Below are 113568 nucleotides of genomic sequence, written 5' to 3' on the forward strand. Positions count from 1 at the left end.
CACTGAGCAGTGCTTTAACACTGGGCTTGCGTCAGTCAGGGCTGCTGATGTCTTTACTGCATTTGCCTTTGTGTGCGCCGGTTTTGATTTTTTCCAGTCGTGCGGTTTACAGTAGCGCTGAAAACGGTTTTGCCGAATGGTGGTTGCTGGGTGCCTTATTACTGGGGTCCTGGTTTTTTATTCCGGTTGCAGCGGCAGCGGCATTGCGCTTGGCTGTTGAATAAATATTGATGAGAAATATGAATCGCCAAACGTCCTTATCCTCTCTTTCCGATGCGTCAGACTCTGCCACGGCAAAGGGAAATTGGCGCCAGTTTGCCAGTCCGGTCATGTTTGATCGCCTGGTGGGAAAACTGTTTTGGCCTTTGATGCTGGCAGCCGTAGTATGTGCGCTGGCAGGCCTGACACTGGGCTTATTGATCCTGCCGCCCGATGCGGTACAAGGTGATAGTTATCGTATCTTGTTTTTGCATGTACCCAGTAGCTGGATGGCCATGGTTGTGTATTTGGCCATGGCTTTCTGGGCGATTGTGTATTGGGTTTTACGTACCAAGATGGCTGCGGTAATGATGCAGGCACTGGCGCCAACCGGGGCCCTGATGGCCGTGCTTTCACTGCTGACAGGCTCCTTGTGGGGACGACCCACCTGGGGCACGTATTGGGTTTGGGATGCGCGTTTAACCAGCATGCTATTGCTGTTTTTTCTGTATTTGGGTTTTATTGCATTAACACGCAGCATTACCCAGCAAAAGCGGGCCGATCAGGCGGGGGCCATGATGGCTGTAGTGGGGGCCATCAATGTGCCGGTTATTTATTTTTCAGTGGTTTGGTGGAATACCCTGCATCAGGGCGCGTCCATTTCGTTCAAATCGGGTGTGACCATGCACCAGAGCATGTTTTGGGCCTTATTGTTGATGGTGGCGGCCAGCTGGCTGTACTGCATTGCCGTGGCACTGGCACGGGCACGGGTCATTGTGTTGCAGCGCGAGGCCGGTAATCGCTGGGCCCGGCAACGTTATGCCAGTACCGTGGCGCAACAGCAAGAATAGGCGGAATAAGTATGTATTGGGAAAGCTGGACAGATTTCATGCAAATGGGCAGACATGGTTTTTATGTCTGGTCCTGTGTGCTGGCAAGTGTATGTTTGATAGGCTTTGAATGGGTGGTTTTAGTCAGGGCAAAACGTCAGGCCTTGAAAAAACTGCAGCAATTGGATCGGCAGCAGCATGCCACAAACATGGCTGCTCACAAGTCGCAGGGAGTTAATAATGAGTCCACGTAAAAAACGCTTGCTATGGGTCGTCGCCGCAGCAGGTGTATTGGGTATTATTTCCATTTTTGTCGTGCAGGCCTTGCGTCAGAATATGGTGTTTTTTTACACGCCCACCGAGGTGCATCAGGGTAAAGTCGGCAGCCAGGAGTATTTCCGGATTGGTGGCATGGTAACGGCAGGCAGTTTGCAGCGGCAAACAGACGGGGTGACTGTTGCTTTTGCCATTGATGATGGTGCCACCCGGATTCCCGTGCAGTACAAAGGTATCTTGCCAGACTTGTTTAAAGAAGGGCAGGGTGCCGTAGCACAAGGTTATTGGAATGGCCAGGTTTTCACGGCTAAAGAGGTTTTGGCCAAACATGATGAAAACTATATGCCACCCGAAGCGCAAATGGCGATTGATCAGCAGCATCAAGCCGCCAAAACTTTAAAACTGGAGCAGTAAGCGTATGTGGGTCGAATTGGGGCATTTCGCACTTATTTTAGCTGCAACCGTTGCTTTGTTCAGCGGTTCGTTGGGTCTGTGGGCCGGCGCAACACACCGCGATGCGTTGTTGCCTTCGGTAAAAATGAGCGCTCAGCTCATGGCGGCTTTATTGGTTGCCAGTTTTGTTTTATTAAGTTATGCCTTTGTGCAAGACGATTTTTCCGTGCGTTATGTGGTGGCGCAGTCCAATAGCCAATTGCCGGTTTTCTACAAGGTGGCGGCGGTCTGGGGAGGCCATGAGGGCTCTTTGCTGCTATGGGTGGTCATGCTGGGTTTGTGGACGTTAGCGGTTAGTGTACGTTCGAAAGCCTTGCCATCCAATATCCAGAATCTGGTTCTGGGGGTACTGGCCTTGCTGATTTTCGGTTTTGCGCTGTTTATCCTGCTCACTTCAAATCCTTTTATACGACAGTTGCCCCCCATGGCGGATGGCACCGATCTGAATCCTTTATTGCAGGATATCGGCCTGATTTTTCATCCACCCTTTTTATATCTCGGTTATGTCGGATTTGCGGTGGCTTTTGCGTTTGCGATTGCCGCCTTGATTAGTGGCCAGCTGGATGCGGCCTGGGCAAAATTCAGCCGTCCCTGGACACTGCTTGCCTGGGTCTTTTTAACCATTGGCATTTTCCTTGGCAGTGCCTGGGCCTATTATGAGCTGGGTTGGGGAGGCTGGTGGTTCTGGGATCCGGTTGAAAATGCCTCATTCATGCCCTGGCTGGCAGGTACGGCCCTGATTCATTCGCTGGCGGTGGCTGAAAAACGCAATATTTTCAAGCAATGGACGGTATTGCTGGCGATTGCCACGTTTTCCCTGTCGCTTCTGGGTACTTTCCTGGTGCGCTCGGGCGTGCTGACTTCGGTTCACGCGTTTTCCACCGATCCATCGCGCGGCACGTTTATTTTGATTTATCTGATGGTGGTGGTGGGGGGCGCCCTGGCCCTGTATAGCTGGCGGGTACCCTTGTTAAGCAGTCGTGCGAAATTCAGCCTGTTTTCAAAAGAAACCGCTTTGTTGCTGAATAATATTTTCCTGGTTGTATCCTGCGCCACCATTTTGTTGGGTACCCTGTTTCCCTTACTAATGGATGCCATTGGCGGTGGCAAAATCTCGGTTGGGCCACCGTATTTCAATCAGGTATTGATGCCCATCTGGTTGCCCATGATGGCGCTCATGGCTATTTCCGTTCATTGGCACTGGAAACAGAATCAATGGCAAAAGATACGTCGTGCCACCATGGGTATTGTGCTGGCGGGCATTGTTTTAGGCTTGCCCATGCCCCTGTATTTTGGGGAATGGCGTTGGGGCGTGGCCTTGGCCTTGTGTATTTGCTGGGCGGTCGTGGTCTCCAGTCTTTGGGCCGTTCATCATCGGGTCCGGCTGACCCAGGCTGGCACAGCCTGGTTGCCAACGTTGTTTAATCAGCCCAAGGCATTTATTGGCATGCATATGGCCCATATCGGTGTGGCCGTGTTTGCGATCGGTGCCACCGTGGTCTCGGCCTATGAGTGGGAGCGTGATGTGATGATTGATCCGCAGCAAACCGTACAGGTGGAAGATTACGAAGTGCGTTTTCGCAGTTTGCAAGGTCATCGCGGACAAAATTACGAAGCCTTGATCGGTCATTTTGTATTAAGTGCCAACGGCAAGCCGATTGGCGTGTTGAAACCTGAAAAACGTCAGTATTTCTCGGGGGGTGAGCCCATGACCGAGGCCGCGATCAACCGTGGCGTTTTCAGGGATGTGTATATTTCCCTGGGTGAAATGCATGGCGATAATCCCGAAACCAGTCCCTGGCTGATTCGCGTGTACTGGAAACCGTTAATGAACTGGGTATGGGTAGGTTGCCTGTTAATGGCCTGGGGCGGCTGGATGAGTTTGCGTGATCGCCGTTACCGAGTCAGGAAAACCCAGACCAGTCCAGATGTGCCGTCAATAAGCACAGGGGTCAAGCCGGATAGCAAGCAGGTGAAAGTATGAAACGTTGGTTGCCATTGATTCTGTTTGCCGGTTTGCTGGTGCTGTTAGGGCTTGGCCTGGGCATGAACCCAAGGGATTTGCCTTCGGCCTTGGTCGGTAAACCGATACCGCAGTTTGCCTTGCCTGATTTGATGCAGGCCCAAAAGCAGGTGACCGAACAGGATTTCAAAAACAGGGTTTGGGTCTTGAATGTCTGGGCTTCCTGGTGTGTCAGTTGCCAGGCAGAGCACGATTTGTTGCTTAAGTGGCAACGCCCTGAAGGGGTAGACCTGGTGGGCCTCAATTACAAGGATGATTCACGTGCTGCCCGTGCCTGGCTGGTGGATATGGGGGGGAACCCCTATGACCGCATTGCTGTTGACTTGAATGGGCTGGTGGGCATTGACCTGGGCGTTTATGGGGTGCCCGAGACGTTCATTATCAATCGGCAAGGAGAAATTGTTGAGCGCTTTACAGGCGCGTTAACCGAGGAAACCCTTGAGAAGAAACTCAAACCCATGCTTGCCAAGGCGTTGGCAACACCATGAAAAATTTCTTTATAAGCTTTTTAAGGCGGGGTGGATACGGCATGTGGCAAGAGGGCATGGCAAGTGGTTTTTTCAGGCGGTTGCAAGGTTTGGCCCTGGCGATATTGGGTACTACCTTGCTGTTTGCCGGGCAAGGATGGTTTTTTTCGGGTACGGCCTGGGCGCAACTTGAAACCCGACTGAGTGTTGCCGAAGAAGAGCGCCTGCGAGAAATAGCGAAAGAATTGCGTTGTCTGGTTTGCCAGAATGAGTCGATCGCTGATTCACAGGCCGGTTTGGCGCAAGACTTGCGCAAGGAAATCCGGGGGCAAATAGCTGCTCATAAAACGGATGAGCAAATTATTGATTATCTGGTTGTTCGCTATGGTGAATTTGTTCACTATAAGCCGGTATTTAGTCCCAGAACCTATTTGTTATGGCTGGGTCCGTTTGCCTTATTGGTGTTCCTGCTGTTTGCCTTGTGGCGTCATATTCATCGTCAGGGTCAGCAGGCAACAACGACAGTTCTTGACGAGCAGGATATGGCTAAAGATATACAACGTTGGGAAAAAGATTTCGGGAATAAAAAATGACAGAATTAATTTTATTGGGGCTATTTATTAGTGCCATCGTGGTGGCCTTGTTGCTTTGGGCGATGCAAAAAAACAAATACGGCAAATTGCAAAAACGAGCCCTGGAGCAACGGTACATGGTTCATGAACAAACCATGCAAGAGCTTCAGCAAGAGTTTGCCGCCGGTAATATGGATGAGACCAATTTCCAACAGGCACAGCTTGAAGCGCAAACCCAGCTGGTTGAAGACATGCGCCGCCTGGAAGCCCAGCCACAGGCACTAGTGGGTAGCGCCAAGTATATGCCATGGGCGATTGTGGCCGTGCCGGTGGTGGCTGCGGCGGGCTATTATTATTTGGGTAATCTGGCTGCCCTGAATCCGGCGGCTACTTTTGGCATGAATGGCAATGTAGAGCAGTTTGTGGGTGCGGTTGAAGAGCTGGAGAAAAAAGCCGCTGCCAATCCTGGAGATCTGATGCAGCAGCTGATGCTGGCACGCAGCTACCGCGCCATGGGACGTCATGCCGATTCTGTGGGGGCGTATGGCCGCGCCTGGGAATTGATCAAGGATAATCCAACCGAGTTATCGCTGTTTGCCGGGGTGTTGGCTTTGTATCGGGGCAGTTTTGAAGGCAAGCCCGATGAATTGCTTAAACAGGCTTTGGCGATTGATCCTGAAGACCATGATGCTTTGCTGCTTTTGGGCGGTTCTTATTACGAGAAGGCGGATTACCGCAAGGCGATAGAAACGTGGGAAAAACTGTTGGCCCTGTTGCCTGCAGATAGCGAGGAAAGAAGTGATTTGGTGCGTCAAATTGAAGATACCAAAGCGGTGGAAGCTGATCCTACTAAAGCGGTGGATAGCGACCTGGCTGAGGAAATGGACGATTTGCCACACCCGCCCATTCGTTCAGTTGAGGATATTCCTGAACATAAGTTTATGAAAAGTAATTAAGGGCGGCCTGTAGAGGGTGGCTTCGTTATAAAGCGGGGTATTGCCCCTATCTGGTGTTGCTCCAACCGCCCTGCGGGCAGAATCGCAACCCCAGATAGGGGCAATACCCCTTTTGGCTGTTTAAGGAAACCAGTGTATAGGCCTGGGTGTTATTTATATTGGTTTAGGGGTGTAAGGGGTAGCGTTTTCTTGAATAAGTCCCGGTGCGGAAAAGGCAGTCCGGCGCAGCGACTTCGGCCCGAAGGGGCGTCGGAGCAAGGCGGACTGCCTTTTCCGCACTTTCAAGCGGAGCCAAATAAACCTAAAAAGCCTGAAAAGCCTAAAAACCTCACGCATCCTGTTTAAAATAATTCAGCACCGCATCCAACCCCGAATAATTAATCCTGAACGCCGCGTGTGTACTATAAGAATCACCGTCTTTTAGGTGTTGAGCATATCAAAAATATGACTTGGTTTTATTGAATTTTCAAGTGTGTAATGCCTGTTTTAGGTTTTCTAGAGCTTGTTTCCTTTTTGGTATACTCATTTTTTTTATATTTAATAATTTCCATTTAACGGCAGGTAAGTATTGAATATGAGGGAAATTTAAATAATTCCATTTGGGGGTATCTTCATACATGCTGTAGAGAAATTGCTTTTCTTTTTCGGTGAAACTATGTAGTAACGTATTAAGTGCTGTTTTGGCGGCTTGTTCCAGTTCCTTTAATGTGCATTTTCTAACGGTCATGCCTTCGAACTCCGACTTGAAAACATGCTCAATAGGTTTCCAGTTGGGCGTGAGCAGTTCGTTCATCGGCCTGGCGTGACTGATTAGATAAACCAAAAAAGCCTGCCTGATACCTTCGGTAATACCTTCATGTTCCAGCAAGAGCATAAGATCAAAAAAATCCCTAGGGTGTTGCCGGTCAAAAGCTGCGCATAATTTACCGGCATAAAGATCTTCTAAAGCGACCACTTTTGCTTCAGCAAAACCAAATTCATCTTCTACGGAAGGTAGAGTCTCTTTTAAAGTTGCTTCGAATACAGTGCCTCTTAAAACGGGTGATAGCTCTACTTTTATTGACACACCCTGTTGGTTTATGATTAAGCGTAAAGCATCTTCTTTATTCTGATAGCTTTTTATTATTTTCAGATCTTTTATTGCGGAAATTAGATCTTTTTCAATATTATCAAGGGCGATTTTAATCTTTTCCAAAGCTGTTTTTCTATTGTCATCAGGTAAGTATACTAAATCAATATCAACAGATAATCTGGGAAAATCACGAAAAAACAAGTTGATGGCGGTGCCGCCTTTTAATGCAAAGCATGGTTGTTCGTTGATGAACGGTAGTACACGCAGAAGTAATTTAACCTGCTTGTAGTAAATGTTATTTTGGGACATAAAAAGCTTTTGGGATGGTTATTTGATATTTATTATCTAATTTACCATTGCTTGCTATGCGCCGGTGCCCCGATCCCAGGTCATAATTATCCACTTGCAGTTTTTTACGCCATGCATGATTTTGACGATCTGCAAAGAAGAAGAATAAACGTTTGGCTTTTATGTGTTTGCAGCATTTTAAAAGTGCGTCTAAACGGCGGGGTGACAGGTTTACCAGTCCTTGCATTAAATGATCAGCATATTCAAAACTGAAAACTTCGGGGACGGCCATCAATACCTCAAAAATGGCCTGTTCCGGTGAAGCCATTATCCAGTAACCATTATTTATTTCATTTTTCTTAAGGCTACTGATTTGTAATAAATCAGGCATATTCCATAACCTTGCAGTCCTGTGCCAGTTTAAGCGGGTATTCAGGTCAAGTTTAGAAAGCCAGCTGGGAGATGCCTCAGGGGAATACAAACTAACCTGATTTGAAAAATCAACATAATGGGCCAGTCCTTGCTGGATCAAGGCTGAGATCCCTCCTATGTAAACCAGCGTACCCATACGGTTAAGGGAAGCGATTGTTCCTTGCCAGTCTATGGGTACGCCTTCGCGTGCCAAAACGCCTCTGGATAAAAGTTTTAATTTTTTTGATTTGACCGCATTATCCAAGGAGTGCTTACTCACGCCTTGCTCAAGTAACCATTGCCTGGTTACGAATTGACCGAAATAAACAGTTGAAAGCCAATGAGAGCTTGAATGATGTGGCATAGTTTAAATTATTTTTAATATACGGCGATAATCGCCGTTAAAATTAATATATTTAAACTATAACAGGATATTTGAGTAAGTTTAATAAATTTGTTTTTCACGGTGAAAAGCGCCGTAAAAACAAGAAATTCTAAATGAAAGACGTTTTTAATGCAAAACGGAAGAAGCCGTGTGCTCCATCATAATGAAATCAGGGTGAGGGCAAAGGTTAGATTGGTGGCTTTGTGAGAAAACGGGATAGGTTGTGATTGGGATTGCGACTTCGTTATAAAGCGGGGTATTGCCCCTATCTGGTGTTGCTCCAACCGCCCTGCGGGCAGAATCGCACCCCCAGATAGGGGCAATACCCCTTTTGGCTGTTTAAGGAAACCAGTGTATAGGCCTGGGGTGTTATTTATATTGGTTTAGGGGTGTAAGGGGTAGCGTTTCCTTGAATAAGTCCCGGTGCGGAAAAGGCAGTCCGGCGCAGCGACTTCGGCCCGAAGGGGCGTCGGAGCAAGGCGGACTGCCTTTTCCGCACTTTCAAGCGGAGCCAAATAAACTGGATACTTCAGCTGCTTCAGCGTATAAACGAGGTGCTTCATGCATCCTGTTTAAAATAATTCAGCACCGCATCCAGCCCCGAATAATTAATGCTGAACGCCGCCTGCTCCTGCACCACCGGCTTGGCGCGGTAAGCCACCGAATAGGCCGCATGGCCCATCATGATCAGGTCATTGGCGCCATCGCCCATGGCAATGCATTGCTCGGGCAGGGCGTTTTCTTTTTCCGCCAGCGCTTTCAGGAAATTTGCTTTGGCCTGGCCATCCACAATATCCCCCAGCACACGACCGGTTAACAGGCCATTTTCAATTTCCAGGGTATTGGCATGAATTTCATCCAGGCCAAGACGTTCTTGCAGCCTTTCGGTAAAGAAGGTGAATCCACCAGAAACCAGCAATACTTTCAGGCCGGCATCCTGGGCACCCTGAACCAGTTTTTCGGCCCCGGGATTAAGGCGTAACCGTTCTTCATATACTTTTTCCAGTGCCGTGGCCGGTACGCCTTCCAGCAAGGCAACCCTGCGGCGCAGGCTTTCTGCAAAGTCTTTAATTTCCCCCCGCATGGCGGCTTCGGTAATGGCGGATACCTGTTGTTTGCGTCCGGCCATATCGGCAATTTCGTCAATGCACTCAATATTGATCAGGGTAGAGTCCATGTCCATGGCCAGCACTTTCATTTCGGCAAGGGGCTTGTAGTTATTGATGAAAGCCGTATCGACCCGGTTGCTGGTGGCCCATTGCATGATTTCTTCGCGGCAAGCAGGGTCTACGTCGATCAGGCGGGCAGCGCAGCTGTTGATATGGTGAATGCCGTTGGCACTTGAAATGGCGGCAGCATGTTCGATAAGGTTGCCAAGAATGCTTGAAGTTTGCAGTATAAGGTGTGTGGTCATGGTATATATAGGTTTATGCTTGAACAATATTCAGGGTAAGTAAACAGTCAGGATAATGATCGTAGTAGTTGGCGTACCGCATTGACGCGTTGGTTGATATCGGGCATTTTAGCCAGTTCCATGCGCAGTTTGTCGGCACCGCTGAAGCGTATGTGTTTTTGTTTCTGCACCAGCTCTATCATGCGTAGTGGGTCTATATTGGCTTTGGGGCCAAAATTAAGCATGGCCTGCTCGTCGCTAATATCAAGGCGGCTAATGCCCAGTGGTTCAGCCAGGATACGGAGCCGGTGAGTGGTGATCAACATGACGGCGGGTTCGGGCAGTTTGCCAAAGCGGTCGATCAGTTCTTCCTGTATTTTCAGTAGCTCGTCTTCATTTTTGGCGTGTGACAGGCGTTTGTAGATAGACAGGCGGGCATGAACATCGCCGCAGTAATCAGAAGGCAGCAGGGCAGATGTATGCAGCTTGACTTCACAGACAGGTGCAAAGGGAGACTCCAGATCGGGCTCTTCACCGGCTTTCAGGGCACGTACCGCCTCGTTCAGCATATCGGTGTACATCGAAAAGCCGATTTCATGGATATTGCCAGATTGTGATTCACCCAAGACTTCACCGGTGCCGCGGATTTCAAGGTCGTGCATGGCCAGGAAAAAGCCCGAGCCCAGTTCTTCCATGGACTGGATGGCTTCAAGGCGTTTTTTCGCATTGTTGGTAATCGCGTCCTCACCGGGGGTAAGCAGATAAGCATAGGCCTGATGGTGGGAACGCCCAACCCGGCCACGCAGCTGGTGCAACTGGGCCAGGCCCAGGCGGTCTGCGCGATGAATAATAATCGTGTTGGCGCTAGGGACGTCAATCCCGGTCTCAATAATTGTGGTGCACAGCAGAATATTGAAACGCTGCTGGTAGAAGCCTTTCATTACTTCCTCCAGTTCGCGCTCGGGCATTTGGCCGTGTGCCACCGCAATGCGGGCTTCTGGTACCAGTTCTTGCAGGCGGGCCTTGCGGTTGTTGATGGTTTCCACTTCATTGTGCAGGAAATACACCTGTCCGCCACGCTTGAGTTCACGCAGTACGGCTTCGCGTATGGTGCTGCCGTCTTCACGGCGTACAAAGGTTTTGATGGCCAGCCGTTTTTGCGGTGCGGTAGCGATGACCGAAAAGTCGCGAATGCCTTCCAGCGACATCCCCAGGGTACGCGGAATCGGGGTGGCGGTTAGGGTTAGCACATCGACTTCGGCCCGCAGTGCTTTCAGGGCTTCTTTCTGGCGGACGCCAAAGCGGTGTTCTTCGTCAATAATGACCAAACCCAGTTGTTTGAACTGTACGTCTTTGGACAGGATCTTATGCGTGCCAATGACGATGTCAACAGTGCCTTTGGCGATGCCTTCAATGGTGGCGGCCACTTCTTTGCCAGACCTGAAACGGGACAGCTCGGCGACATTGACGGGCCAGTCCGCGAAGCGATCGGCAAAGGTCTGGGCGTGCTGTTCGGCCAGCAGGGTGGTGGGGCAAAGCAAGGCCACCTGTTTGCCATTGGCCACGCTCAGGAAAGCGGCGCGCAGGGCCACTTCGGTTTTGCCAAATCCTACATCGCCACATACCAGGCGGTCCATGGGCTTGCCCGATGTCATGTCGTGGATCACGGCTTCAATCGCTGCGGCCTGGTCGGCGGTTTCTTCAAAACCAAAGCCCTCCACAAAGCTTTGGTAGTCGCTGAAGGGCAGCTTGAAGGCGTAGCCTTCGCGGGCGGCCCGCTGGGCATAAAGGTTAAGCAGTTCGGCGGCGGCATCGCGTATTTGTTTGGCGGCTTTTTTGCGTGCCTTGTCCCACTGGCCTGAACCCAGTTGGTGCAAGGGGGCCTGTTCGGGGTCAGCGCCGCTGTAACGGGCAATCACGTGCAACTGTGAAACCGGCACGTACAGGGTGCTTTTATTGGCATACTCAAGGTGCAACAGTTCTACATTGCCTTCGCCCAGGTCCATGTTGACCAGGCCGTGATAGCGGCCAATTCCGTACTGGACATGCACCACCGGGTCACCTTCGCGCAGTTCGGACAAGTCCCGTACCATGGCATCAACATCGCTGCTGCGTTCCTGTTGCTTGCGGCGGCGCTGGGTGTAGGTGGCCGTGCCGGGGTAAAGGTCATTTTCGGTCAGCAGGGCAAAGTTTAGATGGTTAACCAGAAACCCGGTGTTGATGGGGGCCACCACCATGCCAAAGCTGGCATCAGACGCAATGAATTCGTGAATGGTGTCCAAGTGGGTGTCAGGTGCCAGCTGGTGTTCCTGCAGCATTTGCAGCAGGGTTTCACGGCGGCCTGCGGAATCGGCACAAAGCAGGATTTTATGCTGTTTGTTAAGCACCATTTGCTGCAGTTTGGCAAAAGGTTGCTCGGCACGGCGGGCAACGGCTACATTGGGGGCCGGGGTGATTTCTTCCGATGCCTGCTTGTTGTCCAGGTTCAGGCGGGCAAAATTTTTGAACTGGTTATAAATCTGCTCGCGTGAAAGGAAGAGTTGTTCGGGGGGTAGTACCGGCCGTTCGCGGTCTGATTTGATGAAGCTGTAGCGGCTTTGGGTTTCGTTGTGAAAACGCGTAATGGTTTCTTCCAGATCACCCAGGGTTACCGTGATGGTGTCAGGCTTCAGGTAGTTGAACAGGGTGGCGGTTTCGTCAAAGAAAAGCGGCAGGTAATATTCAATGCCCGCAAAGGCAATGCCGTTGCCCACGTCTTTATAGGGCAGGCAGCGGGAAGGGTCGCCTTCAAAAACTTCGCGAAAGCGCGAACGGAACCGGGTGCGCGCGTCTTCGTCCATGGGGAACTCACGGCCGGGCAACAGTTGTATGTCATTAACCGGATACAGGCTGCGCTGGGTGTCTATGTCAAAACTGCGGATCGAGTCGATTTCGTCATCGAACAGGTCTATCCGGTACGGCACTATTGAGCCCATGGGGAACAAGTCTATCAGGCTGCCCCGGATACAGAATTCACCGGCCGCGGTAACCTGGGTAACATGGGTGTAGTTGGCCAGCATGAGCTGGTCACGCAAGGCAGCCTCATTGACGCGATCGCCTTTTTTGAAGGAAAAGGTGTAGGCGGCCAGAAACGAAGGGGGGGGCAGGCGGTACAGTGCGGTGGTTACGGGCACGGTCAGGATGTCCACCTCTTCAAGCATGAGGGCATGCAGGGTTTTCAGGCGTTCGGATATAAGGTCCTGGTGTGGTGAAAAGCCGTCATAAGGCAGGGTTTCCCAGTCGGGAAGCTGGCGCGCCTTTACTTGCGGATTGAAGCGTTTGGTTTCTTCAGCCAGCCGTTGTGCCTGTAAGGGGTCGGCACACAGCACCACGATGGTTTTTTGGGCGGCCCGGGCCAGTTCAGCCAATAGCCAGGCATCTCCGGAGCCGGCCGGACATGGATGGTTGAATCGTTGGCCGGGTTTCAGGCTGGCAAGCAGTTTGGGTATTGAAGGTAAAGACACAACAGTTGGGAAGTGAAATTCAAAACATTTATTTTAACAGCGATGCCAGGCGCTTTTATGGTGAATGTTGCTCACCGGTTTTTTAACTGCCAGGCTCCTTTTTGATAAACCAGTAGGCGGCTTGCAGAAGCGTACCTAAACCGGTTTGCTTGTCTTTTTCAAGGTGCTGCAAGGCAAGCGCTCGTGCATATGCAATAATGCTGTTTTTGGGTAGTGGCAGGATTTTCCTGTATCAACAATCATGAGTGAAAAAATAATTGCCCTTATTCCCGCCGGTGGGATTGGTGCACGAGCACACGGTGACGGGCATGTGGGTCCCAAGCAGTATCGTGTCATTAACGGCGTGCCCATGCTGGTGCATACGGTAAAGGCTTTGTTAAGCCACGCCGGTATCTGCAAGGTACATATTGGTGTGGCGCCTAATGATGCCTATATTGCTGATTGCGTCATGCCAGAATTTGAGCAGGTCTGCATTCATCGAAGCGGTGGGGCCAGTCGTGCGGATACGGTGCTAAATACCTTGCTGGCCAGCCAGGCTGCCGATAGCGACTGGGTCCTGGTGCATGATGCAGCCCGTCCGGGTTTACAGTCCGAGTCCCTGAACCGTCTGATTCAAACCTGCCTGTTCCATGACCAAGGCGGTATTCTGGCAACACCGGTACCTGATACGGTGAAAAGGGCGGTAGTGAAAAATGGCCTGGAGGTGGTTGAAACCACGGTGCCACGTGAAGGCCTGTGGCTGGCACAAACGCCGCAAATGTTCAGGGTTGGCCTGTTGCGTGATGCCTTGCTGAAGGCCAGGGAGCAGGGTTTTGAGGTAACCGATGAAGCGTCGGCCATGGAGTTTGCCGGATTTTCACCGATGCTGGTAAGGGGCAGTATCCAGAACATGAAAGTGACCTGGCCCGGCGATTTTGAGATCATGGCACACTGGTTATAATAATTGGCAAGGCAGGTGATCAGTTCATTGCTTGCTTTAAAAGTTTAACTATCAAACAATATTTGGACAGGAAATAAAATGACAGTACCGTTCAGGGTAGGCCAGGGTTTTGACGTGCATGCATTGGTAGAAGGCAGGCCTTTGATTCTGGGTGGCGTAACCATACCGCATACGCATGGGCTGAAAGGGCATTCTGATGCCGATGCGCTGTTGCATGCCATTACCGATGCCTTGCTGGGCGCAGCGGGCTTGGGTGATATTGGCCGGCACTTTCCTGATACCGACCCTGCCTATAAGGGCGCAGACAGCCGTATGCTGTTAAGGGCGGCGTATGAGAAAGTGCGGGAAGCCGGTTGGCAGGCGGTGAATGTGGATGCGACCATTCATGCCCAGGCGCCTAAAATCATGCCTTATGCGCCTGCCATGGTGGCCAATATTGCCAATGATCTGGGTTTGCCAATAGACTGTGTGAACGTAAAGGGCAAGACCAATGAGCATTTGGGATATTTGGGTAGAAAAGAAGGCATTGCCGCTACGGTAGTCGTCTTGCTGGCAAAGCCTTGAAAATTACGTAAACCCAAAATCCGTTTACTTTTACAGGGTATCACCACCGGTTTCCCGGCCGCAGGGGCAGAGCTCATCGGTTTGCAGGCTGTCAAGAATACGCAGGACTTCTTCGGGATTGCGTCCAACGTTCAGGTTGTTAACCGATACATGCTGGATGATGTTGTCGGGATCTATGATAAATGTGGCCCGCAGGGCAACACCTGCCGATTTATCACGGATGCCCAGCTGGTCGATCAAGGAGCCGGTGGAGTCGGCAAATGAATAATGTCCCAGTTTGTCCAGTTCGGCATTTTCACGGCGCCAGGCTAGTTTGCAGAATTCGTTATCGACCGAGCCGCCCATGAGTATCGCGTCACGGCTGGTAAATTCCTGCACCAGATTGTTGAAGCCGACAATTTCAGTGGGGCACACGAAGGTGAAGTCTTTGGGGTAAAAATAGATGACTTTCCATTTGCCCGGAAAAGAACTTTCGGTAATGTCTTCAAAAGCCGAGACACCGTTTTCTTCGTGTTTGTTGAAGCCGGGCTTCACGCCAATCACTTTAAACGCTTCCAGTTTGTCACCAATGGTTTTCATATTCTTTCCTTTTTCCTTATTCCTTAATGTTACAAGATCTAAATCAGTATAACCTTAACGCTTTCAGGTGTCTGCATGATTATTGCCCGGCCTGGCTTTGGGAATTTCAATATGGCCGGTCAGGCCTTGGGGCTTGTTGGGCCGAAGCTTCAAAGAGCCGCCAACGTGCTTGAGCAGCCGTTCGACAATTGAAAGACCCAGGCCTGCGCCACTTACGCCTGTGCGGGCTACTTCGCCACGTGAAAAAGGCCGTAGCAGGCGTTCTATGTCCTTGGGCTGGATGCCGGGCCCCTGGTCGCTGACATCAATATGAATCAGTGAGCCCGATGTCCGGGCAGTAACTGTGATATGTGCCCCACCATCTGCCGATTTGCCATAACGGCGGGAATTTTCAATCAGGTTGCTGACGATGCGCTTGAGGTTTAATTCACCGATTTTGGCATATAGCCCTGGTGCTATGTTGAATTCCAGGGTGCCGGACAGGGATTCGGTATAGTTTTTCTCGCGTTGGCAAAGCATCGTCAGGACTTCGGATACGTCTATGGCAGTATCGGGAATGACACCGGCCGGCCGGGCATACTCCATCAGCTGGCCAATACTATGGTCAATTTGCGCCAGGTCCCCGTCAATCGCCGCGCGGGCGGCATCATCCACGTTGCTAAGCTCAATTTCCAGCCGCATGCGCGCCAGTGGCGTACGCAGATCGTGCGAGATGCCTGCCAGCATGAGTTCTTTGTCGGCTTCGATCTGGCGCAAATCACGCGCCATGCGATTGAAAGCATGGTTGAGGTCGCGAATTTCAAGGGGGCCTTCGTTGGTGGGTAGCGGGGCCGGGTTCTCGCCTCGGGCCACTTGTTGCACGGCTTTGGACAGGCGTGAAAGGGGGGTGTTGACAAACCGTACGCTGATGGCTGCACCGGTGACAGCCAGGATGAGGGCTATAATGCCCCAGCCGAGCCACTCATGGACAAGCGATAATTCAGAATTGTCATTTTTCAGCAGCAGCCAGTACAGGTCATCATTGGCCATGAAGCTGATCCAGATGCCGGTCTCGCCGTTCATGTTGGCGGCCACTATGGTGTTGGGATTTTTGGTTTCCAGCTTGATATGTTGCGTGAAGGTTTCCCAGAACAGGGTGTTGGGCAGGGGCAGCGTGGTGTCATCACCCTGACGGGGAAAAAACTGGATATCACTGTCAGTGGCCAGGTCGATAACCAGTGCATTGCGTTCTGATGAAGGAACGTAATGCAAGGATTTTTGCGTAATTTTAAGGGCGGTGACGACCCGTTGTGCCAACTGAATGGCCCGGGGTTCTTCCTGCATGCTGAAAAAGACGGCAAGCCAAGTGCTCAGACTGACAATAAGCAGGGAAGCCAACAGTAAAAAAGACCGGCTGAATAAACTCAGCCGGGCCTTGAATAGTGTTTTTTGCCATAAACCTTTTAAGTGGTTTTTATCTTCCAGCATTTAGCTTAAGGGATATCAGTTTCCGCCATCGGGTACGAAAACATAGCCCAGCCCCCAGACTGTTTGAATGAAAACCGGCTTGGCAGGATTGGGTTCGATTAACTTGCGAAGACGGGAAATCTGAACGTCCAGGCTGCGGTCAAAGGCTTCGTACTCGCGCCCGCGTGCCAGTTCCATGAGTTTGTCACGGGACAGGGGTACTTTAGGGTGACGTGCAAAGACTTTAAGGACTGAAAATTCACCCGTGGTGATGGGGATAACCTCATCGTTTTTGCTAAGGGTACGGGTTGACAGGTTCAGGGTGTAAGGACCAAAAATAATGGATTCATTTTCCTGGCTTGGTGCACCTGGATGCTCATCGGAACCGCGGCGGCGCAAAATTGCATTGACCCTGGCCAGCAGCTCGCGCGGGTTAAACGGTTTGGACAGGTAATCGTCTGCACCCATTTCAAGGCCCAGGATGCGGTCGATTTCTTCCGCTTTGGCCGTCAGCATGATAATGGGGGTGTTGTCTCCGGCGCCACGCAGGCGACGGCAGATGGACAGGCCATCTTCGCCCGGCAACATGAGGTCAAGAACCAGCAGGTCGAAGTGTTCGCGTTGCCAGAGCTTGGACATTTCTTTGCCATCTTCGGCTACAAAAACATTGAACCCTTGCTCAGACAGGTAGCGACGCAGAAGATCACGCAGACGTTGATCGTCGTCTACAACCAGTATTTTTCGAGGTGAAGTTTGATTTTGAGTATTCATACCGGAAATGTAACAGCCTTCAAAAAGGTTAACTAGGGGGTTTCACAACATGTTACACAAAAAAAGTATGGGAAATTGTGATTCTTGTGTAACGGATATTTGTGCCTGTAATAATCAAGATTGTTTTGTTTACAGATGATTGAACCAAATTTACCGGATACTGAACTTTAAACATTAAAATGTTATTTTATTAACGGCAATACACTATTATCGGTGGAATAAAGCAAATTTTAAAGTGGTTTTTCAAAAACATTTGCGTTATCCCAAGCTTGGTGTGGCTTTGTCTTGTTATGCGTGCTCTGGCATTTTGTAACAAATAAGGCATGTTGCATATCGGTAGATACGATAGTTTTTTTGATTTTTTATGACGAACATTAATTTAATTGGAATCGAAACCTCGGGCTCCGGCTCCAGTGTTGCCTTATTGCGTGCCAATGAGCAAGGCCATTCCACGGTCACGGTCCGGCACAATGAGGTTGGCCAGCAGCACGCCGAGCGCCTGCTGCCCATGCTTGATGAGTTGCTGGAAGAGGCCGGTTTGGCAAAAACCGATATTCACGGCATTGCTTTCGGGCAGGGGCCGGGCGGTTTTACCGGTTTGCGAATTGCCTGCGGAGCGGCCCAGGGATTGGGCTTTGGTTTGGGGGTGCCCGTATATCCGGTTACTTCGCTGCGGGCCACGGCCGAGCTTGCTCGTGAGCAGGCAGCAGGCCATTATATTGTCAGTGTGCTTGATGCCCGCATGAGCGAGGTCTTCATGGCCGTTTATCGCCAAGACAGCAATCATCCCGGTGGGCTGGAAACGGTCCAGGGTCCTTGTTTGATTGCTGCCGATCAGGTTTTTTCCTGGCTTGAAAGCCAGCGGGCCGAATGGGAGCTGAAAGCGGGTGAAAACATTCGCTTTTTGCTGGCCGGCAACGCCCTGCTTGCTTATCCCGAGGTGTTGCAGGAGCAAGCGGGTATTGCTTATGGGCCTTCAGTATGGGCCGGTGCCGACACGGTTGTGCAACTTGCCTTGTCCGCCTGGCACAAGGGGGAATTTATTCAGCCCGACCATGCCAGCCCGCTGTATGTCAGGGATAAGGTGGCTTTCACCACCCAAGAGCGCGAACAGGGGGCAGGGGGTAATCCCAAGGCCGGCTTGCCGGTTGGCAATGGCCGGCCCGTGCCTGAAAATGAAGACGTCTTACCGCCCGAGAATGCTGATTACCTTGTTCAGGCCATGCAGGAAGCCCATGTTGATGAGGTGCTGGCCATAGAGCAGGCAGTGCAGGAAAAACCCTGGACCAAAGGGAATTTTCTGGATGCGTTAAAAGCCAATTATCCGGGCTGGGTGATCACCGACAGGCAAAATACGGTTTTGGGTTTTGCATTGCAAATGCTGGCCCCCGATGTTTCCCATCTGCTATTGATTGGCGTAATGCCTGGTTGCCAGGGACAGGGGCTTGGCAGCCGCTTGCTGGCGGTTACAGAAAACAAGCTTAAAGAAGCCGGCCTTGATTTGCAGGTGCTTGAGGTGCGGCCTTCAAACCAGCAGGCACGGGTTTTCTATGAGCGTCATCATTATGTGCAAATTGGCGTTCGCAAGGGTTATTATTCCGGTAATAATGGTGAAAGTGAAGATGCGCTGGTTTTGCAAAAGAGTGTGGCTTAATGCTTAATGGTTTATGGTCCCTAATATAATTCCCCCGGTTCCGGTCAGGCCCAATATCAATGGCCTGCAAGTGTTGTGGCTGCAAGAGTCGGGCATAGACCGCTTGTGGGGCAAGCCTTTTGTTCCTGTGATTGTCCAACGGCCGGCGGATGATGCCGTGGCGGTTGAATCCGGGATTAACGAACCGGGTAACCGGGCCAAGGCAAACCTGTCCGCCCGCCTGCCTGAGGCATCCCCGCTGCCTACACAACGGGCGGTTGCCTCGCAACCGGCGGTAGCGCAACGGCCAGTGCGCAATTTTGCCAGTCAACAGCCAGCCCCTGAAACCACCAAGGATGTGCCTTCTCCTGTCGTGTTGCGGCCCGATCTTAGTCAGCTTGACTGGCCCGGCCTGCGTGAAAGCGTGGCCAATTGTAATAGCTGCAATCTGGGTGAGCATCGCAGGCAGGCCGTGTTCGGTGAAGGGGCGCAACCGTCCGACTGGATGTTTGTTGAGGAAGCCCCGGGTGAACAGGACGACTGGCATGGGCGGCCCTTTATGGGCAAGGCAGGGACGCTGTTCGACAATATTCTGAAATCTGTCCATTTGGGCCGTGAAACGGTGTTTATATCGCCGTTGGTGAAGTGCCGGCCAATCGCCAATATTGCCCCTTCAAAGGAAGCGGCAGCCAGTTGCATGAGTTATTTGCAGGCCCAGATCGAACGGGTTCAACCCAAGTGTATTGTGGTTTTTGGACGTGCGGCCAACCTGCTTTTAGGCAGTACGGAAACCGTTGAAGCTTTGCGTGCAAAAGATTGGTTTATTAGCACGGCAAACGGAAAGCAGATTCCGCTAGTGGTTACCTATCACCCTAATCATTTAATGGTGGCGCACACTGATAAGGCCAAGGTATGGCAAGACCTTCAAAAGGCCTTGCGGATTGTGCGCAGCGCGAATTGAACTAGGTGTTTTGTTGTGCCCGGCCGTGGCCCAGGTCTCCAATTTCATTGAAGGTGTCCGGGTAGCGTTTTTTGTTGATCAGGCACCATAAAATGATGAAAGACATTAATACCGACACAATCGAGCCAAAAATAATGATGATGGTATTGATATGCATATCAAAGGCTACCATGCTGCCATAGGCTGCCACCATGAACAGGATGTTAAGCTGCTCGTTAAAGTTTTGCACGGCAATCGAATGGCCTGCTGACAGCAGGACATGCCCGCGGTGCTGTAGCAGTGCATTCATGGGCACGACGAAGTAGCCGGCCAGGCCGCCAATTAGAATAAGAACGAGGTAGACACTCCAGTCACTTTTGGTGATGGTCATGAGCATGACGGCCAGGCCCATGATAATGCCAACCGGCAACACGCTAAGTGCTTTGCGAAGCGGTACCCTGCCGGCCAACACCGAACCAAGTACCGTGCCGATGGCGGCTACCCCCATTAAATTGGCTGATTGGGCAATGGTTAGGTTCAAGTGGTCTTGACCCCATTGCAGAACGACCAGTTGCAGGGTTGCCCCGGCTCCCCAGAACAGGGTGGTAACCGCAAGGGAGATTTGCCCCACTTTGTCTTGCCACAGGATTTTGACGTAGCTGAAGAAAACCTTGCATAGCTTGACAGGATTGGTTTCCTGCTTTGGATAAACGAAGTGTGTATTGGGAATTAACAGGTTGCACAGGGCCGCCATGATATAAATGGTGGCAATCACCACGATGGCCGCTTCAGCCGGTGTTTTGGCAATGCTGCTGATAAACGGGTTGGCCAGCAGCCAGCCGGACATGGTTGGCTCGGTAAGCTTGCCGCCCAGCACGACACCAAGAATAATGGAAAGCACGGTAAGGCCTTCTATCCAGCTATTGCCCTTGACTAAGTCATTGGGCGGCAGAAGTTCTGTCACGATGCCATATTTGGCCGGAGAGTATGCCGCAGCACCAATGCCCACCAATGCGTACGAAAAACAGACAATATAAGCATGAAGTGAGTGGTTGTTGCCCGAGACGAACTCGAAACCGAACATGAGCAGACAACCTGAGATTTTGATGGCGTTGGTCACAAACATGACCCTTCCCTTGGGGAAAGAGTCTGAAATGGCGCCAACGAAAGCGGCCAGGATCACGTAAGAAAACGCAAAAAACCACTTCATTGCCGGCGTCATCCAGTCGGGCCCGTTCAGTTCGGCGATGAGTGCTATTGCAGCAATAAATAAAGCGTTGTCGGCAAGCGAGGATAACGCTTGCGCGATCATGACGAGATAAAAACCTTTTTTCAACCGAATTCCAATTTTTTGTTTTTACTGTGAAGTGACCGCTTGCATGAAGAAATAAAGTATTGCCAACTGAATTTTTCGGTTACCAGGAGCGTAGAAAACGTACCGGTAAAATTTAGTGGGGCGGTAACTTTTATTGACTATATTTTGTATGCAGCTAGGTTATTATATAAGGTTTAAGGCTTCATGCAACTTGCAGCCGCAAATTGCATGAAACCAGTTTAATAAAGTATTCCTGTTCATTAATGTGCGTTTAACCCAACTAAAATTATCCGGTTTCAAATCATTTGTAGATCCTACTACCATTCCTGTTCCCAGCCAGCTGGTAGGTGTGGTGGGTCCCAATGGTTGTGGAAAGTCCAATATTATCGATGCCGTGCGTTGGGTGCTGGGTGAAACCAAGGCTTCCGAGTTGCGTGGCGAGTCCATGCAAGACGTCATTTTCAATGGTTCGGCTAATCGCAAGGCGGCTGGACGGGCGTCGGTCGAGCTGGTGTTTGACAATAGCGAAGGCCGTGCGGTAGGGCAATGGAGCGTTTATGCCGAGATTTCTGTCCGGCGCGTGCTCACCAAAGATGGTACCAGCAGCTATTTCATCAATAACCAGCAGGTTCGCCGTCGCGACATTCATGATTTGTTTCTGGGTACTGGCCTGGGTTCCCGGGGCTATGCCATTATCGGGCAGGGCATGATCAACCGCCTTATCGAGGCCAAGCCCGAAGAGCTGCGCGTTTATCTTGAAGAAGCTGCCGGTGTGTCCCGTTATAAAGAGCGGCGCCGTGAAACCGAAAATCGTCTGGCTGATACCCGTGAAAACCTGACGCGCGTTGAAGATATCCTGCGAGAACTGGATACCCAGCTTGGCAAGCTGGAGGCGCAGGCAGAGGTAGCAACGCAATACCGCGGCCTGCAGCAAGAGGGTGAGAAGAAACAGCACGTATTGTGGATGATCCGCGAAGAAAACGCCAAACTGGAAAGGCAGCGCAAAGCCGAGGAAAGCGAAAAAGCGCAAACCGATCTTGAGGCCGCCCTGGCGCAGTTGCGTTCTTCCGAGTCGGCCGTTGAGGCCCGTCGCCAGGCACATTACGAGGCCAGCGATGCAGTCCATGCGGCACAAACCGCCATGTACGAAGCCAATACACTGGTCAGTCGCCTTGAAACCGAAATCAGGCATGTGGCCGATTCGCGTAATCGTCTGCATAACCGCAAGTCACAACTCAATACGCAAATCCGGGAGTGGGAAGAGCAATACCGGCATTGCGAAGAACAAATTGCCCTGCTTGAAGAAGAAAGTGCGGTTTCCGCCGAACTGGCGGAAGAGTCTCGGGCCCGGGTAGAGGAAATGCAGTCGCACCTGCCCGAACTGGAAAACCGGCTCAGGCAGGTGGCTGCCGAGCGTGAGAGCTTGCGCAGTACCTTGGCTGGTATCGAACAAAACCTCGCTTTGGTGGCACAGCAGCAAAGGGAAACCAGCCGGCAGTTGCAATTGCTTGAGCAACGGCGGGAAAGGCTGCTTAAAGAAAAAAGTGAAATTGTCCTGCCCGATGCCGGGCGCAGCGAGCAGTTGGCCGGTGACAGCGCTGCTGCCGCTGCCCAGCTTGAAGAAGCGCAGGCGCAGTTGATCAGTCTTGAAGAGCGTCTGCCGGGTCTTGAAGAGGCCCGTCGCCAGGCCCATGATAATGCCCAGGCGGAAAATGCCAACCTAGCGCGCTTAGAGGCCCGGATGGCCGCACTGGTGAAATTGCAGGAAGATGTGCAAAAGCAGGGGGCCTTGGCACCCTGGTTGCAAAAGCATGAATTATCCAGCCTGGGCCGCCTGTGGCAAAAGCTCCAGGTTGAGCCGGGGTGGGAAAGCGCGTTTGAAGCGGTCTTGCGTGAACGTATGGCCGCCATAGAAGTGCGTAACCTTGAACTTACCCGCGCTTTTGCTCATGATGCCCCCCCGTCACGGTTGGCGTTTTACCAGAAACCGGCTGCCCAGCCAGTCGCCGTGGCTTCTGCTCAAGGCCTGAAGTTGCTGTCATCCCTGGTGCGCTGCAATGATGTAGACCTTAAGGCGCTGGTTGTGCAGTGGTTGCGTGGCGTGTATGTGGCCGATGACCTTTCCGAGGCCTTGGCCAGCCGCCAGCAGTTGCCCGAGGGTGGCCAGTTTGTGCTTAAAAGCGGTCATGTGGTGGATGCCAGCGGCGTTTGTTTTTATGCGGCCGATTCTGAACAGGCCGGCATGCTGGCGCGCCAGAACGAAATTGAAAACCTGCAACGTGAAATCAAGGCAGGCCAGTTAATTGCCGATCAGGCGATCAGTGCGGTTGCCCGTAGTGAAAGTGCCTGGAGCCAGGTGTCGCAGGCAATGGTGCCGGCACGCCAAAGATTGGCCGAATTAACCCGCCGCAGTCACGACCTGCAGCTCGAATACACCCGCCTGCAGCAACAAGTCCAGCAGTCAGACGAACGCTCGCGCCGCTTGAACGAAGATTTGGCCGACCTGGACCTGCAACGTGAAGAACTGCACGCGATCATGGAAACCAGCGAGGCCCGTTTCGAAACCCTTGACATGGAGTTGGGCGAAATACAAAGCCGCCATGCCGATGCGCAAATGCAGGGCGAAGACCTGGCGCAAGAGGTCGAGCAGGCCAGGCAAGCCCTGCGGGACCTTGAGCGGTCGGCTCAGGAAGCCGAGTTCAGCCAGCGCTCTTTGGCTGCCCGTATTACCGAGCTTGGGAAGAACAAGGATCTGGCCCGTCACCAAAGCGGGCAGGCCAAGGCGGAACTGGATAACCTTGAGCAGGAACTGTTTGATTTTGATGAAGAGGCCACTCGCAGTGGTTTGCAGGAAGCACTTGAAATCAGGGCAGAAAAAGAAGAAGCCCTGACGCAGGCCCGGATTGAGCTGGAAAATATTGCCGCCACCTTGCGTAATGCGGATGATGGCCGGCAGGCCCTTGAACAGTCTCTAGAGCCTTTGCGCGCCCGTATCATGCAGTTGCAGCTTGATGAGCAGGCAGCGCGCCTGGCAGTCGAGCAATTTGCCGACCAACTGAATCAGCACGAAGTGGATCGTGATCAATTGCGTGCCATGTTGGCCGATTTGCCGCCAGACTGGCAAAAAACCGGCTGGCTCCAGTCCGAAGTCCAAAAAATTTCCCGGCAGATAGACAGCCTGGGTTCGGTTAACCTGGCTGCGCTTGATGAACTGGCTGAAGCACGCAAGCGCAAAGGTTTCCTTGACACGCAACACGATGATCTGATTTCGGCCATCGATACACTCGAAGATGCGATTCGTAAAATCGACCGTGAAACCCGTGAATTGTTACAGGAAACTTTTAATCAGGTTAACGGCCACTTTGGTGAGTTGTTCCCCAAGTTGTTTGGGGGCGGGGAAGCGCGTCTGACTATGACCGGGGAAGAAATTCTGGATGCCGGCGTGCAGGTCATGGCGCAGCCACCGGGTAAGCGGAATAGCACGATTCATTTGCTTTCGGGGGGCGAAAAGGCCTTAACCGCAACCGCCTTGGTATTTGCCCTGTTCAAGCTGAACCCGGCGCCATTTTGTCTGCTTGACGAGGTGGATGCACCGTTGGATGATGCCAATACCGAAAGATATGCAAACCTGGTCAAAAGCATGAGTGACCAGACACAGTTTTTATTTATTTCTCATAATAAAATTGCCATGCAGATGGCCCGACAATTAATTGGTGTTACGATGCAAGAGCAAGGTGTTTCAAGAATCGTTGCCGTTGATATTGATTCGGCTGTTCAATTGGCCAATGAAGCATGATAATCATAGGGTTAAAAAGATATGAGTAATTTGCAGCTAAGTCTGATCGCACTTGGTGTTGTACTTATTTTATTGGTGTTGCTGTTCAATTGGTGGCAAGAACAGCGCATCCAGAAAAAAATGCGCAGCAGGTTCCCTGAACCTGAACAGGACCCTTTGTTAAGTGCAGAGCCAATCCAGACCCATAACGGGTCTTTGCGTGAAGAGCCAGCCTTTGGCCTGCCAGACGAAGACCCATCCCTTGAGCCGGAAATTGCGGTTGCCTCTATCAGGCAGGCGCACGACGAGGAAACCGTTGACGAGGTATGTGAAGGGGTGATCGACCTGCATTTTGCCGCTGCGGTGCCCGGTGCCCGGTTGCTTGCACAAATTCAGCCTTATCGCCAGGCCGGTACCAAATCCATCCGTTATTTTGCTGAAACCGCTGACGGCTACCATCGTTACCGCTTGCATCCCAATGAATCCTATACCTCACTGCAAATGGCCGTGGTATTGGCCAATCGCCAAGGTGCACTGAATGAAATCGAATGGTCCCAGGCCCTGGTCATGGCAGACAAGCTAGCCCATGTTTTTGATGCCAGTACCGAAAGTCCCGATGCCGATGCCCTGCTTAAACGTGCCCAGTCACTTGACGAATTGTGTGCCAACCTGGATGCGCAGGTTGGCCTGACCTTGAGGCTTGATGGCACCCAGCCGGTGGCGGCCATTATCGATATTGCCCGTCGCATGAGTTTTGTTGAATATGGCAATGATTTTGCCTGGTGCAATGAAGATGGCATACCCCGTTTCCTGTTGTTGCTGGGTAACGAGCCAGGCCAGATCGTTCGCTCTGCTGGCGTTGATCAAGTAGGCCTGCTACTTGATGTTCCGCGCAGTCCTGCCGATGAACATGCCTTTGGTCGCATGCTGGCAGTGGCCAAAGAGTTGGCGGTTGCTTTAAAAGCCCAGCTGGTCGATGACTCGGGGCGTCCCGTCATGGATGGCGCGGAAGTTGCCATCGATAACAAACTTGTTGAGCTTTATGAAGAACTGGATAAACAGGGCATCCCTGCCGGTTCAAGTCGTGCCTTGCTGGTGTTTTCCTGATAATTGAAGTAAAAGATGACCTTAACGCATGACCCTGAAGCGCTGGCTCTAGAAGCGCTTCGCAATGAAATCAGAAAACACGATCAGGCTTACTATGTGCAGGACGCACCGCTTATTTCCGATGCGGAATACGATGCGCTCATGCAGGCACTGCAAAAACTCGAAGCGGCTCATCCCGAATGGATTACCCCCGATTCACCTACCCAAAGGGTGGGCGGTGCACCGTTGCCTTTTTTTGCCAGTATCCGTCATGCCGTGCCTATGTTGTCCTTGGGCAATGCCTTTGAAGAGCCGGATATCTCGGCGTTTGACAAACGGGTCGCCGATGGCCTGCGCGATGCAGGCTTGTTGGGCCTGGCTGATGAAGTTGAATACAACTGTGAATTAAAGCTTGATGGCTTGGCCATTGGCATCCGCTATGAAAATGGCCTGCTGGTCCATGCTGCTACCCGCGGAGATGGCCAGACCGGTGAAGACGTCACCAGCAATATCCGTACCATTGCTTCGGTGCCTTTGCGTTTGCACGCTGAAAACGTGCCGGCCGTATTTGAAATTCGTGGCGAGGTATTAATGAATCGCCAGGATTTTTTAAAGCTTAACCAGCAACAGGATGCCCGAGGCGAAAAAGTGTTCGTGAATCCGCGTAATGCGGCTGCCGGCAGTTTGCGCCAACTCGATCCGCGCATTACCGCCAAACGGCCGCTGCGGTTTTTTGCCTATGGTTGGGGAGAAATCTCCGGAGAAACAGGCACGTTGCCACAGACACATGCTGAAATGCTCGCCTGGTTTGGACAACTAGGTTTTCCGCTGGCGCAAGAGCGCAAGGTGGTAAAGGGTGTGCAGGGTATGCTGGAATTTTATCGCCATGTCAGCAATGTGCGTGCCGGCCTTCCTTATGAAATTGATGGTGTGGTTTACAAGGTCAACCAGCTCGCTTCCCAACAGGCGCTGGGATTTGTTTCCCGGGCACCAAGATTTGCCATTGCGCACAAGTTTCCTGCCGAAGAAGTCAGTACCAAACTGCTTGATATCGAAGTGCAGGTGGGGCGTACGGGCGCCATTACACCGGTCGCACGTTTGCAACCGGTATTTGTAGGGGGGGTCACAGTCACCAATGCCACCTTGCACAATGAAGATGAGATCCGGCGCAAAGATGTGCGTATTGGTGATATGGTTATTGTGCGCCGTGCCGGAGACGTGATTCCTGAAGTGGTTCGCCCATTACCCGAGTTGCGTCCGGCCGATGCCCGTGAGTTTGTCATGCTAACGAGTTGTCCGGTTTGTGGTTCAGCAATCGAACGTCTGCCTGATGAAGCGGTTTCACGCTGCAGTGGAGGCTTGTTTTGTGCCGCCCAGCGCAAGCAGAGTTTTTTGCATGCAGCCAGTCGCAAGGCCCTGGATATTGAAGGCCTGGGTGAAAAAATCATCGACCAGCTGGTTGATCAGGGATGGGTTCATTCCCTGGCGGATTTGTATCGCCTGTCTGTAGAAAAGGTCATGGGCCTTGAGCGAATGGGACGTAAATCGGCTGAAAACCTTGTCAATGCCGTAGAGAAAAGCAAGCAGGTTGAGCTTTCACGCTTGATTTATGCACTCGGCATACGCCATGTGGGCGAAACTACTGCACGGGATCTTGCTACTTATTTTGGCAGCATGGCTGCGCTCATGCAGGCCAGCGAAGAAGAGTTGCTCAAGGTACCTGAAGTGGGACCGGTTGTTTCAGGTTCAATTCGCCGGTTCTTTGCCGAGCAGCATAATCAGGCAGTGATTGCCGATTTATTGGAAGTTGGCTTGCAACCCAAACAGGTTGAAGTAAAGCGGAATGATACCTTGGCTGGCAAAACCTTTGTCCTTACCGGGACCTTGCCGACCTGGTCACGTGACGAAGCCGGTAAACTGATTATGGAGGCAGGAGGCAAAGTAAGCGGTTCGGTTTCCAAAAAAACCAGTTACGTGGTAGCCGGTGATGACGCTGGCAGCAAGCTTGAAAAGGCCCGTCAATTGGGTGTAAACGTGATTGATGAAGACCAGTTAAGGCAAATGCTGGGCCTGTCCTGATTGCTTGATGGTGCTTGACTCTCGTTCCCACGCTCTAAACTTTTCCTTGTGCTCACGTTCTTGCGTGGTTTCTTTGTGCTTCCTCGTGGGTACGAGTAGATAAAAAAACACCCCTGAAAGCAGAACCGCTATCAGGGGTGTGGTAAATACCGGAAATAACAGGCCTTTTATATTAGGCTTATTTTTTCTCGGTGATTTCAACCTTGGCACTGTCACGCAGTGATTTCATGTGCTTTTGCAGGGCTTGCTGGCTTAGCATTTGCTGGATTTGTGGTTTCACTTCTTCCAGTTTAGGGGCTTGGGCGGCACGTTCGTCTTCAACCTGAATGATATGCCAGCCAAATTGTGATTTGACGGGTTTGGCAAGCAGTTCGCCTTTTTTGGCGGATTTTACAGCATTGGCGAATTCTGGTACGTAGTTTTCGGCAGGTGCCCAGCCCAGATCACCACCGTCTTTGCCACTGCCAGAGTCAATGGATTCTTTTTTGGCGACATCGGCAAATTTGGCTTTCTTGTTTTTGATGCTTTTCAGCAGTTTATTCGCTGCGGTTTCATCTTTAACCAGAATATGTTTGACTTTATATTCTTTCTTGTTGGCATTTTCCTTGACGATATCATCGTAGATTTTTTGGATTTCAGCATCAGAAATCTGGTTTTTCTGGCTCCATTCCTGCAGTAAAGAGGCAATCAGGATTTCCTGTTTGGCATTGTTCAGGGCAAGGGCAACTTCATCTTTTTTGTCAATGCCGGCTTTTTCGGCCGCCTGTACCAGCACGGAACGATTGATGAGCTCTTCGGTTAGTTGCTTGCGGAACTCGGGGGTATCCTGGGCACCACGGGCAACCAGTGCCTTGACGGTGTTGTTAAGTTCAGCCTCGGTAATGGCTTGGCCATTAACTGTTGCAACGTTCTGTGCAAAAGCAGGCAAGGCAACCGCGCAGGTTGCGGCAAGTAACATAAAACGTTTCATAACTTTCCTTTTGTAGGTCAAATAGTAGTTTGCGTTTGAATGGCAAGCGCGTGGATTGGAAATGGAATCAGGTCATCAAGCGCCTCATAAACCAGTCTTTGCCGGGCAACCCGGCTTAAACCGTTGAAAAGGGCGGACTGGATGATAACCGTATAATGGCCGGCACCGTTTTTGCTGCCCGCATGCCCGGCATGCAAATGTGAATCGTCAATCACTTGCAATTTGAGGGGTGAAAGCGCGGAGAGCCTTTCTTCAATTAATTTAATGCGATCTGACATAAGCAGGTTCAGTTCTCGGGAAGATCAATATAGCGGCTTATCCATAAGGACTGGCCAATGGCAAAGATGACAAGAAGAATGGTCATGCCAAACACTTTGAAGGTGGCCCATTGGTCCAGGGTGAAGTACCCTGAAAAGGCTACGAACAGGTTGATGGCGCCTGCAATAATGAAAAAGCCTGACCAGCTGTAATTAAGCTTGTCCCAGACATGATTTTCCATGTTCATTTGGGCGCCAAGCAGTTTTTGGATGAGGTTTTTTCTGAAGAAAATTTTACCGCCCAGCAGGATAGCTGCAAACATCCAGTAAAGGACAGTCGGTTTCCATTTGACGAAGGCTTCGTTCTGGAAATAAATCGTAGCACCGCCAAATACGACGATAATAATCACATTCATCCAGTTGGTGGCTTCGATCGGTTTTTTACGAAGCTTGAGCCAGATGATTTGCGCTACACTTGCTGCAATGGCGGCCCAGGTAGCCACGTAAATATCGGCGATCTTGAAAGCGACAAAAAACAGGACAAGCGGAAAAAAATCAAACAGGAATTTTTTCATTCAGTAGGTTCAAAACGTAGTGAAAGGGAGTTAATGCAATAACGCAATCCTGTAGGTGGCGGCCCATCGGGAAAAACATGGCCTAAATGGGAATCGCAGATATTGCACAGGATTTCGGTGCGAACCATGCCGTGGCTGGTATCGCTTTCTTCTCTGACATGATCGGGGTTGATTGGTTCAAAATAACTTGGCCAGCCACATCCTGCATCAAATTTTGTGTCTGAGGAAAATAGCGGGGTGCCACAACCGACGCAATGGTAAATGCCTGTGGTAAAGGTATTCCAGTAGCGCCCGGTAAAAGCGCGTTCGGTGCCTTTTTGGCGGGTTACGTAATATTCTTCAGGGCTAAGTTCCTGTTGCCATTGCGCATCTGGTTTGATGATTTTCACTGTTCACCTGTTCTGGAGAATGAAACGTACAATTTTAAATCAAATGAGTATTATGTGTTTTATTTCCCTGGGTAAGTTTGTTTTTTTGTTACACATTGTGCTGGAACAGGGAAAAAGTGCGCTATAGGCTCATTTCAAGACACTATGTTAGCGTAAAACGTGCTTGTACGGTGTTTTGCCGGCTGACAAATGGTAAGATTCACGTTTGCCTTTTGTTACCTGCGGTTTTTACTACCTGATTATTGTGTCCATGGAGACAAATTAAAAATGAAGCTTGCCAAATTAACCTCTTTAAGTATGATGCTTGCCACCGCGTTTGTGGGTACTGCGATGGCGCAAAATGTTGTCAATGTCGGCGTGTCCGTTTCCGCCACTGGCCCTGCGGCCTCTTTGGGAATTCCTGAAAAAAACACGGTAGAGGTGATCCCTGCCGAGGTGGATGGGGTCAAGGTGAATTATGTTGTTTATGATGATGCAACAGACACCACGCAAGCCGTAAAAAACATGCGCAAGCTGATCAGTGAAAACAATATTGATGTCATGATTGGCAGCTCGGCGACTCCGGGTTCTTTGGCCATGGTGGATGTAGCCGCCGAGAACAAAGTACCGGTTATCAGCCTGGCAGGTAATGCCGTGGTGGTTGAGCCTCAGGAAGGAGCCAAGAAGTGGGCTTTCAAAACGCCTCAAAACGATTTCCTCATGGCACAGGCCCTGGCTGATGCGATGAAAAAGGCCAACGTCAAAACCCTGGGCGTTATTGGTTTTGCCGATGCATACGGCCAAAGCTGGCTGAATGAAGTGAAAAATGTCCTGAAAGACACTGATATCAAGATTGTTGCCGAAGAAAGCTATAATCGTCCTGATACCAGCGTGACCGGCCAGGTGCTTAAGTTGCTTGCCACCAAGCCTGATGCTGTGCTGGTAGCGACTGCTGGCACACCGGGGGCATTGCCACAACGCGAACTCAAGCAACGTGGCTATAAAGGCCAAATCTATCATACTCACGGTTCTGCCAATAGCGATTTCCTGCGCGTATGCGCCAAGGCATGTGAGGGACTGGTATTGCCGGTTGGTCCATTGCTGGTGGCCGAACAGTTAAGCGATAGCAATCCACTCAAGACAGAAGGCCTGTCGTATATCGAAAGCTATGAAAATAAATTCGGCAAGGATTCCGTCAGCGTGTTCGGCGGCCATATGTGGGATGCCGGTGCCCTGATTAATGCGGCTATTCCCAAGGCGCTTGCCAGTGGAGCCAAGCCTGGTACGGAAGCTTTTCGTGTTGCCATGCGTGATGCCCTTGAAAACACCACCAACGTTAAAGGCGTGCATGGTATTTTCAACATGACGCCCGACAACCACACCGGTCTTGATGAACGCTCTCGCGTGCTGGTCAAGGTTGTTGATGGCAAGTGGGTTTATGCCCCCGAGCTGGGTTCTGAATAAGCCAGCCCGGCCAGTGCCCTAAACAACCCGGTGGCCCGTCCTGACAAACAGGCGGGCCATTGTGGCAAATGCGCTGGCATGATTATTGTTCAAAATATCAAAAAGAGAAAAAGCAGAAGATGGATTGGTCTATTGCCAAAATACTCATGCAGGACGGTTTGGTTACCGGGGTGATTTACGCCCTGATGGCCGTTTCGTTGGTGCTTGTATTTGTTGTTACCCGCATTATTTTTATTGCGCAAGGTGAGTTCGTTACGTTTGGTGCGCTGACTTTTGCGATTATGGCTGATGGCGGCAAGCCCGGAACTATTTGGCTGTTGCCCATGTTTGGCGCGGTTTTGTTCCTGAAAGAACTGTATTTTGTCTACAAAGGCAAAGACAGGAAAACCCTGCTGAAATCCTTGGGGGTTTTTATCATCTACCCGCTGTTTTTACTGTGGGCGGTGCCGGTTGTTCTGGCAACCGATCCCTCGTTATGGGTCAAGGCTTTTCTCACTCTGCTTTTGGTGGTGCCATTGGGCCCCATGCTTTATCGCATTGCCTATGAGCCGGTTGCCGAGCATTCGGTACTTACCCTGTTGATTGTATCGATTGCCGTGCATTATGCGCTGGTAGGCCTGGGGCTGGTGTTTTTTGGCGCCGAAGGTTGGCTGGTTTCCGAGCCTTTCTTTGACGGTTCGGTTGACATCGCCTCTTTGACCTGGTCATACCAAAGCCTGTTTGTTATTGGCATGACGGTGGCTATTATTGCCGCCCTGTGGTTGTTTTTTGGCAAAACCCTGTATGGCCGGGCCTTGCGTGCAACCGCTGTTAACCGCCGGGGTGCCCGTCTGGTCGGCATCGGCACTTCAATGTCGGGTCACCTTACTTTCTTTCTAACCGCGCTGGTCGGGGTGTTGTCTGGCATCATGATTGTGTCATTCATTACCATTACCTACGAAACTGGTTTCATGATTGGCCTTAAAGGTTTTGTGGGGGCCATTATTGGTGGCCTGGTCAGTTATCCGTTGGCGGCTTTTGGTGCCATCGGTATTGGTCTCATCGAGGCATTCACTACATTCTGGGCAAGTGATTACAAAGAGGTTATTGTCTTTGGTATTGTTATTCCTGTTCTGCTGTTACGCGCCCTTTTAGTCAAGCACGAAGAGGATGAAGAATAATAAAATGAAACGTTTATTTCTAGCACTTTTTGTCATTTTTCTGGTGGTCTTGCCGGTTTTCCCGGGTACGCCCGAGTTCTGGATTAACCAGATGAACTCTATTGGTATTGCCAGCCTGGTTGTATTGGGACTGGTGGTACTTACCGGCGTGGGTGGGCTGACTTCCTTTGGTCAGGCTGCGTTTGTCGGGATTGGCGCTTACGCAACTGCCTATCTGTCAACCACGGCGGGGTATTCTCCGTGGGTGGGTTTGTTGGCGGCCCTGGTCTTAACGTTCATCGTGTCATATATCCTGGGCCAAATCACCTTAAGCCTGTCAGGGCATTACTTACCGCTTAGCACGATTGCGGTTTGCCTGGTTTTTTATTATCTGTATGGCAACCTGGGTTTTCTGGGGCGTCACGATGGTATTCCCGGTATTCCGCCTATTGAAATCTTCGGTTTTTCCCTGCTCAAGGCCAAACATATTTATTTCCTGATCTGGGCGTGTGTGCTGTTGGCTGTCTGGTTCAGCATAAACCTGCTCGATTCCCGTCCTGGACGGGCCATCCGTTCGTTAAAAAGCGGGGCGGGCATGGCCGAATCATTTGGCGTGCATACCAAATACTATAAAGTCGTGGCTTTTGTGTACGCAGGGGTGCTGGCCGGGCTGGCTGGCTGGCTTTACGCCCACGAGCAGCGTGCGGTAAGCCCCAGCACGTTTGGTATCAATTACGGCATTGAATATTTGTTCATGGCGGTTATTGGCGGTTCAGCCAGTATCTGGGGGGCGGTTTTTGGTTCCACGCTTATCCTGACCATGAAAGACCAAATCCAGGATATCGTTCCGCTGCTGTTAAATACCTCGGCCAACTTTGAAATGGTGGTGTTTGGTATCTTGATGGTGTTGATCTTGCACCATGCCCGTGAAGGCCTCTGGCCCATATTGGTTAATTTTGTTGGCAAACTTACCGGAAAGCAGCTGGTTAAGCCCAAACCGGTACCCGAGGCTTCTTCATCCTTGCCCCGGCGCAGCAGGCCGGAACATGGTGAAATCATTCTGGAAGTTGACCGTATCCGCAAAGAGTTTGGCGGACTGGTGGCTGTCAACGATATCAGCTTCAAGATCCAGGCAGGGCAAATCATGGGCCTTATCGGCCCCAATGGTGCCGGCAAAAGCACAACCTTCAACCTGATTACCGGAGTGCATTCGCTAACCAGTGGTTCGGTGCGCTTTATGGGGCAGGAAATCGGTTCTCTGTCATCACGCAAAATTGCCGCACTGGGTGTGGGCCGTACTTTTCAGCATGTGCAGTTGCTGCCTACCATGAGCGTTCTTGAAAACGTTGCCCTGGGTGCGCATCTGCGGGCCAAGACCGGTATTGTGCAAAGCCTGTTGCACCTTGAGCGTGATAGCGAAGCGCAAATGCTGCAAGAAGCCAAGAAACAGCTCGAGCGGGTCGGACTGGGTGATTACCTGCACGAGCAGGCAGGCAACCTGTCTTTGGGCCAGCAACGGATTGTGGAAATTGCCCGTGCGCTTGCGCTTGATCCAACCCTGTTGCTGCTTGATGAGCCTGCGGCCGGTTTGCGCTACAAGGAAAAGCAGGAGCTGGCCAGTGTGTTGTCCGGCTTGCGTGATGAAGGCATGAGCATTTTGCTGGTGGAACACGATATGGATTTTGTGATGCGCCTTACCAATCATTTGGTGGTCATGGACTTTGGGACCCGAATTGCGGAGGGCACCCCTGAGCAGATTCAGGTTAATCCGGTTGTGCTGGAAGCCTATTTGGGCGGTGTAGATGACGATCTGGGTATTTCCATTGACGCAAAGGGTGCAAAGGCATGAGTATCTTACTGGAAACAAAAAACCTGTGTGCACAGTATGGCAAGGTGCTGGCTGTGCAAAATATCAACCTTACTGTTAAGAGTGGCCAGGTGGTCACGGTTATTGGTGCCAATGGGGCGGGTAAATCAACCTTGCTCAATTCCATCATGGGCGCTTTGCCGGTTCCGGGTTCGGCCCATGGTGAAGTTGTTTACCAGGGGCAGGATGTCAGTCGCCTGATTGTTGAAGACCGGGTGGCCAATGGCCTGTGCCTGGTCCCTGAAAAACGCGAGCTGTTTTCCAGCATGCCGGTAGAGGATAATCTGTTGTTGGGTGGTTTTCGCCGTTATCGTGCCCGTGAGAAAAACTGGAAAAACACGCTGGATGAAGTCTACGAGCTGTTTCCACGCCTGAAAGAGCGACGCATGCAAAATGCCGGGACCTTGTCGGGCGGAGAGCGGCAGATGCTGGCGGTAGGCCGTGCCTTGATGGGCAAACCTAAGGTGCTAATGCTGGATGAGCCCAGCCTGGGTCTTGCTCCCTTGGTGGTGCGTGAGGTTTTTCATATTATCCTGCGCCTTCGTGAAAGCGGTGTATCTATTTTGCTGGTAGAGCAAAATGCCCGTGCCGCTTTGCAGGTAGCCGATTACGGTTATGTGCTTGAAATGGGTGAAGTCCGTCTGGAAGGCAAGGCTTCAGAGCTGGCCCATAACCCCCGGGTTATTGAAAGTTACCTGGGTTTTGGCAAGCAGGACAAGGAATAATTGTTCAGGGCGTTTCAGGACGCCTTGGTTTTATCCTTGTAATCGCAAATGTCCGCAATGTCACATTGCGGACATTTTGGTTTTCGGGCCAGGCATACATAGCGGCCATGCAATATCAGCCAGTGATGTGCATCAAGCAAATATTCCTTGGGTACCAGCCGTAGCAGTTTTTTTTCCACTTCCAGCACATTCTTGCCCGGTGCAATGCCGGTGCGGTTTGATACCCGGAATATATGGGTATCAACCGCCATGGCAGGCTGGCCGAAAGCGGTGTTAAGCACCACGTTTGCGGTTTTTCGGCCGACGCCGGGCAGGGCTTCGAGCGCCTCACGGTTGTCGGGTACCTGGCCCTTATATTGGGTCTGCAGGATTTCGCAGGTTGCGAGGGCGTTTTTAGCCTTGGTTTTGTACAGGCCAATGGTGCGGATGGCTTCGGTAAATTTTTCCAGTCCCATATCCAGGATGTCCTGAGGGGTTTTGCAAGTGTCAAAAAACTTGCGGGTGGCAATGTTTACCGCTTTATCGGTGGCTTGTGCCGACAATAGCACCGCAATCAGCAATTGAAAATTGTTTTCGTATTCCAGTTCGGTGGTGGGCTTGGGATTGGCTGCCTTGAAACGGGCAAAAATCTCTTTTCTTTTTTCGGCGTTCATGGTTTTCAAAGGCTAGGCTTTTTTCACGCTTTGCAGGCGTCGTTCGCGGGCCCGCTGCAACGCCAGGGCAATGGCTTCTTTCTTGAGTTGTTCAGCGGTTTTTTCATTGGTCGGTGCCTGGACAGGTTCAGGCAGGCTGGCCAACGCTTCTGAGTGGGTGGCGGTTTGAATCGAGTGCTGGTTAAGGCGGGCCTCTTCCTGCAGGCTTTGCCTGTGCAGGCGTTCGGCACGTCGCTCATGGCGATCGCGGGCGGCATTGGCATCTTCAATTGTCCAGGAGCGGTTGGCATTAACCATGCTGATGCAATCAACCGGACAGGGGGCAACGCATAAATCGCAACCCGTGCATAATTGCGGGTCTACCGTATGCATGAATTTGTTGGCGCCAATAATGGCATCAACCGGACAGGCCCGAATACACAGCGTACAGCCAATACAGTGGGCTTCATCTATCACCGCCACTTGCAAGGGGGTTTCAGTGCCACATTCGGGGTCTAGCGGCAATACGGGTACCTGTAACAGATCGGCCAGTTGCTGAATGCCCTGGGTGCCACCAGGCGGGCAGCGGTTGATATTGGCCTCTTGTTGAACCAGTGCCTGTGCATAAGGTTTGCAGCCATCGTAGCCGCATTTGGTGCACTGGGTTTGCGGCAGGATGGCATCAATTTTTTGAAGTAGGGATTTGCTTGTCATAGGTAAAAATAAAAAAGGCCTGTTGCTTGAACAGGCCTCTTCATTTTAACCGGAATTCAGTCCCGGTCGACGTTATTGATGAATTCTTTCACTTCAGGAAAAATTCTGGTACGCCATTTGGTGCCTGAAAAAATACCGTAGTGCCCACAGCCAGGTGCCTGCAGGTGGTATTTGTCGGCTTTGGGTATATTGCCGCACAGTTCATGAGCCACGCGGGTTTGCCCATGGCCGGTAATGTCGTCCAGTTCACCCTCAACGGTCATGAGCCTGACATTGCGGATGTGGTCGGGATCTACCCTTACGCCACGAACATCCCAAAGACCACGCGGTAGCAAGTGCTCCTGGAAAACGACCCGAATGGTATCCAGATAGTATTCAGCCGGCATATCCAGCACCGCATTGTATTCGTCGTAGAATTTGCGGTGGCTATTGGCTTCCATCTCGTTGCCTTTCATGAGGTTAAGATAGTAGTCGTAGTGGGATTGCATGTGCTTGTCGGGGTTCATGGAAACAAAACCGGCGTGCTGTAAAAAGCCCGGATACACCTTGCGACCTACGCCCGGATAACGGGAAGGCACAATATGAATCAATTGGTTTTCAAACCATGAGTAGGGCTTGGTGCTGGCCAGGCCGTTAACTTCCGTGGGTGAGTAGCGCGTATCCAGTGGTCCGCCCATCATGATCATACTTTTGGGCATAACGGCTTCATTGTTGCCAGCCATTAAGGAAATGGCGGCAAGTACCGGCACTGTGGGCTGGCAGACTGACATGACGTGCACGTCTGGTCCGAGACTGCGGATGAATGCCTGGACATACTCCACATAATCATCAAGATGGAAGGGGCCTTCAGCCATGGAAATCATGCGGGCATCAATCCAGTCGGTCACATAGACATCGAACGCGCTTAGCATGGTGCGTACCGTATCGCGCAACAAGGTGGCATGGTGCCCTGACAGCGGAGCGACAATCAATACCTTCGGACAGGGTTCCGTATTCGGTTCAAGCTCACGGACAAAGTGAACCAGATTGCAAAAAGGCTTGCTTTGTGCAATTTCAGTATGAACCGCTACTTCACGGTCTTCGATAATGACAGAATTGATGTCCCATCCGGGTTTTTCATAATCCTTGCCCAAGCGGTGTATCAGTTCAAGGCCGGCCGATATCTGCTTTGAATTGGGAATATAAGAGTAAGGGCTGTAAGGATTGGAAAACAGTTGAGAACCTATGTTCGTGAAAGCCGAAATAGGCGCCAGTATGGAGCGGGTCAATTCATGAAATTGGTACAGCATAATCTCACTTCCTTGTTGTTGTTTTGCACAAAAATTACTGGTGCACGCTTAAAGTCTAGCACCAGTAATTTGGATATAACATCAGGTAATGTGAATTTTCTCTTAAAACAGACAAAAGTTAGGGAAATTACTATTTTGTTACTATTCATAAATGGGTTGATAGCAACAAAAAATGAATTATTACCAGTAATTTTCAACGGCAAGATTGCCCGGAATGCCACGTCTTCCCGCTGCAAAACCTTTTTCGGCCAGTATTTTTCTGGCTTCGGACAGCATGTCGGGATTGCCGCACAGCATGATTCTTGATGTTTCCGGATCCAGTTTCAGACCACTTAACTGTTCAAGTTTTCCATTGCTGATAAGGTTGGTCAGGCGTTCCTGCGGGTGGTTTTTATATGCCTCCCGCGTAGGCAGTGGCAGGTAAACAAAACGCTCGCCAAACTGTTGTTGCCATTTGAGAATTTCTTTCTGGTAAGTCAGCTCTTCGCAGGTACGAACGCCATGGGCCAGGATGATTTTGTCAAAACGGGCCCAGGTGGCCGGGGTGTTGAGTATGGAGATATAAGCCGAGAGGCCAGTGCCTGTAGCGAGCAGCCACAAGTCGCCACCTTGCGGGAAACGGTCTATGGTCAGGAAACCGAAGGCGGTCTTGTCGATATAAACCGGATCACCGGTTTTAAGGCCGGCCAGTCGTGGGCTGAACTCTCCTTCAGGAACCACAATGGAATAAAAAGACAGAAAATCATCCTCCGGGGTGCTGACCATGGAATAGGCACGCCAGATAGAGGGCTCTGCAGCGGGATCATCGCTGGCGGGCAGTCCAAGTCGGGCAAACTGTCCCGGTTCAAACTGGAAGGCACTATCACGGGTGGTGGTAATCGAAAACAGTTTGCCGGGAACCCATTCAGTGATGCCGGTTACTGTTTCACGGGTATATTTCTGGTCAGTCATATTTTCCTGTTTTGTTCAGTCAGCTATTTTTCCAGATACTGGAGCTTGTCGGGTACGTTATTCCATTCATCGGCATCGTCCAGCGGTTTTTTGGAGCGGCTGATGGTTGGGAATTCGGGACTCAGGTCAGCGTTGATCTTGATAAAATGGATCTGGTCCTGTGGTACATCCTCTTCGGCAAAAATTGCATTGGCAGGACATTCCGGAATACAGACGGCACAGTCAATACACTCGTCGGGATCAATCACCAGGAAGTTGGGACCTTCCTTGAAGCAGTCAACAGGACATACATCGACACAATCTGTATATTTGCATTTAATACAGTTTTCGGTAACAACGTGAGTCATTTAAAACTCCAATAAACGACATTAAAAGGGTGATTTTACCTAATCTTGAAATACTTGGCGTTCAAAACCCTAATAGCTGTGATAAGGTTATGAAAAAATTTACTGTGACCGACATGATTATCACCTCGCTATTAGATACTGATTTATATAAATTCACCATGATGCAGGTCGTGTTGCATCAATTTCCGGGCGCCCAGGTAGAGTACCGTTTCAAGTGTCGCTCAAAGGGCGTGAACCTGCGTCCTTACATTAATGAAATACGCGAGGAAATTCATCACCTGTGCCAATTGCGCTTTACCGAGGATGAATTGGGTTATTTGCGTAACATGCGGTTCATCAAAAGCGATTTTGTCGATTTCCTGGGCCTGTTCCACTTGCCTGAAAAATGCATTGAAGTGGGCGAGGGCCCCGAAGAAGGGGAAATCACCATCGAGGCAAAAGGTCCCTGGCTGCATACGATTTTATTTGAAATCCCGGTGCTGGCTATTGTGAATGAGGTGTATTTTCGCAATGAGCATAAAAACCTTGACTGGAATGAAGGCAGGCGCCGCCTGAGCGAAAAAATCGAACTGGTCAATGCGGCGACAGACCTGAAAAGTTTCAAGATATCCGAGTACGGTACGCGCCGGCGCTTTTCCAAAGCCTGGCATCACGAAGTGGTCAAGACCCTGAAAGAAAAAATGGGGAATCATTTTGTGGGTACCAGTAACGTTTTCATGGCCAAAGAGTACAACACCACTCCCTTGGGTACCATGGGCCATGAATACCTGCAGGCTTGCCAGGCATTGGGGCCGCGCCTGCGTGACTCCCAAGTATTTGCCCTTGAAATGTGGGCCAAGGAATATCGTGGCGACCTGGGCATTGCTTTGTCCGATGTCTACGGCTTGAATGCGTTCCTGCGCGATTTTGATATGTATTTTTGCAAGCTCTTTGATGGAGCCCGCCATGACTCTGGCGACCCGCTTGAATGGGGTGAACGCGTGCTGGCCCATTACCGGGCTAACCGGGTGGACCCGATCAGCAAGACCCTGGTTTTTTCCAATAACCTTAATTTTCCCACTGCCATGGAAATCGCGCGGCGGTTCCAGGGGCGTTGCAAGGTATCTTTCGGCATTGGCACCAATTTAACTAACGATATGGGTGTGCCAGCCTTGCAGGTCGTCATGAAAATGGTCCGCTGCAATGGTCAGCCGGTCGCCAAGGTTTCTGATGAACCCGAAAAAACCATGTGCGATGACCCGGCCTATCTTTCTTATTTGCGTCATGTTTTTGATTTGCCCAAGGCATGATTTTTGAAATCGGTATTAACCACAAACAACTGGAAATAATATGAGTGATATCAAACGTACCAACGTCGGTCCACGCTTGTCGGATATGGCTGTTTATAATGGCGTTGCCTACCTGGCAGGGCAGGTTCCCACCGATGCTTCACTGGATATGGAAGGCCAAACCGCCCAGGTGCTGGCCACCATCGACGACTTGCTTGCGCAGGCCGGTACCAGTAAAGAAAGAATTTTAATGGCACAAATTTATGTGACCAACATGGCTGAATTCCCTGCCATGAATAAAGCATGGGATCAATGGGTTTCCAAAGAAAATGCACCACCCCGTGCAACAGTGGAAGCCCGCTTGGCCAATCCCGATTTCAAGGTTGAAATTGTTGTGACGGCGGCAGTATAAGCCTTCCTGCATGACAGCGGAATTATCATTCAGCTTTGCTCCGACGCCGCTTCGCGCCGAAGTCGCTGCACCTGAACGATAATTCCGCTTTTTGACTCGTTCCCATGTTTCGCGTGGTAATGCATACTGAGAGGGGGCACTTTACTCCTGTGTAGGCTGCGTATTTCAAAGCCATGCATAAAGCGTGCTTCCCACTTCCGCTGCCTTGGCCAGCTGTTCGGCAGTCAAGGTCTTGGGTGCCAGGATTTCTTCTTTGGTCTGGCTGGCAGTGTTCAATATAATGGGTTTCACTTTTTCGTTAAGGCGCCAGCCCGTGCAAATGCGTTGCAGTTGGCGCAAGGCGCCTTGCCCGTCAGAGCCAGCGGTAATAATGGCACTGTAGGGTCTGCCTTCAATGTTACCCAGTAAATCATAATAAAAACGGTCAAAAAATTCTTTCATGGCGCCACTTAAGCTGGCCAGGTTTTCGGGGGCGCAGAACAGGTAGGCATCTGCCTGTAAAAGCACATCCAGAGTTGTTTCATTGGCGTGTAACATGATGATTTCATCGGATTGCCCCAGTTCCTGGCGAATTTTACAGGCACTCTCGTAGGCAGCCTGTGCCGCCTGTCTGGCGGCATGGGTGCGTGAGTGCCAGATGATTAACAACGTTTTTGTATTTGCGTCCATAGTTTCGGCCTGTACAATACGGTATGTCCCGTTTGATTTCTTATTTTATTTTTAACCATGATTCACATGATACCCGATAGCGAAAATAAAAACGCCCTTGATGAAGTGTGGCTTGAGTCGGTGTCTGAAGACCTTGGGCCCGATGACAGGAAAATGCTTGAAAAAGCGGTGGATTGGGCTTTGCACGCCATGGAGGGAAAGGTTCTGGAAACCGGGGAACCGGCCCTTAAGCATGCCGCCGGGGTGGTCAGGATTTTATCCTTGTTGCAGGTGGATGCCACTACCATGGTGTCTGGCCTGATTGCCGCCATGCCAGCAAAACAGGAAAACGAGTCGGAAAAAAACTATAAAAATGAAATCATTAGTTATTTTGGGCTTGAAGTATTTAACTTGGTACAGGGTTCGCGGGAGCTGGTTAAAATAGGCGCGGTGGCACGCAATGCAGGTGCTGCCAGCCAAGAGGGCGGCAATAGTGGCAACCAGCAGGAAATGTTGCGGAAAATGCTGCTGGCCATGGCGACAGACTTGCGGATTGTATTGGTGCGCTTGGCTTCGCGTTTGCAAACCTTGCGCTGGTTTGCCGAAACCAAAAAACCTTGTCCGGAAGATATTTCCATTGAAACCCGCGATGTGTATGCGCCGTTGGCTAATCGCCTGGGGATCTGGCAGATAAAATGGGAAATGGAAGACCTTTCATTCCGGTTTCTCGAGCCCGAGGTGTACAAGGATATTGCCAAAAAACTGGAAAGCCGCCGGGTAGAGCGTGAGAGCCTTGTGGCGGCCACTGTCAATGACATTCGCGATTCGTTGCAGGAAATGGGCATCAAGGCGGATGTTGCCGGGCGTGCCAAGCACATTTACAGCATTTATAACAAAATGCGCAATAAAAAACTTGATTTCGACCAGTTGTACGATTTGCAGGCTTTGCGCATTATTGTGGATACAGAACGGGATTGTTATACCGCCCTGTCATTGGTGCATGCCAAGTGGACACCGGTCATGGATGAATACGATGATTACATTGCCAATCCCAAACCCAACGGTTACCGTTCGCTTCACACGGTGGTCATGGGTGATGACGGCCGCGCTTTTGAAGTCCAGATTCGTACCATGCAAATGCACCAGTTTGCCGAGTATGGCATGGCGGCGCATTGGCGCTACAAAGAGGCCGGAGTAAAAGGCGGTCAGGTGGCCGCTTCCAGCCTGTATGACCGCCAGGTTTCCTGGATGCGCCAGTTGCTCTCATGGCGCAAAGAGGTGGGCCTTACCGAAAAAGAAGAAAAGAAAGCCACCGAAGAAAATAGTGCAAATCAGCCAGAGCTGGCCCTTAAAAAAGCCGAATTGCAGAAAACCGGCGAACAGCTGCAGCAGATGAAAGATCAAAGGCATGAGCGTATTTACGTACTAACACCCCAGGCAAGGGTGATAGAGCTGGCCGAAGATAGCACGCCCGTTGATTTTGCCTATCATCTGCATACAGACTTGGGGCACCGCTGCCGGGGTGCCAAAGTTGACGGACAGATGGTGGCGCTCAACACCAAGCTGAAAACCGGCCAGACGGTAGAAATTATTGCAGCCAAATCGGGAGGCCCTTCCCGTGACTGGCTTAATCCGCAATTGGGCTATCTGGCCAGCCCACGGGCCCGGGCCAAGGTACGTCTGTGGTTTAATGCGATTGAATTGCAAAAACGCATTACCAGCGGACAAGAGCAGGTTGAGAAAGAATTGCAGCGTCTGGGCAAGACGGCAGTCAATCAGGAACAGTTGGCCGAAAAACTGGGTTTTGCCCGCGCCGATGACCTTTATGTAGCGGTGTCCAAGGATGAGTTCAGCTTGCGATCCATCGCCTCGGCTTTTGCCGAGCCGTCATCTGAAGCTGGCACCGAGGACAAAATCCTGGTGGCGCGCCAGACCGACTCCCGTCATTCCGGCAAAAGCGGTGTGCTGGTGGTGGGGGTTGATTCCCTTATGACCCAGTTGGCCCGTTGTTGCCATCCGGCACCACCTGACGCCATCGAGGGCTTTGTAACCCGTGGCCGGGGGGTATCCATCCATCGACAGGATTGCGCTGCATTTGCCGTCTTGAAGCATAAAAATCCCGAGCGGGTGATTGACGTTACCTGGGGAAATACCGAGGATGCGGTATATCCGGTAAATATTGCCGTGCATGCCCAGGATCGCAATGGATTGCTGCGGGATGTCTCGGAGGCTTTTTCCAAACTCAAGCTCAAGGTGGTGGGCGTCAACACGCAAAGTAAGCGTTCTTTGGCGCACATGCACTTTACCATCGAGATCCAGAATGGTGACCAATTGTCCCGGGCTTTACAGGCCTTATTGGAAATCCCGGGGGTAATGTCTGCGTCCCGCTGCTAAATCCAGTAAAATGGCTGTTAAATAAAATAATTGAATGCGCTGCAGGAGGCGTTTTGAAACCTTATAATTACCCAGATGAAAAAGGTCATTTTGGCCAGTTTGGTGGTATTTTTGTTGCCGAAACATTAATGCATGCCATCAAGGAACTGAACGAAGCCTACGAAAAATACAAGAATGACCCCGACTTCGTTGCTGAATATAACTATGAGCTGGACCACTTTGTGGGTCGTCCCAGTCCCGTTTATCATGCCAAGCGTTGGTCTGACAAGCTTGGTGGTGCGCAGATCTGGTTCAAGCGTGAAGACCTGAACCATACTGGTGCACATAAAATTAATAATTGTATTGGCCAAATTCTTCTGGCCCGTAAAATGGGCAAAACCCGTATTATTGCTGAAACCGGCGCCGGCCAGCACGGTGTGGCTACGGCTACCGTGGCAGCCCGTTACGGCTTGGAGTGCGTGGTTTACATGGGTGCTGAAGACGTTCGTCGCCAGGCGCTGAATGTTTATCGTATGAAATTGCTGGGCGCTACTGTGGTGCCGGTAGAATCTGGCTCCAAAACACTTAAAGATGCCTTGAATGAAGCCATGCGCGACTGGGTTACCAATATTGATAACACTTTTTACATTATTGGTACGGTAGCCGGTCCTCATCCTTATCCGGCCATGGTACGTGATTTTCAGAAAATCATTGGTGAAGAATGTCTGGTGCAAATGCCTGCCGATGCAGGCCGCCAGCCTGATTACGTGGTTGCATGCGTGGGTGGTGGCTCTAATGCAATGGGTATTTTCTATCCCTATATTCCCTACGAAGAGGTCAAGCTGGTTGGTGTTGAGGCTGCCGGCGAGGGCCTGGATACACCACGTAATGCGGCTTCCATCAATTCTGGCCAGATAGGCGTGTTGCATGGAAACCGTACTTTCGTGATGCAAAATGCAGATGGCCAGGTACAGGAAACCCACTCTATTTCCGCAGGTCTTGATTACCCTGGCGTAGGGCCCGAGCATGCCTGGTTAAGTGAGATTGGCCGTGTTTCCTATGAAAGCGCAGATGATGCCGAGGCACTGCAGGCATTTCATGACTGTTGCCGCCTGGAAGGTATTATTCCCGCACTTGAGTCATCCCATGCCCTGGCGTATGCGGCCAGACTTGCGCCAACCCTGCCTGCTGACAAGATTATTCTGGTTAACCTGTCAGGCCGTGGTGACAAGGATATGCATACTGTGGCTGAATTTAGCGGAATCGAGCTGTAAAGGAAAACAATAATGGCTTTGAAAAGAATAGACAATGCATTTGCAAAGGCAGGGCAACGCGCAGCCTTGATTCCCTACATCACCACTGGTGATCCTAGTCCGGAAGCTACGCTGGCATTAATGCACAGCCTGGTAAAAGCCGGTGCTGATGTGATCGAGCTGGGCGTGCCTTTTTCCGACCCCATGGCTGATGGTCCGGTCATCCAGCGTGCTGCCGAGCGGGCGATTGCCAAGGGCGTAGGCCTGTCAAGTGTGCTGGAAATTGTCAGTGAGTTTCGTAAGCTCAATAACGAAACGCCTGTGGTATTAATGGGTTATGCCAACCCCATCGAAGCAATGGGTCGCCGCGTTTTTGCAGAAAAAGCAGGTGCGGCGGGCGTGGATGGCGTATTGGTGGTAGACTATCCGCCCGAGGAATTTGATGAATTTACCGTGCTTTTGAAAGAAAAGGGAATTTCTCCCATCTTTTTATTGGCACCCACTTCTACCGAAGCCCGTATCCAGTCTGTGGCTAACGTGGCTGAAGGTTATGTGTATTACGTGTCGCTGCGAGGCGTGACCGGTTCGGGGGCGCTTGATGTTAAAGATGTGCAGCAACGCGTGCTGGATATCAAGAAACACGTGAAAATTCCGGTGGGTGTCGGTTTTGGTATCCGTGATGCCGAAAGTGCCGCCAAAATTGCCCAAGTGGCTGATGCGGTTGTCATTGGCAGTAAAATCATCGAAACAATGGAACAGGCTATTGTCGGCAAACCTGAAGACCAGGTAACCGATGTGGCCGTTGCTTCAGCCAGCACATGGCTTAAGGGCATACGCGAAGCGCTGGACAAGGTTCAAAACAAGGATAAATAATGAGTTGGCTCGATAAAATTCTCCCCCCCCGTATCAACAAGAAGGCCGATTCGGGTTCACGGCGTGTTCCCGAGGGTGTATGGGTCAAATGCCCCTCTTGTGAAACCGCCCTGTATAAGGAAGATCTGGTACGGGCCCTGAATGTTTGCCCCAAATGCGAACATCATATGCGACTGGATTCGCGTGCACGCATAGACTCCTTGCTTGATGCAGAAGGGCGGGTTGAAATTGGCGATAACATTCGCTCAACCGACCCCTTGAAGTTCAAGGATAGTCGCAAATACCCCGAGCGCCTGGCTGAAGCCGTGAAGCAAACCGGCGAAAGTGATGCCTTGGTCGTGGTTCGTGGCGCTATCATGTCCTTGCCGGTTACGCTTGCCTGTTTTGAATTCAACTTCATGGGTGGTTCAATGGGTTCGGTGGTGGGTGAGCGTTTTGTGCGTGGTGTTCAGGCCGCTATCGAAAACCGTACCCCATTCATTTGCGTATCGGCTTCAGGTGGTGCCCGTATGCAGGAAAGCCTGTTTTCACTGATGCAAATGGCCAAAACCAATGCCATGCTCACTCGGCTTTCCGCCGAAGGCCTGCCTTTTATCAGTGTGCTGACAGACCCGACCATGGGTGGCGTATCGGCCAGCTTTGCCTTTATGGGTGATGTGGTAATTGCCGAACCCAAGGCACTGATTGGTTTTGCCGGTCCGCGGGTGATTGAACAAACCGTTCGCGAGCAATTGCCTGAAGGCTTCCAGCGTGCCGAATTCCTGCTAGAAAAAGGCGCGGTGGATATGGTGGTCAAGCGCCAGGACTTGCGTGAAGAACTGGCCCGCCTGGTGGCCCTGTTGACCCGTCAGTCCAACGAGGCCTTGTCCGCCTAAACACTCCCCTGCGACAGGGTGGTGCCATTCTGGCATGATCCTGCCGCTCTCGTTCCTACGCTTTCTCGTTCCCACGCTCCCGCGTGGTAACAATCGTAGAATGGCTGATAGAATGATGGCAATTTAATTCATCATGTCCAAAATATAATGTCAGCCAATTCATTCAATCTTGAAAATTCCCTAACCTATAAATTGCACTCTCTGGCAAAGTTAATTGACAAGCATGCAGACTATGCCGACATCAAGCATGCCAGTATTTCTTTTGCCGAGGGCAGGGTACTTGCCGTGATTGGTTTTAATAAAATGCTGTCGGTGGTTCAGGTAGCCAAAAAAGCCAACCTTGATAAAAGCCAGGGCAGCAGGGCGGTAGTTTCCCTGGTCAGCAAAGGGCTGATTGAAAAGCGGCAGCAAAAGCAGGATGCCCGGGCATTTGATTTATCCCTGACTGAAAAAGGCCGGCTGGTTTATGAGGAAGTTGTTGCCCTGATTACCCATCGAAACGAGATTGCCATGAAGACCTTGTCATTGGAAGAACAACAAAATCTTATTAATTTAATGAATAAAATCCAGCACAATCTGGAAAATAATTAGCGCAGATCAAAAAAAACTTGAAAATAGTTGTGTTTGCAACTAAAATTAATTGCAAATGCAACCAATAATTCGTGTTGCATGGTTTTCAAACATAAATTTTAGAATATCCATTCCTGGAGACACTATGCATACGCCAGTTACTGTTCCGCGTAAGTCCCTGTATCACGAGTATACGGTTTACCCGCCTGTTTTTCCTGCTGACCCTGCCCAGTCCAATGGTGTTGTGACCATTGTCGGTGGTGGTCCCATCGGCCTGGTTGCCTCGCTTATCCTGGCCAAACATGGCATTAAAAATATCGTGCTACTGTCAGAGCAACAGGTATCCGAAGGCAGCCGTGGCCTGGTTTATACCCGTCGTTCAATGGAAATCCTCAAGGTTGCCGGTGTGGCCGACCGTATCATGGAAAAGGCCTTGTCCTGGACCAGTGGCAATTCTTTTTATCATGGCGAGCGTGTTTTCCGCATGGAAAATCCGGTTGATCCCCAAGACAGCTATCCGCCTTTGAACAACCTGCAGCAAAACTACCTGGAAACCTACTTGGTTGAAGAGGCGGCCAAGCAACCCCTGATTGAATTGCGCTGGGGCAACCATTTAACTTCTTTCTCGCAAGATGAGCACGAAGTGACCCTGGTGGTGGATACTCCCGAGGGTGAGTATTCTTACAAAACCCCCTGGCTGATTGCGGCTGACGGTGCCCGTTCCAGCGTGCGCCAAAGCATGGGCCTGACCATGGAAGGCAACAGCTACGAAGGCCGTTTCGTGATTGTGGACATTCGTATCGACTTGCCTTTGCCGACCGAGCGCCTGGCCTATTTTTCACCCGACTGGAACCGTGGCAATACTATTTTGCTACATAAGGAACCCGATAATATCTGGCGTTTTGACTACCAGTTGCCGGCCCATATTTCCAATGAAGAGGCATTGGACCTGCAAAATATTACCAAGGCAGTCAATGCCCAGTTGAAAATGATGGGCTATGAAGGCAAGGAATGGGAGCTTGACTGGTATTCGGTGTATTCCGCCCGCGCCCTGACATTGCCCGAGTATGTGCATAACCGCATCCTGTTCGCTGGTGATTCTGCCCACATGCTGCCGATTTTTGGCGTGCGTGGTGCCAATACCGGTTTCCAGGATGTGATGGATTTATGCTGGAAACTGGTCGCTACGATTAAAGGCTGGGGTTCATCGTATTTGCTTAATTCCTATACCAATGACCGTGTGGGTGCCGCCATGGAAATTATTGATGAGGCAGGCAAAAGCACCCGTTTCATGGCCCCACCTACCGATGGCTTCCGCTTGCTGCGTGATGCCACGCTATCCCTTTCCCTGAAGCATGAATTCGTCCGTCCGCTGTTTCACTGGAGAACCTCCCGTGCCCATGTGTACCGTTCTTCTCCACTTAACAGCATTGGTGATGATAACCAGGACATGATGCATGAACTGGAAAATGGCGCACCGATGCCCAACCTCCATTTATCTGGCCAGCAGTATCTTTATGACGAGTTTGGCCTGGATTTCAATATTGTCTGTTTTGGCAACGAGGCAAGCCTGCCCGGGTCATTGCAAAAAGAAGTCGATGATCTCAAGAGCCAGGGTGTGCCGGTCAAACTGATTGTTTTATCCTCTGAAAATACGGCAACTGCCGGTGCTGACAAAACCTTCAAGGTAGATGCCGGGTTGTTGCAAACTCGTTATGGCGCGAGCCAGGGCCAGGTTTATCTGGTTCGTCCCGATCATCATATTTGTGGCCGCTGGAAACAATATGTGCCGGGCACCCTGGAAAATGCGTTCCAGAAATTCATTAAAAAATCTGCCTGAGGAGTAATGAAAAATGAGTATTGATGTCCAGAGCCTTGAGAAGGTCTACGATAGCCTGTCATTTGCGATTGACAAATTGCCCGAGGAAAAACGCAGCCTGTTCCTGACCAAGCTGGTTTTGTTGTTAAGCAATGAAATTGCAGATGCAGAAAAAATCTGTCGTCTCGTTAATGATGCGGCCACGTTTGAAAACTAGTTGTTTTTAGCTTTTGGTTTGTACCGGGGTAAGGCATGAAAGTGCCTTGCCCTTTGGTGTTTGCAGTGTTTAAGCATTTATTTTAATCTGATTGCGTACCTGAAATACTGAGGCAGGTAACGCAAGCATAGTAACTGGAAGGAGATAAAACCATGATCAAGTCAATTAACAAGTTGTTGCTGGTAGCGGCGTTGGGGGTTTCAGGGGGCGCTCAGGCGGCCTGGCCTGAACAGCCCATTCGCTGGGTGGTACCCTATCCGGCCGGGGGTGGTACCGATGTAATTGCCCGTACGGTTGCCATGAATCTTGAAAAGCATCTGGGCAAGCCGCTAGTGATTGAAAACCGTCCCGGTGGCGGTACCAGTATTGGTGCAACGGCAGTCGCCAACGCTGATCCTAACGGTTATGTTTTGGGTACTGCAGACTCAGGTACTTTGGCGTTCAACCCATCGCTGTACAAGCAATTAACTTACGATCCTGCCAAATTTACCTATCTGGGTGGCCTGGCCCGTTTTCCGCTGGTATTGGCCGTTCCAGCCAATTCCCCTTACCAGAAACTGGAAGACTTGCTCGAGGCGGCCCGCAAGGAACCCGGTAAAATGTCGGCCAGTTCGGCTGGCGCCGGTTCTCCGCACCACTTGGCGCTAGAGCGCTTCAAACAGCTGACCAATACGGATATCCTGCATGTTCCATACAGGGGCGCTGCACCGGCATTACAAGATTTGATTGGTGGGCGGGTAGATTTGATGTTTGCCGACCTGGGCTCTGGTTTGCCTAATATCCAGGCCGGTAAGGTGCGTGTACTGGCTGTGGCGGTACCCGAGCGCTTGTCTAATGTGTTGCCTGATATTCCTACCATGCAAGAAGCGGGTGTGAATGATTTTGTGGCCTATGCATGGCAAGGTCTGGTTGGCCCTGCCGGTTTGCCGCAGGAAGTGGTTGATAAGGTGTCTGCTGATTTGTTGGCCACTCTTGCAGATCCGGAAGTACTCAAGAAGGTTAACGCCATGGGTATTGAAGCTATGCCCATGACGGCAGAGGCGTTCAAGGCTTACTCTGACAAAGAGCGTGAAGATTGGGCCAAAGTGATCAAGGCAGGTAATATTACGCTGGATTAATAGGTTTCTGGTGCTGCCCGTATGAAGCGGGCAGTAAAGCCTGAAGGCACACAGAAAAAAGCCCCTGGAAATTTAATTCCAGGGGCTTTTTCATGCAATTGAACATCTAGGGAAACTTATTTTTTGGTTTCCACGATTTCCAAAGGTGCTTCTTCTATTTTATGTGCAGTTTTGCGGGTACGTCCCAGTTTGGGTTGGGGCTGTTCCACTTGCTGTACCAGGCTTGCTTTGGTTTCAATCCACTGCATGCCGGTGCTGGAGGCAATTTCCTTGATTGAAGCGGGAGCATTGGCAGTAGCTGCCGGCGCCACGAATTCAATAGCGGTGCTCGTAGCGGTGTCGGTTACTGTTTCGTTTTCAGCAACAACTGCAGGGCTTGCTTCAGTTTCAGTGCTTGTTTCCACGACGGTTACCGATGCACTTTCAGTGCTTTCGGCAGGGGGTACTTCTGCGGGCGCAGGCTGAGAAACCGCATCGCTTATTGCTACGGTCTCTGCGACTGCAGCAACAGTGCTGGAGAGGCTGCTTTCGGCCGATTCGGCAGGCTGCTCACTGGCTGTGGCTGCTACATCGGTCGTGACAGGTGCCGGCTCGGCTGTAACAGTTTCAACTACCTCTGCCTTGACAGCGGGTGCCGGTTCCAATGCGGTGGATGTTGCGGACTCTGCCTCAATAGCCGGTGCGATGGCAACCGGTTCTGCCTGCTGGGCAGGCGCTTCTGCTTCAATGGCAACGGCAGGGGTTACCTGAGTCGCTGTTTCTGCTGTAACCGTTTTGTCCTGTGCTTCTTCAGCTTTGGGGCTTGTAGCGGCTTCTGCTGCAGCTTGAGTCAGGTTGTTTGCTTCAGCCAGCAGAACCTCGTTGGGCACAAAGGCAGCGGGTCCTGATGTGCTTTCTGTGGTTCCTTGTTCATCGGCCGGACGGCGTGTGCGACGGCTGCGGCGGCGTGGGCGGCGACGTTTGTTCGGATCCAGGGCTTCACCGGTTTCCTCATCGAATGCGACTGTGCCTTCCGCCTGGTCTTCATTGGCAAGATCTTCTGCCACTTCGGTAGCGGGCAGGGTTGCCATAGTGGCTACCACTGCAGTTGTCACGGTTTTGGCACTTGTGTCGCCTGTTTCCTGTGCGGTATCCGGTTCGGCTTTGACGCGCGCAGGGCGTTGTTTGGCCGGTGCTTCAGCGGAAGCGTTTTCAATATTGCCATTTTCCTGGATCAGGTTCTGTTCATTGCTATCGGCCGTGTTTTCCCGGCGGTTGCGGGGGCGGCTGCGACGACTGCGTGAACGTGAACCGCTATCTTCGGCAGACTGGGTAGCATCGGTGTCGGTAACGGCCTCTATTGGCGCAGCTTTGGCTTCGCGTTCTTTGTTGCGATTATCCTGGGCACGGGGTTTGGCTGTACGCGGATTACGACGTTTTTCCTCGTCGGTCTCAGTCGTTGTTTCTGGTCGTTTTTCAGTGCCACGGCGGTTGCGGCCGGTGCCGCGTTCGTTACGCTGGCCGGTTTTTGCACGGTTTGCCTGACGTGGTTTTTCTTCCTGTTGCACTTCGGTTTCAGGGGCAGCGGCTTTTTCTCCGGCAAACCAGCTGAGCAGGCGCTTGAACAAGCCGGGTTGCGGCGTGGTCAATGGTTCTGTTTTGGGGGCAGGAACGACGGGGGCGGGCTGGTCACGGGAAATGCTCTTGACCAGGGCTTCGGGGCGTTCGTTCTGAACCGCTTTTTCAGTACTGGACTCCCAGGTCACGATGGTGCTGGGCTGTTCAATCAGATCAATGCTGGTTTTGGGTTCATCAAGGCGATTGTCATCATAACGAATGCGTTCGATATGATGATGAGGAGTTTCCAGATGCTTGTTGGGAATAAGTACCACGTTGATTTTAAGGCGGGATTCCATTTTGACAATGTCGGACCGCTTTTCATTCATCAGGTAAGTGGCCACTTCTACGGGCAACTGTACATGCAGGGCCGCCGTGTTGTCTTTCATGGCTTCTTCCTGCAGCAGGCGCAGGATGTTCAGGGCACTGGATTCAACGTCACGGATAACGCCCGTGCCGTTACAGCGCGGGCAGGTAATGTGTGAGCCTTCGTTAAGCGAGGGGCGCAGGCGCTGGCGTGACAGTTCCATAAGGCCAAAACGCGAGATTTTGCCCATTTGGACACGTGCACGGTCAAAGTGCAGGGCGTCACGCAGTTTCTGTTCAATCGCACGCTGGTTTTTGCTGTCTTCCATATCGATGAAATCGATAACGATCAAGCCACCCAGGTCGCGCAGGCGTAGCTGGCGGGCGGCTTCTTCAGCGGCTTCAAGGTTGGTGCGCAGTGCGGTTTCCTCGATGTCGGTGCCGCGTGTGGAGCGTGCTGAGTTGACGTCGATGGCCACCAGGGCTTCGGTATGGTCGATCACAATCGCGCCACCGGATGGCAGCTGAACCGTACGGGAGTAGGCGGTTTCGATCTGGTGCTCGATCTGGAAGCGGGAGAACAGGGGGATATCGTCACGGTAGCGCTTGACGCGGTTCACGTTATCGGGCATGACGTCTTTCATGAAGGCGACAGCCTGTTCGGTAATCGCATCGGTGTCGATGAGGATTTCGCTGATGTCGGGCGAGAAATAGTCACGGATGGCGCGGATGACCAGGCTGGATTCCTGGTAAATCAGGACGGGTGCGGGATATTCTTTGGCGGCTGAATCAATGGCATTCCACAGTTGCAGCAGGTATTTCAGGTCCCATTCCAATTCAGGAACGGAGCGGCCAATACCGGCGGTGCGGGCGATCATGCTCATGCCGGCTGGCAGGTCAAGCTGGTCCATGGCTTCGCGCAGTTCCTGGCGCTCTTCACCTTCAATGCGGCGTGAAACGCCACCACCACGAGGGTTGTTGGGCATTAAAACCAGATAACGGCCAGCCAGTGAAATAAAGGTGGTCAGGGCGGCCCCTTTGTTGCCGCGCTCTTCTTTTTCAACCTGGATGATGAGTTCCTGGCCTTCGCTTAGCGCATCTTGAATCCGGGCGCCCCGGACATCGACGCCTTCCTTGAAGTAGCTGCGGGCTACTTCCTTGAATGGCAGGAAACCGTGACGGTCATGGCCATAGTTGACAAAGCAGGCCTCAAGTCCGGGCTCGATTCGGGTGATCACGGCTTTGTAAATGCTGCCTTTGCGTTGCTCCCGGCCTGCCGTTTCGATGTCGATGTCGATAAGTTTTTGCCCATCTACAATCGCGACGCGTAGTTCTTCTTGGTGCGTCGCATTAAATAACATGCGTTTCATTTAAGGTATTCTCCGTTTAACTAATGCAACGGACATCGTATGCATTAACCACAGAGCTACTTGGGTGCGAATGAAAGGGCAAAATGAACGCGCGCGGGTTACCCGCGCATGTATACGCTTGTTTGACAGGTGCGGTTCCTTGGTTTGAATCAGGACAGGACCCAGTCTGCAGATAATTGATATTTATTGATAAATTCAATTTTTTATTAACTTCTGTGTATATGCCAGACGGCGCCTAGACAATGCCAGTCTGGAATAAAAATTAGGCGTTTTTTATTCATTCATTCGTACAGCAAACGGGCCAAGAGGCTTTTTTGTGGGCAGATGATTTTCCTGCCGCATTGACAACAAAACAGTGAGCGTTGCCCGTTTGGTGACCAGTAACTCTGAAGCGGGTGAGAAATACAGGTACGGCTGTTTGATAGTAGCAGTACAATGTGATTTTAACGATTTGGCGGAAACAGCATTTTTTTTGCTTCTCTACGCCAAACCTTCCCACGCCATTCTTCATATGGTGAGGGAATTATAGAGCTCTTTTGTGTATGTGGAAACAAACTTCTGATAATAATTCATCTTTTTCTGTAAGAGTGGTCAAGATTGATGTCGATTCTGAGGATCAGCGCATCGATAATTTCCTGATCCGGGTGTGCAAAGGAGTGCCCAAAAGCCATCTTTACAAGGCGATTCGCAGTGGACAGGTCAGGGTTAACAAAGGCCGGGTCCAGGCCGAGTACCGCTTGCAAGTGGGTGACCAGGTGCGTATCCCGCCCTTGCGTACGGCCGAGCCTGATGCGCCACGTAAAGTACCGGGGGCAGAGTTCCCCGTGGTTTATGAAGATGATGCCTTGCTGGTTATTGACAAGCCTGCTGGTGTGGCGGTGCATGGGGGTAGCGGGGTATCATTCGGGGTGATCGAACAGTTGCGTTCAGCCCGTCCTGAAGCCCGCTTTCTGGAATTGGCGCACCGCCTCGACAAGGAAACCTCGGGGTTGCTGATGATTGCCAAAAAGCGCACGGCCCTGGTTGCCTTGCATGAAATCATGCGAGAGTCGAAAGGGCGCAAGCAGTACCTTGCCCTGGTGTGCGGCGATTGGGTCAATGATCGGCAGCATGTAAAATTACCCTTGACCAAATATCTTACGCCAGACGGAGAACGCCGGGTTCGGGTGGATAAAGAAGGGCGCTTTGCGCATACGATTGTCACGTGCGTGCAACGGTTCGGTAAATATACTTTGGTAGGGGCTGAGCTGCGAACCGGGCGTACTCACCAGATCAGGGTGCATCTTGCATCCAGCGGTTTCCCGATTGTTGGTGATGAAAAATATGGCAAGGACGAGGTTCGCGAGTATTTTGCCCGGCAGGGTTTCAATCGCATGTTTTTGCATGCGCACCGCCTTCAGGTGCCTCATCCCATCAGTGGTGAAATCATGGAGTTTGAGGCGCCGTTGCCTGCAGCTTGCCTGCATGTCCTGAAAAAGCTTGAAGCACAGCAGATATAATTTTTATAGGTTGGTAAATAATATGCGGTATTCATTGGTGGTATTTGATTGGGATGGAACGGTGATTGATTCAACCCAGTCTATTGTGCAGGCGATCCAGTCGGCTTGCCGGGACTTGGGGCTTGAGGTTCCGTCTGCTGCGCAGGCCAGGTGGGTTATTGGCCTGTCGCTTGAAAGCGCCCTGTATAAGGTAGTGCCAACCCTGACGGCCGAACTCTTGCCTGAATTTGTCCGTCGCTACAAGTTTCATTATTTCACCCGTGACCCGGATTTGTGCCTTTTTGACGGTATTTCGACCCTGTTTGAAGAGCTTCGTGATAATGGTGTTGCGTTGGCCGTGGCGACCGGAAAAAGCAGGGTGGGGCTTGACAGGGTACTGGAGCAGAAAAAACTGGGGCATTATTTTGCCGCTACCCGCACGGCTGATGAAACATTTAGCAAACCCCATCCCCAAATGCTCAATGAGCTTATGGAAACCCTCATGGTTCCTGCTGAAGAAACGGTCATGATCGGTGATACCTCCCATGATATCCTGATGGCGCATAATGCCGGCGTCGAGAGCATTGCGGTTACCTATGGCGCACACAGCTTGCGTGAGCTTAATGAAAGCAAGCCCACCCGGATTGTTGATGATGTTGCCGGCCTTGCAAACTTGTTGCAAATGCATTGCAAAACCAATCGAAACCAGGTTCTGTCCTGAGTCCTTGAGGGAAGTGAGATGAAAACCTGGAAAGCCGAAAGCCTGGACCGAATCCAGCCCTTTGTTTTTATTTTGGGCCTGTTTCCGGTGGTTCGCTGGTTTTATTTGGATAGTATCGGTGGCATGACGGGCGAGCCAGCCGTTTTTTTTGCCCGCTCCAGCGGACAGTGGGCCTTGGGCATGCTGTGCCTTACGCTGGCCATTACGCCCATCCGGCAAATTCTGGGGCAGCCGGCATTGCTGCGCTGGCGCAGAATGCTGGGCCTATATGCTTTCTTTTATGCTTTTTTGCATATGGTTACCTGGCTCTGGCAGGACCGCAAGCTTAGTTTTACGTTCATGTTCCAGGATCTGGCCGATCGGCCGTACATTTTGCTAGGTATGTTGGCTTTTGCCATCATGTGTGTACTGGCGGCTACTTCACGGCAAGCATCCATTCGCAAATTAGGACGTAACTGGCAACGGCTGCACCGTGCCGTTTATCTGGTGGGTGTATTGGTTATTATTCATTTCTGGAAAATGCTTGAAGAAGGGCAAAGCCTGGTGCCGCCAATCGTTTTTACGCTGGTTATGTTTTTTTTGCTGCTGTGGCGGGTAGTGAATGCGCTTTTGGTGCGTCGCAAGGTGCGGTCTATTGTTGATTCGGTTGGCAGTGCGTCTGGCTCTGGCCGGCATAATAGCTAAAGCAAAGTTGCCGGCACTAAAGGATTTGTCATGTTGCGAAACCGTTTGCCCAGCCTTGATTTAGCCGGTTTTAATGGCAGATTGTTGCGTCTGTTAACGGGTGGGTTTGGCCTGCTGCTGTTACTGGCCTGTTCCCGGCCTGAATATGTGGTGGATGAGTCATTTGCCTCAGCAGCGCAAGACAGTCGGGTACGGTTTATTGTTTTGCATTACACCTCTGAAAACAATGCTGATTCATTACGGCTGCTTACCCAGGACAAGGTCAGTGCCCATTATTTGTTAACAGCTGGTAAAACACCGGTTTTGTACCGCTTGGTTGATGAAAACCGCAGGGCCTGGCATGCCGGCGTCAGCCAGTGGTATGGTTATAAGAGCCTCAATGCCATGTCTATTGGCATTGAAGTGGTCAATCTGGGACCATTGGATGAGCGGCAAACGCAGTGGGATGCTTATTCACCCGGGCAGATAAGTTTGCTGGCTACATTGTTGCGCGACCTGGCCCGGCGGCATGGCATCAAGGCAAAACATATCGTGGGTCATAGCGACATTGCGCCGCAGCGTAAAATTGATCCTGGCCCCCTGTTTCCTTGGGAGGCACTGGCAAAGCAGGGTATAGGGCGCTGGTATGATGAGAACCGTGTCAGGCAATACGAGGCCCGCTTTGCTGCTGAGGGATTGCCAAACTTATTGTGGTTCCAGGAAAAGTTGCGGCATATTGGCTATGAGGTGGAATTCGGGCCTGATGCACAAGCGTCAACTGGCCGGGTGTTGCGGGCGTTCCAGATGCATTACCGCCCGCAACGTTATGATGGCCTGCCCGATATTCAAACAGCTGCAATCCTGATGGATCTGTCTATGCAGGAAGATGATTAACCGGCCAGGAACAGGAAAAGCGTGGGTTTTTTATCCAGATCGGGGGCTTGGCCGGCTTTCCATTGGGCAATGGTTTTGGTCTTGATCCATTCTTCTTGCGTGGTAACAGAGCGTGCGATGCACAGGCGGGTGTCGGGCCGCAGTGCGTTCAGCAAAGATTCGAACATGGCCGCATTGCGATAGGGGGTTTCGATAAATAACTGGGTTTGTTTTAATTTGGCCGATTCGTTTTCCCAGGCTTTCAGTTGCTTGCCTCGTTCAGCGGGGTTGACTGGGGCATAGCCATGAAAAGTAAAGCGTTGTCCGTCAAGGCCGCTGGCCATTAAGCCCAGTAAAATAGAGGAAGGGCCTACCCACGGGATCACGCGAATGCCCATTTTGTGGGCGGCCATGACAACCCTGGCGCCGGGATCGGCAACTGCCGGGCAACCAGCCTCGGATACCAGGCCAATTTCGCCTTCGGGGCCAGCCTCACTCAGCCATTGCTTGATTTCTTCGGGCTTTGTTTTGGCGCCAAGGGTGTGAATGGTAATTTCCTGCAAGGGGGTTTGGGTGCCAACCAGTTTCAGGAAGGCGCGGGCGGTTTTGGCGTTTTCGGCTATGTAGCAGGTCAGGCGGCAAGCCAGGGCCTGGGTATCGGCAGGTAGCCATGAAGAGGTCGGGGCGTCTCCAAGGCCTACGGGTATCAGGTGTAAGGTCTTAGGCATGGTGCGGGTTTTCCTGGGCGGACAGGGTTGGATTGATGCCGAACGAGCGGAGCATTCTGGCCAGGGTAATCAAGGGCAGGCCAATGATGGATGTGGGGTCGTCGCTTTCCATTTTGTCCATTAGCGTGATGCCCAGGCCCTCTGCTTTTGCGCTGCCGGCGGTATCAAAGGGTTTTTCGGTTTCAAGATAATGTACAATTTCAGCATTACTCAGTTCTCTGAAATAACAGCGCGTTATAATGTCAGCCGATTCTGTCCTGATGCCGTTGGTAACGGCCAGTGCGCTATGAAATTCCACGCAATGGCCAGATAGTTGCTGCAGCTGTTTTTTTGCGGCGTCGAAGTTGCCGGGTTTGCCAATTGGCGAGCCATCCAGCGTAGCCACCTGGTCCGAGCCAATAATGATACTGTCCGGGTTGTTTGCCGCAACCGCCTGCGCTTTTTCAATAGAAAGTCGCAAGGCCAGTTGGGCGGGTGTTTCGCCTGGTTGTGGGGTTTCGTCAATGTCCGGAGAAATCGCGGTAAACGGCAGGCGGAATCTTTCCAGCATTTCTTTTCTATAACGGGAAGATGACGCAAGAATAAGACGGGATGCGTGGTTTGTCATTGTTTTATTTGACCAAATGATAAATAACGGGTTATTATCCTATGTTTTCCGATGTTTGTGCAAACCTTGAGTAAAGAAATGCAGGGAATAAGGAACAGGCAGGGACATGAGTAATGAAAAAAGCCTAGCTGGAAAAAGCCAAGTTGAAAGCCTAGCAGAAAAAAGCCAGGTGGAAAAAAACCAGGCGGGTTCGGGTAAGGGTCTTTTTATTGATTCCCTTGATTTTGTGCGCCGTGCCGGGGAAGTAAACGGCAAGACACCCTTGGGTGTTTTTTTAAGGCTTACACAGGATTTGCCTGAGCAATTGACAGATGAAAGCGGCATGGTTGTCTGGTCACTGAAAGGTGAGCAGGGTCCGCGTGGCAAGCGTTTGTTGCGTTTGCATGTGAAAGCCAGTCCGCAGCTTGTCTGTCAGCGTTGCCTTGGTTTATTCAAGTTTGACGTAAATAATGAATCGGTACTGGAATTGGTTACTTCCGAGGCCGACCTTCACAGTGATTTGTCCGAATCTGATGAAGAAGAGGGATCTCTGGATGAGAAAATCCTTTCTTCCCGGCACATGAGTGTGCTTGATTTGGTAGAGGACGATTTAATATTAAGCCTGCCCTACGTGCCACGGCACGAGAGCTGTCCTGTACAAGCGACGCTGCCTGAAGATGAGCTCGAAAAGCCTTCTTCGCCATTTGCGGTGCTGGAGCAGCTTAAAAAGCGGTAATTTTTAACAGTTTATAGTTTTTAGTTTGTATTACCTTATTTAATACAACATTTTTTGGAGTCATCATGGCTGTTCAACAAAACAAAAAGTCACCTTCACGACGCAATATGCGCCGTTCACACGATTCTTTGACATCACCTGCTACAGCAATCGAGTCAACAACGGGCGAATTGCACCTGCGTCACCACATCAGTCCTAACGGTATCTATCGTGGCCGTAAAGTTCTGAAAACAAAAAACGACGAATAATCGGTTAAGTTGAGAATATGGCCGCGCCCTTGTTGGGCGTGGCCTGTTTATTACTATCGTGGTACGTATTGCTATAGATTGCATGGGCGGTGATGTCGGCCTGCCCGTGACTGTTCCTGCTGCTGTGCAAATTGCACGGCAGTATGCTGACACGCATTTTCTGTTAACTGGCGTTCCTGAACAAATAGAACAGGCTCTCAGGCAAGCAAATCCAGGCGACCTCAGCCGTTTTGAAATTGTCCCCGCTTCTGAAGTGGTGGCAATGGATGATCCGGTAGAGGTCGCTTTGCGTCGTAAAAAAGATTCCTCCATGCGGGTTGGTGTCAACCTGGTCAAAGAGAAAAGGGCGGATGCGCTTGTTTCTGCAGGTAATACCGGTGCTTTAATGGCTATCTCACGTTATGTGCTGAAAACCATGGAAGGCATAGACCGGCCTGCGATTGCCACCGCCATCCCCAACCAGAAAGGTGGTGCCACCACCATGCTGGATTTGGGCGCCAATGTTGATTGCACTGCCAAGCACTTGCTCGAATTCGCGATTATGGGTGTGGCACTCTGTGAGGCAATCGATAATATCCAGAACCCAACCGTTGGCCTGCTTAATATCGGTGAAGAAGCTATCAAAGGCAATGAGGTTGTCAAGGAAGCATCGGTACTGCTGCAACGCAGTGGGCTGAATTTCTATGGCAACGTTGAGGGCGATGATATTTTCAAGGGGACCAGCAATATCGTGGTCTGTGACGGCTTTGTGGGCAATGTGGTCCTCAAGTCGCTCGAAGGCCTGGCGAAAATGATTGGTACCATGTTGAAGCAGGAATTTACCCGAAACTATCTTACAATGGCAGCAGGTCTGGTTGCCCGGCCGGTACTTAACAGTTTTCGTGATCGTGTGGATAATCGCAATTATAATGGTGCAGCCCTGTTGGGCTTGCGCGGTATTGTCTTCAAAAGTCACGGTTCTGCTGATGTTTTTGCCTATACAAAGGCTATTGAGCGCGCCCGTGGTGCGGTAGTCAGGGGGTTGCTTGAAAAAACCGCCATGGCAGTCACCCAGATGACGCAAAGAATAGACCGGGATAATGCTGAAAGTACCATCGGACAGAAATAAAAAATATAAAACGCTGTGCCTGCTCCTTAAATTCAGGCATGGCCCAAGGAGTTGGTCATGAGTTTTGCAAAAATTATAGGTTCGGGCAGTTATTTGCCCGAAAACTGTGTTACTAACGACCAGTTGGCAGCCAAGTTGGCGGAAAAGGGCATAGAGACCTCCGATGAGTGGATCATGACCCGGACAGGTATCCGTCAGCGTCATCTGGCCAGCGACAATCAAAAAACCAGTGATCTGGCTCTCATTGCCGCGCAGCGTGCCATTGAGGATGCCGGGATTGATGCGGCCGACATAGACCTGATTATCGTTGCCACTTCCACACCCGATTTCATTTTTCCAAGCACGGCATGTCTCGTACAGTCCCGTTTGGGTATCAAGGGTGGGGCCGCTTTCGATGTGCAGGCTGTATGTAGCGGTTTTGTTTATGCGTTGGCAACGGCAGACAGCTTCATCAAGGCCAATAATGCGAAATGTGCCCTGGTGATCGGTGCCGAAACCTTTTCCCGTATTTTAGATTGGGATGATCGCGGTACTTGTGTGCTGTTTGGCGATGGTGCCGGTGCAATGGTGCTGCAAGCTTCTGAAGGCCCCGGTATTCTGGCGACACAGCTGAATGCGGATGGTTCACTGAATACAATCCTGAATACACCCGGACGAATCGAAAACGGGGTGGTAACCGGTGATCCGTTCCTGCGCATGGATGGCCAGGCTGTTTTCAAGCAGGCGGTGACCGTACTGGAAAAATCCGCTCATCAGGTTTGTGAAAAAGCGGGTGTCAGCCTGGATGCCATCGACTGGATGGTGCCTCATCAGGCCAATATCCGTATCATTAATTATCTGGGCCGCAAACTGGGCCTGCCGGCCGAAAAAATCGTGGTCACCGTTTCCGAACACGCTAATACGTCGGCAGCCAGTGTGCCCTTGGCTTTTGATACTGCCCGCAAGGACGGTCGTCTGAAAGCAGGCGATTGCGTGCTGATGCAGGGCGTTGGTGGGGGCTTCACCTGGGGTTCTGCCTTGGTGCGCCTGTAAACACATCTTAAGAGACAAACCTAAATGAAAATTGCTTTTGTATTTCCGGGCCAAGGTTCGCAAACCGTAGGCATGCTCAATAGCTGGGCCGACAATCAGGTCGTAACGCAAGTTATTGAACGGGCGAGTGCCGCGCTAGACCAGGACCTGGCTGCGCTGATTGCCGAAGGGCCGGCCGAACAACTTAATTTAACCACTAACACCCAGCCTGTCATGTTGGCGGCCAGTTATTCCATGTACCAGGCTTACGTGCAAGCCGGTGGTCCACAGGCGGCTTTAATGGCCGGCCATAGCCTTGGTGAGTACTCGGCACTGGCTGCTGCAGGCTCTTTCTCGCTTGAGGATGCCGTGCGTCTGGTCAGGGTGCGGGCCGATGCCATGCAGGCTGCCGTGCCGGTAGGTACAGGCGGGATGGCTGCCATCCTTGGACTGGATGACGATACCGTACGCAAGGTTTGTGCTGATGCGGCCCAGTCTGAAGTGGTGGAAGCGGTTAATTTCAATGCACCTGCCCAGGTTGTGATTGCCGGACACAAGGCGGCGGTAGAGCGGGCCTGTGACCTGGCCAAGCAGGCCGGTGCCAAGCGTGCCCTGCCATTGCCGGTTTCCGCTCCTTTTCATTCCAGCCTGCTTAAGCCTGCTGCTGATGTTTTGGAAAAAGCCCTCTCCGCTATTACAATTGCGATGCCTTCTGTTGATGTCATCAATAACGTTGATGTGGCTGTGGCTACAACACCTGAAGCCATTCGTGATGCGCTGGTGCGCCAGGCCTGGCATCCGGTGCGTTGGGTTGAAACCATCCGCGCCATGAAGCAGCAGGGTGTTACCCATGTTGTCGAGTGTGGTCCCGGCAAAGTGTTAAGTGGCCTGGTTAAGCGAATCGAGCCTGAAATGACCGGAATATCCATTTATGATCCTGCGTCCATGCAGGCCGCCCTGGAAACCTTGAAGGGATAAGGAAGAGAAAATGTCTGAAGTAAAAGAGTTGAGTGGTCAGGTTGCCCTTGTTACTGGTGCAACACGTGGACTGGGCAAGGCCATTGCGCTTGAGCTGGCCAAACGTGGTGCCACTGTGATTGGCACGGCAACTTCAGAAGCCGGTGCGCAAGGCATTAGTGCCGATTTAGCCGCTTTTGGCGGCAAGGGCGTTGTGCTTGATGTGACTGATGCCGCTTCCTGTGATGCTTTGCTGGCCGAGTTGGCCAAAGAAGGTGCTCCCCATATCCTGGTGAATAATGCGGGCATTACGCGTGATGGCCTGGCCATGCGCATGAAAGATGATGACTGGTCTGCCGTTATGGATACCAATCTGGGTTCGGTTTTCCGCATGTCACGGGGTGTTCTCAAGGTCATGATGAAAGCGCGTTCCGGCCGTATCATTAACGTGACTTCGGTAGTTGGTTCAAGCGGTAATCCCGGTCAGGCGAATTATGCCGCTGCCAAAGCTGGCGTGGCAGGCATGAGCAGGGCGCTGGCCCGTGAGCTTGGCAGTCGCAATATTACCGTCAACTGCGTGGCGCCCGGCTTTATCGATACTGATATGACCCGTGCATTGGGCGAGGCTCAAACCTCGGCATTGCTCGGACAAATTCCATTGGGCCGCCTTGGCCAGCCTGAAGATGTTGCCAATGCCGTTGCGTTTCTGGCCAGTCCCGCTGCTGCATATATTACCGGTACAACCTTGCATGTAAATGGCGGAATGTATATGCAATAGTGCTGTTTTTACGGCACGTTCAGGGGCAATACAAAGAATTAATTTGCCCCGTTTGTCTTTTTTTAAAGAAAAAAGATTAATTTTTAATAAAATGCACAGTTAGCAGTACACGCATTTTAACTTTTTAGATGGTATTTTGGTTTTATAAGTTTTTTAATGCTTATTTGCTAAAATAATTTTTTTTTGTCACAACAGCCTTTTGCATTTTATAAGCAGTTGGCTATAATTCGCGGGATTCATTCCCTTTGGAGAGTTAAATGGATAGCATCGAACAACGCGTCAAGAAGATTGTCGCAGAACAGCTTGGCGTTAATGAAGCTGAAATCAAAAACGAGTCTTCTTTTCTTGACGACCTAGGTGCCGATTCACTGGATATGGTTGAGCTGGTAATGGCTCTGGAAGATGAATTCGAGACAGAGATTCCTGACGAAGAAGCAGAAAAAATCACTACCGTTCAGCAAGCTGTTGATTATATCAACAAGAATAAAGCTTAATGTAGCCGTTCCAGCCATTGACCCTTTTCTGGTCAATGGCCGGTTGATGCAAAAGCGCTTGGGAAAGCGTTGTGTCGGTAGTCTGGTCAATTTTCAGGCTATATTGCATTTTGCTTTTCCCAAGCGTTTTTTTGTTTATGGCAATATGCCAAGGCAATCATTCCATTCATTTAAATACAATTAAGGTAGGAGTCTTCTGTGAAAAGACGTGTCGTAATTACTGGCTTGGGTATTGTTTCCCCGGTAGGAAATTCAATAGATACAGCCTGGGATAATATTATCAACGGACGTTCCGGAATTGGTCGTATAACCCGGTTTGACGCCTCAGGGTTCAATTCACAGATTGCCGGTGAAGTCAGGGATTTTGACCTGACCAAATACATGTCCGCCAAAGAAGGCAAGCAAATGGATACGTTCATCCATTATGGCATTGCTGCCAGTATTGACGCCTGGCGTGATTCCGGTCTTGAAATTACTGAAGAAAATGCCGAACGGATCGGTGTGATTGTCAGTTCGGGCATTGGTGGCCTTCATCGTATTGAAGAAACCCAAACCGAATATCTGGCCAAAGGTCCGCGTCGTATTTCTCCTTTCTTTGTTCCCGCTTCGCTGATTAACCTTATTTCCGGTCATCTTACTATCATGCTTGGCCTGAAAGGCCCCAGCTATGCAGTGGTTTCGGCTTGTACAACCGGCCTGCACTCCATTGGTGATGCAGCTCGCCTGATTGAATACGGTGATGCCGATGTCATGATTGCAGGTGGTGCCGAGGCAACCGTTTCTCCGTTGGGTATTGGTGGTTTTGCCGCCATGCGTGCGCTTTCGACCCGCAATGATGATCCTGAAACTGCTTCACGTCCTTGGGACGCTGATCGTGACGGTTTTGTATTGGGTGAGGGTGCTGGGGTACTGGTGCTTGAAGAATATGAGCATGCCAAAAAGCGTGGCGCTCGCATCTATGGCGAATTTACCGGCTATGGCATGAGTTCCGATGCACACCACATTACGGCTCCAGACAGCGACGGTCCCCGTCGTGGTATCCTGAATGCCTTGAAAAATGCACAAATCAACCCTGATCAGGTTAATTATGTGAATGCACACGGTACATCAACACCCTTGGGTGACCAAAACGAAACCAACGCTCTTAAACTGGCCCTGGGAGATCACGCCTATAAAACCGTGGTCAACTCCACCAAGTCCATGACCGGGCATTTGCTGGGTGCGGCGGGTGGTATCGAGGCCGTATTCACGACGCTGGCGGTTCATCATCAGATTTCCCCTCCAACCATTAATATTTTCAATCAGGATCCTGCTTGTGACCTTGATTATTGCGCCAACCAGGCCCGTGAGATGAAAATAGAATATGCACTGTCCAACTCGTTTGGTTTTGGTGGTACAAACGGTTCAATGGTCGTGAAACGGGTTTGATTTGTCATCATCCCACTTGAATCTTCATTGGTCGGTTTCACTTGAAATCCGGCCAGGCAGGTTTGAATATTATGGCAAGGCATGCATGTTATTTGTGGCGGTTGCATGCCTTGCCGGCTTTTCATTGGCACTTGCCCTTGCTGCCATTTTTCTGGCTTACGCCCAGCCTTCCCGATCCAACCCATCCCTTCTCAAGGTCAATGTATCCCAGCCATGGGAGCTTACCGGCAATGGTGTACATCAACGCCTGATCTTGCGACAATTCTGGCAGGGGCCTTTCTGGCTTACCTTGCATCTTGAAAACCCATTTAATAATCAAATGTCAGGAAAACTGATCACCATTTGGCCATTTACCGTTGGTAAGACAGACTGGCGTAAACTCAGGGTCCTTTGCCACGCCATGCGCTGGAACCGGACCCTTCAACAGGAGGCGCCATGAGTGATCGTGACGTCGATGCAGAACTCGTAGCCCGTGTGCAGAAAGGCGATAAACGGGCATTTGACTTGCTGGTGCTTAAATATCAGCGAAAAATAATGCGCCTGCTTTCGCGTATGCTGAATAACCAGGCCGAAGTCGAAGACATCGCCCAGGAAACTTTCATCAAGGCCTATCGTGCCTTGCCCCAATTCAGGGGGGAAAGCGCTTTTTATACCTGGCTTTATCGCATTGCCATCAATACGGCCCGTAACTGGCTTTCATCCAACCAGCGAAAAATGCTGGTGCCAGACACCTTTGAAACAAAAGAAGGCGAAACTTTTTCCCAGTCTGACAATCTTATAGACATTGATACACCTGAATCACGTATGGTTTCGCGGGAAATTGGCCTAACAGTCAACAAGGCAATCGAGGATTTGCCTGAAGATTTGCGTACGGCTATTGTTCTTCGTGAAATAGAAGGTTTGAGCTACGAGGAAATTGCACAAACCATGGAGTGCCCGATTGGAACCGTAAGATCCAGGATTTTCAGAGCCCGGGAAGCGATCGCTGCCCGACTCAAGCCTGTTTTGGGCCAGGATAACGATCGCCGCTGGTAAGGAGCTGATACATGAACACAACATTTTCAAAATCAAATGAATCGCAGTCACTCGATTGGGATGAGTCCATATCGGCACTTATCGATGGTGAAGATATCCGTTTTGACCTGGAAAACCTGGATAATTCTTACGGCAGGCAGGTCTGGGATACTTACCATCTTATTGGCGATGTCATGCGCAGCGATGAGCTGGCCATCAAGCCTTCCGATTTGTTTTATGCACGGGTCAGCAAGGCCATAGATGCCGAGCCAGTGCCATCCGTGCCAGCGCGCCGCATGGGTTTGCGCCAGGGGTTGTCGGGCTTGGCGGTGGCAGCGGCCGTGGCATCGGTGGTGTGGGTGGTTCAGCCATTCATGGACGAAGAACAGGTAGCACCACAAATGTCAGCGCCGGTCGTTGCATCACAAACCACACCCAGTACCGAACTGAACCGGGATTACAACGATTACATTTTTGCCCATCGCCAAATGGTGGGCGCGCGTCCCGTACATCAGGTTTCCTATGAGTACGGAGTCAATCGCTAATGTTGCATTATTCATCCAGCAAGGCTTCAAGGAAAGCAAAAACACAATGGCTGTCACTGGTTCTGCTTGGAGCCGTTTTCACCATGCCTTCCATGGCTCAAACCACAACCCCTTTGGTAGGGGATGATCTGGTGGCATTTCTCGAGCAAGTGCAGAAAGCTTCCGTCACTAACGATTACAGTGGCGTTTTTACCTATCAGCAAGGCGAGCAGATCATGTCTTCACGGGTAACGCACATTGTGGATGGTGAGGGCGTCAAAGAGCGGCTTGAGCTGCTTGATGGTGATCCCCAGGAGTATTTGCGTACCAATGATGTTGTGCAATGCCTGATGCCCGAGCAGAAGAAAATTGTTCTGACACCGGCCCGCAAGGACCGTTTCCCCGCATTCTTGCAAACCGAACCCACATATTTAAACCAGTATTACACGGCCACACTCAGCCTCAAGAAGGAAAGGGTTGCCGGTCATGAGTGCCAACAGCTGGAACTGACGCCCCGCTCTTCAGACCGCTATGGGTATCGCCTGTGTGTTGACGTAAAGACAAAGTTGTTGTTGAAGTCTCAAACGGTCGGCCTTGATAACAAAGTGGTCGAACAGGTGGCTTTTACGGGTCTTGTCATGGGTAAGGATGTCAATACCGGATTATTGGCGCCCAGCTATAAACTCAATGATTGGGTGGTTGAAAAAGAAGAACTTGTTTCAGTTGATTTCGCCAAAGAGGGCTGGAAACTGCGTGCCCCAGAGGGATACGTACCGATATTAAGTATTATTCGACCTAAAGGAACTAATCAGCGTGTCAAGCACCTAATTCTTTCGGACGGCCTTTCTTCGATTTCTGTTTTTGTGCAAAAAGTGACAGAGGCGGAAAAAACGTTGCAAGCTCATGGCGCCGTACAGGTGGGTTCCCTGAATGTTTTTCGTCAACGCGTTGACGATTACTGGGTAACCGCCATTGGTGCAGTGCCCATGAGCACGCTTGAAGAAATGGCAGTATCGGCTAAATTTATTCCACCCGTATCATCCAAATTGAATTAGGAAAGGGATTCCATGAAAAAAATATTACATAATAAGTTGAAACGTAGTGTGCTGTATACCGTAATTGGACTTAGCGCCGCTTATGCCGGGCTGTCTTACGTTGGCGGTGATGTTGCCAATGCCCAGGATGTACCCAATGCAACGACATCAATGACGATTGCCGGCTTGCCTGATTTCACCCCGATTGTCGCCCAAACAGAAAATGCGGTGGTTAACATCCGTACCCTGGAGACTGTCTCCGCCCGTTCCCGTGGTGGCTATGATCCTTATGGTGATCCATCCGAATTGTTCCGTTTTTTCTTTGGCCCCGATTTCACGCCGCCACGCGCCACGCCGCAACCTCGCCAGCGTGGTGGTGATCAACCTGAAAGAACCGTACCACGAGGCGTGGGTTCAGGTTTTATCATTTCAGATGATGGCTACATCATTACCAATAATCATGTGATTGCCGGTGCGTCAAAAATCATGGTCACGCTTAACAATGGCAAGGAATTTCCTGCCAAGGTGATCGGTTCCGATCAACGCACTGATATCGCCCTGCTCAAGATTGAAGGTGAAGATAAATTACCTACGCTTAAAATCGGTGATTCCAATACCCTGAAAAAAGGCCAGTGGGTTCTGGCTATCGGTTCGCCATTCGGGCTTGATTCTACGGTTACGTCGGGCATTATCAGTGCCATCAACCGCGATACTGGCGAATATCTGCCGTTCATCCAGACTGACGTTGCCGTCAACCCGGGTAACTCGGGTGGTCCGCTGATCAATCTGGAAGGTGAAGTGGTTGGCGTGAATTCGCAAATCATTTCCCAAAGTGGCGGTTTTATGGGTATCTCCCTGTCCATTCCTATTGATGAAGCCATGCAGGTCGTTAATCAGCTCAAGGAAAATGGCAAGGTTACGCGCGGCCGGATTGGCGTGCAAATCGGCGAGGTTGCCGATGAAGTGGCCAAGGCCTTGGGACTTGAAAACTCCTCAGGAGCACTGGTCAGTAATGTAGAGCAGGGTGGCCCCGCCGACAAGGCAGGTATCATGGCTGGTGACGTCATTATTGGTTTTGATGGTTCAGAGGTGAAGAAATGGTCGGATCTGCCACGGATAGTGGGTCAGAAAAAACCGGATACCGAATCGAATATTGAAGTATGGCGTCGTGGCAAGAAACAAACCCTGAAAATTACTGTCGGTGCAGTGCCTTCCAATCCGGCAGATGAAGTTGCTGCCAATCAGGAAGCGTCAGACAAGCTGGCTGAGGCGGACCGTCTGGGCTTGGTGGTTAGTAATCTATCCGAGGAAACCATGACCCGGTTGCGTATCAAAGGTGGTGTCCAGATTACTGAAGTTGAAGGTCCGGGGCAGGTTGCCGGCTTGCGAGCCGATGACATTATCCTGGCCGTCAATGATCAGGACATCAAGGATGTCAAACAGTTTGAAGAGACTGTGGGCAAGTTGTCCAAAGACAAAGCGGCCGCTTTATTGATCCGTCGTGAAAATTTAACCCAGTGGGTGCCTGTAACGCCGTCAAAATAAGGCTACAATACGACATACGCTAAAAGGGCGCATAGCGCCCTTTTTTTATGAGTCCCATACCAAAAATTTTATATAGCCTTATATGCAACATATACGCAATTTTTCGATTATTGCCCATATTGATCATGGAAAATCCACACTGGCCGATCGCCTGATTCAGCGCTGTGGAGGCCTGGAAGACCGGGAGATGTCCAAGCAGGTACTTGATTCAATGGATATCGAACGAGAACGGGGTATTACCATTAAGGCACAAACGGCATCTTTGCAATATAAGGCCAACGACGGCAAGATTTATAACCTTAACCTGATTGATACCCCCGGGCACGTTGACTTTTCTTATGAGGTCAGCCGGTCCCTTTCCGCCTGTGAAGGCGCTTTGCTAGTCGTGGATGCCAGCCAGGGAGTAGAGGCACAAACGGTGGCTAACTGTTACACCGCGATTGAATTGGGGGTAGAGGTATTACCGGTCCTGAATAAAATGGACCTTCCTTCCGCAGAGCCTGAAGCTGCCCGCGAGGAAATCGAGGATGTAATCGGGATTGATGCCAGTGATGCGGTAAAAGCCAGTGCCAAAACCGGCATGGGTATTGATGAAATCCTCGAGCAGATTGTTAACAAGATTCCACCGCCGGTCGGCGACCCTGAAAAACCTTTGCAGGCACTGATTATCGACTCCTGGTTTGATAACTATGTAGGCGTGGTCATGTTGGTGCGTATCGTGAATGGCGTACTCAAGCTCAAGGATAAAATCACTTTCATGGCAACCGGTGCATCTCATTTGTGTGAGCAACTGGGTGTGTTTACGCCCAAATCACTTGCGCGTACGCAATTGTCTGCCGGTGAAGTGGGTTTTATCATTACCGGCATTAAAGAGCTTGAACATGCCAAGGTGGGTGATACCATTACGCTGGCAAACAAGCCTGCCGAGTCGCCCTTGCCCGGATTCAAGGAAGTCAAGCCACAGGTCTTTGCAGGCCTGTATCCCGTTGAAAGCAGTGAATATGACCAGTTGCGCGATTCACTTGAAAAGCTCAAGCTGAACGATGCGGCCCTGATGTTTGAGCCTGAAGTTTCGCAGGCATTGGGCTTTGGTTTCCGTTGCGGTTTCCTTGGGCTGTTGCATATGGAAATCGTCCAGGAACGCCTGGAACGCGAGTTTGACATGGACATCATCACCACCGCACCTTCGGTGGTTTATGAAGTTGAAAAAAATGATGGCGAAGTCATTATGATCGAAAGTCCTTCGCGTATGCCTGACGTTGGCCAGATTAACGACATCCGTGAGCCAATCGTTACCGTAACCCTGTTCATGCCACAAGAGTATGTGGGAGCCGTGATCACCTTGTGTACCGCCAAGCGGGGTATTCAAATGAACATGAGTTACCATGGCCGGCAGGTTCATCTGGTTTATGAAATTCCGCTGGCGGAAATTGTCCTTGATTTCTTCGACCGACTGAAATCGGTGTCGCGCGGTTATGCTTCCATGGATTATGAATTCCTTGAATATCGTTCTGCTGATGTGGTCAGGGTCGACCTGCTCATTAACGGAGACCGGGTGGATGCCCTGTCGATGATTGTTCACCGTGCCAACGCACGCTACCGGGGCCGTGAAGTGGTTTCCAAAATGCGTGGCCTGATTCCGCGACAAATGTATGATGTGGCCATTCAGGCCGCCATCGGTTCTGAAGTCATTGCCCGTGAAAACGTGAAGGCGCTGCGCAAGAACGTGTTGGCCAAATGTTATGGCGGTGATATCAGCCGCAAGAAAAAACTGCTTGAAAAACAAAAAGCGGGTAAAAAACGCATGAAGCAGGTTGGCAGTGTGGAAATTCCACAGGAGGCCTTCCTGGCCATCCTTCAGGTTGATGATAAATAAACAACTGGAAAAACAAGAGATTACAGAATGAATTTTGCTTTGATTTTATTTGTATTGCTGCTGGTGACTGCAGTGATCAAGCTGATAGACAAGGTAGTACTGAAACCGCGCCGTACGGAAAAGTATGGTGAAGAGCAGGAAGCATACAGACCTTGGTGGGTAGAGTACTCCATCAGTTTCTTTCCGGTTATCCTGTTTGTATTTGTTTTACGCTCATTCGTGGTAGAGCCGTTCCGGATTCCTTCTGGTTCCATGCTGCCTACCTTGCAGGATGGTGACATGATTCTGGTGAATAAATTCAATTATGGCATTCGCTTGCCCATTGTAGACCAGAAAATTATCCCGCTTGGCAACCCTGAAAAAGGCGATGTAGTGGTGTTCCGTTATCCCGTCAATACCGATATTGATTACATCAAGCGGATTGTTGGCGTGCCGGGCGATACGGTCGCGTATGTTGGCAAACGCCTGTTCATTAATGGAACGCCGGTTGAAACCACAGCGCTTGGCCCATATGTGAATCCTTCGCAGCAGGCCGGTAATCCACTCAAGCTGCAGGAAAAAATCGGTGATGCCTCTTATGAAACCCTGAATATGCCGGGTGCCGGTGCCTATCTTTCAGGTCGCCAGTTCCCATTCTCGCAAAATTGTGAATATGCCGGCACCGATTTCAAATGTACCGTACCGGAAGGCCATTATTTTGTCATGGGTGATAACCGGGACAATAGTGAGGACAGTCGTTATTGGGGTTTCGTGCCTGATAACTATCTGGTTGGCAAGGCATTCTTTGTCTGGATGAATTTTGGGGACCTGGGCCGCATTGGCTCAATCAAATAATGAATTTAACGCAATTGGAAACCCGACTGGGTTATAAGTTTAAAGACCAGCGTTTATTGATACAGGCTTTAACGCATCGTAGTCATAGCGCCATTCATAACGAGCGCTTTGAGTTTTTGGGTGATTCAATCCTGAATTTTGCGGTTGCGGCCATCCTGTTTCATAAATTGCCAAATGTCGATGAAGGTGATCTGTCCCGCATCCGTGCCAGTCTTGTGAAACAGGGAACGCTCGCTGATATTGCCACCAAGCTTGATTTACCTAATTTTCTCAGGCTGGGTGAGGGCGAGCTTAAAAGTGGCGGCTTTCGTCGGCCATCCATTCTTGCTGATGCGGTAGAGGCCATCTTTTGCGCCGTCTACCTGGATTCCAGCAGTGACCAGGCCCATCAGGTCATCGAAGGCTTGTATCGTCCCATTCTGGAAACGGTAGATTTCAATACCTTGGGCAAAGATGCCAAAACGCTGTTGCAAGAAGTGCTGCAAGGGCGCAAGTATGCCTTGCCGACCTATAATGTGATCGCCACTTTGGGGGCCGCCCATGACCAGCAATTCGAGGTTGAGTGCCTGATTGCCGAACTGGATGTCCGGGCGCAAGCCAGTGGCAGCAGTCGCCGTGCGGCTGAACAGGCTGCGGCAGCATTGGTGCTGGCCGAACTTGAACAAATATTGCCCAAGAAAAAGGGCACCGCCAAACAAGTGCGCAAGGTGGCACAGCTCAGCTTGCCCGTTGCCGTGGAACAGGATAGAAAATGACCCAGGAAACTCCCTTCAAAACCGGATTTATCGCGGTAGTGGGGCGCCCCAATGTGGGCAAATCCACGCTTACCAATGCGCTGATCGGCAGTAAAATTTCCATCGTTTCGCGCAAGGCGCAAACCACTCGCCACCGTATTCATGGTGTGCTTACCCGGGATCGTGAGCAGTTTGTGTTTGTCGACACCCCCGGTTTCCAGACCCGTCATGGCGGTGCCATGAACCGCATGATGAACCGTGTTGTCACCCAGGCACTGGCTGATGTTGACGTGGTGCTGCATGTTGTTGAGGCGGGTAAGTGGTCGGTGGGTGATGACAATATCGTACCGTTGCTGCCTTCGGCTAAAAAGTGCATTCTGGTGATCAGCAAGGTTGATACGCTAAAGAATAAAAATGAAATGTTTGATTTTGTTGGCAAAATCATGAGCAAGTTCAATTATGATGCGGTGGTTCCCCTTAGTGCTGTCAAGAAAATCCAGCTGGATACCCTGTTGGACGAAATTTCTCGCCGCTTGCCTGAAGGCGAGCCCATGTTCGAGGAAGATGCCCTAACCGATCGTTCCATCCGTTTTATTGCGGCAGAACTGATTCGTGAAAAAATCTTTCGCCTGGTGGGTGACGAATTACCCTATGCTTGCACAGTGGTCATTGAAAAGTGGGATGAGGATGAAAAGGGGGTTCATATTGCTGCCTGTGTGGTAGTAGAGCGTGAAGGCCACAAACCCATTTTGCTGGGCGCCAAAGGCATGCACATGAAGCGCATCGCCAGCGAAGCCCGTCAGGATATCCGGGATCTACTCGAAAAACCGGTATTTCTTGAAATATATATCAAAGTGCGTAAAGGCTGGTCCGACAAGGAAAGCGCACTTCGCGACCTGGGATATGAGTAAACGCCAGTCCCGGGTACAAGAGGCGCATGCATTTTTAATGCATGCGACCAACTGGAGCGAAACTTCAATTATTGCCCAGGTGTTTTCCCGTGATTATGGCATTGTCACGGTTGTAGCCAAAGGGGCGAAGCGGCCTTACTCGGTGCTGCGCCCGATTTTGTCGGCTTTCCAGCCTTTGTTGTTGTCCTGGTCAGGCCAGGGCGAAATTAAAACCCTTACCCGAGCTGAAACCGCCGGCTTGCTGCCACTCGGGGGGCGCTCACTCATGTCAGGCTGGTACATGAATGAGTTATTGCTTAAATTGCTGCCCAAGGAAGATCCGCACCAGGCCCTGTTTGATGCCTATGCCGATGCGCTGGCGCAACTGGCCGGCGGTTCGTCTGCGACTGGTGCCTTGCGACGTTTTGAATGGACCTTGCTGAATGAAACCGGCTATGGCATAGAAGGTGAAGAGCCCGACTTCAATGACCGCAGCGCAGAGCCGGCCCTGCGTCTTGCCTTGCGGCAAAGAATCAATGAACATCTTGAAAACCGCTCCTTGTCTACCCGTAAGGTATTGCTTTCCTTGCAGCATTTTGCATGATGTGATTGAATAAGCGAAATCCTGTCCAATGTTGGCCAGAAAGGGATTACCTTACGCTAAGGAGTCAGTTCATGTTGATGAAGTTATCGGTGCCACCATTTGGTGTGTCTGTCCTTAAATCTGGCAATCCGCTTGCCATGGCCCTGATCGCGGCCGGTTTATTATTTCCCGGGCTGGTTTGTGCCGAAGTCATTCCCGTTTCTTCCAGTATCGGGCAAGTAACCGTATTTTCAGATCGAGCGTTGGTTAAAAGAGACGGGCAGCAGCAAGTCTCGGCAGGTGAACACGAGTTGGTGTTCAAGGACCTGCCTTATTGGCTAGACCCGCGCTCTATCCAGCTCAATGCCAAAGGCAGGCAATCGGTCCGTATTCTTGATATCAGTTCCAGAGATGATTTTCAGGCCAATAGCCAGCAGGAGCGAATTGCCGAATTGGACGGGCAAATAAAGCAGATCGAAAGCCAGCTTGCCCAACTGCAAGACCAGGGCAAAATATTGCAGAATAAAAGCAATTTTCTGGAAGCCTACCAGAAAGGCAGCGTACAACAGGGTAAAGATGTACCACGGTTAAGCACCACGGAATTGCTGGAAATCATGGATTTTAGCAAGACCGTTTTGGCTGACACATACAGTGCCCAGCGCGAACTGGACAGTAAAATCACGCAATTGCGGGCTGAATTGGCTGCCTTGCAGGAAAAGCGGGGGCAAATTCCTCAGGATGATACGGTCAGGAGCAAAACCGTGGTGGTTCAGCTTGATGCACCGGCTGCCGATAAACTGGACCTGAGCCTGTCTTATGTGGTGCCGGGAGCAAGCTGGTGGCCTAATTACGATGCCAGCTATGACGTTGCCAGCAATATGCTCAAGCTGTCTTATTATGCACAAATTTCCCAGCAAACCGGTGAAGACTGGAATAATGTCAAACTTGTGCTGTCTACCGCGCAACCCATGATTGGTGCGGTTCTACCTGAGCTGAAACCTTGGATTGTCGATCTCCGGATACCGCGCCCCGAGATGCCGGCACCGGTAGCCATGGCCCCCCTCAAGGCCATGCAAGACAGGCAAGAGCGTGCCTTTGAGCCATTAACCGGTGCGACCGCTCGGGTCGATGCCTCATTTAATACCGCTACGGTAGAAAAGGGCTTGAGCAATACGGTTTTCAATATAGAGAAACCGGCAACGGTTCCCACCGGACCTGAAGATAAAAAAGTAGCCATTTCAGTTAGCGAGTTCAAGGCAGATCAAACCTACCAGTTGGTGCCAGCCTTGCAGGAAGCCGTATTTTTAACCGTCAAGGCGGTTAACGGTAATGATTATCCCCTGTTGCAAGGCAACCTGAATGCATTTTTGGATGGCCAGTTGATTGCCAGCAGCGATATCAAGACGGTTTTTCCCGGAGAGCCGATTGAATTGGCCATGGGGACAGATGAGTCCATTTCGGTCAAACGCGAGCCATTGAAGCGCTTTACTGAAAGCACCGGCCTCACAGGTAGTGGCAAACGGATCAGCTATGAATATCAAACGGTTATCCAGAATAACCGGGATCAGACCGTAGAGCTGGTTTTGCATGACCACTTTCCGCTTTCCCGCAACGAGAAAATTGACATCAGGCGCATCAGTCCTTCTGATAAGGAAATCAAGCTTAAGGATGATGGCCGCTATGAGCAGGTCATTAAGCTTGCGCCAAAGGAAAAGAAAACCGTGATACAGAAGTTTTCGGTTGCTTATCCCAATGAAGTAGATGTTATTGGTTTGCCTTAGTTGAAAGTACAAGGCCTTAACTTAGTTGAAAGTACTAGGCTTTACCTTAGTTGAAAGTATCAGGCTACGGTTAGGAGCGCGGAAAGAACAATCCGCCTTGCTCCGACGCCCCTGCGGGCCGAAGTCGCTGCGCCGGACTGTTCTTTCCGCGCTATGACATAATCAAGGAAATAAAGATCCAGACTGTACTCGTTCCCAACGCTCCTGTTTGGGAACGAGTAGGAAAAAGTTTAATAGGTGCTAATTTTTTATGGTCACTTCAGAGCATGGGAATGAGTATTGGATATTTGCAGAAAACACTTCAGGTTGACCCAACGTTGAATACGGGAGCAAAATTGGCTAAGTAATAATGAAAAAATAATAATGAAAAAAGCGGCGTCAGATAAACTGAACACCGCTTTTTTTATGCCCTTGAGGTAAAACAGGCTAGGGGCACTTGAATCGATTAATCCGAGTTGCCACCGGTAATGCCCAAGATAGACAACAGGCTGACAAATACGTTGTAGATGTCCAGGTAAATGGCCATGGTGGCTGAAATGTAGTTGGTTTCGCCACCATTGACTATGCGCTGGATATCAACCAGCATGAAGGCCGAGAAAATAACCATGGCCAGTACGGAAATGGTCAGCATCATGGCCGGAATTTGCAGGAAAATATTGGCAATGGCTGCTAGCATAAGCACGACGGCACCAATAAACAAGGTTTTTTGCATGCCGGTAAAATCACGCTTGCTGGTGGTGGCTACAGTGGCCATGGCAGCAAAAATGGCAGCGGTGCCACCAAAGGCCATCATGATCAGCTGGGCGCCATTGTTCATGCTAAGTACAAAACCCAGCATGCGTGACAGCATGATGCCCATAAAGAAAGTAAAAGCCATCAGCCAGACAATGCCGGCGCTGCTGTTTTTATTGCGTTCAACGGCAAACATCAATCCAAAGGCACCAGCCAGGAACACAATGGTTGAAATGCCTGGGGAAAGCATGGTGTTCAGGTTGAGCTGCAACGCTAGTGCCGCACCCAGGATGGTGGGAATAAGGGAAGCGGCCAGCAACCAATAGGTGTTTCTTAGCACCCGGTTCTTGACAGCGGGCGTGGATGCATAGTTGCCACGCGGAAAGGACTGATTTAAATCACTCATGAAGTCTCCATTAGTACGGATGGTTAAATCAACATTATTCTTTAAAAAAGACAGCTAAAAATGCTGACAGTTCCCTGAATTCTAACTGAATTTAAGATTAATGTTGCCGCTATTTTGCAGTAATTGGCAATAATTGTTGTTGCATCTGGATTAAAAACGGTTTCAGCCGGTTTTCATGCTTGTAGCTATGATTGGCAAGGTTTTTGCATGCTCCCAAGCGCTGAACTTACTTGTTCCCATGCTCCAGCGTCACTGCCGTTAAGTTAAGGAAAATCTATTTGAAAAAATGTTACAACTCATTCTCAGGCTCCGCGTGGGAACAAGTACGAGTAACGATTAATCCGTAAATTTTGAAAATACACCCGCTTTTTGGCGTAGTTCAATTTTTTTTAGAATCTCAATAAAGAATGTCATCAAGCCTGGTGCATAAGCAGGAAAGGCAGCTCAGTAAAATTAATGCATCTTCAGGAAGAGATAGAGTGCGCCTTGACTTTGTTGGCAGGATTGGCAGAGTAGTGTTTCCAGCGCTCCCGGGCTAGTTGCTTGTCCTGTTCGTGTTCGGAAACGATTTCCAGTACGCGGGGAAACTGTTCATAATCAGGCGGGCAGGCCAGGTCAAGATTAAGCAGCCAGGGGGGTTCCTGGCCAGGCAGCAGAGCATTGGCCGGGTTGTCGGCTGTGGTCCGGATCAATACCGAACCTGCGCTTGGATCTTTGGCATCAACGTGGGGTACAAAAGCGGTTTTTTCTATACCCCACAGCCCTTTGCTAAATGCCTGCATGCGCTTGGCATCGGTACAGTAAACCAGCATCTGCCGGCCTGCTAGAAAATGCTTGTAGGCAACTTCGCAGGCCTTGCGGATACGGTTTTCTGCACCAAAGGCAAAGTCGATGGTTGACATCAGGATCAGTGCTGTTGTGCCAGCAGGAATTCAGTCAGCAAGGGAACGGGGCGGCCACTGGCGCCTTTTTCCTTGCCTTGTTTCCAGGCTGTGCCGGCAATATCCAGATGCGCCCAGCGATAGGCTTTGGTAAAGCGTGACAGGAAGCAGGCGGCGGTCACGGAACCGGCCGGCATGCCACCGATATTGGCCATATCGGCAAAATTGCTTTTCAGTTGTTCCTGATAAGCCTCATCCATGGGCAGGCGCCATGCCGGGTCTTGTGCCTGTTTGCTGGCGGCCAGCAATTGTTCGGCAAGGGTATCATCGCTGGCAAACAGCCCGCTGTTGACATGGCCCAGGGCCACCACGCAGGCACCGGTCAGCGTGGCAATGTCAATCACCGCTGAGGGGTTGAAGCGTTCGGCATAGGTCAGGGCATCGCACAGGATCAGGCGGCCTTCGGCATCGGTGTTAAGCACTTCAATGGTTTGGCCTGACATGCTGGTAATCACATCACCGGGTTTGGTGGCTTTGCCATTGGGCATGTTTTCGGTGGCAGGAATAATGCCGATCACGTCACGGGTAAGGCCGATTTCGGCAATTGCCCTGAACACGCCAAAAACGCTTGCGGCACCGCACATGTCGAATTTCATTTCATCCATGCCCATGCCAGGTTTCAGGGAAATACCACCGGTATCAAAAGTAACGCCTTTGCCGACCAGAACGATAGGTCCTTCTTCTTTCTTGGTGTTGTTTTCGGCGGTGTATTTAAGAACGATAAAGCGTGGTGGTTGGTCGGAGCCGGCAGCGACAGAAAGGAAAGAGCCCATTTTAAGTGCTTCGATCTGTTTCTTTTCAAGGACTTCAGCTTTAATGGATTTGAATTCCTTAGCCAGCATTTTGGCCTGTTCACCCAGGTATGTGGGGGTGCAGATATTGGCAGGCAGGTTACCCAACTGGCGGGTGGCAATCATTCCGTTGGCAATGGCAGCACCTTCTGCTGCACCGGCTTTGGCCGATTTATCGTCTTTGCGTTCGGTAATGAAAGTGATTTTTTTCAGTGAATGCTGGGTGGGGCGGTTTGCCAGGCTAAAGGTGCCGTCATATTGGTAGAGCGCATTGCCAATGGCGCGAGCAGCCAGACGGGCACGCATCTGAATGTCCAGATCCTTGCAGGGTTCTTCGAGCAGGGCGCTGGTGGCGTCGGTTAATGAGGCTTCTGTGCAGTAGCCGGCAATGCTTGCGTGTGCCTTGAGCAGGGCATTCGCGTTATAATCTTCTTTTTTACCCAAGCCCACCAAAATAACACGTTCAGCCTTGACGCCCTCCAGGTTACGCAAAACCAATATACTGCCAACCGCAGCCTTGAACTCTTTTTTGAGCACAGCGTTAATGCTTTCATGGCTGGCACGGTTGATAATGTCAGCGGCTTCGCTTAACAGGCCATCGGTGTAGACGCCAACGAACAGGGCAGAAGCCTTGAGTTGTTGCAATGAGCGGGTTGATTGTGTGTTAAATTCCATTTTATATTTACCTAAGGCGTCAATAAAGACGTTTATTATCTCGCAAGATGAATCATGTCGCTATTTAAACGATCTGTTGTCGCTGAAATAACCAGTCATGTCGGTGTCGTGTTTTCCACGCTAATCGTAGTATGGCTTAGTGTATTACTAGTCAGGCTATTGGGGCAAGCCGCCGAAGGCAGCATTGGTGCCGATATTGTATTTGGTATCGCCGCATTGTCCAGTATTACGGCACTGCCAACCATACTATCCGTTTCCCTGTTTATTGCCGTATTATCAACCATCTCCCGCAATTATCGGGAATCGGAAATGGTCGTGTGGTTTGCCAGCGGCGTTTCTCTGCTTGACTGGATCCGGCCGGTGTTGCGGGTGGCTATTCCGGTATGCCTGCTGATTGCCGTGCTTACCTTGCAGGCCTCGCCTTGGGCATATCGTCAAATAGAAGAATACCGCCAGCGGTTTGAGCAACGTTCTGACATTGCCAAAATCGCATTTGGCCAGTTTATTGAATCGGATCAGGGCAAGCGGGTGTTTTTTATCGAGGAACCCGATAATCCTGAAGATGAAATGGGCAAAGTGTTTGCCAGGGTTTATGATGAAAATTGGTACAGTACCATTACGGCCGATAATGCGCATTTGCGCGAAGAAGATAATGGTGACCGTTTTCTGGTGCTGGGTCCCGGTAACCGTTATGACATGAAGCCCGGCAGTGCCGAGTTTCGCCTGATCAAGTTTGACAACTACACCATGCGACTTGAAAGCAAGGGTGGGGCGGGCACGGAAGAAAATATCCGCAATGCGGCCCTGAATGTCATGAAAGCAAGGCCTACCGGTAGCCTGTTCGAGGATCAGACCAGCAAAAGCGACTCGCAAATCATGTGGCGTATTTCATTGCCACTGGCTGCCCTTAACCTGGCCTTGCTGGCCATTCCATTGGGGGCGGTCAATCCGCGGCTTGGCCGATCCGGAGACCTGGTGCTGGCTGGTCTGATTGGCTTGCTTTACATGAATACCATGAACCTGGTCAGGGGGTGGATAAGCAACGACAAAATAGACATGATGACCGGCATGGTACTGTTGCATGGTGTCGTTTTGCTTCTGTGTATATTTTTATTCCGTAAACGGTTGACCCTTAAAAAACCTAAGGTGTAGAAAGCATAAATATATAGCTATAAGTTATAATCAATAAGGCTTATATAACTTATAATCTATCTACATTAAGGATAGAGAGCTATGAATTTACAACAGTTTCGTTTTATCAGGGAAACGATCAGAAGAAATTTTAATCTGACGGAGGCCTCCCGGGTTTTGTTTACTTCCCAGCCCGGGGTTTCCAAAGCCATTATTGAATTCGAAGATGAATTGGGTATCAAGGTTTTTGAGCGGCACGGCAAGCGCATCAAGGGGTTAACCAAGCCAGGTGTTGCCGTTGCCAGCATTATCGACCGCATCATGCGTGAAGTCGATAACCTGAAAAAAGTAAGCGATGAATTTGCCAAACGGGATGAAGGCAGCCTGGTGATTGGTTGCACCCACACACAGGCCCGTTACTTTTTACCCAAGGTCATTCCGGAATTCAGGAAACGCTTCCCCAAGGTCCATGTGTCACTGGCCGAGGGCAGTCCTTCGCAACTGGCCAATATGGTCTTGCAAGAGCAGGCGGATATTGCCCTGGCAACCGAAACTCTGGCCAATGTAGAGGGCCTGACCACTTTGCCTTGTTATTCATGGGAACATACTCTGGTGGTGCCGCCCGACCATCCCCTGACCAGTCTGACTTCATCCCAGGCTAAAAACATTACCCTTGAGCAGGTGGCACAGTATCCTATTATTACTTATGATCGTGCTTTTACCGGCCGGAATTCAATAGACAATGCCTTTGCAAGCAAGGGAATTGTTCCTGATATTGTTCTGGAAGCATTGGATGCCGATGTGATCAAAACCTATGTCGATGTTGATATGGGCGTGGGTATTATTGCGGGCGTTGCCTTTGATCCCAGAAGGGATACCCGTTTGGTGGGTATTCCTGTTGGCCATTTGTTCGGCGAGCACGTGACACGTATTGGTCTGAAAAAAGGTGTTTTTTTGCGGGATTATGTGTATGAATTCCTGAATATGTGTGCACCAAATCTGACCCGTGAAAATATTGATAATGAAGTAATATTTGTGGATATAGAGTAGCCGTTGCGGTGGCTGGCTGGTTCAGCTTGATTGGTTTTTTAATGCCCGTCGCAGGATTTTGCCCACATTGGTTTTGGGCAGTTCATCCCTGAACTCCACCAGCTTGGGCACCTTGTAGGCGGTCAGGCTTTGGCGGCAGAAATCAATTAATTGCTTTTCTGTCAGGGAAGGATTCTTGCTAACCACGAAAATCTTGACAATTTCTCCGGCAGGACCGTTATCAACGCCCACGGCAGCCACTTCCCGTACGTCGGGGTGGCTGGCTACCACGTCTTCAATCTCGTTAGGATACACATTAAATCCTGACACAATAATGATGTCTTTTTTCCGGTCAACCAGATAAACAAATCCGTCGGCATCAACATAACCCATGTCTCCGGTATGCAGGAAACCGTCACGGTCAAATACCTTTTGGGTTTCTTCCGGATTGTTCCAGTAACCTTTCATGACCTGCGGTCCTTTGACGCAAATTTCCCCAACTTCCCCCGTGCCCATTTCCTTGCCTTTGTCATCACGCACGGATAGTTCGGTGGAAGGCACGGGCAATCCGATTGAACCATTGAAATCATGCTGGTCCAGCGGGTTAATGGTTACTGCGGGCGAGGTTTCGGTTAAGCCATAAGCTTGGGAAAGTGGTTTGCCCGTCACTATTTTCCAGCGTTCGGCGACCGGGCGCTGTACTGCCATGCCGCCTCCCAGCGTAAAGTGCAAATGGCTGAAATCCAGCCGGGTGAAATCCTCGTTGTTTAGCAGGGCATTGAACAGGGTATTGACACCGGTGATGGCAGTAAATGGATATTGGCCGATTTCCCTGACAAAAGCCGGAATGTCACGCGGGTTCAGGATCAGCAGGTTGCGGGCCCCCAGCATCAGGAAGGTCAGGCAGTTGGCGGTTAAGGCGAATATATGGTACAGCGGCAGGGCGGTAATAATAAAATCTTTGTTATCGGTGGTGTATGGTTTTACCCATGCATAGGCCTGGCAGACATTGGCAACCATATTGCCGTGGGTCAGCATGGCCCCCTTGGCCACGCCGGTGGTACCGCCTGTATATTGTAAAAAGGCAATGTCATTATGGCCCAAGGCAGGTGGGCTGAAAGGCAGTTTGCCCGATTTGTTCAAAATCTGGTTTAGCCTGACATGACCTGGCAGCGACCAGGCCGGAACCAGGCGCTTTATGTGGCGGATCACGAAATTTACCAGATGACCTTTCAGCCCCAGCATTTCACCAATAGAAGTGACGATGATGGTTTTGATTGATGTCAGCCTGGGGAGTGCGGCCTGCAGGGTGGCGGCAAAGTTTTCAACAATCACAATCACTTCAGCACCTGAGTCATTAAGCTGGTGCTCAAGTTCATGGGCCGTGTACAGGGGGTTGCAATTAACCACCGTACAGCCGGCCCGCAAGGCACCAAACAGGCAAATCGGGTACTGGAACAGGTTTGGCATCATCAAGGCAATCCGGGTGCCCGGTTTGATGCCCCGGCTTTGCAGCCAGGCGGCAAAGTCGCGGGATAGGTTGTCGAGCCGGGCATAGCTAAGGTTTTTGCCCATTGATATATAGGCGGTTGAAGGGGCAAATTTTTGGCAACTTTGGTTGAAGATATCAACCAGTGATGAGTATCGGGTTGCATCTATTTCCGCCGGTACACCCGGTGGATAGTTGGGAATCCATGTTTTTTTCATATTGTTGCCCCTTTTCCTGAATGTTATGCCCGGTTTGATCAGAACCGGTGGGAAACCTGCACACCCAAAATATGACCGTTACCCGTGTATTTTCCGGCCAGGCGGCCGTATTGGGCAAGATTTCCCCCGTTGGTGTTGTCAACCTTGGCACTGGGGATGTACAGATAAGTATAGCCCAGGTCAATGGCGGTGTTTTCAGAGGGTTTATACTGGGCACCTACCGAAAACCACCAGCGCTCATTGTCTGGCAACGAGGCGGGGCGGTGGCTGGCCTTGCGTACGGGAGATTGGTCCCATGCCACACCAGCCTTGAGTTTCCAGGCAGGGTTAAGTTGGTAATTGGCACCCAGCGCAATTCGCCATGAATCCTTGAATCTCAGGTCCAGGGTGGTGTCTTGCAGCGGAGCATTGTTTTTGATGGCTAGTTCTGGAATGCTACTCCAGCCGGTCCAGGAAATATCCCCCATGATTTCCCAACGCTCATTGAGGCGGTGATAGGCACTCAGGATGGCCATGTCGGGAAGGGAAACCGTGGCGGAGGACTCGGAGGACAGGGTTTGTTGTCCGCGGCCGGGCACATTAAACACCACTTCGGTATCGCCAGTGGCTTTATGCTTAAGTCTTGAGCGATACGAAAAACCGAAGCGGGTATCGGGTACCGGTTCATACAGGAAACCAATATTCCAGCCCAGAGCGGTTTTTTTCAGTTTGGCTTCTGCCTCACCATCGGCAAAACGGATAACACCTGGGGCGACAGGAATGGGCACGGGCACGCTTTTTTGATAGGTGGCATTGATATGCTGGATATTGAGCCCGGCCCCAATGGAAAACTGCTCATTGACCTTGAATGACATCGAGGGATTGATATTATAAGTTTTTATATCAAAGCTTCTTGAATGGTAACGTCCCAGCCAGTCATCATCGTATTCGGTTTTCAGGCCAAATGGTGCGCCCAGGCCCAAGCCCAGATGGATCCGGTCATTAAGTTGGTAAGAAATGTAGGCATTAGGCAGGAAGCCAATCGTGCCTGCATCGCCTCCATTGCCGCCCAACTGTATGGGAGCCAGCGAACCGGGGGCACTGAAATAGCCAGGCAGGGTGGATTGGCCGTTGTTTTTGAATTTGAACCCAGGCTTGACCAGCGCGCCACCAATCGAAATTTGCAGGCCTGGAAGCCGGCTCATGCCTGCCGGGTTAAAGAATATTGTACTGGCGTTATCAGCAATTGCTACCGAGCCAGCGTAGGCATTTCCCAGTCCACTGGCATTTTGTTCCATCAGTCCAAAACCAGCTGCATGTACCGAGCTCGACAGGGCTAATAATGAAAGGCTCAACGTTGAAAGGGTCAGTTTGCGTATATGGTTATTGTATTTGCTCATGAGTTTGTCTCCTTGATTTATAGTGTGCTTTTTTATTGCTATTGCCTTTACTCCAATTTTGTATTGCTGTAGTGCAACGGCCCACCCCTGAATGGGGCAAATCCGGTACCAAAAATAATGCCGGCATCCGTCAGGTCGGCATCTTCGGTAATGCCTTTTTGGGTTTGCCGTTTTGCCTGTTCAATCAATGGGGATATCAGGCGCTGTGCCAGTCCGTCTGGAACGGGTTTGTCGGAACGGATGCCATGCTTTCTGTTTTTCCAGTTATAAAATCCTTCACCGGTCTTGATGCCCAGTTTCTTTTGCCCTACGAGGGCGGCAATGCATTTGGGCACCGGTTTGTCCCCTGATAATTGCGTGCCGGCCGCCAGGGCAATATCAAGGCCTACCGTATCGGCCAGTTCAATGGGGCCCATTGGCATGCCAAACTTCAGCATGGCGGTGTCAATGATTTCGGGCGCGATTCCTTCATCAATACAGTGCATGGCTTCCAGCATATAAGGGGCCAGCACCGCATTGACCAGGAATCCGGGTGTATCCTGCACAGGAAGTGGCAGTTTGCCAATTTGGCCGGCAAAGGCGCAGGCACGGTCAATCGTTTGCTGGCTGATGCCTTCGGCATGCACAATTTCAACCAGTGGCATTTTTGCGACCGGATTAAAGAAATGAATGCCCAGAAAACGTTCTGGCCGTTTCAGTCCGGTACGCAGCGCCTGGATAGAAAGGCTTGAGGTATTGCTCGCCAGGATGGCATCCGGTTTCATTAATGCTTCAAGTTTTTGGTAAAGGGCCTGTTTGGCTTCGGCGTTTTCATAGATGGCCTCAATCACCAAATCGGCGTTGCGTATGCCGTGCCCTTCGGGGTCTGGAATCAGCCGGTCACGGGCGGCCTGTGCGGTTAACCTATCCTTGCGAGCAAAAAGCGCCGCTGAGGCCTTGAAGGCACCGGAAATCCGGCTGTAATCGGTGTCTTGCAAGGTGGTTTTGATGCCTTGTAAGGCACACCATGCCGCAATACCGCCGCCCATCACGCCTGCACCAATCACATGCACATGGTTAACCGGTAGCGTGCCGGTTTGCTTGCCAAAAGCCTTAAGTCTTTCTTGCAGGTGAAAAACCCTGATCAGGTTGGTGGTAACCGGTGAATTCAACAGCTTGTTGACAATATCCGGAGCAGCCAGCCCATTACCGTTGTGCCGCGCCCAAATGTCGATAATGGCCCGGGGGGCCGGGTAATGGGCATCGGGGTCTTTGCGGGTAACATTTTTTCTGGCCTGGCGGGCCACTAATCCTTTAAGCGGCTGCATGTTGAGCCATTTGGCCAACCCTTTGGCCTGACGGCGCGGTTGTCCGGATAACACTCGGTCTGTGGCAGTCTGACGGGCAATACGAGGTGCCACCACGATGTCAACCAGCCCCAGCGCTTTTGCCTTGCGGGCATCCAGCGTTCTGCCTGTCAGTATCATGTCCAGCGCCGCCTGCGGGCCAATCAGTAAGGGCAGGCGTTTGAGGCCTCCCCAGCCCGGATAGATGCCCAGCATGACTTCGGGCAAGCCCAGGGCAGGCTTGGGGGTATCAAGCAGGACACGGTATTTGCAGGCCAGGGCCAGTTCCATGCCCCCCCCAAGACAGGCACCATGGATGAGGGCAAGTGTGGGGAAGCGCAGTTTTTCTATCCGGTTGAAAAGGTTCCAGCCTCGTTCGATCAATTGCCTGCCACTATCCGGGCTGCTGATGTCGGTGAACTCATTGATATCAGCGCCGACGATGAAACCATTGCTTTTTCCCGATAAAAAGATGAGTCCTTGCACGGTGTTTTTTTCCAGATGGTCTATGGCCGTTTTCAATTCTTCCATGACTTGGACAGACAGCGCATTCATGCTGCGTTCGGGACAATTGATGCTTAACCAGGCAATTTGTTTCTCGTCAATGTGCAGTGACCAGTTTTTTAAATCCAATTCTGTGCTCATGTCTCATCCTTCATGGTTTCTATCAGCATGGCGCCCCCCTGGCCGCCCCCAATGCAAATGGTGGCTATTCCCCTTTTAAGGTTACGTGCCCGCAGTGCATGCAGCAGATGCAGGACGATGCGGGCACCCGATGCACCAACCGGGTGTCCAATCGCAATCGCGCCGCCATCCACATTCAGTTTTTCCTGGTCCAGCGGGCCCCAGGCGGGTGTATTGAAATGTTCCTGGCAATACTCTTCACTTTCAAAGGCGCGCAGGCAGCCCAGCACCTGGGCGGCAAAGGCCTCATTGATTTCCCATAGTTCCGGATCTTGTAAACTTAAACCATTTCGTTGCAGCAACGGTATGCTTGCATGAACCGGACCCAGTCCCATTTGGGCGGGGTCAAGAGCCGCCCATTGGCAGTCGGTAATTTTTCCCAGTGGCTGCAGGCCAAATTTTTGCACGGCTTCTTCAGAGGCCAGGAGTAATGCAGCAGCGCCATCGCTAACCTGCGAACTGTTGCCGGCCGTGATGTTGCCGCTGGGGCGGTCAAACACCGCTTTGAGTTTGGCCAGTTTGTCGGGAGTGGAGTCAGGACGCACGCCATCATCTTCAGCATAAAGATTGCCTTTGGCATCAATGATGGGTGTGATTTCGGCAAACTGTTTGCGATTTTGCGCCGCTATGGTGCGTTGATGGCTACGGGCGCTATAGGCATCCATTTCCTGGCGTGTAATGCCAAATTTCCAGGCCAGGTTTTCGGCCGTTTGGCCCATGGAAATGCCAACTACCGGGTCATTTAAACCCTTAAGCAAACCAATGACAGGAGCAAGATAAGCAGGCCTGAAACCACGAAGGGCTTGCAATTTTTGTATCGGTTTTTTGGCCGCATTCCATTGACTTAGCCAATCGACCATTTTGTCGGAAAACAGGATGGGTGCATGTGACAGTGCATCGGTGCCGACCGCCAGCACCAGGTGCGAGCGGCCGGTTTGTATGTTAAGCAGGGCAGAATCCAGCGCCTGCATGCCCGAGGCGCAATTGCGCATGACTGTCCAGGCGGGAACCTTGTGGCCGCTCCCCACGCGCAGGCCGATAACACGGCCGATATTGGTTTCGTCGGCTGAAGGCGAGGCACAGCCTGCAATGACTTCATCCAGTTCAGTGGCGCCAAAAGACTGGCGCAACAGCAGGCTGCGGCTGGTTTGCACGGCAAGATCGCTGGCCGAAAAGGGGCCGAGTGCATTGCGGGCTTTTAGAAACGGGGTTCTGGCACCATCAATAATATAAACGGGTTTGAAGGTCATGTGCGGTCTCCTTGGCGGGTATTCCTGATATTCATGAAGGCGGCCGGATTTCGGAGGTCAGGAGGAAAATCATCAACATGGATAACGGTGTCCCTTAGTCTGTTGCGGGTTGCTAGCAGTTCGTATTCTTCGGTACTGATGCGGTTCATTTCGAAGGCAAGCTGCGCAATATCACGGTCGTTGGCTCTGGGGTGGTTTTTGAAAATGCCATTTTTTTCGTCTTGCCTGATTTTGGCTTCTATTGGCTCAGCCTTGATGGCATAAAGCAAGGCTTGTTCTATGGCATGAACCGGGTCGTCAATATCTTTGGGGATATGACAATTGACGGTCAGGCGGTCGCGAGTGGCAGAAGGTTGCATCAGCTGTTCGCAAATGGCGCTGTCAAGGGCGTCTGAAGGTGGGGAAAACGAGGCGCCCCAGGGAAAACTGAACAGGCGCAAAAGCAGGCCAATGCCCCGTTTCGGAAAATTGCGGCAGGTTTGCAGCAGGGCTGACTGTGCATCAAACAGGCACTGTTGAACGGCTTTGTGCACCAGGGGCAGTTCATCCTGTTGCCTGCCGTTGTTTTCATATTGCCTGAGCGTGGCCGAGGCAATATAAAGCTGGGCCAGTACATCGCCCAGCCGGGCTGAAATTTTTTCCCGGCGTTTCAGGCTGCCCCCCAAGGAAAGCATGGTCAGGTCTGCCATGAAAGCCAGTGCACTGGATAGCCGGGTGATCTGGCGATAGTATTTCATGGTTTCGGGGGCGGCATGGTGCTGAATGGTAAATACCCGGGCACCGAACAGGCCGCTGGCCAGGGTGCGAAGGCCGTTGCGGGTGCTGAAGCCGATATGCTGCCATAACAGCCTGTCGAAGTTGTCCAGTGAGGTAGTCGGGTCAGCTTCCTGCGCGGCTTGCATCTCCTTAAGGATATAGGGATGGCAGCGGATAGCCCCCTGGCCAAAAATGATCAGGCTGCGGGTTAGGATATTGGCACCTTCCACCGTAATGCCAATCGGTATCTGTTGGTAGGCACGGCCCATGAAATTTGAAGGCCCCAGGCAGATTCCCTTGCCGCCAATAATATCCATGCCGTCATTGACAACGCTGCGGGCGCGTTCGGTGACATGGTACTTGGCTATGGAGGACACCACTGATGGTTTTTCACCCAGATCAACGGCCCCTGCGGTCATGATGCGTACGGCATTACTGGCATAAGTGTTGGCACCCATACGTGCCAGGACCTCTTCTATCCCCTCGAAGCGGCCAATCTGCAGGTTGAATTGCTTGCGGATACGGCTATAGGCCCCTACCGTGCGAACCGTCAGTTGCGACATGCCGACATTGGATGATGGCAGGGAAATGGAACGGCCCGCGGCCAGGCATTCCATGAGCATGCGCCACCCTTGTCCGGCCATTTCGGGGCCGCCAATAATAAAGTCCAGGGGCATGAAAACATCCTTGCCCCTGGTGGGCCCGTTCATGAACATCGCATTGAGCGGAAAATGGCGCCGGCCAATTTCCACCCCCGGATGGTCGCGTGGTACCAGAGCACAGGTAATGCCAATGTCTTTCTGGTTACCAAGCAGGCCATCGGGGTCATACAGCCTGAATGCCAGGCCAAGCAGGGTGCATACCGGTGCCAGGGTGATGTAGCGCTTGTCCCAGCTTACCCGCATGCCCAATACTTCTTCTCCATTCCATACACCTTTGCAGACAATCCCGCTGTCAGGAATGGCAGCGGCATCGGAACCGGCCCACGGACTGGTTAACGCAAAAGCGGGAATTTCCTGGCCGCTGGCAAGTCGTGGCAGGTAGTAATCTTTTTGTTCGGGCGTACCATAATGGACCAGCAGTTCAGCAGGCCCCAGGGAATTGGGCACCATGACGGAAACCGCCAGGGCCGAGTTTCGGGTGGAAAGTCTGGTAATGACTTCAGAGTGGGCAAAGGCAGAAAAACCCAGGCCGCCATATTGTGGCGGAATAATCATGCCCAGGAATTTGTTTTCGCGGATATATTGCCAGGCGGCTTCAGGTAAATCCATGTCCTGTGTCGTAACTTGCCAGTCATTGACCAGAGAGCAGGCCTGCTCAACTTCGTTATCCAGGAATGCCTGTTCCTGCCTGGTCAGGGCAGGAACAGGATAAGTCATGAGTTTTTGCCAGTCGGGATTGCCGCTGAACAATTCGGCATCCCACCAGACTGTTCCTGCTTCGATGGCTTCCTTTTCTGTGGAAGACATGGGTGGCAAGACTTTTTTGAAGGCCTTGAGGATGGGGGCGCTGATGGTGTTTTTGCGCCAGTTACGCAATCGGTGGAAGAGGAGCACGCAGACCTCCTAGCAGGAAACTCATTAATCGGGGTAGCAGGTTTTCATCGTAGGCAGGGTGGTCTTGCCCGGCATTGTCGAGGTCGGTGGCTTCGCGCAATACGTTTATTCCTGCAAGCGCGTGTGAGGTCGCGCCAAGCATGAAATGAAAACGCCACAGTATTTCAGCTTCGGGAACGCCGGGCAATGCCTTGAACAGCGCAGCTTTATAACGGTCGATCACCTCGGCATGTTCCTGGGCAAACAGGGTTTTGATGAAACGGGAGGGGTCGCTCATGGTGCGGGCCAGCAAGCGTAGCACGATGGCATTGTCATTGTCCTGATTCATTGCCTGGCGCAACAGTGTGCCAAAAAAGGCATCAACGATTTGTGAAGGCTTAAGTGGATGACCCATGGCCTGGTGCTCCAGTTCATCAAGAATGCGCAAACGCTCCTGATTGATCCATTCCAGACGCCGTTTCAGGACGGCATGCACCAGGGATTCTTTTGAGCCGAAATGGTAATGGATAGCGGCCAGGTTCACTTTGGCTTCACTGGTAAGCTGCCGCAGGGAGGTCCCTTCATAACCGTATTGCACGAACAGGGATTCTGCCGTGTTCAGGATGTTGTTGCGGGTTTGTTCACTTCTGGACTGTTTCATGATATTAATTCAAACGTTCGTTTAAATTAATCTTATAGAAAATCGTTCTGATTGCCATTGAGTAAAAACCCTGTAGTGTTAAAAAACCGCTTGTTATTGATAATGATTCTCATTTATAATAAATTCAACTTAAGGAGAACCAATGATGAGCATGAGTGCAGTGGTGGTAGGGGCTGACCGTTTGGGAAATATTCCCGGTTTGCTTAAAGATCATAATATTGAAATCAGACAGCATATTAGTGGCCGGGATCCTTCCCACCAAAAAAAAACCTATCAATTGCCCAGTGGCACCCAAGTGGTTATTTTATTAACTGATTTTCTGGGCCATAATGTGATGAAATCGTTTCGTTCTGCCGCCCAGCGGGCAGGGGTACCTGTGGTTGCCTGCAGGCGTTCGGTGAGCTGCATGCAACAGGCATTGAACCAATGCGGGTATGGCTGTTGCGAGCGTTGTCCGCAACGGCAGGGAAAAATGGCCGCCTGATTTCATGAACCTGTGATAATCCGGCTAATTTTTAAAACCATTTGCCCCATCATGGCAGGCAATAAGCCCGGCCTTAATTAAAAAAACCTCATCAGCATTGTGCGGATGAGGTTTTTTGGTGTTTATTTTGTGTGGGATCAGTAAGCCGCCACCGTGCGTCCTTCAAGGCGTCGCGCACCGTTATAGCGTTTTGTCCAGTAATCGTTACTCATGTCTTCAACACGGACAACGGTTCCAGTGCGTGGGGAATGCACGAATTTGTTGGCACCTAAATAGATACCTACATGTGAATAGGTAAATCCACGTGTGTTAAAGAAAACCAGGTCGCCGGGTTTAAGGGCATCTTTGGCAACTTTTAAGCCAATGCCCGCCATTGATTGGGAATTCCGGGGCAGGTTGACACCCATGTATTTGCTGGCTGTATAGTAAATAAAGCCACTGCAGTCAAAACCGGTGCTGGGGGTGGTGCCACCAAAACGATAACGCACGCCCAGGTAGTTCAGGGCTGCCTGAGCCAGTTCGCTAGAGCCTGATTTGTTGATGCTGATAGAGGCGTCACGGTTTGAGCGATCCAGTTTAGCCTGGACAATCAGATCCCCGATGGGGTCGGATAATTTGGGAGACCAGTTGATATCGGTATCGGGCAGAGGGTATTGTTCATTGACCTCAACCGCCTGATTCAGGGAAATGGATTGTTGGGTAGTAACCAGTTGCCTGATGGGGTCTTCGGAAACATTTTGTGCTGAAGCCAGGTTGCCTAGGGTGATGCAAGAAACTGCGACTAGAAAATGACTGCAATAAGCCATTATCTTTCGTTGTTTGGGTATTAGTGGATGCATAGTCGTAACAATATAATTAAAAGTGTAAGGTATTCGTACTTGCTTTATCCAAAAGCTTAATGAATTCTATAGAAGAATCAATAACATCGCAAGTAATTGCCCCTCTGTATTTCCTTCATCAGGGAATGATTTGCGGCGTTTTTTATCGGTAAGATTGCTGGGCACAATAAAAAGCGTTTTATTGTGCATGATTGATTGTTTTTTATAGGGAGATAAGAATATTTGTTGTTATATTCTTTTATTTGTCATGTTTTTGTACTTAATTTGATAGAAAATAAATAAGTAGCTATGAATTTGTATCTGTGGTAAAAAACATGAAAAAAACGCCATTGGCATAATGGCGTTTTTAGTCCGGATAGTGTTGGTTCCGTTTTTTTTGATGGCTGTTTTCAAGGCCCGGCCAGCCCGGTCAGGGCAAGGCCGTTAAGTGGGCCTGCCGACAATTACATGCCGCTGTAGACGGGTCCTTCACCACCCTGCGGCGCAACCCACACAATATTTTGGGTGGGGTCTTTGATATCACAGGTTTTGCAGTGAACACAGTTTTGTGAGTTGATCTGCAGTTTATCGTCGCCGTTATCGTCTTTGATAAACTCGTAAACACCGGCAGGGCAATAGCGCTGTTCGGGGCCTGCGTAAACCTTCAGGTTGGTGTCAACCGGGATATCCGGGTTTTTCAGGGTAAGGTGAATCGGTTCATTTTCATCATGGTTGGTGTTGGAAATGAACACGGAACTCAGGCGGTCAAAAGTAATTTTGCCATCTGGTTTGGGGTATTCGATTTTTGCACATTCAGCGGCCGGTTTCAGGCACTCGTGGTCTGCCTTGGTGCGGTGAATGGTCCATGGCATTTTGCCCTTGAACAGCAGTTGTTCAACACCGGTCATGACGGTAGCCACAGTGCGGCCTTTTTTGAACCATTGCTTGAAGTTGCGCGCCTTGTTCAGCTCTTGGTACAGCCAGGACTGTTCGAAAGCGATTGGATAGTCGCTGAGGATATCGTGACTGCGTTCGGCAACCAGTGCGTCGTATAGTGCCTGTGCGGCCAGCGCACCGGTCTTGATGGCGGCGTGGCTGCCCTTGATGCGCGATGCATTCAGGAATCCGGCTTCGCAACCCACCAGGGCACCGCCCGGGAAGACCAGTTTGGGCAGGGAAAGCAGGCCGCCAGCGGTCAGGGCACGGGCGCCGTAAGCAATGCGCTTGCCGTTTTCAAAATAGGGTTTGATGCTGGGGTGTGTCTTGTAGCGCTGGAATTCTTCAAACGGTGACAACCATGGGTTGGCGTAGTCCAAGCCAACCACCATACCGACCACAACCAGATTGTTATCAAGGTGATAGAGGAAAGTACCGCCATAAGTGTCTGCATCAAGGGGCCAGCCTGCGGTGTGAATAACCAGGCCAGGTTTGGATTTGGCAGGGTCGATTTCCCACATTTCTTTAATGCCAATTCCATAGCTTTGCGGATCACGGCCTTGGTCCAGCTTGAATTTTTCAATTAACTGGCGACCCAGTTGGCCACGAGAGCCTTCGGCAAAAATCGTGTATTTGGCCAGCAATTCCATGCCAGGCTGATAATGATCGGAATGACTGCCGTCACGGTTTACGCCCATATCACCGGTGGCCACACCACGGACGGCGCCTTTGTCATCATAAAGGATTTCGGAGGCGGCAAAGCCGGGGAAAATATCCACCCCAAGGCTTTCTGCCTGTTCGCCCAGCCAACGGGTTACATCACCCAGGCGCACAATGTAGTTGCCTTCATTCTTGAAGCAGGGGGGCAGCATCCAGTGCGGGGTTTTACGGGCACCGGTTTCGCTCAGGAAAAGAAACTCGTCTTCTTTGACGGCGGTTTCCAGCGGGGCCCCTTTTTCTTTCCAGTCCGGGATCAGTTCGTCAAGGGCAAGAGGGTCCATGACGGCGCCTGAAAGAATGTGGGCACCGATTTCGCCACCCTTTTCAAGGACACAGACGGAAATGTCTTTATTATTGTCGTTGCTTAGTTGCTTAAGTTTGATGGCTGTTGAAAGACCAGCCGGCCCTCCACCAACAACGACTACATCATACTCCATTGACTCGCGTTCAGACATGAGCGCAAACTCCTTAATAGATTGTAAATTGCCAGATTCCATGATTGTATTGTAATGAAACGCTTTGTGCAGTCAAAAACAACAAAATCCTTTCGATAAAAAAAATGTCAATCTAAATCTGATAGAGTGAACGGCTTATTTCATATCTCAAAATAAAAGGACATAAATGGATAATTTCTGCTTGCCTGCAAATCTTGCAGGAAGTTTTAAACATGGCATTCACTCTTTTTCATTTGCCTTGCGCTGGGGCGACATGGATATGCTCGGGCACTTGAACAACACTATTTACTTCCGGGCCATGGAGGAAGCGCGCATTGAGTTCATCAATGCCATTCGGCCCTGCTTTGAACCGGGCATGGGCGTAGTGGTGGGGCACCTTTCTTGTGATTTTTTGCGTCCCATGAATTATCCGGGCAATGCCATGGTGTTGCATGAATTGACCCGGATGGGTCGTTCAAGCATGGAACACAAGATTACCATCGAAAAAGAAGGTGAGCCGGGTGTCGTTTATGCAACAGCACGTTCGGTTCTGGTGTTTTCCAATCTGGCGACCGGCCGTTCCAGCCCCTGGACCGAGCAAATGCGTGAGATTATCCAGAAACTGTTTTCCCAAGAATAGCTGTTTTTAGTGTATTCCCCAATTCAACGATGTGGGGGAACTGTGGTACTTGTTAGGGTTGACCGCTTTATATTTAATACGAAGGAAAATAGATGGATAAGGTGTATCAAAGCGCCAGCCTGGCCTTAAAAGATATTGTCGCTGATGGACAAATGATAGGCGTGGGGGGGTTTGGCTTGTGTGGAATCCCTGAAGCGCTCATTGCCGCGCTTAGGGATTCCGGCGTTAAAAACCTTACTTGTGTCAGCAATAATGCCGGTGTAGACGGTTTTGGCCTGGGACAGTTGTTAACTACCCGGCAAATTCGCAAGATGATTGCTTCTTACGTGGGTGAAAACAAAGAGTTTGAACGGCAATACCTGGCGGGTGAACTGGAGGTTGAGTTTACACCGCAGGGCACCCTGGCCGAGAAATTGCGTGCTGGTGGAGCGGGCATTCCTGCTTTCTTTACCCGTACCGGCGTGGGTACCCTGATTGCCGAGGGTAAGGAAATCCGCGAGTTTGATGGCCACAACTATGTCATGGAGCGTTCGCTTGTTCCTGATGTGTCGCTGGTAAAAGCCTATATCGCCGATCGCAGCGGCAATCTGGTGTTCCGTAAAACCGCCCGCAACTTCAATCCCAATGTCGCGATGGCAGGCAAGATCACGGTTGTTGAAGTGGAAAAAATCGTTGAAACCGGCGAGCTCGATCCGGATCAGGTGCATCTGCCCGGTATTTACGTACACCGTATCGTGCTAAATGAAAATCCGGAAAAACGTATTGAACAACGCACTGTCCGTCAGGCATAAGGAGAACAAGAATGGCTTGGAGTCGTGAAGAGATGGCAGCGCGTGCTGCCAAAGAATTGCAAGATGGTTTTTATGTCAACCTGGGTATTGGCTTGCCTACCCTGGTCGCTAACTATGTTCCTGAAAACATGGAAGTATGGCTGCAGTCTGAAAATGGCCTGCTGGGCATTGGACCTTTCCCAACCGAAGACGAGATTGATTCGGACTTGATCAACGCTGGTAAACAAACCGTGACCACGTTACCGGGGTCTTCCATTTTTTCATCGGCAGATTCATTTGCCATGATTCGTGGTGGCAAAATCAATCTGGCCATTTTGGGTGCCATGCAGGTTTCCGAAAAAGGCGATTTGGCCAACTGGATGATTCCAGGCAAAATGGTCAAGGGTATGGGCGGTGCCATGGACCTGGTAGGCGGGGTTGGTCGTGTTTTGGTCCTGATGGAACACGTTGCACGCAAGAAAGACGGTACTGAAGACCTGAAGATCTTGCCAGAATGTACCTTGCCTCTGACCGGCGTGGGTGTTGTCAACATGATCATTACCGATCTTGGGGTGCTTGAGGTCACTGAAAACGGCTTGAAATTGCTCGAGCTGGCACCTGGCGTCACGATTGAAGAGCTTCAATCCAAAACCGGTGTCGAGGTGGATGTTTCCGTATTCGCCTAAAAGGCTGGCAAGTCTTGCTTTCGCTAAATTCGCCAAAGCAAGACAATAAAGCCCTGATTCGGGCAGCAAGCCTAAAAAGAACCCTGTCTTGCCGTGGCAATGTGCGGGGTTTTTTTAGGCCTGTTTTTTCAGGGCGGCCAAGGCCAGTAACAGCCAGCCAACCAGGAAACTGACCCCGCCAATGGGGGTGATGGCGCCCAGTGCCGGTGTGTTGGTGATAACCAATAAATACAGGCTGCCGCTAAAAATCACGATGCCGGCCACCAGAAAGCGGGCGGCCCATTTTTGCAATACCGGCGCAAGATAAGCACTGGCGCTTACCAGTATGAACAATCCCAAGCTATGCGTCATTTGATAGAGTACACCGGTATGCCACACTGCCAGTCTTTCTGGGCTTACCATGGCTTTCAGGGCATGGGCGCCAAACGCACCAAAAGCCACCGAAACCAGGCAACTGAGCGCGGCAAAAACAAGATAGAAACGGGCATTCATTTGTATTTCCTTCAATTTCAGATATAAAGCTGGAAACACTATAAGACGATCTGTTAAAAAATTCCACGGTTTGCGTTTTTTTGTTAAAGGTCCGGGTTGGCTATGTTTGGTTTACAATCCTTTGAGCTGTTTTCAGCTATTTTTAAATTTTTTACGATTGCGGCGTCTGGTCCTGACGCAAGCAGATAAATCCCCGTTTGTCAGGAAGGAAATGGGCATTAAAACCACACCCGGGCACATTTTGCTTCGGCTGTCTTCTTTGTTGATGCTGTTTTTTGCCTTGCCAATGGTATGGTGGTGCTTGAGCTTGATTAACAATGCCGCATTAGCCTATGACAATGCCGGGATTGGAAGTTTTGGAGCGGCAATGTTGTATGTGTTTTCCATGCTAACGGCCATGGCCGGCATGAAGTGGCGATGGCAATCTGCCGGTTATTGCTGGTGCCGGATGCTGGCGTATGTGCAGCTGGCAGTGGCCTTGGTGTTGGTGCCTTTGCTTGGCCCTTATGCAGTACTCACGTTGCCGCCGCTATTTATCTTGACCATTTTGTACTTGTTTGGTGTGGGATGGCGTGAAAGTAAAAACCTTGAAAGGACGGCCAAGGAGTTGGAAGATGGTGGCAAAAATGAATAATAACAAAATCCCCCTGTTGATTCTTTTTCTAATCTACGGCGCCCTGTTGTTTGCCACGTATGTCAGTTTGAGTACGCTTGCCCTGGGGATTTGGGGAGAAACGACGGTGGGTACGGTAAACAGTTATGATAGCCGGCTTGATGACCGCAGGGCAGGAGAAAACCGCTCCCGTACTATTTCCAAGGGCTATACATTCAGGGTCTCGGGCAAGGAGTATTCGGGTTATGTAACCTATCTGAGTGATGAAGCCTGGCCAAGGCTGGTCAACGGGCAAACACGATCCGAGCGGATCAGTTATTTACCTTTTTTTCCCTACATTAATAAACCCAGCGCTTTGGTTGAGTTTGACGAGATGGGAGAGTTGGCCATCATTTACCATATTCTCGCGCCCTTTGCTTACCTGTTCCTGTTCAAGTTGGTAAACGGTACCGTAAAGCGACAGAAAAAAGCCAGCCACCGGCCTGCAAGACAGCCTGGCTCAAATCAGCTGAAAGTAAGGAGCGATGCAAAAAAGTTTTGTACAAACTGCGGTAGTCCATTACCGGCAGATGCGCAATTTTGCCCCAATTGTGGCACCCGGACTTCTGCTTGATGATCTTCCCTTTAACGAAACCGCTGCAAACGGTGTGACAATTTACTATTTAAATAAAAAAGGAATTTATAGATGAAACAGTTTACCTCCTTGCTTGACGCCGCCGAATATGCGGCAACCCTTTCTGCAGGCTGGTGCTTTGCCAATACGATTGAAACCTATGATAAAGATAATCTGCTGGTGCTTGCGGAAACCAGTGATGCCGAGAACCCTGTTGATGAGGATAGCTTCCACGTCGTCTCCGCAGGTGGCTCGATTGGCTTTTGTGAAGACGGCGAAGAGATCGACTGGCTATTTATTGCTGACGCTGAAAAAGATGCCGTTCTGCCCGAGGCTTGTTTGGAAACGCCTCAAAATAACTTCTGTCCGCAGTGTGGGCACCGTCTCACACCTGGTGCCAATTTTTGCGATGAGTGTGGCACAAAAATTAACTAAGACTGCGTTTTTCGGCTGCTTGCAACCATTGCGCCGATTGAGAAAAGGAAATCAGTAATGCACTGTACAAATTGTGGTGAGCGTTTGCCTGATGACGCCAAGTTCTGTGGTTATTGTGGCACAAAGATTCCGACACCTTTCAAGGCTCCAGCCCAATCTGGGCAAGCAGCCTATTCAGAACCGGTGAACCAGCCAGCAGCTCAAAAGGGCAAGGGGATAATGAAGGCCATTGCTGGTGCTGCAGTGGTTGTCATGGTAATAGGCGCGGTTTTATTGATCAAGCCCGCATTTTTATCACCCGTATCGGAAAGTAAACCGCAGGCGGCTTTGTCTGCTCAGGCTGAAACCGTTCAATTGCCATTGCCAGATACCGAGCCAGTCAAGCCACGCTTTGCTGACAGCAAGAAAGTCAAAGAAAATATTACAGAGCGTATTAAAGAAAACACAAACGTGCCGGTTAATGGAATAAGCCTTTCTACCGAAGCGCGTCCCACCATTAATGACTTCCGGTGGTTTTTGGATGGCGTTGAAAAGAACGGTTTGCCACAGGGCATCCTGAAGGAAACCGATTTTAATAATCTGGCTGCCAGCTGGAAATGTTTGTTTATTTATGACCCGGAAGGACTGGACACTGGCAGGCTTTATGATTTTCTGACGTTCACCCTTTCCGGCGCAGAAGGCAACGGTGCGATTATTCTTGACTGGTCTCATATGTATGCGGGTGATCAGGATATTGATGAAACCACGATGGAAGACACGGTGCTGAACATGAACTGGGATAAGGGGACCTTGTACGGATATGGACCCATGAACATTAGCATCAAGCAGTTTTATTCTTATAAGGGCGCCCAATACGCGGTGGGTACCCTGACGTTGCCAGACGGTACGGCAGGGCTTGTCGCCATGACGCGGCCTTAAACAGCATCGGCTGTCAGTGTCGCGTGTGGTAGGCAAAATGGCGGGCAGGAGAAGTTAAAAGATATAACCCTCAAGATGGGTGAGCCGTTAACGTTAAACTTTGACCGTTTTATTACCGATAACGACCCAAGGCATGATCGTTATGCGGAAATCAGCGGGTCAATTAAGCTGGCACTTCCCGTACTGAACATGTCAGCCAGCCTTTCGGCAAGGCAATGAACGCTGATGGGAAAACCAGCTTGAACGGTTATGGCACTAACGAGGTTTTCAAGTTCTTGCTGAGCACCACACCGTCACTCAGCGGTGCAAGTACCACTTATGCTCATGGAGAGGCGGGCGAAACGAGTATTTTGATTCCCGTAAGCCTTGCAATTGTCATTATAGGTGGCGGTGCGGTGGTGGCCTGGAAAAGAAAAAAAACTAAGCAGACGTAGAAAAAAGAGGAGCAAAACCGCTACGAAATGTGCATTTGCAAAGATTTTGGCGATACCATACGTCAAATTGGATAGTGCTTTTTGCCATGCCCCTAAAAACAGTCGGCAATATTTCATAGGCCTTATGTTTTTTTGTCTGGCAGGCTCTTACTGTTTTTTCTTTATGATAAACACAAATGAAAAAACGAATTTATTATTTATTGTGCAGGTGCCTGTTGCGGGCCTGCCGACTTGTTGGTGATAGAAAATGAATCCATGCAAACAAAGAGTTGCGCGCTTGCGTGAACAGATGAAAAATCGAGGTCTTGATGCCTATATTGTGCCGTCTGCCGATCCGCATTTATCCGAATACCTGCCCGAGCATTGGCAGGCCAGAACCTGGTTGAGCGGGTTTGACGGTTCGGCGGGCACCTTGCTGGTTACGGCAAATTTTGCCGGCCTATGGACAGACAGCCGTTATTGGGAACAGGCCCAGGCCCAGCTTAAAGGTAGTGATATCGCCCTGATGCAACAGGGACAAGATGGTGTACCCGACATGGATGATTGGCTGTGCACAGAATTGCAGCCTGGCATGAAAGTGGGTGCCGACGGTTTTACCTTAAGCATGCGTTTAGCCCAGGATTTGCAGTCTGCCCTTGAGGGTGTTTCAGTGCGGTTTTCTTGCAATGAAACATTGCTGGACAATATCTGGCCAGACAGGCCTGCCTTGCCGCTAGAAGCAATCTATGAACATGAGGCGCCTTTTGTTTCACAAAGCAGGGCTGAAAAACTGCAGCAAATCCGCAAGGGCATGGAAAAGCTGGGGGCGCAGTGGCATCTGCTTTCTTCTCTTGATGATATTGCCTGGACCTTGAACTTGCGGGGTTCTGATGTCTCTTATAATCCGGTTTTCCTGTCTTATTTGCTGATTGGCCCTGAGCAGTCAGAACTGTTTGTTGATGCGGCCAAGCTGAGCCCTGAACTCATTGAAAAACTGGCTACCGACCGGATCAGCATTAAGCCTTATGAGAATATTGGTAATGCCCTTGCAGCCCTGAAAGATAATGAAAAACTGCTGATTGATCCGGCCCGGACCACGATTGGCATTTGCCAGGCTGCGGCTTCACTGAAACGGGTAGAGGCACTGAACCCTTCGCAGTTATTGAAGTCACGTAAAACCGCAGCGGATATCCAGAACGTGCGCAACGCGATGGAGGCAGATGGTGCAGCCCTGTGCGAATTTTTTGCCTGGTTTGAACAGGCCATGGCCAATGGTGAAGCCGTGACCGAAGTGACGATTGATGAGCGCATTAACGCAGCCCGTGCTCGGCAACCGCATTTTGTCTGCCCCAGTTTTGCCACCATTGCCGGTTTTAATGCCAACGGTGCCATGCCCCATTATCGTGCCACCCCCGAATCGCATGCGGTCATTGAAGGCAATGGTCTGTTATTGATTGATTCTGGTGGCCAATACCTGAATGGCACCACTGATATTACCCGGGTGGTGCCGGTAGGCCAGGTTTCTGAAAGCCAGAAGGCGGATTACACCCTGGTTCTGAAAGCCATGATTGCTTTGTCGCGGGCGGTTTTTCCGGTTGGATTTCCAGCGCCTTTGCTGGACCCGATTGCCCGCATGCCCTTATGGCAACAGGGACTTGATTTTGGCCATGGGACAGGGCATGGCGTGGGCTATTTCCTGAATGTACATGAAGGGCCGCAAGGGATTTCCCATCGCGGTTATCGCAATCTGAATACCGGCATGCAGGAAGGCATGATTACGTCCAATGAGCCGGGACTGTACCGTCCTGGTCAATGGGGGATCCGGATTGAAAACCTGGTTTGCAATGTATCGGGGGGGGAAACCGAGTTTGGCCGTTTTCTTAAATTTGAGACCTTGACCTTATGCCCGATTGATACGCGTTGTATTGCCACCCATATGCTGGATGAGGCAGAGCGAAACTGGCTGAACCAGTACCATGAACAGGTAAGGAACCGGCTGCAGCCATTGGTGGATGGTGCAGCCTTGCAATGGTTGTTGGAAAGAACCCGGCCGCTTTAAAGCTGGTTCATGCCATACTGGACCAGCAGGGCGCTTGTTGCTACGGCTACCCATACGCCCAGTCCAAGCAGGATGGGGCGGATGCCTGTGCTGGCAATTTTGCGCAGGTTGGTTGACAGGCCAATTGCGCCAAGAGCCATGATGATCATGAATTTGGCGCTGCCTTCCAGCCAGGGCAGCAGTGCTTCGGGGAGTAGTCCGGTGCTGCGTATGCCCGAGGCAACCAAAAACCAAAGGATAAACCAGGGAAATATTTTGGCCAATGCCACTTGGGGCATGCCATTTTTTTTCTGGTGCCAAAACTCAAGAAAAACCAGGAACAGGCAAATGGGGATAATAAGCGTGGCCCTAGTCAGCTTGACGATGGTGGCGTAATCACCGGCCTGCTGGCTGTATGCGTAGCCGGCGGCCACCACAGAGGAAGTGTCATTGATGGCGGCACCCGCCCATAAGCCAAAACCGTAATCGCTTAATTGCAGCATGTGCCCCAAGGCTGGAAATAGCAAGACAGCGATGATATTGAAAAGGAAAATGGTTGAAATGGCATAGGCGGTTTCATGGTCTTCGGGCTTGATAATGGGGGTAACGGCGGCAATCGCCGAGCCACCGCAAATGGCGGTTCCGACTCCGATAAGGGTGCGTAGTTTGCCATTGATGCCCAGTAATTTACCCAGCAAGAGGGCGCTTATAAATGCCACCGAGATCGTGACGAATGTAACCGCGAGGGATTCACCGCCTGTGCTGACAATTTGATCAAATCCAAGGCCAAACCCCAGTAAAATGACAGACCATTGCAGGATTTTTTTACTGGCAAATGTGATGCCGGGTTGCAGGGTGGTGCGTACACCCACGGTATTACTGAATAGAATACCCAACACAATGCCAAAAACCGGCCCGCCAATAACAGGTAGCCATTTTCCGGCCAACCATGCAATCATGGCAATGCCCAACACCAGCAAAAGGCCGGGAAGCAGGCTGTTTTTCTGCCTGAACAAGCCCTGTTTGCCTTTTGATGAGCTAAGTTGTGCGTTAACAGTGTTATATGCCAGCATAATCAATACTTATATGTTTATGAATTATTGATATATTAAACTCATGTTAAATATAAATAAAGATAATATAATTTATAAATAGAATAAGGATTTCTTATATGATTTCATTCAGTCCAAAACAGTTGGAAGTTTTTGTGGCCATTACCTTACAAGGTAGTGTCAAGGCGGCTGCCAAGGTACTGCACTTAACCCAGCCAGCAGCCAGCATGGCTTTGGCTGAACTTGAAAAACAGCTGGGCTCATCTTTGTTTGACCGTGATAAAGGACGGCTATTCCTGAATCAAAAAGGCAAGGATTTGCTGCCACTGGCCCAGGAAATCCTGGAGCGTATGCGCGAACTAGAGCAGCGTGCCAGTGATGCACAGGACACCTTGCGGGGTAATTTCAGGGTAGGTGCCAGCAATACAGTGGGCAATTATCTAGTGGGGGATTTGTTAGGAAATTTTGTGAACCGGCATGAAGAAGTCACGGTGCATTTGCAGGTTGCCAATAGTGATGAAATCGTCAAGGGGGTCCTTGAGCACTCGCTGGATGTGGCTTGCATAGAGGGCGAGGTGATTAATGCGGACATCGAGTCGATTGCCTGGCGTGATGATCAATTGCAGGTTTGTGCCCGGCCTGATCATCCGCTTGCGCTTAAAAAGCAATTGCTGGAAAGTGATTTTGAAAACCAGCGCTGGATTCTACGGGAACAGGGATCTGCGACCCGGCTGTTATGCGAGCGGGAATTGAGTCGTTTGCCTAAAGGGCATATTGTCATGGAATTGGGCCAGGTAGAAGCCATTAAACAGGCAGTCATTGCCGGGTTGGGTATTGCATTTTTGCCCAAGGTGGCGGTTACCTATGCCATACAATCAGGTCGTTTAAAACGGCTTGAGACGCCTTTTTTAAACCTGGATAGAAAACTCTCCATCATTTACCATAAACAGCGTTATCGGGGACGCCTGATGGATAACTTTCTGTCTATGGTAGGTATGTAGCAGGGAGGAATTTGTATTTTACCGATTGGCCAGTTTTTTTGAAAGCGGGCTTTAGCTGGCCAATGCGGTATCAGGGTTGCTTTTACTTAGACGCATCCGGATTTTTTTCCATGCCCGGTCATGCAAGGGAAGCAACAGAACATTGCAAACAGGTTCCACAAGGGCGGCCAGTCCACCTACTGATGCAGAGCCTGTAAAAATAAAGGCAACCGTAAAAGCTACGCTCATGTGCATTAATGTCTGGCTGATTTTTTCGATGATGATCATTTTGGTTCCCCATGCTTTATCCATGGTTTAGATGATAATGATTCTTATTTGCGAAGTAAAGTGGAAAATTTAAATTATCTCTATAGCTAATGTTAATTGGCTATTATTTGATATTGTAAATTTATATTGAAATGGTATTTTAGTGGCTTGAGTGGCGGCAGGTGTCTGGTACTGGCAAGTGATGGTCGTAGAAATAAAAACAGCCCTTTGAAAGGGCTGTTTTTGTAAGAGAACAAAGCTTATTTCAGTTTTGTTTCTTTGTAATCAACGTGCTTGCGAGCAACGGGATCAAATTTTTTGATCAGCATTTTTTCTGGCATGTTGCGTTTGTTTTTGGTCGTTGTGTAGAAGTGACCTGTGCCAGCTGTAGATTCAAGTTTGATTTTCTCGCGAATACCTTTTGCCATTTTAAGCTCCTGGGAATAAATTCAGAAAATATTTAAGCACCCAGGCTTAAACAGATTGACCATTGGCACGCATTTCAGCCAAAACAGCATCAATGCCTTTTTTGTCGATGGTGCGCAGTGCGTTTGTGGATACGCGCAGGCGAACCCAACGGTTTTCGCTTTCAACCCAGAAACGACGAGACTGCAGGTTAGGCAGGAAACGACGTTTGGTTTTGTTGTTAGCGTGAGAAACATTATTACCGGTAATGGGGCGCTTGCCGGTTACTTGGCATACTTTAGCCATGATTAACACCTCGTTAAGTTATAGGCCCAATTTTTGGCTCGGGCCAGCCTTCTGGAAAAATTTATTGCCTATAGTTACAGGTGCATGTTTATACATGTGCCCTTTACAATAAGCTAAGCCAATAATTCTAATACGAAAATCATGTTGTTAGCAAGTTATTACGTATTTCCCTGATAAATAAAGGGAAATATGTGGTTTTTAATCCGGTTTTGCGTTATGGCCGGATTGGCTAGCCAGCCAAGTTTTCCTGGCATGGCCCCTTCCAGGTACTGCAGATTGAGCAGGAACAGGCTTCAGGCCCGCCCGATGAATCTACCGCAAATAAATGAAATGCCTATGCACACGAACAGGCTGGTGAACAAGGGCAGGGCGGTGCCGGTTTGCCAGCTGCTAACCAGGCTGCTGGTTAGCGTGCCAAACAGGAATTGCATGCAGCCCATCAGGGCTGAAGCAACCCCCAGGCGAGCACCTTGCTCTTTCAGGGCAAGTGCCGTTGCATTAGGGTTGATGACACCCAGGCAGGCGCTAAGGCAGAACATGCAAATCACGAACAGGGGCAAGTTGATAAGATTTGTGAGGGTAAGCAGCAAGCCGGTGGTGCAACTGATCAGGCCCAGCAGTAGCGCTACTTTAAGAACCTTAAGCGAGGCATGTTTGCGCAGCATGCGAACGCTGACTTGAGAGCCCATAATCAGGCCGGCGGCATTCAGGCCAAAAAAGAAGCCGAAATTTTCGGGTGAAATCCCAAACTGGGTAATAAAAATAGTGGGTGAGGAGGCAATGAATGCAAACAGGCCAGCCATGCCCAGGCCACCGGAAAGGGCAAAAGCCATGAAGTTGCGATGGCAGAGCAGTCCAAAATAATTGCCACTAATGGTTTTTGCGCTTAGCTTGACGGCTTTTTCAGGTTTAAGCGATTCTTCTAACTTGGCAAGGCAAAGCGCAATTAACAGCAAGGCAACCACCAGCATGATGGCAAACAGGCCGCGCCAGCCAACAATGGGGCCCAGGAAGCTGCCTGCCACCGGGGCCAGCACGGGCGCCAACCCCATAATTAGCATTAACAGGGACAAGGCATGCGCGGCATCCTGGGTATTGTAATGATCCCTGATAACGGCCCTGGGGATGACAATGCAAGCGGCGGCACCAAAAGCCTGGATGGTACGCGCAACCAGGAGCATTTCAAAAGAAGTGGAAAAGGCGCAGCCTATGGTGGCCAGCAAGTACAGGCCCAGGCCAAAAAGCAGCGGTTTTTTCCGGCCATAGCGGTCGGTGACGGGGCCGATGAACAGTTGGGCTAGTGACAGGCCCAGCAGGTAAGATGAAACCGTGAGCTCAATCTGGTTTGGCGATACTTGCAGATCCTTGGCAATCACTGGGAACGTCGGCAGGTACATGTCAATGGTGATGGGGCCCAGGGCGGTAATCAGGGCCATCAGAATCAGCCAGAACGGGATCTTATTACCAAGACTTTCTTTTTGCATAAATTACTTTCCAATACCAGGCATGTAAAAAAATTGCGCAGATCAGCAGGCTAAAGCTGCACATGATCCATAAGCTGGAGACCCCGACGGGCGCGCCCGGCGTGAGCAAATTATTCAGGGGCTGCAAAAAGCCGGTGCCGCTGCCAAAACCAAAGTACCAACCACCACCCAAACCCAGTCCCAACAAGAGCATTGTTTGCAAAAGGAAGGGAATGGTGGCAATTTTATAAGCACGCAGAATATAAGTAATCATGCATTGCATGGTATCGGAAAAGTGCAAAAGCGGAATAATGGTGAGCAAGGCGCCGGCTACCAGAGCCACCTGGGTGTCTGAGGTATAGGCCTGGATAATAAACGGTTTGCCCAGTAAGACAACCGTAATGCTGATGCCTGCACCGATCAGGCTGAGAAACAGTCCGCTGGTGGCTATTTGATGGGCAAACCGGAAGTTTCTTGCCCCCACCGCACTGGCTGCCAGGGAAGAAGTGGCAATACCCAGTGACAGTGGCATCATGTATAAAATGGAGGTCAGGTTTGATAATACCTGGTGGCCGCCGGAGACAAAGGTGCCTTCCCTTGCTGCCAGCAAGGCCATAAAGGTAAAAGCGCTGACTTCAACCAGATAAGAGCCCCCCATGGGAATGCCAAGCTTCAGGATTTCGGCCAGGTATTTTCGTTCTGGACGACCCAGGGTTAAATTGAATTGACGATAAAAGGGATTGTTGAAAATAATCCACAAGCCGGCGAAGAACATCAGCCACGAGACGATGGCGGTTGATGTGCTGGCGCCTGCGCTACCCAGTGCGGGCAAGCCAAACTGGCCAAAAATAAGCAGCCAGTTCAGCAGGGCTTTTAAAACAATACTGAACAGATTGATTTGCATGACCAGTTTGGGTTTCTGCACGGCAGTGCATAAGGCATAAACCGCGCGAAACATCAGGGACGCAGGCAAGGCAATAAAAATAATGCGCAGGTAAATGGCCACTTCCTGGCGTACATGGTCAGGTACATCTCCGGACATTGATAACCAGACTTCGGGAAACAGCAGAACCAGTCCACCCAGTAAAGAAAGCGTGAACGATAGCCACAGGCCCTGGCCCCAAAAACGGCCAATTTCTTCTTTTTTATTTGCTCCCGATAATTGGGAACAGATGGGGATTAGGGCATGTACCACGCCCATCAGTCCTATATTGACCGTAAGGAAAATGGAGGTGGCTAGTGCCATGGCCTGCAGGGAGTCGGGGCTGAAGTGCCCCAGCATCATGCTGTCCATGACGGCAAAGGCAATGCCTGCCCATTGGCTGATCAGGATCGGCCAGGCTTGCTTCAGGATGTGGCCAATGCTGTCTGAAAAAGAACGCCCGGTCTTGTTATTAACTGACATGAAAATTATTTATCCAGGCGTAAAAGAAGGAAAACCTCATCTTTTTCGGATTTGCGTGAGCCTTGCCAAAGCACGCTGGCATTGTCGGTATACGGCAGGGTTTGTTCTTCCAGGTTTTTGCGTGCGGATTGCAGCAAAACCAGCTTGCAAGCCGAGTCATAGGTAAAGGAGATATTGTCAAAAACCCGGAAGGCGGCACGTTGGCCCAGGCCAAGACCGTGCTCGCGCACGCACTCACCCGGTTTTACATGGGTATCCATCACTTGTGCAAGCTCGTGGGAAACCTGTTTGTAACTGCGGTTGTAGTTAATCGAAGGAAGCCATAGTAATGCCAGTAACAACCAGGTGCAGGTAAGGCCGGCAGCCGATAATATCAGGCCTCGCCATAAGGCTTGTGGATTGACGCGCAGTCGCCACGATACCATCGAATACCAGAGTATGCAGACAGCGATGGAGGCAATGACAGTCAGTGGTGAGATTTGCGGCTCATAGCCGGTCAAAAGGCGGGTAATATTGTGATTGATTTGTTGGGGCCAGCCAAAATGAAGGGCAATCCATCCAAGCCAGACTGCAATCATGGACAACGAGAGGACCATGATAGAGAACCAGTCCTGGGTATTGATAATGTCACGGCGCAGGGTTGGAATGGACATGGCAGCCAGTACCGCAAATGGAACGGTAAGCATGGCATATTCAGGCTCAAAGGCGTTGTTGACCAGGGCGATGGTTAAAAAACTGCCCAGGACCAGTGTGCCTGGTATGAAAATATGGGGAGCACGGAGCCACTTGCGCCAGTTCCAGAGGGCGATCAGGGCAAATGGCCAGGTTGGCCAGGTAAACCAGAGCAGGTCCCTGAGCGATTTGAAGAAAAATCGTGGGCTGCTGAACCCGAACGAAGAGTAATTCCAGTATAGCCAGCTTGAGGTCCAATAAGGGTTGCTTGCCTTGGCAGGAATAAACCAGGCTAAAAAGCAGCCCGCACCCAGTGCAAGGGTAATCAGGAAAGCCCTTTTGTCGCGGGCAGTGTAAACTTTGGACAGCAGGGCGCAGGCAATTACGAATAGAATGGGGGTGGCACCAATAAAGCCATGGGTCAGCAGCGTGCCAGCCAGGGCCAGGCCAAGAATAATACTGCCCTGTATGGGGTGGTCCAGCATTCTGGCCAGGCCATAAAAGGCAATGGCAAACAGGGCCAGAATCAGGGGGAACGAGGAAGTTTCGTGAATCGGGATGATAATGCCGATGGTTGCAATGATGAACAGGAATGCAACATCAGCAAGCATGCGGCCATAATCGCGCGGGTGCGGTTCGCCGCCAAAAGGCAATGGCAGTGGCTGGCATTCTGGCCGGCGAGCCAATAAATAGGTGCCGTGCCATACTCCCCACAAAAGCAGGAAGAAGTAAAGGAAATTGGGCAGGCGTGCTGCGGTGATTTGGGCGCTTAAAGGATCGGTGAACAAACCAAATAAAGGGCTGAACAGGGCAATGAAAATGGCGCCAATCCAGGTGGTAAGCGGACCTTCCTGGGCAAAAGCAAAGTTGCCAATTTGTGGCAATAGCCATGCTGATTCGCGATAGGCATCAAGCATGGTGGCCAGGCCGGTCAGGTCATCGGTTTTCCAGGGGTCACGAAAAAAAAGTCCGGCAAAAATATACAGCACCCCGACAATCAGCAAGGCGACACGGGGAAGTTTGCGTGTGGCCGGTTCGGTCAGGCGGGCAGGGGTGGTTTGTTGGAGTAAGGACACAGAATGCAGAATATTAGTAGAGTTGGATTTAGCAATCGGATTGAACGCTTATTAGACCATAAAAAAAGCAGCCTTTATCAAGGGCTGCTTTTTTTGAAAAAAATCTGCTTGGGCAAATAAATTTGCCGTGATGCTTAAGAAGATTTTTTCAATGTACCTGCTGTACGTGCGAAGCGGGCACGGAACTTTTCAACACGGCCGGTTTCAACAATACGTGTTTGTGCGCCTGTGTAGAATGGGTGAGATTCTGATGTTACGTCACATTTGAACAATGGGTATGTTTTGCCATCAAGTTCAATGGTTTCACGAGTGTTAACGGTTGAACGTGTGATGAATTTAGAACCGGTTTGCAAGTCGACGAAAACGACTTCGCGGTAATCTGGGTGAATACCTTCTTTCATGGGGTTTCCTTGGTTAAACGGGTCGCCAGCTCTCAGTCTTTCCTGAAAGCAACGTATCCAAAAAATCAGGAGCAAATTTTACCATAAATTTAATGATTGCCAGCTATTTGCCAATTTGTGGCCAGACCTTGACGGGGCATGGCGGGCAATCCAGTAGTGAATTTGCAACAGTATGACTCAGGAAGAATGAATCGACATGCCTGGAAGGTCTACCACCACGCGCATGGAGTCAAGCGCCAGGGCGTAATGACGGGCCAGTTCTTCAGCGGCTTCTTCGTTGTCGCTTAACCAGTCATGGCCAAGGGTGTCGGTAATGGCCAGGATGCGATCCAGCAAAAGCACTTTGCCACTGGGTCTCAAGGGTTCACAACCCAGTTCTTCCCATTTGTTGGCAATCCATTCGCGGGATTTTTCCATGTTCTCGGGGCCGTGCTCGATACTGGTATTGATTTCCAGAGATTCTTTTGGGCTAAAAATAAAGGTAACATCACAGCGCATATTGATCTCTCACGTTTAATGGGTGGTAAAGAAGTTAACCATAGTCACTATATATGAGTTTAACCGTCATGTGAATGACAATTAAGCCGTAAAACCTTCTTCTTCATTGCTAAGAAGAAGGTTTTTTGTTGATTATTTCATGCGAAAGACATTGCCAGTTGCTGTATATTGATATCCCTCTCCCCGCCTCAATAAAATATAGTCAGCCCCATACTTAGGTCCATCCTTCCCTTCAGATTTGTCACGTGCAATTAGCTTGATGCCATTGGGGAACCACTTGTGTTTTTCAATGATAAGTGTACGCTCTACCGGATCAAATACACAGCCGGAAATACTGTAATCTGACGCTTTTAGCGTTGTGTGTTTTTCCCCAAGGCCCATATAAAATCCACAGGTGTTTGCATCTATTATTTTAATGGCAACATCAATATATTGATCATAACCTGGTTTTTGTTGCCAATAGCCCTCAAACCATTTGGCCTTTATGTTCATTTTCGTGTTGCCCAGATGGATGATTGTAAGCTTTTGGGTTACCTTAAATTCCTGCGTCAGTACAGGCGTACCCTTGAAATTGTTATCGCCTTTGTTCCATACACGAAGTTGGGTAGGAATGCCTGCCTGTATATAGCCTAAGATAGTGGCGTTAAAAGATACACGCCCTTGCTTATCTAGTACTGCTGTCCATCCTTCCTTTATAGATTCGCCAGGACGTGATAACGTGACAGTGTAGCCAGCATATTTACTCTTTCCACCGTTAGGAATGTCTTCAATAATTTCAAATTCCAGTGGTGCGTTAAGCGTGTCCCGCAGCGCTTTGGCATTGTTACTGAGGCTCTTACGGGCATCGTAGTGTATCCGCTGTACGACATCCGCTAAGACAGGCTGGAGTTGTTTCCCTAAGCGTGCCACGTATTGTTCAATGGCATACAGCTTGGCAGCGTCTGTTTCAGGTAAAAGTCCTGTGGTGTAAGCGTGAAGTCCAGCCTGATTGGTCGCGACATGCTGCTCTTCCGGATTGTCGAAGAAGTAACGGGCGCTGAAATTTTCCATGATTGCACGGAGCGCAGTGTTGAACTTTTTCGGGTCGTCCCCCCGATTTTTATAAAGCCTGATGATTTTTTCGTACCACTCGGCGTCTGTCCATGGATGGATTTCTTCGTTATAGGCAATGACAACCTTAAACAGTGCATCTTTGTAGGTCTGGTCGGCTGCAATCATAAATTTGTTAAGGGAATAATCCAGCGCAATAACCCCTAGCATAGAGAGCTGCACCATACCGGTAGTGATTTTTTTATAATCCAGTACCGCCGTGCCCACATTGTAGGCCAGTTTATAGGCCTCTGCTGCAACGGTTTCGGCAGATTCGTTACCTTTATATGCCTCTATCATGGTGTCGCTTAGCGAGAGCGCAGACAAACCTAGCAGCATATGACCGCTTTTTTCCAGTACATTAGCCACTTGTGTATAACCGCTGCCTTGAGCCGCTAGCTCAGACACGTCGGTTAGCCAGCCCGTTACGTCATGTAGCAGCTCCGCACCCGGCTCGCTTAAATCGTTACTAGTGGGTCGTGTAACACCCAAATACTCTTCAATAGATAAGTCATAATCCATGTGCATCAGTTGTAAATAAAACTGTTTCAGCAAGCTATCGCCAATTTCAATAGATAAGTCATAATCCATTTGCATCAGTTGTAAATAAAACTTTTTCAGTAAGCTATCGCCAACTTTACCTGGCTTTCCGCTCTGTTCAAACTCGCGCAGTATGGCCAGTGCGGTTTTGTTGTCTAGAGGTTTGCTGCTAAATTTGGATAGCATGGCGTAAGGTGTGCCTGCGTTGCGCAGGGTTACGGTGCCGTAGTCGGAGAGATGGTCAGTAGTAATGACGACCACATTATCTTTTGTATTGACGATGTGATTTACCGGCTCCCATTCATCCGTTTCCGGATTGTAATATTCGGCCAGTACAGATCCTTCCTCGTTGTTAGGGTCTGTTTCACTTTCTTTATAAGGCAGGGTGAGGGTGATGAGGCCATCAAACTCGTTGCGTTCGCCGGCTGTAATGCTATAGGCCCTGCGTGTTCCACCCTCAATGCTATTACTGTCAGCAGGTAGCTCCTTCACTGTGATTTTTTCACCGCTCATTGCGTTATATGCGCCGAAATTCACCGCTACGCCGCTTTGGGTCTCAATGCTTGTCTGGCCCGCCTGCAAGGTAAAACTGTGGCTGTTGCCGATGCCACCACCCACTAGAAACCCTGGCCATCCGTAGAGCCCCACTGCGGCTACTTGGATGACAAGCAGAACGGAAAGCACGATGCAAAGCGTATTGCGTCCGCCGTTTCTTTTTGCCGGTTTGGGGTTTGTTTTTTTTGATGCCGCAACAGGAAATATGCTGCTTTGGGACTGATCCTCGGTTTTCAATTGTGGTGGCGGCACAGGTTTTGGCTGTGCCATGG

General features: G+C 50.6%; 108 protein-coding genes (2 of these 108 only partly in view). 65 read left to right on the top strand and 43 right to left on the bottom strand.

The genetic code is table 11. From position 1 onward, the window contains the following. The 8 genes in view from ACM5Q9_RS00770 to ccmI are tightly spaced (at most 15 nt apart) and all read left to right on the top strand, a layout consistent with a single transcriptional unit that may run on beyond the window. Positions 1 to 224, top strand: the 3' end of a protein-coding gene (locus tag ACM5Q9_RS00770) for a heme exporter protein CcmB (protein ID WP_418142831.1). The gene continues 442 nt to the left of window position 1, outside the view; only the last 224 of its 666 coding nucleotides appear in the window; its start codon lies beyond the left edge, outside the window; the stop codon is at positions 222 to 224. Positions 225 to 239: 15 nt separating this feature from the next. Beyond that, positions 240 to 1049 (top strand): heme ABC transporter permease CcmC, encoded by an 810-nt coding sequence (gene ccmC / locus ACM5Q9_RS00775; protein WP_418142832.1) that lies wholly within the window; start codon positions 240 to 242, stop codon positions 1047 to 1049. Positions 1050 to 1060: 11 nt separating this feature from the next. Next, positions 1061 to 1282 carry a heme exporter protein CcmD gene (gene ccmD / locus ACM5Q9_RS00780; RefSeq protein ID WP_418142833.1) on the top strand — a complete coding sequence of 74 codons (222 nt, stop codon included), beginning with the start codon at positions 1061 to 1063 and terminating at the stop codon, positions 1280 to 1282. Then, on the top strand, positions 1269 to 1718 hold the full coding sequence (gene ccmE, locus ACM5Q9_RS00785; protein ID WP_418142834.1) for a cytochrome c maturation protein CcmE: 450 nt from the start codon (positions 1269 to 1271) through the stop codon (positions 1716 to 1718). The genes ccmD and ccmE overlap by 14 nt, the downstream gene beginning before the upstream one ends. Before the next feature lie 4 nt (positions 1719 to 1722). Next, complete coding sequence (locus ACM5Q9_RS00790) at positions 1723 to 3741, top strand: heme lyase CcmF/NrfE family subunit (protein WP_418142835.1); 2019 nt, start codon at positions 1723 to 1725, stop codon at positions 3739 to 3741. Further along, on the top strand, positions 3738 to 4268 hold the full coding sequence (locus ACM5Q9_RS00795; protein ID WP_418142836.1) for a DsbE family thiol:disulfide interchange protein: 531 nt from the start codon (positions 3738 to 3740) through the stop codon (positions 4266 to 4268). Before ACM5Q9_RS00790 ends, ACM5Q9_RS00795 begins: the two co-directional genes overlap by 4 nt. After that, positions 4265 to 4840, top strand: a complete 576-nt coding sequence (locus tag ACM5Q9_RS00800; protein WP_418142837.1) for a cytochrome c-type biogenesis protein — start codon at positions 4265 to 4267, stop codon at positions 4838 to 4840. Before ACM5Q9_RS00795 ends, ACM5Q9_RS00800 begins: the two co-directional genes overlap by 4 nt. Further along, positions 4837 to 5775 carry a c-type cytochrome biogenesis protein CcmI gene (ccmI, locus tag ACM5Q9_RS00805; protein ID WP_418142838.1) on the top strand — a complete coding sequence of 313 codons (939 nt, stop codon included), beginning with the start codon at positions 4837 to 4839 and terminating at the stop codon, positions 5773 to 5775. Before ACM5Q9_RS00800 ends, ccmI begins: the two co-directional genes overlap by 4 nt. Before the next feature lie 466 nt (positions 5776 to 6241). On the opposite strand, the gene ACM5Q9_RS00810 is transcribed toward ccmI, so the two are convergent. The 4 genes from ACM5Q9_RS00810 to mfd form a co-directional block, all read right to left on the bottom strand. After that, positions 6242 to 7156 (bottom strand): nucleotidyl transferase AbiEii/AbiGii toxin family protein, encoded by a 915-nt coding sequence (locus ACM5Q9_RS00810; RefSeq protein WP_418142839.1) that lies wholly within the window; start codon positions 7154 to 7156, stop codon positions 6242 to 6244. After that, the gene (locus ACM5Q9_RS00815; RefSeq protein ID WP_418142840.1) at positions 7143 to 7910 is read right to left on the bottom strand and encodes a type IV toxin-antitoxin system AbiEi family antitoxin domain-containing protein; all 768 of its coding nucleotides are present in this window, start codon (positions 7908 to 7910) and stop codon (positions 7143 to 7145) included. The genes ACM5Q9_RS00810 and ACM5Q9_RS00815 overlap by 14 nt, the downstream gene beginning before the upstream one ends. A 580-nt stretch (positions 7911 to 8490) precedes the next feature. Beyond that, positions 8491 to 9345 carry a phosphoserine phosphatase SerB gene (gene serB / locus ACM5Q9_RS00820; protein ID WP_418142841.1) on the bottom strand — a complete coding sequence of 285 codons (855 nt, stop codon included), beginning with the start codon at positions 9343 to 9345 and terminating at the stop codon, positions 8491 to 8493. A gap of 47 nt (positions 9346 to 9392) precedes the next feature. Further along, complete coding sequence (gene mfd / locus ACM5Q9_RS00825; protein ID WP_418142842.1) at positions 9393 to 12827, bottom strand: transcription-repair coupling factor; 3435 nt, start codon at positions 12825 to 12827, stop codon at positions 9393 to 9395. Positions 12828 to 13068: 241 nt separating this feature from the next. Between mfd and ispD the strand changes: the two genes are divergently transcribed. Then, positions 13069 to 13767, top strand: coding sequence for a 2-C-methyl-D-erythritol 4-phosphate cytidylyltransferase (gene ispD / locus ACM5Q9_RS00830; protein WP_418142843.1), 699 nt, complete (start codon positions 13069 to 13071; stop codon positions 13765 to 13767). Between the two features lie 78 nt (positions 13768 to 13845). Then, positions 13846 to 14331 (top strand): 2-C-methyl-D-erythritol 2,4-cyclodiphosphate synthase, encoded by a 486-nt coding sequence (ispF, locus tag ACM5Q9_RS00835; RefSeq protein ID WP_418142844.1) that lies wholly within the window; start codon positions 13846 to 13848, stop codon positions 14329 to 14331. A gap of 30 nt (positions 14332 to 14361) precedes the next feature. Here the strand turns inward: ispF and ACM5Q9_RS00840 are convergent, their stop codons facing one another. From ACM5Q9_RS00840 to ompR, 3 genes are all read right to left on the bottom strand, one after another. Continuing rightward, entirely contained in the window at positions 14362 to 14910 is a 549-nt protein-coding gene (locus ACM5Q9_RS00840; RefSeq protein WP_418142845.1) for a peroxiredoxin, read from the bottom strand. A gap of 63 nt (positions 14911 to 14973) precedes the next feature. Next, positions 14974 to 16377 carry an ATP-binding protein gene (locus ACM5Q9_RS00845; RefSeq protein WP_418142846.1) on the bottom strand — a complete coding sequence of 468 codons (1404 nt, stop codon included), beginning with the start codon at positions 16375 to 16377 and terminating at the stop codon, positions 14974 to 14976. A 15-nt stretch (positions 16378 to 16392) separates the two neighbouring features. After that, positions 16393 to 17127 carry a two-component system response regulator OmpR gene (ompR, locus tag ACM5Q9_RS00850; RefSeq protein WP_169294059.1) on the bottom strand — a complete coding sequence of 245 codons (735 nt, stop codon included), beginning with the start codon at positions 17125 to 17127 and terminating at the stop codon, positions 16393 to 16395. A 364-nt stretch (positions 17128 to 17491) separates the two neighbouring features. Between ompR and tsaB the strand changes: the two genes are divergently transcribed. Both tsaB and ACM5Q9_RS00860 read left to right on the top strand, forming a co-directional pair. After that, entirely contained in the window at positions 17492 to 18781 is a 1290-nt protein-coding gene (tsaB, locus tag ACM5Q9_RS00855; protein WP_418142847.1) for a tRNA (adenosine(37)-N6)-threonylcarbamoyltransferase complex dimerization subunit type 1 TsaB, read from the top strand. Between the two features lie 13 nt (positions 18782 to 18794). Further along, complete coding sequence (locus tag ACM5Q9_RS00860; RefSeq protein WP_418142848.1) at positions 18795 to 19721, top strand: uracil-DNA glycosylase; 927 nt, start codon at positions 18795 to 18797, stop codon at positions 19719 to 19721. Between the two features lies 1 nt (position 19722). Here ACM5Q9_RS00860 and lplT read toward each other — a convergent pair whose 3' ends face one another. Then, positions 19723 to 21036 (bottom strand): lysophospholipid transporter LplT, encoded by a 1314-nt coding sequence (gene lplT / locus ACM5Q9_RS00865; RefSeq protein ID WP_418142849.1) that lies wholly within the window; start codon positions 21034 to 21036, stop codon positions 19723 to 19725. Positions 21037 to 21280: 244 nt separating this feature from the next. Here lplT and smc point away from each other — a divergent pair, with 244 nt between their 5' ends. Genes smc through ligA form a run of 3 tightly spaced genes read left to right on the top strand, consistent with a single transcriptional unit; the run spans position 21281 to position 27955 of the window. Then, entirely contained in the window at positions 21281 to 24811 is a 3531-nt protein-coding gene (gene smc / locus ACM5Q9_RS00870; RefSeq protein ID WP_418142850.1) for a chromosome segregation protein SMC, read from the top strand. Positions 24812 to 24832: 21 nt separating this feature from the next. Beyond that, on the top strand, positions 24833 to 25897 hold the full coding sequence (locus ACM5Q9_RS00875; protein WP_418142851.1) for a cell division protein ZipA C-terminal FtsZ-binding domain-containing protein: 1065 nt from the start codon (positions 24833 to 24835) through the stop codon (positions 25895 to 25897). Positions 25898 to 25912: 15 nt separating this feature from the next. Continuing rightward, the gene (gene ligA / locus ACM5Q9_RS00880; RefSeq protein ID WP_418142852.1) at positions 25913 to 27955 is read left to right on the top strand and encodes an NAD-dependent DNA ligase LigA; all 2043 of its coding nucleotides are present in this window, start codon (positions 25913 to 25915) and stop codon (positions 27953 to 27955) included. A 178-nt stretch (positions 27956 to 28133) separates the two neighbouring features. On the opposite strand, the gene ACM5Q9_RS00885 is transcribed toward ligA, so the two are convergent. Genes ACM5Q9_RS00885 through msrB form a run of 4 tightly spaced genes read right to left on the bottom strand, consistent with a single transcriptional unit; the run spans position 28134 to position 30146 of the window. After that, a complete protein-coding gene (locus tag ACM5Q9_RS00885) occupies positions 28134 to 28925 on the bottom strand; it encodes a foldase protein PrsA (protein WP_418142853.1) in 792 nt (263 codons plus the stop codon). A gap of 17 nt (positions 28926 to 28942) precedes the next feature. Further along, complete coding sequence (locus tag ACM5Q9_RS00890; protein WP_418142854.1) at positions 28943 to 29203, bottom strand: BolA family protein; 261 nt, start codon at positions 29201 to 29203, stop codon at positions 28943 to 28945. An 8-nt stretch (positions 29204 to 29211) separates the two neighbouring features. Further along, on the bottom strand, positions 29212 to 29757 hold the full coding sequence (locus tag ACM5Q9_RS00895; protein WP_418142855.1) for a septation protein A: 546 nt from the start codon (positions 29755 to 29757) through the stop codon (positions 29212 to 29214). Further along, entirely contained in the window at positions 29754 to 30146 is a 393-nt protein-coding gene (gene msrB, locus ACM5Q9_RS00900; protein WP_418142856.1) for a peptide-methionine (R)-S-oxide reductase MsrB, read from the bottom strand. The genes ACM5Q9_RS00895 and msrB overlap by 4 nt, the downstream gene beginning before the upstream one ends. 267 nt (positions 30147 to 30413) lie before the next feature. On the opposite strand from msrB, the gene ACM5Q9_RS00905 reads away from it, so the two are divergent. From ACM5Q9_RS00905 to ACM5Q9_RS00920, 4 genes are all read left to right on the top strand, one after another. Beyond that, a complete protein-coding gene (locus ACM5Q9_RS00905) occupies positions 30414 to 31589 on the top strand; it encodes an ABC transporter substrate-binding protein (protein WP_418142857.1) in 1176 nt (391 codons plus the stop codon). 119 nt (positions 31590 to 31708) lie between these two features. Beyond that, positions 31709 to 32749 (top strand): branched-chain amino acid ABC transporter permease, encoded by a 1041-nt coding sequence (locus ACM5Q9_RS00910; RefSeq protein ID WP_418142858.1) that lies wholly within the window; start codon positions 31709 to 31711, stop codon positions 32747 to 32749. 4 nt (positions 32750 to 32753) lie between these two features. Next, positions 32754 to 34577, top strand: a complete 1824-nt coding sequence (locus ACM5Q9_RS00915) for an ABC transporter permease subunit (RefSeq protein ID WP_418142859.1) — start codon at positions 32754 to 32756, stop codon at positions 34575 to 34577. Then, positions 34574 to 35320, top strand: a complete 747-nt coding sequence (locus tag ACM5Q9_RS00920; RefSeq protein ID WP_418142860.1) for an ABC transporter ATP-binding protein — start codon at positions 34574 to 34576, stop codon at positions 35318 to 35320. Before ACM5Q9_RS00915 ends, ACM5Q9_RS00920 begins: the two co-directional genes overlap by 4 nt. Before the next feature lie 14 nt (positions 35321 to 35334). On the opposite strand, the gene nth is transcribed toward ACM5Q9_RS00920, so the two are convergent. The 5 genes from nth to fdxA all read right to left on the bottom strand — a co-directional run bounded on the left by nth (position 35335) and on the right by fdxA (position 39253). Further along, positions 35335 to 35973 (bottom strand): endonuclease III, encoded by a 639-nt coding sequence (gene nth, locus ACM5Q9_RS00925; RefSeq protein ID WP_418142861.1) that lies wholly within the window; start codon positions 35971 to 35973, stop codon positions 35335 to 35337. A gap of 12 nt (positions 35974 to 35985) precedes the next feature. Next, on the bottom strand, positions 35986 to 36666 hold the full coding sequence (gene rsxB / locus ACM5Q9_RS00930) for an electron transport complex subunit RsxB (RefSeq protein WP_418142862.1): 681 nt from the start codon (positions 36664 to 36666) through the stop codon (positions 35986 to 35988). Between the two features lie 56 nt (positions 36667 to 36722). Beyond that, a complete protein-coding gene (locus ACM5Q9_RS00935) occupies positions 36723 to 37955 on the bottom strand; it encodes a polyhydroxyalkanoate depolymerase (protein WP_418142863.1) in 1233 nt (410 codons plus the stop codon). 180 nt (positions 37956 to 38135) lie between these two features. Next, positions 38136 to 38906 (bottom strand): ferredoxin--NADP reductase, encoded by a 771-nt coding sequence (locus ACM5Q9_RS00940; RefSeq protein WP_418142864.1) that lies wholly within the window; start codon positions 38904 to 38906, stop codon positions 38136 to 38138. 23 nt (positions 38907 to 38929) lie between these two features. Continuing rightward, positions 38930 to 39253, bottom strand: coding sequence for a ferredoxin FdxA (fdxA, locus tag ACM5Q9_RS00945; protein WP_302890775.1), 324 nt, complete (start codon positions 39251 to 39253; stop codon positions 38930 to 38932). 113 nt (positions 39254 to 39366) lie between these two features. Between fdxA and pncB the strand changes: the two genes are divergently transcribed. Beyond that, complete coding sequence (pncB, locus tag ACM5Q9_RS00950) at positions 39367 to 40542, top strand: nicotinate phosphoribosyltransferase (protein ID WP_418143142.1); 1176 nt, start codon at positions 39367 to 39369, stop codon at positions 40540 to 40542. A gap of 40 nt (positions 40543 to 40582) precedes the next feature. Beyond that, positions 40583 to 40933 carry a RidA family protein gene (locus tag ACM5Q9_RS00955; RefSeq protein ID WP_418142865.1) on the top strand — a complete coding sequence of 117 codons (351 nt, stop codon included), beginning with the start codon at positions 40583 to 40585 and terminating at the stop codon, positions 40931 to 40933. Between the two features lie 165 nt (positions 40934 to 41098). Here ACM5Q9_RS00955 and ACM5Q9_RS00960 read toward each other — a convergent pair whose 3' ends face one another. Continuing rightward, positions 41099 to 41602, bottom strand: a complete 504-nt coding sequence (locus tag ACM5Q9_RS00960; RefSeq protein WP_418142866.1) for a flavodoxin family protein — start codon at positions 41600 to 41602, stop codon at positions 41099 to 41101. 57 nt (positions 41603 to 41659) lie between these two features. Here ACM5Q9_RS00960 and ACM5Q9_RS00965 point away from each other — a divergent pair, with 57 nt between their 5' ends. From ACM5Q9_RS00965 to ACM5Q9_RS01000, 8 genes are all read left to right on the top strand, one after another. Further along, positions 41660 to 43975 (top strand): RelA/SpoT family protein, encoded by a 2316-nt coding sequence (locus ACM5Q9_RS00965; protein ID WP_418142867.1) that lies wholly within the window; start codon positions 41660 to 41662, stop codon positions 43973 to 43975. A gap of 53 nt (positions 43976 to 44028) precedes the next feature. Continuing rightward, the gene (gene trpB / locus ACM5Q9_RS00970) at positions 44029 to 45228 is read left to right on the top strand and encodes a tryptophan synthase subunit beta (protein WP_418142868.1); all 1200 of its coding nucleotides are present in this window, start codon (positions 44029 to 44031) and stop codon (positions 45226 to 45228) included. A 9-nt stretch (positions 45229 to 45237) separates the two neighbouring features. Further along, positions 45238 to 46080 carry a tryptophan synthase subunit alpha gene (gene trpA, locus ACM5Q9_RS00975; protein ID WP_418143143.1) on the top strand — a complete coding sequence of 281 codons (843 nt, stop codon included), beginning with the start codon at positions 45238 to 45240 and terminating at the stop codon, positions 46078 to 46080. Then, positions 46080 to 46955: an acetyl-CoA carboxylase, carboxyltransferase subunit beta gene (gene accD / locus ACM5Q9_RS00980; protein WP_418142869.1), complete on the top strand. Its 876-nt coding sequence runs from the start codon at positions 46080 to 46082 to the stop codon at positions 46953 to 46955. Before trpA ends, accD begins: the two co-directional genes overlap by 1 nt. A 147-nt stretch (positions 46956 to 47102) precedes the next feature. Then, positions 47103 to 47546, top strand: a complete 444-nt coding sequence (locus ACM5Q9_RS00985) for a MarR family winged helix-turn-helix transcriptional regulator (protein ID WP_418142870.1) — start codon at positions 47103 to 47105, stop codon at positions 47544 to 47546. Between the two features lie 124 nt (positions 47547 to 47670). Continuing rightward, positions 47671 to 49365: an FAD-dependent monooxygenase gene (locus ACM5Q9_RS00990; RefSeq protein WP_418142871.1), complete on the top strand. Its 1695-nt coding sequence runs from the start codon at positions 47671 to 47673 to the stop codon at positions 49363 to 49365. Between the two features lie 13 nt (positions 49366 to 49378). Further along, positions 49379 to 49561 (top strand): hypothetical protein, encoded by a 183-nt coding sequence (locus tag ACM5Q9_RS00995; RefSeq protein ID WP_418142872.1) that lies wholly within the window; start codon positions 49379 to 49381, stop codon positions 49559 to 49561. Between the two features lie 152 nt (positions 49562 to 49713). Continuing rightward, the gene (locus tag ACM5Q9_RS01000; protein WP_418142873.1) at positions 49714 to 50679 is read left to right on the top strand and encodes a Bug family tripartite tricarboxylate transporter substrate binding protein; all 966 of its coding nucleotides are present in this window, start codon (positions 49714 to 49716) and stop codon (positions 50677 to 50679) included. A 116-nt stretch (positions 50680 to 50795) separates the two neighbouring features. Here ACM5Q9_RS01000 and ACM5Q9_RS01005 read toward each other — a convergent pair whose 3' ends face one another. Continuing rightward, positions 50796 to 53951, bottom strand: coding sequence for an Rne/Rng family ribonuclease (locus tag ACM5Q9_RS01005; RefSeq protein ID WP_418142874.1), 3156 nt, complete (start codon positions 53949 to 53951; stop codon positions 50796 to 50798). 542 nt (positions 53952 to 54493) lie between these two features. Between ACM5Q9_RS01005 and ACM5Q9_RS01010 the strand changes: the two genes are divergently transcribed. From ACM5Q9_RS01010 to ACM5Q9_RS01025, 4 genes are read left to right on the top strand one after another with little or no spacing between them, the layout of a single operon-like run. Next, positions 54494 to 55450 (top strand): RluA family pseudouridine synthase, encoded by a 957-nt coding sequence (locus ACM5Q9_RS01010; RefSeq protein ID WP_418142875.1) that lies wholly within the window; start codon positions 54494 to 54496, stop codon positions 55448 to 55450. 22 nt (positions 55451 to 55472) lie between these two features. Then, the gene (locus ACM5Q9_RS01015; RefSeq protein ID WP_418142876.1) at positions 55473 to 56150 is read left to right on the top strand and encodes an HAD-IIIA family hydrolase; all 678 of its coding nucleotides are present in this window, start codon (positions 55473 to 55475) and stop codon (positions 56148 to 56150) included. Positions 56151 to 56168: 18 nt separating this feature from the next. Further along, positions 56169 to 56834: a sulfite oxidase heme-binding subunit YedZ gene (locus ACM5Q9_RS01020; RefSeq protein WP_418142877.1), complete on the top strand. Its 666-nt coding sequence runs from the start codon at positions 56169 to 56171 to the stop codon at positions 56832 to 56834. A 30-nt stretch (positions 56835 to 56864) separates the two neighbouring features. Beyond that, positions 56865 to 57707, top strand: coding sequence for an N-acetylmuramoyl-L-alanine amidase (locus tag ACM5Q9_RS01025; RefSeq protein ID WP_418142878.1), 843 nt, complete (start codon positions 56865 to 56867; stop codon positions 57705 to 57707). On the opposite strand, the gene ACM5Q9_RS01030 is transcribed toward ACM5Q9_RS01025, so the two are convergent. Then, positions 57704 to 58414 carry an SAM-dependent methyltransferase gene (locus tag ACM5Q9_RS01030; protein ID WP_418142879.1) on the bottom strand — a complete coding sequence of 237 codons (711 nt, stop codon included), beginning with the start codon at positions 58412 to 58414 and terminating at the stop codon, positions 57704 to 57706. The two genes, ACM5Q9_RS01025 and ACM5Q9_RS01030, sit on opposite strands and share 4 nt — an antisense overlap. Further along, complete coding sequence (locus ACM5Q9_RS01035) at positions 58407 to 59021, bottom strand: Maf family nucleotide pyrophosphatase (protein WP_418142880.1); 615 nt, start codon at positions 59019 to 59021, stop codon at positions 58407 to 58409. Before ACM5Q9_RS01035 ends, ACM5Q9_RS01030 begins: the two co-directional genes overlap by 8 nt. A gap of 106 nt (positions 59022 to 59127) precedes the next feature. Here ACM5Q9_RS01035 and ACM5Q9_RS01040 point away from each other — a divergent pair, with 106 nt between their 5' ends. From ACM5Q9_RS01040 to ACM5Q9_RS01130, 19 genes are all read left to right on the top strand, one after another. Further along, complete coding sequence (locus ACM5Q9_RS01040) at positions 59128 to 59736, top strand: YceD family protein (RefSeq protein WP_418142881.1); 609 nt, start codon at positions 59128 to 59130, stop codon at positions 59734 to 59736. A gap of 65 nt (positions 59737 to 59801) precedes the next feature. Further along, entirely contained in the window at positions 59802 to 59984 is a 183-nt protein-coding gene (gene rpmF / locus ACM5Q9_RS01045) for a 50S ribosomal protein L32 (protein ID WP_189383685.1), read from the top strand. A 58-nt stretch (positions 59985 to 60042) separates the two neighbouring features. Further along, positions 60043 to 61092, top strand: a complete 1050-nt coding sequence (gene plsX / locus ACM5Q9_RS01050) for a phosphate acyltransferase PlsX (RefSeq protein ID WP_418142882.1) — start codon at positions 60043 to 60045, stop codon at positions 61090 to 61092. A 57-nt stretch (positions 61093 to 61149) separates the two neighbouring features. Next, positions 61150 to 62124, top strand: a complete 975-nt coding sequence (locus ACM5Q9_RS01055) for a beta-ketoacyl-ACP synthase III (protein WP_418142883.1) — start codon at positions 61150 to 61152, stop codon at positions 62122 to 62124. Positions 62125 to 62148: 24 nt separating this feature from the next. Next, positions 62149 to 63081 (top strand): ACP S-malonyltransferase, encoded by a 933-nt coding sequence (fabD, locus tag ACM5Q9_RS01060; RefSeq protein ID WP_418142884.1) that lies wholly within the window; start codon positions 62149 to 62151, stop codon positions 63079 to 63081. A gap of 10 nt (positions 63082 to 63091) precedes the next feature. Further along, a complete protein-coding gene (gene fabG / locus ACM5Q9_RS01065) occupies positions 63092 to 63838 on the top strand; it encodes a 3-oxoacyl-ACP reductase FabG (protein ID WP_418142885.1) in 747 nt (248 codons plus the stop codon). 257 nt (positions 63839 to 64095) lie between these two features. Further along, positions 64096 to 64332 carry an acyl carrier protein gene (acpP, locus tag ACM5Q9_RS01070; protein ID WP_200235436.1) on the top strand — a complete coding sequence of 79 codons (237 nt, stop codon included), beginning with the start codon at positions 64096 to 64098 and terminating at the stop codon, positions 64330 to 64332. Between the two features lie 198 nt (positions 64333 to 64530). Further along, entirely contained in the window at positions 64531 to 65760 is a 1230-nt protein-coding gene (gene fabF / locus ACM5Q9_RS01075) for a beta-ketoacyl-ACP synthase II (RefSeq protein ID WP_418142886.1), read from the top strand. Between the two features lies 1 nt (position 65761). Continuing rightward, positions 65762 to 66199 carry a hypothetical protein gene (locus ACM5Q9_RS01080; protein WP_418142887.1) on the top strand — a complete coding sequence of 146 codons (438 nt, stop codon included), beginning with the start codon at positions 65762 to 65764 and terminating at the stop codon, positions 66197 to 66199. After that, positions 66196 to 66795: an RNA polymerase sigma factor RpoE gene (gene rpoE, locus ACM5Q9_RS01085; RefSeq protein ID WP_418142888.1), complete on the top strand. Its 600-nt coding sequence runs from the start codon at positions 66196 to 66198 to the stop codon at positions 66793 to 66795. Before ACM5Q9_RS01080 ends, rpoE begins: the two co-directional genes overlap by 4 nt. A gap of 11 nt (positions 66796 to 66806) precedes the next feature. After that, the gene (locus ACM5Q9_RS01090; RefSeq protein WP_418142889.1) at positions 66807 to 67319 is read left to right on the top strand and encodes a sigma-E factor negative regulatory protein; all 513 of its coding nucleotides are present in this window, start codon (positions 66807 to 66809) and stop codon (positions 67317 to 67319) included. After that, positions 67319 to 68353: a MucB/RseB C-terminal domain-containing protein gene (locus tag ACM5Q9_RS01095; RefSeq protein ID WP_418142890.1), complete on the top strand. Its 1035-nt coding sequence runs from the start codon at positions 67319 to 67321 to the stop codon at positions 68351 to 68353. Before ACM5Q9_RS01090 ends, ACM5Q9_RS01095 begins: the two co-directional genes overlap by 1 nt. A 12-nt stretch (positions 68354 to 68365) precedes the next feature. Continuing rightward, positions 68366 to 69877: a DegQ family serine endoprotease gene (locus ACM5Q9_RS01100; RefSeq protein ID WP_418142891.1), complete on the top strand. Its 1512-nt coding sequence runs from the start codon at positions 68366 to 68368 to the stop codon at positions 69875 to 69877. An 82-nt stretch (positions 69878 to 69959) separates the two neighbouring features. Continuing rightward, positions 69960 to 71753, top strand: coding sequence for a translation elongation factor 4 (gene lepA / locus ACM5Q9_RS01105; protein ID WP_418142892.1), 1794 nt, complete (start codon positions 69960 to 69962; stop codon positions 71751 to 71753). 27 nt (positions 71754 to 71780) lie between these two features. Then, positions 71781 to 72587, top strand: a complete 807-nt coding sequence (lepB, locus tag ACM5Q9_RS01110; protein WP_418142893.1) for a signal peptidase I — start codon at positions 71781 to 71783, stop codon at positions 72585 to 72587. Further along, positions 72587 to 73342 (top strand): ribonuclease III, encoded by a 756-nt coding sequence (gene rnc, locus ACM5Q9_RS01115; protein WP_418142894.1) that lies wholly within the window; start codon positions 72587 to 72589, stop codon positions 73340 to 73342. Before lepB ends, rnc begins: the two co-directional genes overlap by 1 nt. Then, on the top strand, positions 73339 to 74232 hold the full coding sequence (gene era, locus ACM5Q9_RS01120) for a GTPase Era (RefSeq protein WP_418142895.1): 894 nt from the start codon (positions 73339 to 73341) through the stop codon (positions 74230 to 74232). Before rnc ends, era begins: the two co-directional genes overlap by 4 nt. Next, positions 74225 to 74815, top strand: coding sequence for a DNA repair protein RecO (gene recO, locus ACM5Q9_RS01125; RefSeq protein ID WP_418142896.1), 591 nt, complete (start codon positions 74225 to 74227; stop codon positions 74813 to 74815). The genes era and recO overlap by 8 nt, the downstream gene beginning before the upstream one ends. A 71-nt stretch (positions 74816 to 74886) precedes the next feature. Further along, a complete protein-coding gene (locus tag ACM5Q9_RS01130) occupies positions 74887 to 76575 on the top strand; it encodes a mucoidy inhibitor MuiA family protein (protein WP_418142897.1) in 1689 nt (562 codons plus the stop codon). A gap of 445 nt (positions 76576 to 77020) precedes the next feature. On the opposite strand, the gene ACM5Q9_RS01135 is transcribed toward ACM5Q9_RS01130, so the two are convergent. From ACM5Q9_RS01135 to ACM5Q9_RS01145, 3 genes are all read right to left on the bottom strand, one after another. Further along, positions 77021 to 77713 carry a Bax inhibitor-1/YccA family protein gene (locus ACM5Q9_RS01135; RefSeq protein WP_418142898.1) on the bottom strand — a complete coding sequence of 231 codons (693 nt, stop codon included), beginning with the start codon at positions 77711 to 77713 and terminating at the stop codon, positions 77021 to 77023. A 464-nt stretch (positions 77714 to 78177) separates the two neighbouring features. Further along, positions 78178 to 78615, bottom strand: coding sequence for a DNA polymerase III subunit chi (locus ACM5Q9_RS01140; RefSeq protein ID WP_418142899.1), 438 nt, complete (start codon positions 78613 to 78615; stop codon positions 78178 to 78180). A gap of 5 nt (positions 78616 to 78620) precedes the next feature. After that, positions 78621 to 80120, bottom strand: coding sequence for a leucyl aminopeptidase (locus ACM5Q9_RS01145; protein ID WP_418142900.1), 1500 nt, complete (start codon positions 80118 to 80120; stop codon positions 78621 to 78623). Positions 80121 to 80174: 54 nt separating this feature from the next. On the opposite strand from ACM5Q9_RS01145, the gene lptF reads away from it, so the two are divergent. Further along, positions 80175 to 81272: an LPS export ABC transporter permease LptF gene (lptF, locus tag ACM5Q9_RS01150; protein ID WP_418142901.1), complete on the top strand. Its 1098-nt coding sequence runs from the start codon at positions 80175 to 80177 to the stop codon at positions 81270 to 81272. 81 nt (positions 81273 to 81353) lie between these two features. After that, on the top strand, positions 81354 to 82301 hold the full coding sequence (locus tag ACM5Q9_RS01155; RefSeq protein ID WP_418142902.1) for a CysB family HTH-type transcriptional regulator: 948 nt from the start codon (positions 81354 to 81356) through the stop codon (positions 82299 to 82301). A gap of 21 nt (positions 82302 to 82322) precedes the next feature. Here the strand turns inward: ACM5Q9_RS01155 and ACM5Q9_RS01160 are convergent, their stop codons facing one another. Genes ACM5Q9_RS01160 through ACM5Q9_RS01185 form a run of 6 tightly spaced genes read right to left on the bottom strand, consistent with a single transcriptional unit; the run spans position 82323 to position 91577 of the window. Beyond that, on the bottom strand, positions 82323 to 83987 hold the full coding sequence (locus tag ACM5Q9_RS01160; protein ID WP_418142903.1) for an AMP-binding protein: 1665 nt from the start codon (positions 83985 to 83987) through the stop codon (positions 82323 to 82325). A gap of 38 nt (positions 83988 to 84025) precedes the next feature. Beyond that, entirely contained in the window at positions 84026 to 85366 is a 1341-nt protein-coding gene (locus ACM5Q9_RS01165; RefSeq protein WP_418142904.1) for an OmpP1/FadL family transporter, read from the bottom strand. A gap of 47 nt (positions 85367 to 85413) precedes the next feature. Next, on the bottom strand, positions 85414 to 87336 hold the full coding sequence (locus ACM5Q9_RS01170) for a 3-hydroxyacyl-CoA dehydrogenase NAD-binding domain-containing protein (RefSeq protein WP_418142905.1): 1923 nt from the start codon (positions 87334 to 87336) through the stop codon (positions 85414 to 85416). Continuing rightward, entirely contained in the window at positions 87333 to 88625 is a 1293-nt protein-coding gene (locus tag ACM5Q9_RS01175; RefSeq protein WP_418142906.1) for an acetyl-CoA C-acetyltransferase, read from the bottom strand. The genes ACM5Q9_RS01170 and ACM5Q9_RS01175 overlap by 4 nt, the downstream gene beginning before the upstream one ends. After that, positions 88622 to 90937, bottom strand: a complete 2316-nt coding sequence (locus ACM5Q9_RS01180) for an acyl-CoA dehydrogenase (RefSeq protein WP_418142907.1) — start codon at positions 90935 to 90937, stop codon at positions 88622 to 88624. The genes ACM5Q9_RS01175 and ACM5Q9_RS01180 overlap by 4 nt, the downstream gene beginning before the upstream one ends. Then, positions 90912 to 91577, bottom strand: a complete 666-nt coding sequence (locus ACM5Q9_RS01185) for a TetR/AcrR family transcriptional regulator (RefSeq protein WP_418142908.1) — start codon at positions 91575 to 91577, stop codon at positions 90912 to 90914. Before ACM5Q9_RS01185 ends, ACM5Q9_RS01180 begins: the two co-directional genes overlap by 26 nt. A gap of 142 nt (positions 91578 to 91719) precedes the next feature. Between ACM5Q9_RS01185 and ACM5Q9_RS01190 the strand changes: the two genes are divergently transcribed. Further along, the gene (locus tag ACM5Q9_RS01190) at positions 91720 to 92061 is read left to right on the top strand and encodes a DUF2325 domain-containing protein (protein WP_418142909.1); all 342 of its coding nucleotides are present in this window, start codon (positions 91720 to 91722) and stop codon (positions 92059 to 92061) included. 137 nt (positions 92062 to 92198) lie between these two features. Here the strand turns inward: ACM5Q9_RS01190 and ACM5Q9_RS01195 are convergent, their stop codons facing one another. Both ACM5Q9_RS01195 and ACM5Q9_RS01200 read right to left on the bottom strand, forming a co-directional pair. Continuing rightward, complete coding sequence (locus ACM5Q9_RS01195; RefSeq protein ID WP_418142910.1) at positions 92199 to 92867, bottom strand: C40 family peptidase; 669 nt, start codon at positions 92865 to 92867, stop codon at positions 92199 to 92201. A gap of 476 nt (positions 92868 to 93343) precedes the next feature. Beyond that, positions 93344 to 94990 carry an electron transfer flavoprotein-ubiquinone oxidoreductase gene (locus tag ACM5Q9_RS01200; protein WP_418142911.1) on the bottom strand — a complete coding sequence of 549 codons (1647 nt, stop codon included), beginning with the start codon at positions 94988 to 94990 and terminating at the stop codon, positions 93344 to 93346. Between the two features lie 166 nt (positions 94991 to 95156). Between ACM5Q9_RS01200 and ACM5Q9_RS01205 the strand changes: the two genes are divergently transcribed. The 3 genes from ACM5Q9_RS01205 to ACM5Q9_RS01215 all read left to right on the top strand — a co-directional run bounded on the left by ACM5Q9_RS01205 (position 95157) and on the right by ACM5Q9_RS01215 (position 97065). Next, positions 95157 to 95609, top strand: a complete 453-nt coding sequence (locus ACM5Q9_RS01205) for an acyl-CoA thioesterase (RefSeq protein ID WP_418142912.1) — start codon at positions 95157 to 95159, stop codon at positions 95607 to 95609. A 92-nt stretch (positions 95610 to 95701) separates the two neighbouring features. Further along, entirely contained in the window at positions 95702 to 96400 is a 699-nt protein-coding gene (locus ACM5Q9_RS01210; protein ID WP_418142913.1) for a CoA transferase subunit A, read from the top strand. Between the two features lie 11 nt (positions 96401 to 96411). Beyond that, positions 96412 to 97065: a CoA transferase subunit B gene (locus ACM5Q9_RS01215; RefSeq protein ID WP_418142914.1), complete on the top strand. Its 654-nt coding sequence runs from the start codon at positions 96412 to 96414 to the stop codon at positions 97063 to 97065. A gap of 114 nt (positions 97066 to 97179) precedes the next feature. On the opposite strand, the gene ACM5Q9_RS01220 is transcribed toward ACM5Q9_RS01215, so the two are convergent. After that, a complete protein-coding gene (locus ACM5Q9_RS01220; RefSeq protein ID WP_418142915.1) occupies positions 97180 to 97557 on the bottom strand; it encodes a DUF423 domain-containing protein in 378 nt (125 codons plus the stop codon). Between the two features lie 211 nt (positions 97558 to 97768). Between ACM5Q9_RS01220 and ACM5Q9_RS01225 the strand changes: the two genes are divergently transcribed. The 6 genes from ACM5Q9_RS01225 to ACM5Q9_RS01250 all read left to right on the top strand — a co-directional run bounded on the left by ACM5Q9_RS01225 (position 97769) and on the right by ACM5Q9_RS01250 (position 102608). Then, a complete protein-coding gene (locus tag ACM5Q9_RS01225) occupies positions 97769 to 98191 on the top strand; it encodes a hypothetical protein (protein ID WP_418142916.1) in 423 nt (140 codons plus the stop codon). Then, positions 98184 to 98783, top strand: a complete 600-nt coding sequence (locus ACM5Q9_RS01230) for a zinc ribbon domain-containing protein (protein ID WP_418142917.1) — start codon at positions 98184 to 98186, stop codon at positions 98781 to 98783. Before ACM5Q9_RS01225 ends, ACM5Q9_RS01230 begins: the two co-directional genes overlap by 8 nt. Before the next feature lie 72 nt (positions 98784 to 98855). Next, positions 98856 to 99218: a zinc ribbon domain-containing protein gene (locus ACM5Q9_RS01235; RefSeq protein ID WP_418142918.1), complete on the top strand. Its 363-nt coding sequence runs from the start codon at positions 98856 to 98858 to the stop codon at positions 99216 to 99218. 57 nt (positions 99219 to 99275) lie between these two features. Further along, on the top strand, positions 99276 to 100136 hold the full coding sequence (locus tag ACM5Q9_RS01240) for a zinc ribbon domain-containing protein (RefSeq protein WP_418142919.1): 861 nt from the start codon (positions 99276 to 99278) through the stop codon (positions 100134 to 100136). Positions 100137 to 100351: 215 nt separating this feature from the next. Beyond that, entirely contained in the window at positions 100352 to 100570 is a 219-nt protein-coding gene (locus tag ACM5Q9_RS01245) for an LPXTG cell wall anchor domain-containing protein (protein ID WP_418142920.1), read from the top strand. 247 nt (positions 100571 to 100817) lie between these two features. After that, positions 100818 to 102608, top strand: a complete 1791-nt coding sequence (locus tag ACM5Q9_RS01250) for an aminopeptidase P family protein (RefSeq protein ID WP_418142921.1) — start codon at positions 100818 to 100820, stop codon at positions 102606 to 102608. Here ACM5Q9_RS01250 and ACM5Q9_RS01255 read toward each other — a convergent pair. Then, positions 102605 to 103660 (bottom strand): YeiH family protein, encoded by a 1056-nt coding sequence (locus ACM5Q9_RS01255; RefSeq protein WP_418142922.1) that lies wholly within the window; start codon positions 103658 to 103660, stop codon positions 102605 to 102607. The two genes, ACM5Q9_RS01250 and ACM5Q9_RS01255, sit on opposite strands and share 4 nt — an antisense overlap. A 98-nt stretch (positions 103661 to 103758) precedes the next feature. Here ACM5Q9_RS01255 and ACM5Q9_RS01260 point away from each other — a divergent pair, with 98 nt between their 5' ends. Next, a complete protein-coding gene (locus ACM5Q9_RS01260) occupies positions 103759 to 104640 on the top strand; it encodes a LysR family transcriptional regulator (RefSeq protein ID WP_418142923.1) in 882 nt (293 codons plus the stop codon). 51 nt (positions 104641 to 104691) lie between these two features. Here ACM5Q9_RS01260 and ACM5Q9_RS01265 read toward each other — a convergent pair whose 3' ends face one another. The 9 genes from ACM5Q9_RS01265 to ACM5Q9_RS01305 form a co-directional block, all read right to left on the bottom strand. Then, positions 104692 to 104907: a DUF2061 domain-containing protein gene (locus ACM5Q9_RS01265; protein WP_418142924.1), complete on the bottom strand. Its 216-nt coding sequence runs from the start codon at positions 104905 to 104907 to the stop codon at positions 104692 to 104694. A gap of 239 nt (positions 104908 to 105146) precedes the next feature. Continuing rightward, positions 105147 to 105314 (bottom strand): 50S ribosomal protein L33, encoded by a 168-nt coding sequence (rpmG, locus tag ACM5Q9_RS01270; protein WP_003810296.1) that lies wholly within the window; start codon positions 105312 to 105314, stop codon positions 105147 to 105149. 46 nt (positions 105315 to 105360) lie between these two features. Beyond that, positions 105361 to 105597, bottom strand: a complete 237-nt coding sequence (gene rpmB, locus ACM5Q9_RS01275; RefSeq protein WP_169294136.1) for a 50S ribosomal protein L28 — start codon at positions 105595 to 105597, stop codon at positions 105361 to 105363. 293 nt (positions 105598 to 105890) lie between these two features. Next, the gene (locus ACM5Q9_RS01280; RefSeq protein ID WP_418142925.1) at positions 105891 to 107081 is read right to left on the bottom strand and encodes a multidrug effflux MFS transporter; all 1191 of its coding nucleotides are present in this window, start codon (positions 107079 to 107081) and stop codon (positions 105891 to 105893) included. Further along, positions 107059 to 108465, bottom strand: coding sequence for an MATE family efflux transporter (locus ACM5Q9_RS01285; RefSeq protein WP_418142926.1), 1407 nt, complete (start codon positions 108463 to 108465; stop codon positions 107059 to 107061). The genes ACM5Q9_RS01280 and ACM5Q9_RS01285 overlap by 23 nt, the downstream gene beginning before the upstream one ends. A 5-nt stretch (positions 108466 to 108470) precedes the next feature. Continuing rightward, a complete protein-coding gene (locus ACM5Q9_RS01290) occupies positions 108471 to 110213 on the bottom strand; it encodes an ArnT family glycosyltransferase (RefSeq protein WP_418142927.1) in 1743 nt (580 codons plus the stop codon). Positions 110214 to 110347: 134 nt separating this feature from the next. Beyond that, a complete protein-coding gene (locus tag ACM5Q9_RS01295) occupies positions 110348 to 110614 on the bottom strand; it encodes a type B 50S ribosomal protein L31 (protein WP_169294139.1) in 267 nt (88 codons plus the stop codon). A gap of 177 nt (positions 110615 to 110791) precedes the next feature. Further along, the gene (locus tag ACM5Q9_RS01300; RefSeq protein WP_418142928.1) at positions 110792 to 111112 is read right to left on the bottom strand and encodes a hypothetical protein; all 321 of its coding nucleotides are present in this window, start codon (positions 111110 to 111112) and stop codon (positions 110792 to 110794) included. 132 nt (positions 111113 to 111244) lie between these two features. Further along, a protein-coding gene (locus tag ACM5Q9_RS01305; protein ID WP_418142929.1) for a zinc-ribbon domain-containing protein crosses the window boundary here: on the bottom strand, positions 111245 to 113568 show its 3' portion. The gene runs 103 nt beyond the window's last position; the window shows 2324 of its 2427 coding nt (coding positions 104-2427); the start codon falls outside the window, past its right edge; its stop codon occupies positions 111245 to 111247.

The sequence above is a fragment of the Advenella sp. RU8 genome (assembly GCF_048381675.1).
Taxonomy (GTDB): domain Bacteria; phylum Pseudomonadota; class Gammaproteobacteria; order Burkholderiales; family Burkholderiaceae_B; genus Advenella.

Coding starts and splice junctions, on each gene's coding strand:
- fabG (WP_418142885.1), top strand. CDS start 63,092: ATGTCTGAAGTAAAAGAGTTGAGTGGTCAGGTTGCCCTTGTTACTGGT.
- acpP (WP_200235436.1), top strand. CDS start 64,096: ATGGATAGCATCGAACAACGCGTCAAGAAGATTGTCGCAGAACAGCTT.
- ACM5Q9_RS01215 (WP_418142914.1), top strand. CDS start 96,412: ATGGCTTGGAGTCGTGAAGAGATGGCAGCGCGTGCTGCCAAAGAATTG.
- ACM5Q9_RS01030 (WP_418142879.1), bottom strand. CDS start 58,414: ATGCCTAAGACCTTACACCTGATACCCGTAGGCCTTGGAGACGCCCCG.
- rpmF (WP_189383685.1), top strand. CDS start 59,802: ATGGCTGTTCAACAAAACAAAAAGTCACCTTCACGACGCAATATGCGC.
- ACM5Q9_RS01040 (WP_418142881.1), top strand. CDS start 59,128: ATGAGTAATGAAAAAAGCCTAGCTGGAAAAAGCCAAGTTGAAAGCCTA.
- ACM5Q9_RS00985 (WP_418142870.1), top strand. CDS start 47,103: ATGTCAGCCAATTCATTCAATCTTGAAAATTCCCTAACCTATAAATTG.
- ACM5Q9_RS01245 (WP_418142920.1), top strand. CDS start 100,352: ATGAACGCTGATGGGAAAACCAGCTTGAACGGTTATGGCACTAACGAG.
- ACM5Q9_RS00810 (WP_418142839.1), bottom strand. CDS start 7,156: ATGTCCCAAAATAACATTTACTACAAGCAGGTTAAATTACTTCTGCGT.
- ACM5Q9_RS01295 (WP_169294139.1), bottom strand. CDS start 110,614: ATGAAAGAAGGTATTCACCCAGATTACCGCGAAGTCGTTTTCGTCGAC.
- ACM5Q9_RS01015 (WP_418142876.1), top strand. CDS start 55,473: ATGCGGTATTCATTGGTGGTATTTGATTGGGATGGAACGGTGATTGAT.
- ACM5Q9_RS00845 (WP_418142846.1), bottom strand. CDS start 16,377: ATGCTGGAAGATAAAAACCACTTAAAAGGTTTATGGCAAAAAACACTA.
- ACM5Q9_RS01130 (WP_418142897.1), top strand. CDS start 74,887: ATGTTGATGAAGTTATCGGTGCCACCATTTGGTGTGTCTGTCCTTAAA.
- ACM5Q9_RS01190 (WP_418142909.1), top strand. CDS start 91,720: ATGATGAGCATGAGTGCAGTGGTGGTAGGGGCTGACCGTTTGGGAAAT.
- rpoE (WP_418142888.1), top strand. CDS start 66,196: ATGAGTGATCGTGACGTCGATGCAGAACTCGTAGCCCGTGTGCAGAAA.
- accD (WP_418142869.1), top strand. CDS start 46,080: ATGAGTTGGCTCGATAAAATTCTCCCCCCCCGTATCAACAAGAAGGCC.
- ACM5Q9_RS01175 (WP_418142906.1), bottom strand. CDS start 88,625: ATGACCTTCAAACCCGTTTATATTATTGATGGTGCCAGAACCCCGTTT.
- nth (WP_418142861.1), bottom strand. CDS start 35,973: ATGAACGCCGAAAAAAGAAAAGAGATTTTTGCCCGTTTCAAGGCAGCC.
- ACM5Q9_RS00990 (WP_418142871.1), top strand. CDS start 47,671: ATGCATACGCCAGTTACTGTTCCGCGTAAGTCCCTGTATCACGAGTAT.
- ACM5Q9_RS00860 (WP_418142848.1), top strand. CDS start 18,795: ATGGTCCCTAATATAATTCCCCCGGTTCCGGTCAGGCCCAATATCAAT.
- ACM5Q9_RS00875 (WP_418142851.1), top strand. CDS start 24,833: ATGAGTAATTTGCAGCTAAGTCTGATCGCACTTGGTGTTGTACTTATT.
- ACM5Q9_RS01170 (WP_418142905.1), bottom strand. CDS start 87,336: ATGAGCACAGAATTGGATTTAAAAAACTGGTCACTGCACATTGACGAG.
- ACM5Q9_RS00895 (WP_418142855.1), bottom strand. CDS start 29,757: ATGAAAAAATTCCTGTTTGATTTTTTTCCGCTTGTCCTGTTTTTTGTC.
- ACM5Q9_RS00905 (WP_418142857.1), top strand. CDS start 30,414: ATGAAGCTTGCCAAATTAACCTCTTTAAGTATGATGCTTGCCACCGCG.
- ACM5Q9_RS00995 (WP_418142872.1), top strand. CDS start 49,379: ATGAGTATTGATGTCCAGAGCCTTGAGAAGGTCTACGATAGCCTGTCA.
- lepA (WP_418142892.1), top strand. CDS start 69,960: ATGCAACATATACGCAATTTTTCGATTATTGCCCATATTGATCATGGA.
- ACM5Q9_RS00815 (WP_418142840.1), bottom strand. CDS start 7,910: ATGCCACATCATTCAAGCTCTCATTGGCTTTCAACTGTTTATTTCGGT.
- ACM5Q9_RS00955 (WP_418142865.1), top strand. CDS start 40,583: ATGAGTGATATCAAACGTACCAACGTCGGTCCACGCTTGTCGGATATG.
- ACM5Q9_RS01250 (WP_418142921.1), top strand. CDS start 100,818: ATGAATCCATGCAAACAAAGAGTTGCGCGCTTGCGTGAACAGATGAAA.
- rnc (WP_418142894.1), top strand. CDS start 72,587: ATGAATTTAACGCAATTGGAAACCCGACTGGGTTATAAGTTTAAAGAC.
- ACM5Q9_RS01300 (WP_418142928.1), bottom strand. CDS start 111,112: ATGCGCTGTGATGTTACCTTTATTTTTAGCCCAAAAGAATCTCTGGAA.
- ACM5Q9_RS01225 (WP_418142916.1), top strand. CDS start 97,769: ATGGGCATTAAAACCACACCCGGGCACATTTTGCTTCGGCTGTCTTCT.
- ACM5Q9_RS00935 (WP_418142863.1), bottom strand. CDS start 37,955: ATGCTGTACCAATTTCATGAATTGACCCGCTCCATACTGGCGCCTATT.
- ACM5Q9_RS00940 (WP_418142864.1), bottom strand. CDS start 38,906: ATGACTGACCAGAAATATACCCGTGAAACAGTAACCGGCATCACTGAA.
- fdxA (WP_302890775.1), bottom strand. CDS start 39,253: ATGACTCACGTTGTTACCGAAAACTGTATTAAATGCAAATATACAGAT.
- ispD (WP_418142843.1), top strand. CDS start 13,069: ATGAGTGAAAAAATAATTGCCCTTATTCCCGCCGGTGGGATTGGTGCA.
- ACM5Q9_RS01195 (WP_418142910.1), bottom strand. CDS start 92,867: ATGGCTTATTGCAGTCATTTTCTAGTCGCAGTTTCTTGCATCACCCTA.
- ACM5Q9_RS01140 (WP_418142899.1), bottom strand. CDS start 78,615: ATGTCAACCATCGACTTTGCCTTTGGTGCAGAAAACCGTATCCGCAAG.
- ACM5Q9_RS01095 (WP_418142890.1), top strand. CDS start 67,319: ATGTTGCATTATTCATCCAGCAAGGCTTCAAGGAAAGCAAAAACACAA.
- ACM5Q9_RS01165 (WP_418142904.1), bottom strand. CDS start 85,366: ATGAGCAAATACAATAACCATATACGCAAACTGACCCTTTCAACGTTG.
- ccmC (WP_418142832.1), top strand. CDS start 240: ATGAATCGCCAAACGTCCTTATCCTCTCTTTCCGATGCGTCAGACTCT.
- lptF (WP_418142901.1), top strand. CDS start 80,175: ATGTCGCTATTTAAACGATCTGTTGTCGCTGAAATAACCAGTCATGTC.
- ligA (WP_418142852.1), top strand. CDS start 25,913: ATGACCTTAACGCATGACCCTGAAGCGCTGGCTCTAGAAGCGCTTCGC.
- ispF (WP_418142844.1), top strand. CDS start 13,846: ATGACAGTACCGTTCAGGGTAGGCCAGGGTTTTGACGTGCATGCATTG.
- ACM5Q9_RS00965 (WP_418142867.1), top strand. CDS start 41,660: ATGATTCACATGATACCCGATAGCGAAAATAAAAACGCCCTTGATGAA.
- ACM5Q9_RS01035 (WP_418142880.1), bottom strand. CDS start 59,021: ATGACAAACCACGCATCCCGTCTTATTCTTGCGTCATCTTCCCGTTAT.
- ACM5Q9_RS01135 (WP_418142898.1), bottom strand. CDS start 77,713: ATGAGTGATTTAAATCAGTCCTTTCCGCGTGGCAACTATGCATCCACG.
- ACM5Q9_RS01280 (WP_418142925.1), bottom strand. CDS start 107,081: ATGCAAAAAGAAAGTCTTGGTAATAAGATCCCGTTCTGGCTGATTCTG.
- ACM5Q9_RS01090 (WP_418142889.1), top strand. CDS start 66,807: ATGAACACAACATTTTCAAAATCAAATGAATCGCAGTCACTCGATTGG.
- ACM5Q9_RS01220 (WP_418142915.1), bottom strand. CDS start 97,557: ATGAATGCCCGTTTCTATCTTGTTTTTGCCGCGCTCAGTTGCCTGGTT.
- ACM5Q9_RS00885 (WP_418142853.1), bottom strand. CDS start 28,925: ATGAAACGTTTTATGTTACTTGCCGCAACCTGCGCGGTTGCCTTGCCT.
- rpmB (WP_169294136.1), bottom strand. CDS start 105,597: ATGGCTAAAGTATGCCAAGTAACCGGCAAGCGCCCCATTACCGGTAAT.
- rpmG (WP_003810296.1), bottom strand. CDS start 105,314: ATGGCAAAAGGTATTCGCGAGAAAATCAAACTTGAATCTACAGCTGGC.
- ACM5Q9_RS00915 (WP_418142859.1), top strand. CDS start 32,754: ATGAAACGTTTATTTCTAGCACTTTTTGTCATTTTTCTGGTGGTCTTG.
- rsxB (WP_418142862.1), bottom strand. CDS start 36,666: ATGACAAGCAAATCCCTACTTCAAAAAATTGATGCCATCCTGCCGCAA.
- ACM5Q9_RS01210 (WP_418142913.1), top strand. CDS start 95,702: ATGGATAAGGTGTATCAAAGCGCCAGCCTGGCCTTAAAAGATATTGTC.
- ACM5Q9_RS01000 (WP_418142873.1), top strand. CDS start 49,714: ATGATCAAGTCAATTAACAAGTTGTTGCTGGTAGCGGCGTTGGGGGTT.
- ACM5Q9_RS01265 (WP_418142924.1), bottom strand. CDS start 104,907: ATGATCATCATCGAAAAAATCAGCCAGACATTAATGCACATGAGCGTA.
- ACM5Q9_RS01235 (WP_418142918.1), top strand. CDS start 98,856: ATGAAACAGTTTACCTCCTTGCTTGACGCCGCCGAATATGCGGCAACC.
- ACM5Q9_RS01160 (WP_418142903.1), bottom strand. CDS start 83,987: ATGAAAAAAACATGGATTCCCAACTATCCACCGGGTGTACCGGCGGAA.
- ACM5Q9_RS00790 (WP_418142835.1), top strand. CDS start 1,723: ATGTGGGTCGAATTGGGGCATTTCGCACTTATTTTAGCTGCAACCGTT.
- ACM5Q9_RS01155 (WP_418142902.1), top strand. CDS start 81,354: ATGAATTTACAACAGTTTCGTTTTATCAGGGAAACGATCAGAAGAAAT.
- era (WP_418142895.1), top strand. CDS start 73,339: ATGACCCAGGAAACTCCCTTCAAAACCGGATTTATCGCGGTAGTGGGG.
- ACM5Q9_RS00795 (WP_418142836.1), top strand. CDS start 3,738: ATGAAACGTTGGTTGCCATTGATTCTGTTTGCCGGTTTGCTGGTGCTG.
- ACM5Q9_RS01005 (WP_418142874.1), bottom strand. CDS start 53,951: ATGAAACGCATGTTATTTAATGCGACGCACCAAGAAGAACTACGCGTC.
- ccmE (WP_418142834.1), top strand. CDS start 1,269: ATGAGTCCACGTAAAAAACGCTTGCTATGGGTCGTCGCCGCAGCAGGT.
- ACM5Q9_RS01205 (WP_418142912.1), top strand. CDS start 95,157: ATGGATAATTTCTGCTTGCCTGCAAATCTTGCAGGAAGTTTTAAACAT.
- ACM5Q9_RS00910 (WP_418142858.1), top strand. CDS start 31,709: ATGGATTGGTCTATTGCCAAAATACTCATGCAGGACGGTTTGGTTACC.
- ACM5Q9_RS01240 (WP_418142919.1), top strand. CDS start 99,276: ATGCACTGTACAAATTGTGGTGAGCGTTTGCCTGATGACGCCAAGTTC.
- ACM5Q9_RS01100 (WP_418142891.1), top strand. CDS start 68,366: ATGAAAAAAATATTACATAATAAGTTGAAACGTAGTGTGCTGTATACC.
- ACM5Q9_RS01020 (WP_418142877.1), top strand. CDS start 56,169: ATGAAAACCTGGAAAGCCGAAAGCCTGGACCGAATCCAGCCCTTTGTT.
- ompR (WP_169294059.1), bottom strand. CDS start 17,127: ATGAATACTCAAAATCAAACTTCACCTCGAAAAATACTGGTTGTAGAC.
- pncB (WP_418143142.1), top strand. CDS start 39,367: ATGATTATCACCTCGCTATTAGATACTGATTTATATAAATTCACCATG.
- ACM5Q9_RS01055 (WP_418142883.1), top strand. CDS start 61,150: ATGAGTTTTGCAAAAATTATAGGTTCGGGCAGTTATTTGCCCGAAAAC.
- ACM5Q9_RS00840 (WP_418142845.1), bottom strand. CDS start 14,910: ATGAAAACCATTGGTGACAAACTGGAAGCGTTTAAAGTGATTGGCGTG.
- ACM5Q9_RS01200 (WP_418142911.1), bottom strand. CDS start 94,990: ATGTCTGAACGCGAGTCAATGGAGTATGATGTAGTCGTTGTTGGTGGA.
- ACM5Q9_RS00890 (WP_418142854.1), bottom strand. CDS start 29,203: ATGTCAGATCGCATTAAATTAATTGAAGAAAGGCTCTCCGCGCTTTCA.
- ACM5Q9_RS01185 (WP_418142908.1), bottom strand. CDS start 91,577: ATGAAACAGTCCAGAAGTGAACAAACCCGCAACAACATCCTGAACACG.
- ACM5Q9_RS00960 (WP_418142866.1), bottom strand. CDS start 41,602: ATGGACGCAAATACAAAAACGTTGTTAATCATCTGGCACTCACGCACC.
- fabD (WP_418142884.1), top strand. CDS start 62,149: ATGAAAATTGCTTTTGTATTTCCGGGCCAAGGTTCGCAAACCGTAGGC.
- ACM5Q9_RS01230 (WP_418142917.1), top strand. CDS start 98,184: ATGAATAATAACAAAATCCCCCTGTTGATTCTTTTTCTAATCTACGGC.
- ACM5Q9_RS00800 (WP_418142837.1), top strand. CDS start 4,265: ATGAAAAATTTCTTTATAAGCTTTTTAAGGCGGGGTGGATACGGCATG.
- recO (WP_418142896.1), top strand. CDS start 74,225: ATGAGTAAACGCCAGTCCCGGGTACAAGAGGCGCATGCATTTTTAATG.
- ACM5Q9_RS01255 (WP_418142922.1), bottom strand. CDS start 103,660: ATGCTGGCATATAACACTGTTAACGCACAACTTAGCTCATCAAAAGGC.
- ccmD (WP_418142833.1), top strand. CDS start 1,061: ATGTATTGGGAAAGCTGGACAGATTTCATGCAAATGGGCAGACATGGT.
- ACM5Q9_RS01025 (WP_418142878.1), top strand. CDS start 56,865: ATGTTGCGAAACCGTTTGCCCAGCCTTGATTTAGCCGGTTTTAATGGC.
- tsaB (WP_418142847.1), top strand. CDS start 17,492: ATGACGAACATTAATTTAATTGGAATCGAAACCTCGGGCTCCGGCTCC.
- ccmI (WP_418142838.1), top strand. CDS start 4,837: ATGACAGAATTAATTTTATTGGGGCTATTTATTAGTGCCATCGTGGTG.
- ACM5Q9_RS01145 (WP_418142900.1), bottom strand. CDS start 80,120: ATGGAATTTAACACACAATCAACCCGCTCATTGCAACAACTCAAGGCT.
- ACM5Q9_RS00920 (WP_418142860.1), top strand. CDS start 34,574: ATGAGTATCTTACTGGAAACAAAAAACCTGTGTGCACAGTATGGCAAG.
- lepB (WP_418142893.1), top strand. CDS start 71,781: ATGAATTTTGCTTTGATTTTATTTGTATTGCTGCTGGTGACTGCAGTG.
- ACM5Q9_RS01260 (WP_418142923.1), top strand. CDS start 103,759: ATGATTTCATTCAGTCCAAAACAGTTGGAAGTTTTTGTGGCCATTACC.
- ACM5Q9_RS01285 (WP_418142926.1), bottom strand. CDS start 108,465: ATGTCAGTTAATAACAAGACCGGGCGTTCTTTTTCAGACAGCATTGGC.
- ACM5Q9_RS01010 (WP_418142875.1), top strand. CDS start 54,494: ATGTGGAAACAAACTTCTGATAATAATTCATCTTTTTCTGTAAGAGTG.
- serB (WP_418142841.1), bottom strand. CDS start 9,345: ATGACCACACACCTTATACTGCAAACTTCAAGCATTCTTGGCAACCTT.